At 69.6% G+C, this 112,307-nt stretch carries 97 protein-coding genes, 2 tRNA genes and 2 pseudogenes (2 of these 101 cut by a window edge); 54 read left to right on the top strand and 47 right to left on the bottom strand.

Features of this window, described 5'->3' with window-relative positions; genetic code table 11:
* Both CBM2586_RS24775 and CBM2586_RS24770 read left to right on the top strand, forming a co-directional pair.
* Window positions 1-644 carry the 3' portion of an amidohydrolase family protein gene (locus tag CBM2586_RS24775; RefSeq protein ID WP_115690414.1) on the top strand. 643 nt of this gene lie to the left of the window's left edge, so 644 of the gene's 1,287 nt are visible here — the last part of the coding sequence; the start codon falls outside the window, past its left edge; it ends in the stop codon at window positions 642-644.
* 105 nt (window positions 645-749) lie between these two features.
* Window positions 750-836, top strand: a tRNA-Leu gene (locus tag CBM2586_RS24770).
* A gap of 123 nt (window positions 837-959) precedes the next feature.
* Here the strand turns inward: CBM2586_RS24770 and CBM2586_RS24765 are convergent.
* Window positions 960-2,786, bottom strand: coding sequence for a GGDEF domain-containing protein (locus CBM2586_RS24765; protein WP_115690412.1), 1,827 nt, complete (start codon window positions 2,784-2,786; stop codon window positions 960-962).
* Between the two features lie 104 nt (window positions 2,787-2,890).
* On the opposite strand from CBM2586_RS24765, the gene CBM2586_RS24760 reads away from it, so the two are divergent.
* The gene (locus tag CBM2586_RS24760; protein WP_373424267.1) at window positions 2,891-3,967 is read left to right on the top strand and encodes a hydrolase; all 1,077 of its coding nucleotides are present in this window, start codon (window positions 2,891-2,893) and stop codon (window positions 3,965-3,967) included.
* An 86-nt stretch (window positions 3,968-4,053) separates the two neighbouring features.
* Here CBM2586_RS24760 and CBM2586_RS24755 read toward each other — a convergent pair.
* Window positions 4,054-4,130 (bottom strand) — tRNA-Arg (locus CBM2586_RS24755).
* A gap of 77 nt (window positions 4,131-4,207) precedes the next feature.
* The gene (locus tag CBM2586_RS24750; RefSeq protein ID WP_115690408.1) at window positions 4,208-5,905 is read right to left on the bottom strand and encodes an MBL fold metallo-hydrolase; all 1,698 of its coding nucleotides are present in this window, start codon (window positions 5,903-5,905) and stop codon (window positions 4,208-4,210) included.
* 251 nt (window positions 5,906-6,156) lie between these two features.
* Between CBM2586_RS24750 and CBM2586_RS24745 the strand changes: the two genes are divergently transcribed.
* From CBM2586_RS24745 to CBM2586_RS24720, 6 genes are all read left to right on the top strand, one after another.
* On the top strand, window positions 6,157-6,534 hold the full coding sequence (locus CBM2586_RS24745; protein ID WP_115690406.1) for a short-chain fatty acid transporter: 378 nt from the start codon (window positions 6,157-6,159) through the stop codon (window positions 6,532-6,534).
* Between the two features lie 198 nt (window positions 6,535-6,732).
* Window positions 6,733-8,073 (top strand): short-chain fatty acid transporter, encoded by a 1,341-nt coding sequence (locus tag CBM2586_RS24740; RefSeq protein WP_115690404.1) that lies wholly within the window; start codon window positions 6,733-6,735, stop codon window positions 8,071-8,073.
* A gap of 37 nt (window positions 8,074-8,110) precedes the next feature.
* Window positions 8,111-8,407 (top strand): YciI family protein, encoded by a 297-nt coding sequence (locus CBM2586_RS24735; protein ID WP_115664112.1) that lies wholly within the window; start codon window positions 8,111-8,113, stop codon window positions 8,405-8,407.
* Window positions 8,408-8,455: 48 nt separating this feature from the next.
* Window positions 8,456-8,740, top strand: coding sequence for a muconolactone Delta-isomerase (catC, locus tag CBM2586_RS24730; protein WP_115664113.1), 285 nt, complete (start codon window positions 8,456-8,458; stop codon window positions 8,738-8,740).
* 49 nt (window positions 8,741-8,789) lie between these two features.
* Window positions 8,790-9,569 (top strand): 3-oxoadipate enol-lactonase, encoded by a 780-nt coding sequence (gene pcaD / locus CBM2586_RS24725; protein ID WP_115664114.1) that lies wholly within the window; start codon window positions 8,790-8,792, stop codon window positions 9,567-9,569.
* Window positions 9,570-9,797: 228 nt separating this feature from the next.
* Window positions 9,798-11,210: a DUF1254 domain-containing protein gene (locus tag CBM2586_RS24720; RefSeq protein ID WP_115664115.1), complete on the top strand. Its 1,413-nt coding sequence runs from the start codon at window positions 9,798-9,800 to the stop codon at window positions 11,208-11,210.
* Window positions 11,211-11,303: 93 nt separating this feature from the next.
* Here CBM2586_RS24720 and metE read toward each other — a convergent pair whose 3' ends face one another.
* A complete protein-coding gene (metE, locus tag CBM2586_RS24715) occupies window positions 11,304-13,694 on the bottom strand; it encodes a 5-methyltetrahydropteroyltriglutamate--homocysteine S-methyltransferase (RefSeq protein WP_115690402.1) in 2,391 nt (796 codons plus the stop codon).
* Window positions 13,695-13,824: 130 nt separating this feature from the next.
* Between metE and CBM2586_RS24710 the strand changes: the two genes are divergently transcribed.
* Window positions 13,825-14,748, top strand: a complete 924-nt coding sequence (locus CBM2586_RS24710; protein ID WP_115664117.1) for a LysR family transcriptional regulator — start codon at window positions 13,825-13,827, stop codon at window positions 14,746-14,748.
* A 28-nt stretch (window positions 14,749-14,776) separates the two neighbouring features.
* Here the strand turns inward: CBM2586_RS24710 and CBM2586_RS24705 are convergent, their stop codons facing one another.
* On the bottom strand, window positions 14,777-15,118 hold the full coding sequence (locus CBM2586_RS24705; protein WP_115690400.1) for an AsnC family transcriptional regulator: 342 nt from the start codon (window positions 15,116-15,118) through the stop codon (window positions 14,777-14,779).
* Between the two features lie 152 nt (window positions 15,119-15,270).
* On the opposite strand from CBM2586_RS24705, the gene CBM2586_RS24700 reads away from it, so the two are divergent.
* Window positions 15,271-15,741 carry an Lrp/AsnC family transcriptional regulator gene (locus CBM2586_RS24700; RefSeq protein WP_012356231.1) on the top strand — a complete coding sequence of 157 codons (471 nt, stop codon included), beginning with the start codon at window positions 15,271-15,273 and terminating at the stop codon, window positions 15,739-15,741.
* Here the strand turns inward: CBM2586_RS24700 and CBM2586_RS24695 are convergent, their stop codons facing one another.
* Window positions 15,742-16,272, bottom strand: a complete 531-nt coding sequence (locus tag CBM2586_RS24695) for a riboflavin biosynthesis protein RibA (RefSeq protein WP_115664120.1) — start codon at window positions 16,270-16,272, stop codon at window positions 15,742-15,744.
* Between the two features lie 262 nt (window positions 16,273-16,534).
* On the opposite strand from CBM2586_RS24695, the gene ribA reads away from it, so the two are divergent.
* The 3 genes from ribA (at window position 16,535) to CBM2586_RS24680 (ending at window position 19,135) form a co-directional block, all read left to right on the top strand.
* Window positions 16,535-17,131, top strand: coding sequence for a GTP cyclohydrolase II (gene ribA, locus CBM2586_RS24690; protein ID WP_115690398.1), 597 nt, complete (start codon window positions 16,535-16,537; stop codon window positions 17,129-17,131).
* Window positions 17,132-17,238: 107 nt separating this feature from the next.
* On the top strand, window positions 17,239-17,739 hold the full coding sequence (locus tag CBM2586_RS24685) for a MarR family winged helix-turn-helix transcriptional regulator (protein WP_115664122.1): 501 nt from the start codon (window positions 17,239-17,241) through the stop codon (window positions 17,737-17,739).
* A 25-nt stretch (window positions 17,740-17,764) separates the two neighbouring features.
* Window positions 17,765-19,135: a serine hydrolase domain-containing protein gene (locus CBM2586_RS24680; RefSeq protein WP_115690396.1), complete on the top strand. Its 1,371-nt coding sequence runs from the start codon at window positions 17,765-17,767 to the stop codon at window positions 19,133-19,135.
* A gap of 74 nt (window positions 19,136-19,209) precedes the next feature.
* On the opposite strand, the gene CBM2586_RS24675 is transcribed toward CBM2586_RS24680, so the two are convergent.
* The 3 genes from CBM2586_RS24675 to CBM2586_RS24665 form a co-directional block, all read right to left on the bottom strand.
* Window positions 19,210-19,668, bottom strand: coding sequence for a nuclear transport factor 2 family protein (locus tag CBM2586_RS24675; RefSeq protein ID WP_172587118.1), 459 nt, complete (start codon window positions 19,666-19,668; stop codon window positions 19,210-19,212).
* 32 nt (window positions 19,669-19,700) lie between these two features.
* A complete protein-coding gene (locus CBM2586_RS24670; RefSeq protein WP_115690392.1) occupies window positions 19,701-20,705 on the bottom strand; it encodes a Bug family tripartite tricarboxylate transporter substrate binding protein in 1,005 nt (334 codons plus the stop codon).
* An 80-nt stretch (window positions 20,706-20,785) separates the two neighbouring features.
* Window positions 20,786-21,724 (bottom strand): 2-hydroxyacid dehydrogenase, encoded by a 939-nt coding sequence (locus CBM2586_RS24665; protein WP_115664126.1) that lies wholly within the window; start codon window positions 21,722-21,724, stop codon window positions 20,786-20,788.
* A gap of 102 nt (window positions 21,725-21,826) precedes the next feature.
* Between CBM2586_RS24665 and CBM2586_RS24660 the strand changes: the two genes are divergently transcribed.
* From CBM2586_RS24660 to CBM2586_RS24620, 9 genes are all read left to right on the top strand, one after another.
* The gene (locus CBM2586_RS24660) at window positions 21,827-22,750 is read left to right on the top strand and encodes a LysR family transcriptional regulator (protein ID WP_115664127.1); all 924 of its coding nucleotides are present in this window, start codon (window positions 21,827-21,829) and stop codon (window positions 22,748-22,750) included.
* Window positions 22,751-22,965: 215 nt separating this feature from the next.
* Window positions 22,966-23,904 (top strand): dioxygenase, encoded by a 939-nt coding sequence (locus CBM2586_RS24655; RefSeq protein ID WP_115690390.1) that lies wholly within the window; start codon window positions 22,966-22,968, stop codon window positions 23,902-23,904.
* A 41-nt stretch (window positions 23,905-23,945) separates the two neighbouring features.
* Window positions 23,946-24,695, top strand: a complete 750-nt coding sequence (locus CBM2586_RS24650) for an SDR family NAD(P)-dependent oxidoreductase (protein ID WP_115664129.1) — start codon at window positions 23,946-23,948, stop codon at window positions 24,693-24,695.
* 38 nt (window positions 24,696-24,733) lie between these two features.
* Window positions 24,734-25,618: a 3-keto-5-aminohexanoate cleavage protein gene (locus tag CBM2586_RS24645; RefSeq protein WP_115690388.1), complete on the top strand. Its 885-nt coding sequence runs from the start codon at window positions 24,734-24,736 to the stop codon at window positions 25,616-25,618.
* A gap of 39 nt (window positions 25,619-25,657) precedes the next feature.
* Window positions 25,658-26,635: a quinone oxidoreductase family protein gene (locus CBM2586_RS24640; protein ID WP_115664131.1), complete on the top strand. Its 978-nt coding sequence runs from the start codon at window positions 25,658-25,660 to the stop codon at window positions 26,633-26,635.
* Entirely contained in the window at window positions 26,632-26,973 is a 342-nt protein-coding gene (locus CBM2586_RS24635) for a cupin domain-containing protein (RefSeq protein ID WP_115690386.1), read from the top strand. Before CBM2586_RS24640 ends, CBM2586_RS24635 begins: the two co-directional genes overlap by 4 nt.
* Before the next feature lie 126 nt (window positions 26,974-27,099).
* Window positions 27,100-28,194 (top strand): porin, encoded by a 1,095-nt coding sequence (locus tag CBM2586_RS24630; protein WP_115690384.1) that lies wholly within the window; start codon window positions 27,100-27,102, stop codon window positions 28,192-28,194.
* A gap of 43 nt (window positions 28,195-28,237) precedes the next feature.
* Complete coding sequence (locus CBM2586_RS24625; RefSeq protein ID WP_115664134.1) at window positions 28,238-29,221, top strand: tripartite tricarboxylate transporter substrate binding protein; 984 nt, start codon at window positions 28,238-28,240, stop codon at window positions 29,219-29,221.
* Window positions 29,222-29,307: 86 nt separating this feature from the next.
* Window positions 29,308-30,339 carry a LacI family DNA-binding transcriptional regulator gene (locus CBM2586_RS24620; RefSeq protein WP_373424265.1) on the top strand — a complete coding sequence of 344 codons (1,032 nt, stop codon included), beginning with the start codon at window positions 29,308-29,310 and terminating at the stop codon, window positions 30,337-30,339.
* A gap of 205 nt (window positions 30,340-30,544) precedes the next feature.
* Here CBM2586_RS24620 and CBM2586_RS24615 read toward each other — a convergent pair whose 3' ends face one another.
* Entirely contained in the window at window positions 30,545-31,006 is a 462-nt protein-coding gene (locus tag CBM2586_RS24615) for a methyltransferase family protein (protein ID WP_115664136.1), read from the bottom strand.
* A gap of 141 nt (window positions 31,007-31,147) precedes the next feature.
* On the bottom strand, window positions 31,148-32,041 hold the full coding sequence (locus CBM2586_RS24610) for an NAD(P)/FAD-dependent oxidoreductase (protein WP_115690382.1): 894 nt from the start codon (window positions 32,039-32,041) through the stop codon (window positions 31,148-31,150).
* Window positions 32,042-32,466: 425 nt separating this feature from the next.
* Here CBM2586_RS24610 and CBM2586_RS24605 point away from each other — a divergent pair, with 425 nt between their 5' ends.
* From CBM2586_RS24605 to CBM2586_RS24585, 5 genes are all read left to right on the top strand, one after another.
* Window positions 32,467-33,045: a TetR/AcrR family transcriptional regulator gene (locus tag CBM2586_RS24605; protein ID WP_231942570.1), complete on the top strand. Its 579-nt coding sequence runs from the start codon at window positions 32,467-32,469 to the stop codon at window positions 33,043-33,045.
* 381 nt (window positions 33,046-33,426) lie between these two features.
* Window positions 33,427-39,288: an excinuclease ABC subunit UvrA gene (uvrA, locus tag CBM2586_RS24600; RefSeq protein ID WP_115690380.1), complete on the top strand. Its 5,862-nt coding sequence runs from the start codon at window positions 33,427-33,429 to the stop codon at window positions 39,286-39,288.
* Window positions 39,289-39,380: 92 nt separating this feature from the next.
* On the top strand, window positions 39,381-39,749 hold the full coding sequence (locus tag CBM2586_RS24595) for an endonuclease (protein WP_115664140.1): 369 nt from the start codon (window positions 39,381-39,383) through the stop codon (window positions 39,747-39,749).
* A gap of 36 nt (window positions 39,750-39,785) precedes the next feature.
* Window positions 39,786-40,673, top strand: coding sequence for an endonuclease/exonuclease/phosphatase family protein (locus tag CBM2586_RS24590; RefSeq protein ID WP_115664141.1), 888 nt, complete (start codon window positions 39,786-39,788; stop codon window positions 40,671-40,673).
* Complete coding sequence (locus CBM2586_RS24585) at window positions 40,660-41,364, top strand: BON domain-containing protein (protein WP_115690378.1); 705 nt, start codon at window positions 40,660-40,662, stop codon at window positions 41,362-41,364. Before CBM2586_RS24590 ends, CBM2586_RS24585 begins: the two co-directional genes overlap by 14 nt.
* A gap of 67 nt (window positions 41,365-41,431) precedes the next feature.
* On the opposite strand, the gene CBM2586_RS24580 is transcribed toward CBM2586_RS24585, so the two are convergent.
* Genes CBM2586_RS24580 through CBM2586_RS24570 form a run of 3 tightly spaced genes read right to left on the bottom strand, consistent with a single transcriptional unit; the run spans window position 41,432 to window position 42,518 of the window.
* A complete protein-coding gene (locus CBM2586_RS24580) occupies window positions 41,432-41,824 on the bottom strand; it encodes a hypothetical protein (RefSeq protein WP_115690376.1) in 393 nt (130 codons plus the stop codon).
* A 41-nt stretch (window positions 41,825-41,865) separates the two neighbouring features.
* A complete protein-coding gene (locus CBM2586_RS24575) occupies window positions 41,866-42,096 on the bottom strand; it encodes a hypothetical protein (RefSeq protein WP_092315677.1) in 231 nt (76 codons plus the stop codon).
* A 50-nt stretch (window positions 42,097-42,146) separates the two neighbouring features.
* Entirely contained in the window at window positions 42,147-42,518 is a 372-nt protein-coding gene (locus CBM2586_RS24570; protein ID WP_115691463.1) for a BON domain-containing protein, read from the bottom strand.
* Window positions 42,519-42,987: 469 nt separating this feature from the next.
* On the opposite strand from CBM2586_RS24570, the gene CBM2586_RS24565 reads away from it, so the two are divergent.
* On the top strand, window positions 42,988-43,554 hold the full coding sequence (locus CBM2586_RS24565; protein WP_115664144.1) for a malto-oligosyltrehalose synthase: 567 nt from the start codon (window positions 42,988-42,990) through the stop codon (window positions 43,552-43,554).
* A gap of 10 nt (window positions 43,555-43,564) precedes the next feature.
* Here the strand turns inward: CBM2586_RS24565 and treY are convergent, their stop codons facing one another.
* The 8 genes from treY to CBM2586_RS24525 form a co-directional block, all read right to left on the bottom strand.
* Window positions 43,565-46,222: a malto-oligosyltrehalose synthase gene (gene treY / locus CBM2586_RS24560; RefSeq protein WP_115691461.1), complete on the bottom strand. Its 2,658-nt coding sequence runs from the start codon at window positions 46,220-46,222 to the stop codon at window positions 43,565-43,567.
* Window positions 46,219-48,231 (bottom strand): malto-oligosyltrehalose trehalohydrolase, encoded by a 2,013-nt coding sequence (locus tag CBM2586_RS24555; RefSeq protein WP_115690374.1) that lies wholly within the window; start codon window positions 48,229-48,231, stop codon window positions 46,219-46,221. The genes treY and CBM2586_RS24555 overlap by 4 nt, the downstream gene beginning before the upstream one ends.
* A 188-nt stretch (window positions 48,232-48,419) precedes the next feature.
* A complete protein-coding gene (locus CBM2586_RS24550) occupies window positions 48,420-50,963 on the bottom strand; it encodes a glycogen/starch/alpha-glucan phosphorylase (RefSeq protein ID WP_115690372.1) in 2,544 nt (847 codons plus the stop codon).
* A gap of 120 nt (window positions 50,964-51,083) precedes the next feature.
* On the bottom strand, window positions 51,084-53,333 hold the full coding sequence (gene malQ / locus CBM2586_RS24545) for a 4-alpha-glucanotransferase (protein ID WP_115690370.1): 2,250 nt from the start codon (window positions 53,331-53,333) through the stop codon (window positions 51,084-51,086).
* Window positions 53,330-55,525: a glycogen debranching protein GlgX gene (gene glgX / locus CBM2586_RS24540; RefSeq protein WP_115690368.1), complete on the bottom strand. Its 2,196-nt coding sequence runs from the start codon at window positions 55,523-55,525 to the stop codon at window positions 53,330-53,332. Before glgX ends, malQ begins: the two co-directional genes overlap by 4 nt.
* A complete protein-coding gene (glgB, locus tag CBM2586_RS24535; protein ID WP_115690366.1) occupies window positions 55,522-57,840 on the bottom strand; it encodes a 1,4-alpha-glucan branching protein GlgB in 2,319 nt (772 codons plus the stop codon). The genes glgX and glgB overlap by 4 nt, the downstream gene beginning before the upstream one ends.
* Window positions 57,837-61,190 carry a maltose alpha-D-glucosyltransferase gene (gene treS / locus CBM2586_RS24530; RefSeq protein ID WP_115690364.1) on the bottom strand — a complete coding sequence of 1,118 codons (3,354 nt, stop codon included), beginning with the start codon at window positions 61,188-61,190 and terminating at the stop codon, window positions 57,837-57,839. The genes glgB and treS overlap by 4 nt, the downstream gene beginning before the upstream one ends.
* Before the next feature lie 21 nt (window positions 61,191-61,211).
* The gene (locus CBM2586_RS24525) at window positions 61,212-64,637 is read right to left on the bottom strand and encodes an alpha-1,4-glucan--maltose-1-phosphate maltosyltransferase (RefSeq protein ID WP_115690362.1); all 3,426 of its coding nucleotides are present in this window, start codon (window positions 64,635-64,637) and stop codon (window positions 61,212-61,214) included.
* A 350-nt stretch (window positions 64,638-64,987) separates the two neighbouring features.
* Here CBM2586_RS24525 and CBM2586_RS24520 point away from each other — a divergent pair, with 350 nt between their 5' ends.
* The 3 genes from CBM2586_RS24520 to CBM2586_RS24510 are packed head-to-tail and all read left to right on the top strand — an operon-like array spanning window position 64,988 to window position 66,483.
* Window positions 64,988-65,356, top strand: coding sequence for a hypothetical protein (locus CBM2586_RS24520; RefSeq protein ID WP_115664152.1), 369 nt, complete (start codon window positions 64,988-64,990; stop codon window positions 65,354-65,356).
* A gap of 35 nt (window positions 65,357-65,391) precedes the next feature.
* Window positions 65,392-65,844 carry a DUF2383 domain-containing protein gene (locus CBM2586_RS24515; protein WP_115664153.1) on the top strand — a complete coding sequence of 151 codons (453 nt, stop codon included), beginning with the start codon at window positions 65,392-65,394 and terminating at the stop codon, window positions 65,842-65,844.
* Window positions 65,845-65,865: 21 nt separating this feature from the next.
* On the top strand, window positions 65,866-66,483 hold the full coding sequence (locus CBM2586_RS24510) for a diguanylate cyclase (protein ID WP_115690360.1): 618 nt from the start codon (window positions 65,866-65,868) through the stop codon (window positions 66,481-66,483).
* A gap of 100 nt (window positions 66,484-66,583) precedes the next feature.
* On the opposite strand, the gene CBM2586_RS24505 is transcribed toward CBM2586_RS24510, so the two are convergent.
* The 3 genes from CBM2586_RS24505 to CBM2586_RS24495 form a co-directional block, all read right to left on the bottom strand.
* A complete protein-coding gene (locus CBM2586_RS24505; protein ID WP_115664155.1) occupies window positions 66,584-66,931 on the bottom strand; it encodes a hypothetical protein in 348 nt (115 codons plus the stop codon).
* Between the two features lie 81 nt (window positions 66,932-67,012).
* Window positions 67,013-67,588: a CinA family protein gene (locus tag CBM2586_RS24500; protein ID WP_115664156.1), complete on the bottom strand. Its 576-nt coding sequence runs from the start codon at window positions 67,586-67,588 to the stop codon at window positions 67,013-67,015.
* Complete coding sequence (locus CBM2586_RS24495; protein WP_231942571.1) at window positions 67,585-68,193, bottom strand: DUF421 domain-containing protein; 609 nt, start codon at window positions 68,191-68,193, stop codon at window positions 67,585-67,587. The genes CBM2586_RS24500 and CBM2586_RS24495 overlap by 4 nt, the downstream gene beginning before the upstream one ends.
* A 257-nt stretch (window positions 68,194-68,450) precedes the next feature.
* On the opposite strand from CBM2586_RS24495, the gene CBM2586_RS24490 reads away from it, so the two are divergent.
* From CBM2586_RS24490 to CBM2586_RS24475, 4 genes are all read left to right on the top strand, one after another.
* On the top strand, window positions 68,451-69,614 hold the full coding sequence (locus CBM2586_RS24490; protein ID WP_172587117.1) for a flavodoxin family protein: 1,164 nt from the start codon (window positions 68,451-68,453) through the stop codon (window positions 69,612-69,614).
* Window positions 69,615-69,694: 80 nt separating this feature from the next.
* The gene (locus CBM2586_RS24485) at window positions 69,695-70,249 is read left to right on the top strand and encodes a BON domain-containing protein (RefSeq protein WP_115664158.1); all 555 of its coding nucleotides are present in this window, start codon (window positions 69,695-69,697) and stop codon (window positions 70,247-70,249) included.
* 24 nt (window positions 70,250-70,273) lie between these two features.
* Window positions 70,274-70,549: a BON domain-containing protein gene (locus tag CBM2586_RS24480; protein ID WP_115690358.1), complete on the top strand. Its 276-nt coding sequence runs from the start codon at window positions 70,274-70,276 to the stop codon at window positions 70,547-70,549.
* Between the two features lie 87 nt (window positions 70,550-70,636).
* Window positions 70,637-70,954 carry a hypothetical protein gene (locus CBM2586_RS24475; RefSeq protein ID WP_115664160.1) on the top strand — a complete coding sequence of 106 codons (318 nt, stop codon included), beginning with the start codon at window positions 70,637-70,639 and terminating at the stop codon, window positions 70,952-70,954.
* A gap of 34 nt (window positions 70,955-70,988) precedes the next feature.
* Here CBM2586_RS24475 and CBM2586_RS24470 read toward each other — a convergent pair whose 3' ends face one another.
* Together CBM2586_RS24470 and CBM2586_RS24465 are read right to left on the bottom strand one after the other, a co-directional pair.
* Entirely contained in the window at window positions 70,989-72,374 is a 1,386-nt protein-coding gene (locus tag CBM2586_RS24470; RefSeq protein WP_115664161.1) for an erythromycin esterase family protein, read from the bottom strand.
* 56 nt (window positions 72,375-72,430) lie between these two features.
* Window positions 72,431-72,652: a DUF2188 domain-containing protein gene (locus CBM2586_RS24465; RefSeq protein ID WP_018007233.1), complete on the bottom strand. Its 222-nt coding sequence runs from the start codon at window positions 72,650-72,652 to the stop codon at window positions 72,431-72,433.
* Between the two features lie 173 nt (window positions 72,653-72,825).
* On the opposite strand from CBM2586_RS24465, the gene CBM2586_RS24460 reads away from it, so the two are divergent.
* On the top strand, window positions 72,826-73,134 hold the full coding sequence (locus CBM2586_RS24460) for a hypothetical protein (protein ID WP_010814535.1): 309 nt from the start codon (window positions 72,826-72,828) through the stop codon (window positions 73,132-73,134).
* 56 nt (window positions 73,135-73,190) lie between these two features.
* Here the strand turns inward: CBM2586_RS24460 and CBM2586_RS24455 are convergent, their stop codons facing one another.
* From CBM2586_RS24455 to CBM2586_RS24440, 4 genes and pseudogenes are all read right to left on the bottom strand, one after another.
* Complete coding sequence (locus CBM2586_RS24455) at window positions 73,191-74,549, bottom strand: MFS transporter (protein ID WP_115690356.1); 1,359 nt, start codon at window positions 74,547-74,549, stop codon at window positions 73,191-73,193.
* Window positions 74,550-74,701: 152 nt separating this feature from the next.
* Window positions 74,702-74,926, bottom strand: coding sequence for a DUF2783 domain-containing protein (locus tag CBM2586_RS24450; protein ID WP_115690354.1), 225 nt, complete (start codon window positions 74,924-74,926; stop codon window positions 74,702-74,704).
* A gap of 36 nt (window positions 74,927-74,962) precedes the next feature.
* A complete protein-coding gene (locus CBM2586_RS24445) occupies window positions 74,963-76,705 on the bottom strand; it encodes an FAD-dependent oxidoreductase (protein WP_115690352.1) in 1,743 nt (580 codons plus the stop codon).
* A gap of 61 nt (window positions 76,706-76,766) precedes the next feature.
* A pseudogene (locus CBM2586_RS24440) lies at window positions 76,767-77,719 on the bottom strand (MBL fold metallo-hydrolase).
* Window positions 77,720-78,029: 310 nt separating this feature from the next.
* On the opposite strand from CBM2586_RS24440, the gene CBM2586_RS24435 reads away from it, so the two are divergent.
* Together CBM2586_RS24435 and CBM2586_RS24430 are read left to right on the top strand one after the other, a co-directional pair.
* A complete protein-coding gene (locus tag CBM2586_RS24435; protein WP_115664166.1) occupies window positions 78,030-78,857 on the top strand; it encodes an IclR family transcriptional regulator in 828 nt (275 codons plus the stop codon).
* Window positions 78,854-79,684: an IclR family transcriptional regulator gene (locus tag CBM2586_RS24430; protein ID WP_115690350.1), complete on the top strand. Its 831-nt coding sequence runs from the start codon at window positions 78,854-78,856 to the stop codon at window positions 79,682-79,684. Before CBM2586_RS24435 ends, CBM2586_RS24430 begins: the two co-directional genes overlap by 4 nt.
* A 59-nt stretch (window positions 79,685-79,743) precedes the next feature.
* Here CBM2586_RS24430 and CBM2586_RS24425 read toward each other — a convergent pair whose 3' ends face one another.
* Both CBM2586_RS24425 and CBM2586_RS24420 read right to left on the bottom strand, forming a co-directional pair.
* On the bottom strand, window positions 79,744-80,724 hold the full coding sequence (locus CBM2586_RS24425) for a Bug family tripartite tricarboxylate transporter substrate binding protein (RefSeq protein WP_115690348.1): 981 nt from the start codon (window positions 80,722-80,724) through the stop codon (window positions 79,744-79,746).
* A gap of 113 nt (window positions 80,725-80,837) precedes the next feature.
* Window positions 80,838-82,811: a PAS domain-containing hybrid sensor histidine kinase/response regulator gene (locus CBM2586_RS24420; protein WP_115690346.1), complete on the bottom strand. Its 1,974-nt coding sequence runs from the start codon at window positions 82,809-82,811 to the stop codon at window positions 80,838-80,840.
* 249 nt (window positions 82,812-83,060) lie between these two features.
* Here CBM2586_RS24420 and CBM2586_RS24415 point away from each other — a divergent pair, with 249 nt between their 5' ends.
* The 3 genes from CBM2586_RS24415 to CBM2586_RS24405 are packed head-to-tail and all read left to right on the top strand — an operon-like array spanning window position 83,061 to window position 85,080.
* Entirely contained in the window at window positions 83,061-83,864 is an 804-nt protein-coding gene (locus CBM2586_RS24415; RefSeq protein ID WP_115690344.1) for a Crp/Fnr family transcriptional regulator, read from the top strand.
* A gap of 40 nt (window positions 83,865-83,904) precedes the next feature.
* Window positions 83,905-84,219, top strand: a complete 315-nt coding sequence (gene flhD / locus CBM2586_RS24410) for a flagellar transcriptional regulator FlhD (protein ID WP_115664171.1) — start codon at window positions 83,905-83,907, stop codon at window positions 84,217-84,219.
* A gap of 27 nt (window positions 84,220-84,246) precedes the next feature.
* A complete protein-coding gene (locus tag CBM2586_RS24405; RefSeq protein ID WP_115690342.1) occupies window positions 84,247-85,080 on the top strand; it encodes a hypothetical protein in 834 nt (277 codons plus the stop codon).
* A gap of 12 nt (window positions 85,081-85,092) precedes the next feature.
* Here CBM2586_RS24405 and gabD read toward each other — a convergent pair whose 3' ends face one another.
* From gabD to CBM2586_RS24370, 7 genes are all read right to left on the bottom strand, one after another.
* Window positions 85,093-86,541 (bottom strand): NADP-dependent succinate-semialdehyde dehydrogenase, encoded by a 1,449-nt coding sequence (gene gabD / locus CBM2586_RS24400; protein WP_115664173.1) that lies wholly within the window; start codon window positions 86,539-86,541, stop codon window positions 85,093-85,095.
* A gap of 70 nt (window positions 86,542-86,611) precedes the next feature.
* The gene (locus tag CBM2586_RS24395; protein WP_115664174.1) at window positions 86,612-86,824 is read right to left on the bottom strand and encodes a DUF3079 domain-containing protein; all 213 of its coding nucleotides are present in this window, start codon (window positions 86,822-86,824) and stop codon (window positions 86,612-86,614) included.
* 89 nt (window positions 86,825-86,913) lie between these two features.
* Window positions 86,914-87,129 carry a hypothetical protein gene (locus CBM2586_RS24390; RefSeq protein ID WP_115666417.1) on the bottom strand — a complete coding sequence of 72 codons (216 nt, stop codon included), beginning with the start codon at window positions 87,127-87,129 and terminating at the stop codon, window positions 86,914-86,916.
* A 105-nt stretch (window positions 87,130-87,234) separates the two neighbouring features.
* Entirely contained in the window at window positions 87,235-88,449 is a 1,215-nt protein-coding gene (locus CBM2586_RS24385; protein ID WP_115690340.1) for an AI-2E family transporter, read from the bottom strand.
* Between the two features lie 197 nt (window positions 88,450-88,646).
* Window positions 88,647-90,068 (bottom strand): aldehyde dehydrogenase family protein, encoded by a 1,422-nt coding sequence (locus CBM2586_RS24380; protein WP_115690338.1) that lies wholly within the window; start codon window positions 90,066-90,068, stop codon window positions 88,647-88,649.
* Between the two features lie 29 nt (window positions 90,069-90,097).
* Entirely contained in the window at window positions 90,098-91,009 is a 912-nt protein-coding gene (locus tag CBM2586_RS24375) for a TauD/TfdA dioxygenase family protein (protein ID WP_115664177.1), read from the bottom strand.
* Window positions 91,010-91,051: 42 nt separating this feature from the next.
* Window positions 91,052-92,722 (bottom strand): GMC family oxidoreductase, encoded by a 1,671-nt coding sequence (locus CBM2586_RS24370; RefSeq protein ID WP_115690336.1) that lies wholly within the window; start codon window positions 92,720-92,722, stop codon window positions 91,052-91,054.
* Window positions 92,723-92,892: 170 nt separating this feature from the next.
* Here CBM2586_RS24370 and CBM2586_RS24365 point away from each other — a divergent pair, with 170 nt between their 5' ends.
* Window positions 92,893-93,603, top strand: coding sequence for a GntR family transcriptional regulator (locus CBM2586_RS24365; RefSeq protein WP_115664179.1), 711 nt, complete (start codon window positions 92,893-92,895; stop codon window positions 93,601-93,603).
* A 189-nt stretch (window positions 93,604-93,792) separates the two neighbouring features.
* Here the strand turns inward: CBM2586_RS24365 and CBM2586_RS24360 are convergent, their stop codons facing one another.
* The 4 genes from CBM2586_RS24360 to CBM2586_RS24345 all read right to left on the bottom strand — a co-directional run bounded on the left by CBM2586_RS24360 (window position 93,793) and on the right by CBM2586_RS24345 (window position 97,502).
* Window positions 93,793-94,173 carry a hypothetical protein gene (locus CBM2586_RS24360; protein ID WP_115664180.1) on the bottom strand — a complete coding sequence of 127 codons (381 nt, stop codon included), beginning with the start codon at window positions 94,171-94,173 and terminating at the stop codon, window positions 93,793-93,795.
* A 9-nt stretch (window positions 94,174-94,182) separates the two neighbouring features.
* Window positions 94,183-94,707, bottom strand: coding sequence for a host attachment protein (locus CBM2586_RS24355; protein WP_115664181.1), 525 nt, complete (start codon window positions 94,705-94,707; stop codon window positions 94,183-94,185).
* A 214-nt stretch (window positions 94,708-94,921) separates the two neighbouring features.
* The gene (locus CBM2586_RS24350) at window positions 94,922-96,490 is read right to left on the bottom strand and encodes a sulfatase-like hydrolase/transferase (RefSeq protein WP_115690334.1); all 1,569 of its coding nucleotides are present in this window, start codon (window positions 96,488-96,490) and stop codon (window positions 94,922-94,924) included.
* Window positions 96,491-96,524: 34 nt separating this feature from the next.
* Window positions 96,525-97,502 carry a Bug family tripartite tricarboxylate transporter substrate binding protein gene (locus CBM2586_RS24345; protein WP_115690332.1) on the bottom strand — a complete coding sequence of 326 codons (978 nt, stop codon included), beginning with the start codon at window positions 97,500-97,502 and terminating at the stop codon, window positions 96,525-96,527.
* 95 nt (window positions 97,503-97,597) lie between these two features.
* Here CBM2586_RS24345 and CBM2586_RS24340 point away from each other — a divergent pair.
* A pseudogene (locus CBM2586_RS24340) lies at window positions 97,598-98,147 on the top strand (MarR family winged helix-turn-helix transcriptional regulator).
* 29 nt (window positions 98,148-98,176) lie between these two features.
* Here the strand turns inward: CBM2586_RS24340 and CBM2586_RS24335 are convergent.
* Window positions 98,177-99,118: a LysR substrate-binding domain-containing protein gene (locus CBM2586_RS24335; RefSeq protein WP_115690330.1), complete on the bottom strand. Its 942-nt coding sequence runs from the start codon at window positions 99,116-99,118 to the stop codon at window positions 98,177-98,179.
* 158 nt (window positions 99,119-99,276) lie between these two features.
* Here CBM2586_RS24335 and CBM2586_RS24330 point away from each other — a divergent pair, with 158 nt between their 5' ends.
* The 3 genes from CBM2586_RS24330 to CBM2586_RS24320 are packed head-to-tail and all read left to right on the top strand — an operon-like array spanning window position 99,277 to window position 102,574.
* Window positions 99,277-100,269, top strand: coding sequence for a Bug family tripartite tricarboxylate transporter substrate binding protein (locus CBM2586_RS24330; RefSeq protein ID WP_115664186.1), 993 nt, complete (start codon window positions 99,277-99,279; stop codon window positions 100,267-100,269).
* A gap of 54 nt (window positions 100,270-100,323) precedes the next feature.
* Window positions 100,324-101,346: a DUF1338 domain-containing protein gene (locus CBM2586_RS24325; protein WP_115664187.1), complete on the top strand. Its 1,023-nt coding sequence runs from the start codon at window positions 100,324-100,326 to the stop codon at window positions 101,344-101,346.
* A gap of 13 nt (window positions 101,347-101,359) precedes the next feature.
* Complete coding sequence (locus CBM2586_RS24320; RefSeq protein WP_172587144.1) at window positions 101,360-102,574, top strand: PLP-dependent aminotransferase family protein; 1,215 nt, start codon at window positions 101,360-101,362, stop codon at window positions 102,572-102,574.
* 28 nt (window positions 102,575-102,602) lie between these two features.
* Here CBM2586_RS24320 and CBM2586_RS24315 read toward each other — a convergent pair whose 3' ends face one another.
* On the bottom strand, window positions 102,603-103,427 hold the full coding sequence (locus tag CBM2586_RS24315; RefSeq protein WP_115664189.1) for a FadR/GntR family transcriptional regulator: 825 nt from the start codon (window positions 103,425-103,427) through the stop codon (window positions 102,603-102,605).
* Between the two features lie 427 nt (window positions 103,428-103,854).
* On the opposite strand from CBM2586_RS24315, the gene CBM2586_RS24310 reads away from it, so the two are divergent.
* The 7 genes from CBM2586_RS24310 (at window position 103,855) to CBM2586_RS24280 (ending at window position 111,337) form a co-directional block, all read left to right on the top strand.
* Window positions 103,855-105,057, top strand: a complete 1,203-nt coding sequence (locus CBM2586_RS24310) for an ABC transporter substrate-binding protein (RefSeq protein ID WP_115664190.1) — start codon at window positions 103,855-103,857, stop codon at window positions 105,055-105,057.
* Window positions 105,058-105,166: 109 nt separating this feature from the next.
* Window positions 105,167-106,024 carry a branched-chain amino acid ABC transporter permease gene (locus CBM2586_RS24305; RefSeq protein WP_115664191.1) on the top strand — a complete coding sequence of 286 codons (858 nt, stop codon included), beginning with the start codon at window positions 105,167-105,169 and terminating at the stop codon, window positions 106,022-106,024.
* Complete coding sequence (locus tag CBM2586_RS24300; protein WP_115666418.1) at window positions 106,024-107,019, top strand: branched-chain amino acid ABC transporter permease; 996 nt, start codon at window positions 106,024-106,026, stop codon at window positions 107,017-107,019. The genes CBM2586_RS24305 and CBM2586_RS24300 overlap by 1 nt, the downstream gene beginning before the upstream one ends.
* Entirely contained in the window at window positions 107,016-107,792 is a 777-nt protein-coding gene (locus CBM2586_RS24295) for an ABC transporter ATP-binding protein (protein ID WP_115664192.1), read from the top strand. Before CBM2586_RS24300 ends, CBM2586_RS24295 begins: the two co-directional genes overlap by 4 nt.
* Entirely contained in the window at window positions 107,789-108,493 is a 705-nt protein-coding gene (locus CBM2586_RS24290; protein WP_115690326.1) for an ABC transporter ATP-binding protein, read from the top strand. Before CBM2586_RS24295 ends, CBM2586_RS24290 begins: the two co-directional genes overlap by 4 nt.
* 50 nt (window positions 108,494-108,543) lie before the next feature.
* Complete coding sequence (locus tag CBM2586_RS24285) at window positions 108,544-109,827, top strand: Zn-dependent hydrolase (protein ID WP_115690324.1); 1,284 nt, start codon at window positions 108,544-108,546, stop codon at window positions 109,825-109,827.
* Window positions 109,828-109,846: 19 nt separating this feature from the next.
* Window positions 109,847-111,337, top strand: a complete 1,491-nt coding sequence (locus CBM2586_RS24280; RefSeq protein WP_115690322.1) for a M81 family metallopeptidase — start codon at window positions 109,847-109,849, stop codon at window positions 111,335-111,337.
* A 205-nt stretch (window positions 111,338-111,542) separates the two neighbouring features.
* Here CBM2586_RS24280 and CBM2586_RS24275 read toward each other — a convergent pair whose 3' ends face one another.
* Window positions 111,543-112,307: the 3' portion of a LysR substrate-binding domain-containing protein gene (locus CBM2586_RS24275; RefSeq protein ID WP_240988022.1), read on the bottom strand. 120 nt of this gene lie beyond the right edge of the window; the window shows 765 of its 885 coding nt (coding positions 121-885); its start codon lies off the right edge, out of view; the stop codon is at window positions 111,543-111,545.

Genomic DNA, 112,307 nt, shown 5'->3' with positions numbered 1-112,307 from the left:
ACGATCCGCTGTCGCGCCATATCGAGACCCTTGCCAGCGAAACCGTGCGGCTGGGCCTGCAGGGCAGGGTGGCGGGATCGCACCTGACCTCGATGCATTCGATGGACAACTACTACGTGTCCAAGCTGATCCCGCTGATGCGCGAAGCGGGCGTGGCGGCGATCGCCAATCCGCTGATCAACATCACGCTGCAGGGGCGGCACGACACCTATCCGCGGCGCCGCGGCATGACGCGCGTGCCCGAGCTGATGGCGGCCGGCGTGCCGGTAGCCTTCGGCCACGATTGCGTGATGGACCCGTGGTATGGCCTGGGCTCCGGCGACATGCTGGAAGTCGCGCACATGGGCCTGCACGTGGCGCAGATGACCGGGCAGGAGGCGATGCGCGCCTGCTTCGACGCGGTCACCGCCACGCCGGCGCGCATCCTGGGGCTGGAGGACTATGGCCTGGCGCCGGGCTGCCGCGCCGACCTGGTGCTGCTGCAGGCGCGCGATCCGGTCGAGGCGATCCGGCTGCGCGCCACGCGGCTGCGCGTGCTGCGCGCCGGCAAGACCGTCGCCACCATGCCGGCGGCGACCGCGGCGCTGGCGCTGCCGGGACGGCCGGCGCAGGTGGATTTCCGGCGCGGCGGCGGTGCGGCATAGCGTGCACAAAGTTTTTTGCAGGCGGGTGTTGACAGTGCCCTCGGCACTCGGCATAATTTCGTTCTTCGCATCGCAGTTGCAAAGCAGTCGCAGCAGCAATACGAAGCCCAGATGGCGGAATTGGTAGACGCACTAGGTTCAGGTCCTAGCGGTGGCAACACTGTGGAGGTTCGAGTCCTCTTCTGGGCACCAAAATTCGGAAAGGCTCGCGCAAGCGAGCCTTTTTTCGTTTCAGGCCATGCTCCATGGCAGCCAGGTCCGCGCGAGCGGGCTTTTTTTTGTCGGTTGTTTGCGGACGCGGCCTGGGCCGACGGTTCATCGCGCCGGCATCCCCTCCAGGTCCTGCGCCTCGCGCACGCAATTGCGCCCGTCCGCCTTGGCGCGGTACATGGCTGCGTCGGCCGCGCCGAACAGGCGCTGCCAGTGGCTCGCACCGCCGTGGCCGATGGCGACGCCGAAGCTGGCGGTCACGCCAAGCCGGGTGGTGCCGGACAGGTAGACCGGCCGCGCCGCGACGGCCGCGCGCAGCGTCTCGGCCAGCGCCGCGGCTTCGCCGGGCCGCCCGTGCGGCAGCCACAGCGCAAACTCCTCGCCGCCGAAGCGGGCCAGCACGCCCTCGGCCGGCACCAGCGCGCGCATCTGCGCGGCGATGTCGCGCAACACCTGGTCGCCGGCGGCGTGGCCGTGGCGGTCATTGATCTGCTTGAAGCGGTCGACGTCGATCAGCACCAGGCTGGCGTGCTGGTGCGCGCCGTAGCGGGCCGCCACCAGTTCCAGCGCACGCCGGTTCAGCAGGCCGGTAAGGCTGTCGGTGCGAGCCTGCTGCTCCAGTTGCGCGGTCAGCGCGGCGCGCTCGCGCAGCTTGCGGCGCAGGATGTCGATGGCATCGAACAGGCGCCGCATCTCGGCGGCCTGGCCGGTGCGCCTGGCCAGCATGGCGGCCCCCGATGGCGGGGTCGCGTGCGGCTGGCCGCGGTCCTCGGCCAGCGCGATCACCTCCGCCCGCGCGCGCAGCAGCGGCAGGAACACCGCGCGCCGCGCGAACACCAGCATGTAGCCCAGCACCGCGAGGATCAGCGCCGAAGTGCCGCACGCGGCCGCGAGCCGGCGCAGCGCGCGCTCGCGCGTGCTGGTGAAATGCGCCACCACTTCGTCCAGGAACACGCTGCGCAGCCGCTCCAGCGGCTCCAGCGTGGGCACGTAGCGGTTGGTCAGTTCGGTGGGCGTCATCGAGTAGTTGCCCGAGATGCGCCCCTGCGCGACCAGGCTGTCGACCATGGCCACGCCGCGGCCGAAGAACTGGTGGCCGGCGTCGGCATAAGCCTGCTCCAGCGCCGGCGCCGCGCCGAACATGTCGTAAGCCGGCCCGGCCAGCTGCCACAGCGCCAGCAGCCGTCCACGCGAGCGGGTCGCGTCGACCATGCTCTGCACCGGCATCGGCTGGCGCGCTGCCACCGGTGCCATGATCTGCGACGCCATGCGCCCCGCATACTCGCGCAGGTCGCCCAGCATCTTGCCGGTCAGCGCGGGCGCGGCCAGCCCGTCATCGCAAACGGAAAGCTCGCGCACCTGCCAGGCGATGGCAGGCTGCAGTGCGTCGACGACCTCGAACATGCCTTCGATGGCGTGGCGGATTTCGTCCATGTCGCGCTGCTGCGGCACGCGCGCGGCGAGCTCGTCGATCTCGGCGCGCGCCCGCGCCAGGCGCTCGCGCACGCGCTCGACCATCAGCGGCGGCAGGTGGTGGCCGTGCAGGCCGAAGGGGACGGGCGGCGGCGCCGACAGCCGTGCCAGCGCGGCGTCGCTGCGGGCGCGGAACGCCTGCAGGCGCTCGCGCGCGGCGCTGTGGAGTAAGGGAGGCTCGCCCAGCACGCTGTTGGCCGGGCCGCGTTCGGCGGAAAGCGTGTTGGCCGCGTCCAGCACGTCGCGGTACGCCGAGATGTCGTACAGGTTCTGCCGGGCTGCGGCGAAGTCGCCGTACGAGGCGGCGATCACCAGCGCGGCCAGCACCACCGTGCACAGGCCGCCCGCCGTGGTGGCCACCGCCAGTTTGCGCTGCAGGCTGCGGCGCGGTCCGTTGCCGGCGGCCAGCGCAGTGCCGTTGCCGGGATCAAGCTGTCGGGCACGTTGCCGCAGGGCCATGCTGTCTCCACCCGGCTGCCAGCGGCCGGGCCATGCGTGGAAATTCTGTCATTCCCGACATTATTGACGAAAAGGCCCCGGCACCTGTCCAAATCTTCTGCGATTTGCGCCAGCGGCAGCCGCTCTCCGGCAAGTTCGCGCGGGCGCGCGCAGCCGAACATTCGCGGCTAACGCTGGCGGGGCATTTGACCTATGCTCAAGCTCATCGGGCAGGCTCTTATAACGTCCCGAAGGTGGTTGCCATGACTGTGGTCTTGTCATCATCGACAGAGAGGGAGGCGGGGACCAGCCCCGGATGGCACGGCTGTGCCGCGCATCCCGGCATCGTCCACCATCACCTGCATTTCTGCGCCATGCTGGCCATGCTGATGTGTGCGCTGGCCCACGCGGACGAAGCCTTGCCGGATTTCCAGGGCCCGTCTGCCTCTGACCTGCCGCTGCAGGCCAGCCTCGCGCTAGCGGATCCGGCGGATCCGGCGGATCCGACGCAACCGGCGCAGGTTTTTGGGCAACCGGCCGACGGCTCCGACGCGAGCGGCTGGATGGTCCAGCCGCTCGAGCCGGTGGTGGTCGAATACGCGGCCGTGCCCGCGCCATCCTCATCCTCGTCTTCTTCCACCTTGCCGCGCGCCAGCGGCGCCGGGCCCGATGACGATGCCCCCGGTGTTGCCGCCGTGGACCGCGAGACCGCCTCCATGCCGGAGCGTGGGCGTCGCCTGTCGCTGCATCTCGATGACATCACCGCTGCCAGCGGTTTTGCCGACCATCGCATGCGCGCCATGGCGCTCGCGGTTGATGCCGTGGTGCCGCGCGCGGGCGGGCTGACCATCCAGCCGCGGCTGCAGCTGGCCTACCAGCCCGGCATGAGCGCGGACCCGAACAAGTTGTCGGACACCATGCCCGGCGATGCCAGCGCCACCGGCATCGGCGTGCGCCTTTACGGCGCGCAGCCGACGCGGCTGGCCGGCATCTATCCGTTCGTCGAGGCCGACTGGTGGCAGGAAAGCCGCAAGCAGGTCATCAATATCAACGGCACCAAGATCGATGCCGACCTGCTGCGCGGACTGTTCTCGTTCAATATCGGCGCGCATGGCAATACCAAGACCGGCGTGAAGCTGTGGTTCAAGGTCCGGGCCGGGCGCAACCCGAGCGGCACCGTCGGCGCGAGATATCGGTGGTAGGTGTGGTGGGGGCAGCCGCGCGTGACAGGCGCGCGGCGACAAAAAAGGGCTTCCGTTTCCGGAAGCCCTTTTTCTTTCTGCATAGGTGGCGCGGCTGGCAGGATTCGAACCCACGACCCCTTGGTTCGTAGCCAAGTACTCTATCCAACTGAGCTACAGCCGCACACGAGAGGCGCAATTGTATCGCAATTATTGAATTGCGCAAGCCCCCCGCCGAAAAATCTTCAACGGCCGCCGCCCTCAGCCCGCGGCTTCCGACCAGACCCCATCCGCCTCCTGCGCCTTGCCTTCGTCGCGCAGCTTGAGCAGGTGCGCCAGCAGCGAGCGCTGCGCCACCGGATGCATGCGCGCCGGCACATCGTCATAGACGCGCAGCACCAGTTCGCCGAGCGCGGCAGGGCCGAGTTCGCGCAGCGCGGCGGCGACCTTGGCCTCGCGCTGCAGGCGGTGGCGCACCAGGATGCGGATGGCATCCTGCGGGCGTGCGATCAGGAAGCCGTGCCCCGGCGCCAGCCACTCCAGGTCTTCTTCCTGCAGCGCCGCGAGCGAGTCGAGGTAGGCGCGCATGTCGCCATCGGGCGGACCGATCACCACCGTCGAGCCCTGCATCACGTGGTCGCCGGTGAAGAGCGTCTTTTCTTCCTCGAGCAGGTAGCAGAGGTGGTTGGACGCATGGCCCGGGGTGTGGCAGACCCGCAGCGTGCAGTCGTCGGCCAGGGCCAGGCGCTCGCCGTGCCGCAGTTCGCGCTGCGGCGCGAAGGTGGCGTCCTGCCAGGGGCCGGTGGGTGCGGCGCGTCCGAGCACGGTGGCGCCGGTGGCGGCCTGCAATGCCGCCGCCGCCGGCGAATGGTCCAGGTGCGTGTGCGTGGCGAGGATCCAGCGGATCGGGCCGGGCGCCGCGTCCAGGATGGCGCGCACATGCTCGCCATCGTCCGGGCCCGGATCGATCACGGCCCATTCATTGCGCGCGCCGCCGCCGACCAGGTAGGTGTTGGTGCCCGGGCCGGTCATCACGCTGCCGTTGTTGGCGGTGACGCGCCATACCCGCTGCGACAGTTGCACCGGCACGCCGGGTGCAAGCTCGTAGCGGCCGTGCACCTTGCCGTCGGGATCGATGCGGCCGATCTCGGCGTAGCACGGCTCGTTCGGCATCACCGGGCGCACCCCGGCCGCGCCGTTCGCCAGCCGCGGCATGATGCAGGCGATGCCGCGCAGTTGCGAAAAATACGCAAAGCAGGCGGCGGCGGTCTCGAACTGCGCGATCGAACCCAGCGTGCGGCGGGTGACATGCATCATCGGCAGGCCGCTGGCCGGGTCGGCGGCCTCGGCCGGGCGCACCCAGCGGTGCTCGACGATCTCGGTGCCGTCGGGCACGGCCAGCTGGCCTTCGGGAGCGATGGCGACGAAGAAGCGGGTGTCGAAACGCTTGGGCAGGCCGGGCGGTGTCAGCCAGTAGCTGTGATAAGCAAGGCGGTCCGCCGCCAGACGCAGGCCCAGTTGCTCGCAGGCCTGGGCCAGCCCGGGGCCGCCGCGTTGCACGGCCTCGCGCAGCAGGGACTGCTGGGCGGCGTCCAGTTCGTGCGGCGCGCGCAGGTGCCCTTGATGGTCGCAGGCGAACAGCAGGCCGGCCTCTTCGAAGCATTCGCGCACCGCGGCCAGGTAAAAGTCCAGGCCGCTGGCCGGCAGGCCCAGGCGTTCGCTGGCGAGCACGTCATCCAGGCCGTGGGCGTGAGCGTGCAGGTGCCGGTCTTGCGCATCGAGGGTGCCACCGGGAAAAACATAGGCGCCGCTGCTGCGGTCGTTGGCGCGTTCGACGCGGCGCACCAGCAGCACTTCCATGCCGGCGGGCGCGTCGCGCACCACCAGCAGGCTGGCGGCCGTGCGCAGCAGTGGGGTGGGATTGGCGGGGCGGTTGCCGCTTGTCTCTGTAGTTGTCATGGGGTCGGCATCGTGGGTTGTACGCGCGGCGCGCCAGGGGCAAGCCAGGGCGCCGCCGCGTGCGCTAGTTTAGCTGCGTTCGCGGATTCGAAAGTCCGGGGAATCCCGGCGCCGCGGCCGCTGCCACGGTCCTCCTGGCCCCGGGGCGCGGACGGACGGGCTTTGGCTTTTCCGGCCACAGGCAGTAACCTGATGGCTCCGCTTCACTTTCCGGAGCGCCACCGCCGGCGCTCCCATAGGAGGAGGTCCGCGTGATCCGAGCTTCTTATCTGTGCCTGACGGTTGCGTGCCTGGTGGCGGCCTGCGGGACGCCGCCACAGCTGGCACCGCGCCCGGTGCCGCCGCCCGCCACCCACATTACGGTCGACCCCCAGGCCATGTCGCGCGCGGCATCCGCGGCCTGCGAGCCGGCGGTCGCGGAAGCCCTCCAGCGCCGTTATCCGCAACCCGGCAGTGTCATGCTGCTGGCCGACCGCGAACAGTACTACCAGCGCCCCAACGCGCAGACCTCGGTCAACGGCGAAGGCGTGTTCGAGCCGGACGACAGCTCGGCCGCAATCGGCTTCCACTACGCCTGCCTGTACAACGCGCGCACCGGCAAGGTCGACGATGTCCAGATGCGCTACTGAACCGCGCCGTCGCTCCACCGAAAATACGGGGCGCACAAGCGCGTAACTATTGCGCTAAACAGCGGTAATCGCGGCTTCCCATTTCCTTGACCTGTCGGTCTAACGACCTTTAGCATAGCCACGCGCCTTCGCTAAGTTCGCATATAGAACTGTGGTTCTAATGGCGTAACGTTAGCCGACTCTGGAGACTAGGAAGTCATGAACAAGATCGCCGGGTTCTTCACCGAACTCATGCGCCGGTACCTGCCGGATCCCTTTGTATTTGCCATCGGCCTGACGCTGCTGACCATGGCGCTGGCAGTGCTGGTGCAGGGGCAGGCGGCGCCGGCGGTGATCGCCAGCTGGGGCAAGGGCTTCTGGAACCTGCTGGCCTTCACCACGCAGATGGCCGTGATCCTGGCGATGGGCTACGTGCTGGCCACCGCGCCGCTGACCGACCGCATGCTGGACCGCATCGTCGGCGCCGTGCATACGCCGCGCACCGCAATTATCGTCGCCACGCTGGTGGGCGGCATCGGCAGCTACCTGAACTGGGGCTTCGGCCTGGTCATCGGCGGCATCATCGCCAAGAAGCTGGCGCTCAAGGTCCGCGGCGTGCATTACCCGCTGATCATCGCTTCGGCATACAGCGGCTTCACGCTGTACGGCCTGGGCCTGTCGGCCAGCATTCCGGTGCTGATCTCGACCCCGGGGCACCCGATGGAAAAAGCCATGGGCGTGATTCCGCTGTCGGAGACCATCTTCTCGACGCCGATGCTGCTGACGAGCCTGGCGGTGATCGTCACGCTGCCGCTGCTCAACGCCTGGCTGCACCCGCGCCATCCGGCCGAAGTGGTCGAGATCCGCCGCGAGCAGGAACCGGCGCGGACCGAGGCCGGCCCGGCGCACAGCATCGGCGGCAAGGACACCCTGGCCGGGCGCCTGAACCACAGCCGCATCCTGAGCCTGGCGATCGGACTGTGCGGCATGGCCTATGCCGTCATCTACTTCACCCAGGGCGGCTCGCTGGACCTGAACCTGATCAACTTCCTGATCCTGTTCGGCGGGGTGCTGCTGCTGGGCACGCCGGTCAACTACGTGGCCAAGCTCAACGAAGGCATCAAGACCATTTCCGGCATCATCCTGCAGTATCCGTTCTATGCAGGCATCATGGCGATCATGGCCGGTTCGGGTCTGGTGGATACCATCTCGCGCGTGTTCGTCGACATCGCCACGCCGCAGACGCTGCCGTTCTGGGGGCTGGTCAGTTCCTTCGTGATCAACTTCTTCGCGCCGTCGGGCGGCGGCCACTGGGTGATCCAGGGGCCGTTCATGGTCGATGCCGCCAAGGCCATCAACAGCTCGGTCAGCCAGACGTCGATGTCGGTGATGCTCGGCAACGCCTGGAACGACCTGGTGCAGCCGTTCTGGATCCTGCCCGCGCTGGCGCTGTCGAAGCTGAACCTGAAGGACGTGATGGGCTACACCGTGATCATGATGTTCTGGGTTGGCCTGATCTATATCGCTGCGATGCTGATGTGGGGCGCGCAGATTGCCTGACTTTGATGCCCGGCCGCAAGGCCGACAGGAGAACCGCATGCCGTACCTGATCGAAACCGTCGACAAGCTCAACCACCAGCACGTGCGCCAGGCCACCCGCGCCAGCCACCTGGAATACCTGGAGACCAACAAGGCGCTGCTGCTGGCCTGCGGCGCCAAGCTCAACGATGACGGCTCCGACGCCGGTGGCGGTGTCTATATCGTCGATGTCGACAGCCGCGAGGCCGCGCAGCGTTTTATCGACGCCGACCCGTTCGCCGCGGCGGGCCTGTTTGCCGAGGTGCGCATCGTGCGCTGGCGCAAGGCCTATCTCGACGGCACCTGCCGTCTGTAAACCGGGCCGCGCACGCTGCCCCATCGCCACCCAACCCCAGGAGACCTCATGCTGTTCATGGCCGAAATGACCGTCAGGATTCCCGCATCGCTCGACCCGCAACTGGTCGAGCAACTCAAGGCCGATGAAAAGGCCATGTCGCAGCGCCTGCAGCGCGAAGGCAAATGGCGCCACCTGTGGCGCGTGGTGGGCCAGTACGCCAACGTCAGCATCTTCGACGTCAGCGACAACGATGAACTGCACACCTTGCTGACCGCGCTGCCGCTGTACCCGTACATGGAGATCAAGGTCACGCCGCTGGCCCAGCACGGTTCCGCGATCGCGCAGAACTGAGCCGGTCCCGCCTTGCGGCACCGCCCGTGATCCCCGACTGACCGATACCATGCCCTTCGCCGATCTTCCCGACGTTCGTTTGCACTACCGCCTCGATGGCGCCGAGCACCTGCCGGTGCTGGTGCTGTCCAACTCCCTTGGCACCAACCTGGACATGTGGGCGCCGCAGGTGGATGCCTTCAGTCAGCATTTCCGCGTGCTGCGCTATGACACGCGCGGGCATGGCCAGTCGTCGGTGCCGCCGGGTCCCTACGGCATCGCGCAACTGGGCGGCGATGTGATCGGGCTGCTCGACCAGCTTGGCATCGGGCAGGCCAGCTTCTGCGGCCTGTCGATGGGCGGCATCACCGGCATGTGGCTGGCGCTGAACCATGCGCCGCGGCTGCGCAAGCTGGTGCTGTGCAATACCGCGGCGTATATCGGCCCGCCCGAGAACTGGACCAATCGCGCCGCGGCGGTCGAGCGCGACGGCGTGGCGTCGATCGCCGCGGCGGTGGTCGACAAGTGGCTGACGCCGGCCTACGCGGCCGCGCATCCGGAACTGGTGGCGTCGCTGCGCGCCATGCTCGGCGCCAGCCCGGCCGCGGGCTATGCCGCCAACTGCGTGGCGGTGCGAGACGCCGACCTGCGCGCCGGGATCGGCGCCATTGCCGCGCCCACGCTGGTGATTGCCGGCTCCGGCGACCTGCCCACGCCGCCGCGCGATGGCGTGTATCTGGCGCAGACGATTCCCGCCGCGCACTACGTCGAGCTGGAAGCCGCGCATCTCTCCAACCTGGAGCAGGCACAGGCCTTCAGCAAGGTCGTGGTCGATTTCCTGACGCGCTGAGGCGCGGCCGGCCGGGCTTTTCGTAGTCCGGTCGCGTGGCTTATCATGCACCCCTTCGCCGTGAGTTCTTGCCGTTGGTGCGCCCGGTCCCGGATCCCCGCATCCGAGTCATTGACAGCCCGCTAGCGCGCGGACAAGATGCGCGGACATATGCGCCTTCGGGACGACATGCCGGCAGTCATAGCCGAAATGCCCGGAGCACACGCAAGAACTTTGGGAATCGGGGTCATGAAGCCTATCTTTCGTCAATTGGCGGGCGCGGTCACGCTCGCCGTCATGCTGTCCGGCTGCGCCACCGGGCCCGACTATGCCGGCAACCCGGCGGCCGCCGAGCAGCCGCCCTCCGACCAGGCCATGAAGGCCTTGTCCGCCGAGGTCTTTACCTTTGCCTATCCGATGGTGCTGATGGACGTGACGCGCGAGCTGATGACGCTGCGCACGCCCGCCAACACCTTCAGCCACAAGCGCACCTTCCCCGACGCCACCTTCACCGATGTGGTCAGTCCCAATGCCGACACGCTGTACTCGTCGGCGTGGCTGGACCTGTCGCGCGAGCCGGTGATCCTGTCCGTGCCCGATACGCGCGGGCGCTATTACCTGATGCCGCTGATGGATGCCTGGACCAATGTGTTTGCCGCGCCGGGCAAGCGCACCACCGGCACCCGCCGCGGCAATTTCGCCATCACCGGTCCGGACTGGCGCGGCACGCTGCCCAAGGGCGTGCAGGAAATCCGCTCGCCCACCTCGATGGTCTGGCTGATCGGCCGCACCCAGGCCAGCGGCAAGCAGGATTTCGCGGCGGTGCACCGGCTGCAGGACCAGTACCGGCTGACCCCGCTGTCGGCCTGGGGCGGCGGCCGTCGCGTGCCGGACAAGGCCGCCGCGCGGCCCTCGCTGGACCCCGACAGCGCGCCGGTCGAGCAGGTGGCGGCGATGGACGCGCAGGCGTTCTTCACGCGCTTTGCCGCGCTGCTGCCGGCCAATCCGCCGGCACCGGCCGACAGCGCCATGGTCGAAAAGATGCGTCGCATGGGCATCCGCCCGGGCGTGCCGTTCAAGACCACGGTGATGGAGCCGTCCACCGCGCGGGCCGTTCAGGAAGGGGCCACGGCCGCGCTGGCGGCGATCGAGCAGGCGGCGCGCAAGGGCAACGCCGATGCCGGCAACGGCTGGGTCATGCATCGCGACCTGGGCACCTACGGCACCAGCTATGGCCGCCGCGCGGTCACGGCGTGGGTCGGTCTGGGCGCCAACCTGCCGGAGGACGCGATCTACGCCTCCACCCGCACCGACGCCAACGGCAAGCCGCTGCAGGGCGGGGCCCGTTACGTGCTGCACTTCGACAGGAACCAGCTGCCGCCGGCGCGCGCATTCTGGTCGCTGACGCTGTACAACGAGCGCCAGGCGTTCGTGCCTAACCCGATCCAGCGCTACGCCATCGGCAGCCGCGACCGCCTGCGCTACAACCGCGACGGCTCGCTCGACATCTACATCCAGCATGAGCGCCCGGCCGGCGCCAACGCCGCCAACTGGCTGCCGGCGCCGCCCGATGGCCTCAACATGATGCTGCGCGCGTACTGGCCGGAACAGGCGCTGCTGGACGGCAGCTGGATGCCGCCGCCGGTGATGCGCGTGAACTGATCTGCGTGGCGCCCGCAGGCAAACAGGCCGCATGCCCTGATCGGCATGCGGCCTGTTTGCTGATGCTGCGTTGTCTTGCGTGGGGCTAGCTTGTCAGTGCGCGTGCGTGGCGCAGGCAGTGCAGGCGCCGGCCGCGTGCGGCACTGGTGCGGTGCCGGCCGGGACGCTGCGTTCAACGCGCTGCCACGCCGCGATTCCTGGCGCCGACAGGCGCTGGCGCAGCGCGCGGGCCGCGCTGACCATGTTGGCCAGCGCCGCTTCGGTTTCTTCCCAGCCGCGCGTCTTCAGCCCGCAGTCCGGATTGACCCACAGCCGTTGCGGCGGCACCACCTCGCAGGCGCGGTCCAGCAGCCGCGCCATCGCCTGCACCGACGGCACGCGCGGCGAGTGGATGTCATAGACGCCCGGGCCGATCTCGTTGGGGTAGTCGAAGTCGCCAAAGCCTTCCAGCAGTTCCATCGCCGAGCGCGAGGTCTCGATGGTGATCACGTCCGCGTCCATCGCCGCGATCGCGGGCAGGATGTCGTTGAATTCGGCGTAGCACATATGCGTGTGGATCTGGGTCTGGTCCTGCACGCCGCTGGCCGACAGGCGGAACGCGGTCACGGCCCACTCCAGGTAGGCGTCCCAGTCGGCGCGGCGCAGCGGCAGCCCTTCGCGCAGCGCCGGTTCGTCGATCTGGATCACACGGATGCCGGCGTGCTCGAGGTCGCACACCTCGTCGCGGATCGCCAGCGCGAGCTGGCGCGCGGTAGTGGCGCGCGGCTGGTCGTCGCGCACGAACGACCACTGCAGCATGGTGATGGGGCCGGTCAGCATGCCCTTCATCGGCCGCTCGGTCAGCGATTGCGCGTAGCGGGCGGTGTCGACCGTCATCGGTTCCGGCCGGTACACGTCGCCATAGATCACCGGCGGCTTGACGCAGCGCGAGCCGTAGCTCTGCACCCAGCCGTTCTCGGTGAAGCCATAGCCGCACAGCTGTTCGCCGAAGTATTCGACCATGTCGTTGCGCTCGGCCTCGCCGTGCACCAGCACGTCCAACCCCAGTGCTTCCTGCTTGCGCACCGCCAGCGCGATCTCGGCGCGGATGCGTTCCAGGTATTCCAGCGCGCCGATCTCGCCGCGCCTGAACGCGGCCCGGCTCTGGCGGATCGCGGCGGTCTGCGGGAACGAGCCGATCGTGGTGGTCGGCAGCAGCGGCAGCGCCAGCGCCGCGCGCTGGCGCTCGATGCGCTCGGCAAAGGGGCTGGCGCGGTGCGCCATGGTCTCATCCACGCCAGCCAGGCGCTGCTGCACGCGCGGGTTGACCACGCGCCGCGAGGCCCGGCGCGAAGCCTGGGCGGAGTCCGATGCGGCCAGGGCGTCGGCGACGGCCCCGTCGCCCTGGTTCAGCGCGCGCGCCAGCACCGACAGTTCGTCGAGCTTTTCCGTGGCGAAGGCGAGCCAGGACTTCAGCTCGGCGTCGAGCCGCGCTTCCTGCGCCAGCGACACCGGCACATGCAGCAGCGAGCACGACGGCGCCAGCCACAGGCGCTCGCCCAGCGCGCCGTGCAGCGGGCGCAGCAGGTCCAGCACGCGGCGCAGGTCGGTGCGCCAGATATTGCGGCCGTCGATCACGCCGAGCGACAGCACCGCATGTCCGGGCAGCACGGCCTGCCATGCCGACAGTTGCGCGGGGGCGCGCACCAGGTCGAGATGGAAGCCATCGACCGGCAGCGCGACCACGCGCTGCGCATGGTCGGCGGCGCTGTCGAAGTAAGTCGCCAGCAGCAGCTTCGGGCGCGCCGCCGGGCCACCCTCATGCAGCGCGGCATAGGCGGTGTCGAAGGCGTCGAGCCAGGCCGGTGGCAGGTCGAGGCACAGCGCCGGCTCGTCGATCTGCACCCATTCGATGCCGCGTGCCTTGAGCTGGCCCAGGATGCGGCGATAGGCCCGCAGCAGCCGCGGCAGCAGCGACAGGCGGTCGAAACCAGGCACATGGCTCTTCGACAGCCACAGGTAGGTGACCGGGCCGATCAGCGCGGGACGGGCGCGCAGCCCCAGCGCCAGCGCTTCATCGGTTTCCTCGAAGAGCCATTGCGGGCCGCCGTCGAAGCTGGTGTCGGCGTCCAGCTCCGGGACCAGGTAGTGGTAGTTGGTGTCGAACCACTTGGTCATTTCCATCGCCGGCTGCTCGGGGTTGCCGCGCGCCAGCTCGAAATACTGCGCCAGCGTCAGTTGTGCCGGATCGAAGCCGAAGCGGCGCGGCAGCGCGCCCAGCAGCGCGCTCAGGCTCAGCATCTGGTCGTAGTAGGCAAAGTCGCCGGTGGCAACGGTGTCCAGGCCGCGTTCGGCCTGCAGTTGCCAGTGGCGTCGGCGCAGTTCGGCGGCCACCGTGCGCAGCTCGGCCTCGGTACGTTCGCCGCGCCAGAACGCTTCCTGCGCGAATTTCAGTTCACGGCGTTCGCCGATGCGGGGAAAGCCGAGGATATGGGTGCGTGCCATGGATGTTGCTCCGGTAGAGGTCTGGCGCACAGTGTCGGTTTGCCCATAAAATGAATCAAGCGACAAGTTTTAAACAACGTATGAATCAATTTCATATCAAGACGAGAGGGCGGCGGCGCGGGGGGCTTGCATGATCGAGGTCCGCCATTTGCGTTCGCTGGTGGCGATTGCCGAGTCGGGCCGGCTCGCCACCGCGGCCGAGCGCGTGCATGTCAGCCAGTCGGCGCTGTCGCACCAGATCAAGGCGATCGAGTCGCACTACTGCGTGCCGCTGTTCGACCGCACCCGCCAGGGGCTGCGCTTCACGCCGGCGGGCGAGCGCCTGCTGGCGCTGGCGCGCGAGGTGCTGGCCGCGGTCAGCGCGGCCGACCGTGATATCGAACGGCTCAAGGGCGACACCCGCGGCGAGTTGCGCGTGGTGCTGGAATGTCATACCTGCTTTGACTGGCTGATGCCGGTGATGGACGAATTCCGCCGGCGCTGGCCCGAAGTGGAGGTGGACCTGGTGGCGGGCTTCCATGCCGACCCGATCGCGCTGCTGCGCAACGGCCGCGCCGACATGGTGATCGGGTCGCAGCCGGCGGCGCGGCGCGGGCTGGAGGTGGCGCCGCTGTTCCGCTTCGAGATCCTCGCGGTCATCGCCAACGAACACCGGCTGCGCAACAAGCGCCGCCTCGAAGCCGCCGACCTAGCCGGCGAAACCCTGATCACCTATCCGGTGCCCGAGTCACGCATCGACCTGATCCGCGAGGTGCTGGAGCCCGCCGGCATCCACCTGGAGCGGCGCACCGCCGAACTGACGGTGGCGGTGCTGCAACTGGTGGCCAGCCGCCGTGGCGTGGCGGCGCTGCCCAACTGGGGCGTCAAGAACTACGTCGACCACGACTACGTGCTGGCCAAGCGCATTGGCGTGAAAGGGCTGTGGAGCGAACTCTACGCGACCGTGCCGGCCGCGATGGCGCGGCGGCCCTACGTGGCGGATTTTGTCGCGATCGTGCGCGATACCTGCGCGGCGCGGCTCGACGGCATCGAGCTGCTGGCGCCGGCCGCGTAGCGGCGACCGGAGCGGCGACCGGAGCGATTCAAGCCGTCAGCATCAGTTCGGCGGGCAGGTCGCGGCGGCTGGCGGCGCGCGGGGCCGGCTCGGCCATGGTGTCGTGGTCGGGATCGTCCACGTCCGCGACCAGCAGCTCCACGTCGAAGCCGTTATCGAGGCGGCGCAAAAACAGCCACAGCAGGCCAGCGTCGCCTGCCGTCAGCGTGGCATGCAGCACGGCCTGCGGGGCGGCGTCGAAGCTCAGCTGCTGCGGCGCCAGTCCGGTACGACGCGCATTGGCCAGCACCCATTCCATCGCGCCGAACAGGTCGGCAGGGGCGAGACGCAGCGACAGGCGCACGGTGGGAAGGTGGCGGGTGGCTGGCATGTTTCGTTTCCGGCAGTCGATCTATGCAGGTAAATTTACCAGCCGGCGCGCGGAATTGGCTTTCTGATTCTCTACGTTTTTGGCTCGTTATGAGGATAACAAACCTATTTTGCTAGAATGAAAAGGAGATTATTCTTTTTCGAAGGTGTTTGATGGCACAGTCACCCAAACTCGATGACACTGACCGCCGCATCCTGCGCGAACTGCGGCGCGACGGCCGCCTGTCCAATGCGCGGCTGGCTGAGCAGGTGGGGCTGTCGGCCACGCCATGCTGGAACCGCGTGCGCGCGCTGGAGGAAAGCGGGGTAATCGAAGGCTACGCCGCGCTGCTGAACCAGAAGGCGCTGGGCTTGCCCGACACCGTGCTGATCGAAGTCACGCTGGAGCGGCACGACGACGACATGCTCTACCGCTTTGGCAAGGCGCTGGCGGAACTGCCCGAGGTGATGGAGGCCTACCTGCTGACAGGCGAATACGACTACCTGATCAAGGTCGCCGTAGCCGGCACGCAGGGGTATGAGGAATTCCTGCGGCACAAGCTCTACAAGCTGCCCGGGCTGCGCCACAGCCGCTCGACCTTCGTGCTGCGCACGCTCAAGCGCGAGACTTCGGTCGAGCCGTGATCAGGCCGTCCTGAGCACTTCGCTGGTGGTGTTGCGCAGGGCGCGCAGGGCCTCGTTGCATTGCTGCGGCGTGGTGGGATGCACCAGCACCGCCCAGCGGCCATGCTGCACGGCCTCGCGCACCGGCGTGATCACCAGCTGGTGGTCCGGGCGCGCTGTCATCAGGCCGGCCAGCAGCATGCCGAACATCACGCCCAGGAAAATCGCCGCGCCGGCCGCCAGGCCCGGGCTCTGCATCACCGCGTCGATTTCCTGCCGGTGCAGGATGCCGACCACGGCGAAGCCGATCACGGCGCCCAGCGCTGCCATCATCAGGTGCGAGCGCACCGCGGTGTGGACGATGCCGTCGTTCTCGGGCTCGAGCTTGCGGCCGAAATGGGCCTCGTACGGGTGCACCAGCCGCACCTGCCCTCGCTTCAGGTGGGCCTCGTAGCAAACGCGCTCGGCGGCGCTGCTGGCGGCGAGCTTGGTGTCGAACAATGCCGCGATCTTGGTGCTTGCGGCCTCGGCAATCAATGGATTGGCTGTCATGGCGAACTCCTGCGGCGGCCGTGCCGCGCGGCGGGTGCTGCACACCGTTTCGGTGCCCGCCGGGGTCGACCCGTGTCCTGTAAACCGAGTCTAGAGACCCGTTCGAAACGCCTGCATAAGTCGACGGCGCTTGCGCTTGTAGGAATTAACCGACCACCCCGGGCGCCAGGCCCGGCGGGTAATTCCAGCGCGAACGCCCGATTCCGCTCATAATGTCGGCGGTGCCGGGCTGCGCCCCCGCCTATTGACCAAGAATTCCGGTATGAACGACACAGAAATTGAGCTGATCGACTCGGCGCGCCTGCCGACGCGATTCGGCGACTTTACGGCGCACGCCTTCAAGGGCGCCGATTCAGGCATCGAGCACCTGGCCCTCAGCGTCGGCCAGGTGGCGGGCGACAACGTGCTGATCCGCATGCACTCCGAATGCCTGACCGGTGACGTATTCGGCTCTTGCCGCTGCGATTGCGGGCCGCAACTCGAACTCGCCATGGAAAAGATCGCCGCCGAGGGACGCGGCATCCTGCTGTACCTGCGTGGCCACGAAGGGCGCGGCATCGGCCTGGCCGAAAAGATCCGGGCCTACCGCCTGCAAGACGGCGGCCTCGACACCGTCGACGCCAATCTGGCCCTGGGCCAGGCCATCGACGCCCGCAACTACGCCTTCGCCGCCGACCTTCTGCACCAGTGGGGTGTCAAGTCCGTGCGCCTGATGAGCAACAACCCGCTGAAGGCGGCAGCGCTCGAGAAGGCCGGCATTACGGTGTCGGAGCAACTGCGCCACATCGTCCCGTCCAACGCCGAGAACGAGAAATACCTGGCGACCAAGCGCACCCGCATGGGGCATTTGCTCGACTGACAGCGCTGACGCGCATGATGCCCCGGCAGGGGCATTTATTGGCCCATATAGTTGCCATTGGCAACTATTGCAAATAGAATCCATTCGCCGCCCCACCTTCTTTCCTCATGTCCAACGTCGCCCGCTCGACCCACTCGATCCTCGAATTCATGTCGTTCCGCCTGAACCGGCTCTGCGAAATGACCAAGAATTCCGCCTCCGGCTTCTACGAGCGGGAATTCGGTATCGGCCTGCGGGAATTGCGTGTGCTGCGTTTCGCCGGGTTGGAGCCAGGGCTGACGCTGACGCGCTTGATGGAACTGGTGCTGCTGGAAAAAACGGTGACATCGAAGCTGGTCACCGCGCTGTCCAGGCGCGGCCTGCTGCGCCGGGAAGTGGGCGAAGCCGATGCCCGGCAGCTGAACCTCTACCTGACGCCGGCCGGCGAAGCGCTGGTGGCGCGGACCTACCAGCGCGGCGACGTGCTGGAGAAGATGTTCCTGTCGGTGCTGACCGAGGCTGAAGTCAAGACCCTGGACCGCTGCATCGACAAGCTCACCAACGCCCTGATCGCGCATCAGCAAGGAGAGCAGGCAGCGGCGGACCGAGGCGAGGGCGGAGAACCCTGATCAAAAAATAATGCAAGGAGACAGCATGTTGTTGACGTCCCATCGTAAATCCCCGCGCTCATGGCGCCGCCTGGCTGGCGTGGCCCTGTTCGCGGCGAGCCTGCCGGCCTGGAGTCAGCCCGCCGCCGGCGCCGCCAGCGCAGCGCCTGCGGCTGCCGCACCGGCGACGACGGTGGCGGCGGCACTGGCCACCGATCCGAACCTCATGGGCTGGATGCAGGGCTTTCCACCGCCGCCGGACAAGCTGATCACCCATGTGCCGGGGGGCAACAGGTTTCCGCGCAACCGCTGGCTGTTCTCGCACGTGCGTGAACTGGGGCCGACCGTATCGGTATGGCGCGGCCCCGGCCCGGCCAGCACGCTGCCGCGCGCGGAGCAGGCCATCGGCGCGATCCCGTTCACCGACGCCGACGGTACGCGCCGCACCTTCGACGAGATGCTGGCGCTGACCTATACCGACGGCATCCTGGTAATGCACCAGGGCAAGGTCGTCTACGAGCGCTATTTCGGCGCGCTCGACAGCCATACGCCGCATATCGCGATGTCGGTGACCAAGTCGTTCGTCGGCACGCTGGCCGCGATGCTGGCGGCAGAGGGCAAGCTCGACCCGGCCGCGCCGGTGACGCGCTACCTGCCGGAGATGGCCGGCACCGCGTATGGCGATGCGACGGTGCGGCAGGTGATGGACATGACCATCGGCGTGCGCTACTCCGAGGACTATGCCGATCCGAAGGCCGAGGTCTGGGACTACGCGCGCGCCGGCGGCATGCTGGCGCGCCCGGCCAACTACAACGGCCCCGGCACCTTCTATGACTTCCTGAAGACGCTCCAGAAGGACGGCGGCCACGATGCCGCCTTTGCCTACAAGACCGTCAATGCCGAGGTGCTGGCGTGGATCGTGCGCCGTGCCTCGGGCCAGTCGCTGGCGAAGCTGCTGTCCGAGCGGATCTGGCAGCCGATGGGCGCCGAGCAGGACGCGTATTTCACCGTCGACAGCATCGGCACCGAATCCGGCGGCGGCGGCCTGAACACCACGCTGCGCGATCTCGCGCGCTTTGGCGAGACCATCCGCGGCAACGGGCGCTTCAACGGCAAGCAGATCATCCCGGCGTCGGTGGTGGCCGATATCCGCCGCGGCGGCAGCCGCGAGCTGTTTGCCAGGTCCGGCAGCGCCGCGGCGTTGCCGGGCTGGAGCTATCGCGACATGTGGTGGGTTTCGCACGACAGCCACGGCATGTTCCAGGCCGCGGGCATCCATGGCCAGCGCATCTACATCGACCCGCAAGCCGAACTGACCATCGTGCGCTACGCCTCGCACCCGGTGGCCGGCAACGCCGCCAACAACGCGATCACGTTCCGGGCCTTCAGGGCCGTGGCGGAAGCGCTGTCGCGCTAGCGCGGCGCCGCGAGGCGGGGCAACGGATGCGCAAGGCCGTCCGGGCTCAGCCTTGCGTCACTGGATCCGTTCGTTCACCTCGGCTGCGTCACCGCCTGCCGGGCGAACAATTGCCAGCCCGACGGCTGCTGCAGCCACACCGACAAGACCTGCAGGTGCACGGCGGTGGGGGACTTGCCAGCAGGATGGGTATCGGCGTCGAAGGTATAGCGGATGGTTGCGACCTGGCCGACCACGTCGATCTTCTGGTCGGTGAAATCGAGGCGTGTGAATTTCGAAGTGCCAGTGAGAAGTGCCTTCACCAGGCTGCCCTTGGTGTCGACCTTGGCCGACGAGTGGCCGTAAGTCAGATGCTCATGCAGCAAGGCGTCGAGCTGTACCGCGTCGGGTGCGAGCATGGCGGCGCGAAGCCTTTCGTTGGCCGCGGCAAGTTGCTGGGGGGCTTCCGATGTCTGTGCGTGCAGCGCTGGCGAGGTCGCCACGACAAGGGCAGGCAGCAGCGTGCGCAGGGTCCGGGAAAGCAGTGTGGTCATGGTGTCTCCTTTATTCGAGGTTGTCTGGTCGATCATTCCGCCTTGATGTTCTGCTCGCGGATAACCTTGGCATACCGTGTCGTATCCCGTGCCATCACGGAAGCAAACGCCTCTGGCGTGCTGCCGGACGGCACTGCACCCTGATCGGCGAGCGTCTGCTTGACCTTGGGATCGGCCAAAGCGGTGCGCACGTCCTGCGCAATCTTGCCGACGATGGCTGGCGGCGTGCCGGCGGGGGCCAGCATGCCGATCCACGAGATCGACTCGTACCCCGGTAGCCCGGCTTCGGCCACGGTCGGCACCTCGGGCATGAGCGGCGCGCGCTTCTCGCTGGTTACCGCCACGGCCTTGAGCTTGCCGCCTTTGATCAGGCCCATGGTTTCGTAGAGCGTCGCGAAGGCGTAGTTCACGTGCCCCGCCATCACGTCTGCCACGGCCGGGCCGCCTCCCTTGTAGGCCACGTGCAGCATGTCGACGCCGGCCTGGCGCGCAAAGACGGCGCCGGCAAGATGCATCGAGCTGCCGCTGCCGGAGCTGCCGTAGGTGACCTTGCCCGGCTCGCGCTTGCCCGCCGCGATGGCCTGCGGCACGGTGCTGGCGGCGTTGCCGCTGGCGGTCACCATGACCAGTGGCAGTTCCGCCACCAGCGACACCGGCGCGAAGTCCTTGACGGCGTTGTAGGGCACCGTCTTGTACAGCGTCGGGTTGATCGAATGCGTACCGATGTTGCCCATCAGCAGGGTGTAGCCATCCGGCTTCGCCCGCGCCACGTAAGCGCTGCCGATCTGGCCCGCGGCGCCTGGCTTGTTCTCGACGACGACGGCGTGGCCCCACAGTTCGGCCAGGCGCTGTGCGATCAGCCGTGCGCCGGTGTCGGTGCCGCCGCCCGGGGGGAAGGGCACGACGATCGTGACCGGGCGCTCGGGGTAAGCGCCGGCGTGTGCTGCCTGCGGAGCGACGGCGACGACGGCCGTCACGGCCAGCAAGCCGGGCGCAAGCAGTGAAAGGGAGTGGGCGAACGGATCGCGGTTTGGCATGAGTGTCTCCGGAAAATTCTTGTGGCGCTCCTGGCTGGCGCCTGTTCGATGAAGCGATGGCCGTCCGCGCGGACGGGGGCCTATGCCAGCACGGTGTCGGGCGGGCGCTGACCGGCCAGGCCGGCGCGCAGATTGGCCAGCACGATCTCGCCCATCGCGTCGCGGGTTTCCCAGGTGGCGCTGGCGCGATGGGGCTGGACCACGACGTTGTCCATCTGGAGGAGGGCGGCGGGCACGGCGGGTTCGTCGGCGAAGACATCCAGCCCGGCGCCGGCGATGCGACCGGATGCCAGCGCACGCACCAGTTCCGACTCGTCCACCAGCCTGCCGCGCGCGACATTGACCAGTACGCCATGCTTCCCGAGCGCGTCCAGCACGGCGGCATCCACTACCGGCCTGGCGCCGTCGGCCGAAGCGGCCAGCACCAGGGCGTCGCAATTGGCAGCCAGCGTGGCGATGTCCGGCATGAAGGTGTAAGGCACGTCGGTAAAGGCGCGCAGGTCGGTGTACGACACCGGGCAGTCGAAGGCCGCCGCGCGCGCGGCAATGGCCCGGCCCACCCGGCCGAGGCCGACGATGCCGACGCGTTTGCCGCTGAAGCGGTGGGCCAGCGGCAGCGGGGCCTTGCCCCACTGGCCGGCACGCACGTAGCGCTCGGCCTGCGTCAGGCGGCGATACACAGCAATCAGCAAGCCGAGCGCCTGGTCGGCAACGTCAGCGGTCAGCACGTTGGGGGTGGTGGTCACGTGGATGCCGCGCTCGCGTGCGTAGGTCAGGTCCACCGCGTCGGTGCCGACGCCGGATACCGCCACGATCTTCAGGGCCGGGAGGCGGCGCATTTGCGCTTCCCTGAGGCCGAGCGAGCCGCCGGTGACGACTGCCTCGATGCGCGGGCCGATCTCGTCGAGCAGCGCGTCGGGCGTGGTGGTGCCATACAGGCGGTGAATCTCGTAATCGGCCTGCAGCCTGGTTTCCAGGCTGGGCACGACCGGCTGTGTCAGGAGAATGGCGCGTTTCACTGGCGAGATGAGGTCGGGTTGGAATGGGCCGAGTATAGGAACTCGATCAATGCATGTCTAAACTACAATTTGCATTGATCAATCCAAGAATTGGCACGATCCATGATTCCCGACCTTAACCAGTTGCGCTGCTTCATCGCCGTAGGCGAAGAGCTGCATTTCGGCCGTGCAGCCGCCAGGCTGTTCATGACCCAATCGCCGCTGAGCCGGCAGATCCGGCTGCTGGAGGAGACCCTCGGCGTGCGGCTGTTCGACCGCAACAGCCGCGCGGTGCGGCTTACCGCCGCCGGCGCCGCGCTGCTCGACGACGCCCGGCGCCTGCTCGCGCTGGCCGGCAACGCAGTCGACACGGCGCGCCGGATCGACCAGGGCGTGAGCGGCAAGGTGCGTATCGGCTTTACCGCGGTAGCGGGCTACGATCTCGTGCCGAACCTCATCGCAACGGCCGGCGAAGCGCTGCCGGAGATCGAGGCGACCCTGCATGAAATGGTCACGGTCGCACAGGTCAGTGCGCTGCAGGCGGGCACCATCGACCTCGGCTTTATGCGGCCGATCGCTGACATGGAGCCGGAACTGCAATGGCGCCTGGCAGTCAGCGAGCCGCTGCAGCTGGCAATGCCGGCGGGACACGCGCTGGCGCGGCGCAAGCAGATCGGCAGCAAGGACCTGGCAGGCCTGCCGTTCATCCAGTACTCCGCGACCGAGGGCAAGTATTTTCATGACCTGATCGGTTCGGTACTGGCCGGTACGGCGCGGCCGCCGCGCGTGGTTCAGCAGATGAGCCAGACCCACAGCGTGATCGCCCTGGTCCGCGCGGGCCTCGGCGTGGCGCTGGTGCCAGCGTCGGCGCGCCACCTTCACTTTCCGCAGGTGTTGTTCCGCCCGATCTGGCGCGACGACGTGCGCGCCGAATTGCACCTGATCTGGCGGGAGGCAACACATAACCCGGCGTGCCGTGTATTCGCGGACTTTGCCGCCGCGTACCTGGAACGGCGGGCCCAACAGCAGGTTTCCGCTGCGTTTTGACGAGACGGCTGGCAGCGGGTCACAAGCCGGTTGCTATCTCCGCACTTTGCTACACCTAGGGGTTTGTCCCAGCCTCCCGCCGTAGCGCCTTGAATTTATTGCGCTAATCGCCGCTGTCGCGCCATCCGGCCCGAACCGCGCAGCGAAATCGCCTTGACCGGATTTCGCCGGCGGCGATAATGCAAGCCACTGCAAACGTTTGCAAAGGAGGGCAGATGGATACATACCTGGAACCCGAACAGCGATCCCCGGACCGCCCGCTGTCACTGGTGGACGACGAGTGGTCGGTCACCCGCATCGTCGAGTCCGCGATGGCGGACACGGCCGATCCGCGCCTGCGTCTTGTCATGGGTGCGCTGGTCAGGCACCTGCATGCCTTTCTGCGGGAGGCGCGCCTGACCGATGCGGAATTCGAGTTCGCGCTCGAGTTCGTGGCCCGCCTGGGTCAGGCCACGCACGCCACCCACAACGAAGTCGTGCTGGCAGCGGACGTGCTCGGATTGTCGACCCTGGTGACCGTGATGAACAACGGCACACGGCACGGACGCACGCCCGGGGCGCTGCTGGGCCCGTTCTACCGCGCCAATGCGCCGCGCTATGCGTGCGGCGACTGCGTGGTCCAGGACAACGCGCCCGGCCTGCCCATGTTCGTCAGCGGCACGGTGCGCGCCACCGATGGCACGCCGCTGCCGGGGGCGCTGGTCGAGGTCTGGCAGGCTTCGCCGGTGGGGCTGTACGACAACCAGGATCCGAACCAGCCCGACCGCAACCTGCGCGGCTGCTTCCATGCCGATGAAGGCGGCCACTACCATTTCCGCTCCGTGCGCCCGGCAGGCTATCCGGTGCCGACCGACGGCCCGGTGGGCGCCTTGCTCGCCGCGCAGCGCCGTCAGCCATACCGGCCGGCGCATATCCATTTCATCGTCGCGGCGCCGGGCTATCGCACGCTGGTGACGCAGGTATTCGCCGATGAACCGGCCCAGCTGGAATCCGATGTCACCTTTGGCGTGCACCGCCAGCTGGTCGGCCAGCTGCAGCGGCACGACCACGGAAGCAGCCCGTGGGGCAACGTGCCGGCGCCGTTCTTTACGCTCGCCTTTGATTTCACGCTCGAGCCGGGCGAGCAGACCTTTCCCAGGCCGCCCATCGACTGAGCGCTGCTTTCGCATCATCCCTGACTACCCATATCGAAACCATGAGCGCATCTTCTCTTTCCGGCAAGGTAGCCGTGATCCTCGGCGGCAGCGGTGGCATTGGCCTGGCGGCCGGTGCAACGCTGGCGCACCTGGGCGCCAGCATCGTGCTGGCGGGCCGCGATGCCGACAAGACGGCCAGCGCCGCGGCCGCGCTGCCGGCCGGCAACCACCTGGCCGCGGTGGCCGAGATCGGTGACAGCGCATCGCTGCGCCAGCTGGCTGACACGGCCAGCCACCACTACGGGCGCGTGGATATCCTGGTGAACAGCGCGGGCTTTACCCGGCCCATCCCCCATGCTGACCTCGACGCGCTGGACGACGGCCTGATCGACGCGCTGTTCGCCATCAACTGGCGCGGCCAGTTCGCCGCGATCCGCGCCTTCGCGCCGCTGCTGCGTGCCCACGGTGACGGGCTGGTGGTCAATGTCGGCTCCATCGCTGGCCGCACCGGGCAGGGCAGCAACGTGGCCTACTGCGCGGCCAAGGCCGGCCTGGACGTCATGGCGATGTCGCTGGGACGCGCGCTGGCCCCGGCGATCCGCGTGCTCAATGTCTCCCCGGGCGTGGTCGACACCGGCTTCGTGCCGGGGCGCGACGACAGCTTCAACGAGCGCGCCGCCCGGACCACGCCGCTGCGCCGCATTGGCCAGGCGCAAGACGTGGCCGATGCCATCGCTGCCTGTGCCACTTCGCTTCGCTTCGCCACCGGCACCACCATCGTCGTCGATGGCGGCCGCCAGCTGGGCTAGCGCCCAGCCACGCCAATCACGCAACCGCTGACAACGCCATGCATGCACGCAAGACCATCCTCACCTGCGCGGTGACCGGCAACATCGTCACCCCTGAACAGCATCCCGGCCTGCCCGTGACCCCGGCACAGATCGCCGATGCCGCGCTGGAGGCCGCCGAAGCGGGCGCCGCCGCCGCGCATATCCATGTGCGCGATCCGGAGACCGGGCGCCCGTCGATGTCGCTCGACTACTACGCCGACGTCATGGACCGCATCCGCAAGCGCAACCGTTCGCTGATCATCAATCTCACCACCGGGCCGGGCGGGCGCTTCGTGCCGAGCGAGCACGAGCCGCGCGTGGCCGCGCCCGGGACGACGCTGCTGCACCCGTCGAAGCGCGTCGAACACATTGCCGCACTGCGGCCGGACGTATGCTCGCTCGACCTGAACACCGTGAATTCCGGTGCCGACGTGGTCATCAATACGCCGGCCAACGTGCGCAAGATGGCAGAAATCATCCGTGCCGCGGGCGTGATGCCGGAGCTGGAGATCTTCGATTCGGGAGACCTCAACATGGCCCTCGATTTCATCCGCGCGGGGGTGCTGGACGGCCCCGGGCTCTGGACCTTCGTGCTGGGCGTCAAGTATGGGTTTGCGCCCACGCCGGAAACGATCTTCTACGCCCGCAACATGCTGCCCGCGGGCGCGCACTGGTCCGCCTTCGGCATCGGCCGCGCGGAGTTTCCCATGGTCGCGCAGGCGTGGCTCGCCGGCGGCCATGTGCGCGTCGGACTGGAAGACAACATCTACCTGGAGAAGGGCGTGCTCGCGCCCGACAACGCCGCGCTGGTCGCCAGGGCGCGCGATATCGTCCACTCGCTCGGCGGCGAGCTGGCCTCGCCGGCTGAGGCGCGCCGCACGCTGGGCCTGCGCGAGGCCTGAAGCAACGCCGCACGAGATTCCAACCAAACCGAAACCATCATGAACGCTATTCGAGTCAACCAGAAAGCCAACGATATCGAGACCCTGCAGCTCGAACTGCAAGGCATGCCGCGTCCGCACGCGGCGGCTGGCCAGTGCATCATCGAAGTCGCCAGTGCCGGGGTCAACCCCAGCGACGTCAAAGCGACGCTGGGACTGATGCCGCATGCGGTCTGGCCGCGCACGCCCGGCCGCGACTATGCCGGCCTGGTGGTCGATGGCCCGTCGCAACTGCTGGGGCTGCAGGTGTGGGGCAGCGGCGGCGAACTGGGGATTCGCCGCGACGGCACGCACGGCAAGTTTCTGCGCATCGACGCGGCCTCGGTGCGCGCCAAGCCGGCATCGGTATCGCTGCTCGAAGCGGGCGCGGTGGGCGTGCCGTTCATCACGGCCTATGAGGGACTGCGCCGCGCGGGCATGCCGCAGGCCGGCAGCACCGTGCTGGTGTGCGGCGGCAATGGCAAGGTCGGGCAGGCCACCATCCAGATCGCCACGGCGCTGGGCGCGCGTGTCTTTGCCGTGGAGCGGACCGAGCAGCCTTACCGCGGCCATGCGAGCGGCGCGGTCCGCATGATCGATGCCAGCCGCGAGCCGATTGCCGAGGTCGTGCGCGAGGAGACCGGCGGGCACGGCGCGGACATCGTCTACAACACCGTCGGCAGCCCGTACTTCGAGCAGGCCAACCGCAGCATGGCGGTCGGCGCCACGCAGATCTTCATCTCGACCATCGAGAAGCCGGTGCCGTTCGACATCTTTGCCTTCTATCGCGGCCAGCACACCTATGTGGGCGTGGACACGCTGGCGCTCGACAGCAATGCCTGCGCCCGCATCCTGGACCAGCTTGCGCCGCTGTTCGCCAGCGGCAAGCTGCGGCCGTTCCCGGTGCTGCCTGACTACACCTATTCGCTGGCGCAGGCCAAGGATGCCTATCGTGCCGTGCTGCAGGGCGCGACGGAGCGGGTGGTGCTCAAGCCATGAACATCACCCGGTTCGCTCAGGCGCCGGCGTATTTTCCGGCCAACCATGAGGGCATGCATTGCCTGCGCCTGCAAGGCCATGAAGCGGGGCCCGCGGCGTCCCTGTGGCTCGGCGTCTCGGTGCTGCTGCCGCAAGGGCATACCGCGCTCGACGCCGCGGCGGTGGAAAAGCACTACGTCGTGCTGGAGGGCGAGGTCTGCATCCGCACGCCGGAACAAACGGCGCTGCTGAGTCAGTTCGATTCGGTCCGGCTTGCGCCCGGGGAGTCGCGCCAGGTGTCGAATCCCGGCAATCGTCCGGCAATGCTGCTGCTGGCGATGCCGTTTCCGGCAGGCTGATTTTTTAGCGCCAGGCTGCAAACGATTGCAGCCCCTGGCAGCGCTTGCCGGAGCCAGTGCGACGACAACCGCCACACCACCACAACCACAAAACAGGAAAAAGAGACATCTATGACAACCGCCCCCATGCGCACAAGGGCCTGGCTGCTGGCCGCGGGCGCCGCGGCCGGCTGGGCCGGGCAGGCCGGCGCCCAGTCCAGCGTGACCCTCTACGGGCGCCTTAACACGGCCCTGGAATATGCCCGCGCCAGCACGGCCACCGATGGCACGGATCTCGGCGGCACCGGCCGCCTGACCAACAACCGCTCGGTCTTCGGCATGCGAGGCGAAGAAGGACTGGGCGGCAGCCTGAAGGCCATCTGGCAGATCGAGAGCAATCTGTCGCTCGATAACGGCCAGGGCCAGATCGCTGGCCGCAATTCGCGCATCGGCGTGCAGGGCAAGGCGGGCACCCTGTTCATGGGGCACTGGCAGACGCCTTATACCGAGGCGACCGCGGGCTATGACCCGTATTACCCGACCACCGCCGGATACATGGCGCTGATGGGCAACGGGTCGGCGTCGAGCACGGACAACGTGCAGGACACCAGCGCCTTCGACCGCCGCCAGAAGAACATCATCGTCTACAAGACGCCCTCGCTGGCGGGGTTCAGCGGTGCCGCGGCCTGGGGTGTCAACGAGGAGAAGATCAGCGAGCCGCGCAATCCGGGGCTGTACTCCTTCTCCGCGGCCTATGACAACGGTCCGCTCAACGTGGTGCTGGCGTATGAGCTCCACCAGCACTACCAGACCGCGGGCCGCAATGACGATGCAATCAAGGCGGGCGTGTCTTACAAGTTTCCCAGCACGACCGTCGCGCTGGCCTATGAACGGCTGCACTACCGCACCGCCACCGGCGATCTGACGCGTAACGGCTACTACGCGTCGCTGGTGCAGAAGCTGGGCCCGGGCAGCGTGCGCGTGGGCGTGGCGCTGGCCGGCAATGGCGCGGGCAACGCCACCGAGACGGTGGGCTTCTTCCGCAGCGGCGCGGAGACGGGCGCCACGCAGGTGACGGTGGGCTACGACTATCCGCTGTCCAAGCGCACTGCGCTGTACGCCTACTACAGCCGCATCCAGAACAAGCGCAATGCGATCTACGACTTTGCCATCAATGAACTGGGTGTCAGCGCCGGCGCCGACCCCCAGACCTTCGCCCTCGGCATGCGCCATTTCTTCTGAGGCGTGCCGCTTTCGACCCGATCCGGTAGTGAGGAGACAGACCATGATTCGATCCATCCGCGGCGCCGTGGTGGCGCTGAGCTCGTCCTTGATGCTTGCCGTGGCGCCCGCCGCGGTGGCCCAGGCGCCGTATCCCGGCAAGCCGATCCGCCTGGTGGTGCCGTTTTCGGCGGGCAGCGCCACCGACATCCTGGCGCGCATCATCGGCGCCAAGATGAGCGAAGGCGGTACCTACCAGGTGATCGTCGACAACCGCCCGGGCGCCGGCGGCACGCTCGGCGCGTCCGGCGTCGCCAAGGCGGCGCCGGATGGCTACACGCTGATCCTGGTGTCGGTGGGCCATGCGATCAACGCCACGCTGTATCCCAGGCTGGCTTACGACACCGTCAAGGACTTCGCGCCGGTGTCGCTGGTGGCGACGGTGCCCAACGTGCTGGTCGTGAGCGCCGCCAGCAAGTACAAATCCGTGCACGACCTGGTGACGGCCGCGAGGGCGGCGCCAGGCAAGCTGAATTTCGATTCGGCCGGCTCCGGCAGCTCCACCCATCTCAGCGGCGAGATGTTCAGGATGCAGGCGGGCCTCGACATCGTCCATATCCCGTACAAGGGCACGGGCGAGGCGCTGACCGACGTCATGGCCGGCCGCGGCGACATGATGTTCGCCCCGACGGTGTCGGCCATGCCCTTCGTGCGGCAGGGCAAGCTGCGCGCGCTGGCGGTCACGACGGCCAGGCGCAGCAGTTCGCTGCCCGATATTCCGACCGTGGCCGAGTCCGGCTTGCCGGGCTATGCCTTCGACTCGTGGTTTGGCATCCTGGCGCCGGCCGGCACCCCGAGGGAGATCGTCGATACCCTCAACGCGGAAATCGGCAAGGCGCTGGCCGCACCCGACGTTCGCGAACGCCTGGCGGCGCAGGGAGCAGAGCCGAAGCGCTCGTCGCCGCAGGAATTCGCGTCGTATATCCAGGCAGAGATCGCCAAGCTTGCACCGGTCATCCGCCAGTCCGGGGCGCTCGCGGGGCAGTAGCGCCAGAGGGCGGGCGTGGCGCGGGGAGATGGATTTCGGGCTGACTTAAAATGGCGTACTCCCATCCTTCCCGGCCCTCACCCTCCATGCCCGAGCGCAAGCGCCTCACCCTCAAAGACCTGGCTGCCGAAATCGACGTGCATTACTCGACCGTGTCGCGGGTGATGAACCCGGCGACGCGGCATCTCGTGGCAGAGGACGTGGCGGCGCGGGTGCTGGCCGTTGCCGAGGCGCGCGGCTTTTCCCCCAACCGCATTGCCGCCGGCCTGCGCACCCAGCGCTCCGGGCTGATCGGCGTGGTGCTGCCCGATATTGCCAACCCCGTGTTTCCGCCGATCCTGGCCGGGATCGAGGTGGTGCTCGCGCAGCAGGGCTATGTGCCGATCGTGGTCAATGCCGGAAGCGACAAGGGCCGGCAGCGCTTCGTGATCGATCAGCTGCTCGGGCGGCAGGTCGAAGGGCTGGTGCTGGCCACCGCGGAACGGGACGACCCGGTGCTCGAGTATTGCCTGGCACGGCACGTCCCGGTGGTGATGGTCAACCGCGGCGAAGGATCGGGCAGCGTGTCCTCCGTCGTGAGCGACAGCGTGCGGGCCATGCAGCTGACCGTCGATCACTTGGTGGAACTGGGTCATCGCCGCATCGGGCATATCGCCGGGCCGGCATCGCTGTCGACCGGCTACCTGCGTCGCGAGGGCTTTATTCAGGCCGTCAGGCGCCATCGCCTGCGTCGTGCGGACTGGCACGTGGTCGAGGCGTCCAGCTATTCGCGCAATGCCGGACGGGTCGCCTGCGAGCAACTGCTGACCGTGTTGCCCGCGCTGACCGCGATTGCGGCGGCCAATGACCTGGTCGCGATGGGCTGCTACGACTACCTGCGCGAGCAGGGCCTGCGTTGCCCCGACGACATCTCGGTCATCGGCCACAACGACATGCCCTTCGTCGATGCCCTGACGCCGCCGCTGACCACCATCCGGATCGCCGTGCACGAGATGGGCGAGGAGGCGGCGCGCCTCCTGCTCAGGAAGATCAGCAAGCCGGACTCGGACCCGGTCACCGTGCAACTGCAGCCACACCTCATCGTGCGGGGATCCACGGCGGCGCCGCGCAAGGGGTGAAACGCCGGCCGGGCGGGAGTCCGGGCACGCGCTGAGCGGTCAGCGGCGATTTTCCAGTGGATATCCGGCGGCAATCCAGGGCGGGCTTTTATCACTTGCTGCGGCGCCATCCTTGATCGTTCGGACCATCTGGCGCTGTCTGCGCAACCGGAGCGTTGGTCGCGCGGTTGACGAAGGTGGAAAGTTCTTGCAGACCCGTCGGGCCTCATACCCATCTGCGTACCCGCCCTTTGTAAGCCTCGTACTCCGCCCCAAACAGAGACGCCAACACGCGTTCCTCTGGAATGATCTGGAACCGAGTGATGTAAAGCACGTATACGGCAACCCATAGGACAGCGAGCGGATTCGCCAGAAACACTGCCCACGCCAACAGGGTAAGCAAGAGCCCGACATACATGGGGTTGCGCGTATAGCGGTACACGCCCTGGATGACCAACGAGGACGCCAAGCTTGCCTTAACCGGGTTCACGGTGGTCTTGGCACGCCGAAACGCAACCATACCGGCGATGCTGATGCCTTGGCCGACGCACACCAAAACGACCGCGCACAGCACGCGGGCCGCATAGGGAATCTGCACAAGGCCCGCGACAGCTGGCGTCAGCCACATAAGAAGCGCCAGGACCAGCGCCACGATGGGAGGAGGAACCTTCAGTTCAAGCACGCTCATATCACTCCATGGTGAGGCCTGGCCCCCGGCATGGCCCGCCACGCACACACCTGATCAGCGGCAAGTCATGCGGATCGCGCCCTCGCCGGGATCGCCCTTCTGGCGATAGTCCACGGCAACCGGAGAAGGGTATCTATGCCATCAAGCCACCATCGATTGCTGGGCGAAGATACCCGCCATCGCGCCCTGCGATGATGCCTGGGTGACCGAGGGCAAGAAGGGCGTGGCGACGTCGCCGGCGGCGTAGATGCCGGGCATGCTGGTTTGGCGGCGCTCGTCGACCTTGAGGACGATGCCGGTGGGCGTATCGACCGTGGCGAGGCCCAGTGATTCATGCAGGCTTGCGGACGGCTTGTTGCGCGGATGGGCGAACAGGACGTCGACCGCGACATTGCGGCGGGTATCGAGATTGACGGTGGCGATATGGCCCTGGTGATGGGCGATCTCGACGATCCGGCCATCGACGACAGATATGTTGCGGCGCGCCAGATCGGCCTGGATATCGGCCGCAATGTCATGACCATCGGCGAAGACAGTCAACTTGTCAGTCCAGTCGCGGAACAGCCTGGCAGACTGGTGCGACTGCTGGCCGGACCAGACGAGGCCCCAATGCTGGCCGGCGACTTCAAAGCCGTCGCAATAGGGGCAGGGCACGATGGACGTGCCCCAGCTTTCGGCAAAGCCCGGAACATCAGGCATCTGGTCGGCGACGCCATAGCTCAGGATCACGCGGCGCGCCCTTAGGCTTTCGCTATCGTCAGTGACGACGCAGAAATCGTCGATGGCGCCAGACACACTCTCGGCCCGGGCATTGACCAGCCTGATCGTGGGATAGCGCACCAGCTGCTGCCGCGCCTCTGCCAGGATGTCCAGCGGCGGCTTGTGATCGTGGCCGAGCAGGCCATGCGAGTGGCCGGCAAAGCGGTTGCGCGGCCGGCCGGTATCGAGAACGGTGACCTTGCGGCGGGCACGGCCGAGTTGCAGGGCGGCGGCGAGGCCGGCAAAGCTGCCGCCGATGATGATGACGTCATTCATGATGGGCTCCGTGTTGTCGATGGAGGGGTGGGCCGGACCTGGCGCGCAATATCGTCCAGCGTTACGCGCTCGAGACGGGCAGCGGGGCCGACCTGCGGCTGCGCCAGGAGGAGGAAGTCATGGGTCCATTTATTATTGGACTATGAGTATAGTAATGTTAGGCTGTAATAGTAGACTGTCAAGTACAAATAATCTAAAACACCACCATGCTTGATGGCCCGGTGCTGCCGCTGCTCACGGCTCGCGCGCCCACCGTCGCGGGTTGCGTCATGGGCGCTCCGCGGGCCTGCGTCAGTTACTGGACTAAGATTCCAATAATGTGTGTGAGCTATAATGGACTGCCAAATCCACTAAATCTGCCCATGGCCCGCCCGCCAGTTCCCGCTTCCAAGCCCCAACGCGGGCGGCCACGCGATCCGGAGCGCGTGCGGCGCATCCTGGAAGCGGCGCAAAGGCACTTCAACGAGCATGGCCTGGAGCGTGCCAGCGTGGATGCCATCGCCGCGGACGCCGGTGTGTCCAAGATGACTGTGTACAACAACTTCGGCTCCAAGGAGAGGCTGTTCCAGGCGATCGTGCGCGACCGGACGGCGCCGGTGGTGGCTGGCGTCCCGGGCGCCGGGGCGCTGGACCCGGACGAACCCGAGCAGGCGCTGCTGGCGATCGGTGGCCGGTTTCTCGCACTGACGCGCGGGGACGACGCCCTGGGCGCGTTGCGCGCTGTCTACGGCGTCGCGGGGGCGCAACCGGAAGCCTGCCGTACGTTCTACAAGGACGGCCCGGAGCGTGTGAAGAGCGAGCTGGCTGCATACCTGCGCCGTGCCAACTCCGCGGGCACGCTGAAGGTGCGGAACCCGCTTCAGGCAGCGGACCTGTTCCTGTCGATGTTCCTGGGCTCCGGGCACATGCGCGGACTGCTGAAGCTCGAGATGCCAGATACCCGGGAAAACAGGGCTCTTCTGCGCGAGGCCGTACGGGTCTTCCTGGCGGCCTACGGCGCATAGATTCCACAATGCGGCCCGAGGTCGCGAGCACGCGGCGGGAAGCGAAGATCGCTACATGTGCGAGGCTGGCCTCGCGATGGCGGGCGGCCTGCAGGTGCTCGCGGTGCACGCCGGGCTTTCGCCGCAGCGGGCATCACGTCCGTCTGCGTGAAGACGCGGACGCGTGGGCTCCGGGCAGAGCGTCCCGGCATACCCGCCAGTCCACCTAATTCCGGATCTCCAGTCCGGCAAATGCGCATGTAGTCCGGCTAATTCCGGTTCCCCACACGTCGGACCCGGGCAATCGATACGAATCTGTTTCCAACCTGATAGACTGTATGGATGTACAGTGGTCGGGTGTGTCCCGTCCTTCCCTTAACGTCCTGATCCGAAAGAGAAATCGTGTCGAGCAAGCAGCTAATCCGCATTCGCGGCGCCCGCCAGCACAACCTCAAGGATGTCGATCTCGACCTGCGTCCCGGCGAGATGACCGTGGTGACGGGGCCGTCCGGCTCCGGCAAGTCCAGCCTGGTGTTCGACACACTCTATGCCGAAGGCCAGCGCCGCTACGTCGAGACCTTCAGCGCCTATGCGCGCCAGTTCCTGGACCGGATGGACCGGCCCCAGGTCGAGCGCGTCGATGGCGTGCCCCCGGCCATTGCCATCGACCAGACCAACCCGGTGCGCAGCTCGCGTTCGACGGTCGGTACCATGACTGAGCTGAACGACCACCTGAAGCTGCTGTACGCGCGCGCGGCGGAGCTGTTCGACAAGCAGACCGCGCAGCCGGTGCGGCATGACTCGCCCGAAACCATCTACGCCGAACTGGTCGCGCGCACGGCCGCCGGCCAGCCGCATCACGACGCGCGGCTGGTGGTGACGTTCCCGGTGGAGCTGCCGGAATCGGCCACCGACGAGGAAGTCCAGCAATGGCTGTCGGTCAGCGGCTATACGCGCGTGCAGGCGCAGCGCGTGGTGCAGTCGCCCACCGGCGCGCGCAAGCTGCTCGACGTGGTCGCGGACCGCTTCCGCATCGGCAATGCCGAGAAAGTGCGCGTGGTCGAGGCCATCGAAGCCTCGCTCAGGCGGGGCGGCGGGCGCGTCAACATCTACGTGCTGAGCGACGGCGACGACGGCCCGGTGTGGCGCTATTCCACCGGCCTGCACAGCCCGGACAGCGACCTGCGCTATGCCGACCCGCAGCCCGCGCTGTTTTCCTTCAACTCGGCCTATGGTGCCTGCGAAACCTGCCGCGGCTTCGGCCGCGTGATCGGCGTCGATCTGGGGCTGGTGATTCCCGATGCGCGCAAGACGCTGCGCGGCGGCGCGATCAAGCCGATGCAGACGCCAGCCTGGAAGGAATGCCAGGACGACCTGATGCGCTATGCCGGCAAGGCCGGCATTCCGCGCGACACGCCCTGGTCGGAACTGACCGGGGCCGAGCGCGATTGGGTCATCCACGGCTCGCCGGACTGGAACGGCCAGTGGAACAAGCAGTGGTACGGCGTGATGCGGTTCTTCAACTACCTCGAGTCGAAGGCCTACAAGATGCACATCCGTGTGCTGCTGTCGAAGTACCGCAGCTACACGCCGTGCGAAACCTGCGGCGGTGCGCGCCTGAAGACCGAGTCGCTGCTGTGGCGGCTCGGTTCCAGGGACAATGCCGACGCCGTGCTGGCGCCGCAGCGCCGCTTCCTGCCGCGCGGCGCCGACTGGGACCGCGCGCAGCTGGAAGCGCTGCCGGGCCTGACCGTGCATGACCTGATGCTGCTGCCGATCGAGCGGATTCGCCGCTTCTTCGACGCGCTGACACTGCCCAGCGCGATGCTGGACGATGCGCTCAAGCTGTTGCTGGCCGAGGTGCGCACGCGGCTGAAATACCTGTGCGACGTGGGCCTGGGCTACCTGACGCTGGACCGCCAGAGCCGCACGCTGTCCGGCGGCGAGGTGCAGCGCATCAACCTGACCACGGCGCTGGGCACGTCGCTGGTCAACACGCTGTTCGTGCTGGACGAGCCCAGCATCGGCCTGCACCCGCGCGACCTCAACCGCATCGTCGAGGCCATGCACCGGCTGCGCGACGCGGGCAATACGCTGGTGGTGGTGGAGCACGATCCGTCGGTGATGCTGGCCGCCGACCGCCTGATCGACATGGGCCCCGGCCCGGGCGAGCGCGGCGGCAACATCATCTTCGACGGCACGCCGGCGGATATCCGCCAGGCCGGCACGCTGACCGGCGATTACCTGGGCGGGCGCCGCCGCGTGGCCGATGCCTCGCACTGGCAGCGCCGGCCGGTCGACGGCAAGCAGCCGCGCATCGTGCTGGAGGGCGCGACCGAGCATAACCTGCAGGACGTCACGGTGGAGATCCCGCTGCAGCGGCTGGTGTGCGTGACCGGGGTATCCGGCTCGGGCAAGTCCACGCTGCTGCAGGACGTGCTGTATCCCGCCATGGCGCGGCACTTCGGCAAGGCCACCGAGTCGCCGGGCGCGTTCCGCGCGCTGACCGGCGCGGAGCTGGTCGACGATGTGGTCTTCGTCGACCAGTCGCCGATCGGCAAGACCGCGCGCTCGAACCCCGCCAGCTATGTCGGCGCCTTCGACGAGATCCGCAAGCTCTTTGCCAAGGCCCCGCTGGCGCTGCAGCGCAGCTATACCGCGGGCACCTTCAGCTTCAACTCCGGCGACGGGCGCTGCCCGACCTGCGGCGGCTCGGGCTTCGAGCACGTCGAGATGCAGTTCCTCAGCGACGTCTACCTGCGTTGCCCGGACTGCGACGGCACCCGCTACCGCGCGGAAGTGCTCGAGGTAAAGATCGAGCGCGCCGCGCCCGGCCAGCCGCCACGCCTGCTCAGCATCGCCGACGTGCTCGAGCTTACCGTCAGCGAGGCGGCGGCCTGCTTTGCCGGCGACGCGGCCGTGCTGCGCGTGCTGCAGCCGATTGTCGATGTCGGGCTCGAATACATGAAGCTGGGCCAGCCGGTGCCGACGCTGTCGGGCGGCGAGGCGCAGCGCCTCAAGCTGGCCGGCTTTCTCGCCGAAGCCGCGCAGGCGACGCCGTCGCGGACCCGGCCCAGCACCATGCCGCGCCGGCTGTTCATGTTCGACGAGCCCACCACGGGCCTGCATTTCGACGACATCGCCAAGTTGATGCGGGCCTTCGGCAAGCTGCTCGATGGCGGCCATTCGCTGATCGTGATCGAGCACAACCTCGACGTGATCCGCGCCGCCGACTGGCTGATCGACCTGGGGCCCGAGGGCGGCGACGCGGGCGGGCGCGTGCTCTGCACCGGCACCCCCGAAGACGTGAAGCGCTGCGCCGGGTCGCATACCGGCCAGGCGCTGATCCATTATGACGCGGCGCTCGGCGAAGCCGGCACGCTGGCAGCGGAACGCGCCGAGAGCGAAGGCGTGCCGCTGCAGGCCGCGCTGCAGGCGCGCCGCGCGCGCCGCGAGGTGGAAGGCGAGAACGTGGTGCGCATCGTCAATGCGCAAGAGCACAACCTGAAGGCGCTCAACGTCGACATCCCGCACGGCAAGTTCAACGTGGTCACCGGCGTGTCGGGTTCGGGCAAGTCGACGTTGGCGTTCGACATCCTGTTCCACGAGGGCCAGCGGCGCTACCTGGAATCGCTCAACGCCTATGCGCGTTCGATCGTGCAGCCCGCGGGCCGGCCCGAGGTGGATGCGGTCTACGGCATCCCGCCCACGGTGGCGATCGAGCAGCGGCTATCGCGCGGCGGCCGCAAGAGCACGGTGGCGACCACTTCCGAGGTCTGGCACTTCCTGCGCCTGCTCTACGTCAAGCTGGGCATCCAGCACTGCGTGCATGACGGCGCGCCGGTGACATCGCAGAGCCCCGAGTCGATCGCCGCGCAGCTGCTGCGCGACCATCGCGGCCAGCATGTGGGGCTGCTGGCGCCGCTGGTGGTGAACCGCAAGGGGGTCTACACGGACCTCGCCAAGTGGGCCAAGGCGCGCGGCAACACGCACCTGCGCGTCGACGGCGAGTTCCTGCCGGTGGACCCGTGGCCGCGGCTGGACCGCTTCCGCGAGCACACCATCGAGCTGCCCGTGGGCGACCTGGTGGTGTCGGCGGAGAACGAAGCCGGCCTGCGCGCGCTGCTGGCGCAGACGCTGGAGGCCGGCAAGGGCGTGATGCACCTGCTGGCGCCGCTGGATGGACTCGACCATGCCATGCACAACGGCGGCACCGCGCACGTGGGCGAGGTCAAGGTGTTCTCGACCAGGCGCGCGTGCCCGCAATGCGGCACCAGCTATCCGGAACTGGACCCGCGCATGTTCTCGTACAACAGCAAGCACGGCTGGTGCGGCACCTGCGTCGGCACCGGGCTGGCGCTGACGCGCGAGCAGCGCGCGGCCTTCGACGACACCGTGCTGGCCGATGACAACCGCGGCCGCGAGCAGAGCCTGCCGTCGGAGGAGCAGGAGCCCGAAGGCGTGGTCGACACGCCGTGCCCGGACTGCCATGGCACCCGCCTGAACCCGGTGGCGCGCGCGGTGACCTTCGATGACAACGCGATTGTCGACGTGGCGCAGTGGACCGTGACGGAGACCCGCCGCTGGGTCGACGGCCTGCGCCTGGCCGGGCGCGATGCCGAGATTGCGCGCGACGTGGTCAGCGAGATCGGCAGCCGCCTGCAGTTCCTGGAAGAAGTGGGGCTGGGCTACCTCAGCCTGGACCGCGCCGCGCCCAGCCTGTCCGGCGGCGAGGCGCAGCGCATCCGCCTGGCGGCGCAGCTCGGCAGCAACCTGCAGGGGGTCTGCTACGTGCTGGACGAGCCCACCATCGGCCTGCATCCGCGCGACAACCAGATCCTGCTGGACGCGCTGCGCAAGCTGGGCGACAAGGGCAACACGCTGGTGGTGGTGGAGCACGACGAAGACACCATCCGCCGCGCCGACCATATCATCGACATCGGCCCGGGCGCGGGCAAGCGTGGCGGCACGCTGGTGGCGCAGGGCGGCGTGGCCGAGCTGGCCGCGGCGACGGCGTCCACCACCGGCCAGTTCCTGGCCAGGCCGATCGTCCATCCGCTGCAGCCGCGGCGCAAGGTCAGCGCCGGCGCCGCGGGCAAGCCGGCGGATCCGCCGCAATGGCTGACGGTGCACGGCGCGTCGCTGCACAACCTGCGCCACGTGACCGCGCGCCTGCCGCTGTCGCGGCTGGTGGCGATCACGGGGGTATCCGGCTCGGGCAAGTCGACGCTGGCGCGCGATGTGCTGATGACCAACCTGCTCGATGCGGTGGGCCGCTCGGTGCTGTCATCGCCGGCGACCCGGCGCGCGCGCAATGCGGCCAAGGGCGACAACGGCGCGGGCAAGGCCACTGCCAGGAAGCCGCTCGAGGTCCGGCACAACTGGCATGGCTGCGAAGCGATCACCGGCTGGGAAGCGATCGACCGCGTGCTGGAAGTCGACCAGACCCCGATCGGCAAGACCCCGCGCTCCTGCCCGGCGACCTATATCGGCGTGTGGGACACCATCCGCAGGCTGTTCGCCGATACGCTGGAAGCGCGCGCACGCGGCTACACCGCCTCGCGCTTCTCGTTCAACACCGGCGACGGGCGCTGCCCCGCGTGCGAAGGGCAGGGCGTGCGCACCATCGGCATGAGCTTCCTGCCGGACGTGAAGGTGCCGTGCGATGTCTGCCACGGGCAGCGCTTCAACCCCGAGACCCTGGCCGTGACCTGGCGCGGCAAGAATATCGGCGAAGTGCTGACCATGGAGATCGACGAGGCGGTGGAGTTCTTTGCGGCGATGTCGAACATTGCCCATCCGCTGCAGCTGATGAAGGACGTGGGCCTGGGCTACCTGACGCTGGGCCAGCCGTCGCCGACGCTGTCCGGTGGCGAGGCGCAGCGCATCAAGCTGGTGACCGAGCTGAGCAAGGTGCGCGACGACATCACGCGGCGCGGCCAGAAGGCGCCGCACACGCTGTATGTGCTCGACGAACCCACCGTGGGCCTGCACATGGCCGACGTGGCTCGCCTGATCCGCGTGCTGCACCGGCTTGCCGATGGCGGTCACAGCGTGGTGGTGATCGAGCATGACCTCGACGTGATCGCCGAGGCCGACTGGATCATCGACCTCGGTCCCGAAGGCGGCGCGGGCGGTGGCACCATCGTCGGCGCGGCCGATCCCGAGGCGCTGTCGCGCAACCGCGCCAGCCATACCGGCGCGGCGCTGCTGCCGGTGCTGGCGCGGGGCAGCGCCGCGGCGGGCAAGGTGAGTCTCGGCTGAGGCCGGCGCGCGGCGACGTGCCCGGCGTACGGGCACGCCTTTCGCTTGCCCATGGTTACTGGCGCGCACATCGCGCCCTAACGGAGGTAACCATGAAGCATATCCGCACCAGCCGACTGCTCGCCGCCATCGCCGTGGCGGCGGCCGCCATCCCCGCCATGGCACAGACGCCGGGTACGCCGCGCGGCTCCTACGACCCGTATTCGCAGGGCGCGCGCAGCACCGACAAGTTCGACCCTTACACGCAAGGCACCAATGCGCCGACGCGTACTGACCTTGCCCCGACGGCACCCGCGGCCACAGCGCCGGAGACGCAGCCGTCGACCATGCCGGCGCAGCCCGGCATGCCTGGCACCACCATGCAGCGCACGCCGGACCCGTATATGGGCGGGGCCCGTTGGGAAACCCCTGACCTGGGCCGCCGCATCGGCAAGCCCAGCCAGTTCCTTGACGGGGCCTGAGGATCGCGCCTTCCAGGCACTCATCGAGACCCGGCCATGCGAATGCAACCGGACTTACCGTCCCTTGTAAATCCTGCCCACGCGCGTGAACCCGGCGATACCCCGGCGGCGGCCGGCGCACCGGCGGCGTTGCATTGTCCGCCGACGCGCGCGCCGGGCTTGGCCCAGATGACGGTGGTCAGCTACAACATCCACCGCGCGGTGGGCACCGACCGCCGTTATCGCCCCGACCGGATCGCCGCCGTGCTGGCGGAACTCGACGCCGACATCGTGGCGCTGCAGGAGGTGGAATCGGGCAGCAGCAACGACCATACGCTGGAATACCTGGCCGCACATAGCGGCATGCACATGGTGTCGGGTTTTACGCGGGTGCGCGGCACGGCGGACTACGGCAATGCGCTGCTGACGCGCTTCGCGCCCGAGGCCGTGAACCAGATCGACCTGACCGTCAAGGGCTGCGAGCCGCGTGGCGCCATCGACGCCACCGTTGCCTGCACTGCCTCCGGCTGCGCCAATCCGCTGCGCGTGATCGCCACGCACCTGGGCCTGCGCCCCGGCGAGCGCCGGCACCAGGTGCAGCAGTTGCTGAACTACGTCGCCGCCGCGCCGCCGTTGCCGACCATCCTGCTCGGCGATGTCAACGAGTGGTTCTTGTGGGGCCGGCCGCTGCGCTGGCTGCACGCCTATTTCGAACACACCCCGCACACCGCGACCTTTCCATCGCGGCTGCCACTGTTCGCGCTGGACCGCATCTGGGTGTCGCCGCGTGCGCACCTGGTGTCGGTGGCCAGCCACCGTTCGCCGCTGGCGCGCGTGGCCTCGGATCACCTGCCGCTGGTGGCCTGTTTCGAGGTGCCGGAAGGCGGGTGGAACCAGCGGCGTACCGCTGCGCACGCGAAGGAGGACTTCAATGAAACACCGTGACGACGATTACCTGCGCAGGCGCCCCGATCACCAGTACGGCAGCAACGACCAGGGCTATAGCGGCATTCCCGCGCAGGCGCGCAACCGCAGGCAGCGCAACCTGACCGCGGGCCGCTATGGCAATACCGCCGAGCGCTTGCCGCGTGATGACGCCGGTCCGTTCGAAGGCGTGGACGAAGGCTGGTATGGCAGCGCGCCCGAATCCAGGCGCTGGAGGCACGCAACCGAACCCTGGGACGAGGCCCGCTACGAAGATGAATGGTCGCGGCGCCGCCTACCGTATGGCGAAGAGCGCTGGGAGGGCCGGCGCGACTGGTATGGCGGGCCTGCCGGCGCGCCTTATGGTAGTGCAGGTAGTGCCGGCAGTGCCGGCGGCTACGGCGCGGACGACTGGGACGCGCCGGCGTACCGCGGCGAAGACGCCCGCTACGGCCGGGGCGGCCCGAAGAACTACCGCCGCGGCGATGACCGCATCCACGACGAAGTCTGCGACCGGCTCGCGCATGCGCAGGAACTGGATGTCAGCGAAGTCACGGTGCGGGTGCAGGACGGCCTGGTGACGCTCGAGGGCCACGTCGGCGATCGCCGCAGCAAGTACGACATCGAAGAGATTGCCGAGCGTGTGTTCGGCGTGCAGGACGTGATCAACCATATCCGGGTGCGGCCCTACGGCATCCTGGCGTCCGAATGAACAAGGCGGCTCCCTAGCCTCCGGAGCCTCCTGGCTTGTGGCTGCGCTCTCGCGCCGTGGCGCCCCGCTAATCCACCCGGGGCGGCCGCGGCGGGTTCTCGTCGCGGTCGTCGGTACGGTCGGCCTTGTCGACCGGCACATCGGCAGGCAGTGCCTCGGCAGCCCGCACCACTTCATCGGCGATCTCTTCTTCCGGGGTTTCCTCTTCCTCGGGGCTGTGCGCCTCTTCAGCGCGCTGCTCGAGCTCGTTCTCGATATCGTTGGTTTCCTGGTCGAGGTCCGGGTCGAGCGTGCTGGGGATGTTGCCGGCCTCGGCGCGTGCCGCGCCGGTAGCGGTGTTCTGGCGCGAACGGCCGCGGCCGGAGGCGGCTTGCGCGCTTTCGCGGCGGCCCGCCGGCGGGCTGCCCACGCGATCGGTGCCGGCATGCCGGCTCGGGCCGGTACGTGCGGTCTTGCTCATCATGCCTCCTGTTCGGGTAGGTGCAAGGGCGTCGCCGAGGCTCAGTAGTTCTCGACCGGCGGCTCGCTTTCCTCGGGCTTGCCGCCGGGGCGCTTGACCGAGGGCGGCTCGCCGTTCTCGTCGGGAATGTCGTGCTCGCGCTCGACATCGTGGCGCCGGTCGCGTCCGGGCTTGCCGCGCTCGTGCTCGGTGTCCGGGCCGCCCTTGTGCGGGTCGCGGGGCTCGCTGCGGCGGCGGGTGGTGTCGTGGTCGGGCTGGCGATGGGTGCTCATCACGTCTCCATCAAGGTTGGCATGGCGTTGCCGGTCGGGCGAAAGGGTGGTCAATCGGTGCCGGCGCGCAGTTCATCCGAAACCGCGCTGACGCCGCGCACGGAACGCGCCAGTTCCATGGCCATCGTACGCTGTTTGTCGTCGCGCACGGTGCCTTCGAGCTTGACCACGCCGTCGGTGGTCGACACCCGGATCTTGCCGGGATCGAGCGTGCGCGCCTTGGCCAGGCGCGCCTGCACCTCGGCCGTGATGGCGCGGTCGCTGGCGGCAGCGGTGTCGCGCGGCGCGGCGGTGCGGCCCGTCGACGAAGGCGCCGCGGGTGCATCGGTGGCGGCGGCCGTGGCCGGCCGGGAGCCTGCCATGGCCAGCACGGCCAGCGGCAACGCCAGCGCGGCGATGCGTGAGCGGTAGCGTGCGGTCATATGGCCCTCCTGTGCATGCTGGCGGGCCTGCGGTTCGGCCCGCACCTGCAATTGGCCTGCAAGCTCCGTTCCCGCACGACAAGCTGCGCGGACCGGGCGCCGGGTCGGCAGGCGCTGCGCCACGGCGGGGACTGTGCGTCATCCGGCGCCGCCGCCGGCGCGGCGTGGTGGCGCATGCACCGTAGTTTTTACAGCCGCTGCAGAAACTGCATGGCGCGCGTGGCCGACCCGCCGCAGTGGGCTGCCGGCACGGCGGCGGACTGCGGTGCTCGCCTGGCGTGCCGCTTGCGTTCGGTCCTGTGCTGGCGTGCGGACCTGTCTATAGTGAAGGAAATGCTGGCAAAAACTGGCGTGCGGCAGGTGCCGGCGAGCACCCCGCAATGCCGGCCTTCCCGCCGCGGCGCAGCTTGCGGCGGTGTGCTGCCGGGCCCGACAGCGCGGGGGAACGTATCGCCGTTGCGAGGAAGCTATGAACCTAGCCAGCATTCTGTCCACCGTAATCCTGGCCTCGTCGGTATCGGTGTCGTCGGCACCGGTCGAGCGCCAGCTGCTTGCGATGACGCCTTCGGACTTCGCCCAGCGTTTCAACACCGTGGCCCAGGACACCGGTTCCGGCCTGGCCCTGCCCAGCTTCAAGGTCAAGCCGGGGTGGCACCGGGCAGCGCCCAGTGAGGGCGTGTCGGTGCTGGTGCGCGCCAGCCGCGCCGGCTACGCCATCGATGAAGTGGTGGTGGTGTGCCGCGAGGTCGAACGCTGCTTCCTGACCATCTGCACCGCCGCCCTTGCCATCGACGACAGCGTCAACCCGATGCTGCTGCAGCGCTTTATCGTCGCGCGCATTGCCACCGAACTCGGCGAAGTCGGACTGGTGATGTCGGGGCTCGCGTACATCGTGGTGACGCCCAAGGCAGACGACTATGTGGCCGTGGTGATCCGGCCCTATCTGCCCCAGGAACGCAGCGCCTCGCCGACCCAGGCCGCGCGCGGGCGGTTCGCGCCGGTCGTATTGCAGTCTACGGCGCCGCCGCAGTCCTGAGCCTGACGCGTCAGGACTCGCGCAGCAGCAGTGCGACCGGCAGGCCGCCCAGCACTTCGCGCAGGCGCAGGCGGCCCATGGGAGCGTCGATGACATGGCCGGTCAGGGCATCGGTCCAGCGGCTGGGTTGCGGCGCGCCGACGTTGAGCGTGGTATCGCCCCAGGCCGATTGCGGAATGCGCGGCAGGGCGGGGTCGACGCGGGCGGCGGCGAGCCGGGTCACCACGCTGATGGCCTGGCGCCCGTCGGCGCTGCGCGCGAATGCCAGCACCTGCGGTACCAGCGCTCCCTGCGCCGCCAGCATGCTGTACTGGCCGTCGGCGAACAGCGCCGCACGCGCGCGCCGCACCGCCAGCACCTGGCGCATCAGTTGCTGCTTGATGCGGCCGTCGCGCCAGTGCGCCAGCCAGTGGGCCCAGCCCGCGCTGCAGCTCAGCCGTGCCTGCAGCCGGGCGTAGTCGGGCGGGCGCCGGTTGTCGGGGTCGACCAGGCTCAGGTCCCAGCCTTCGCAGCCCTGGTAGCGGTCGGGAATGCCGGGCGCGGTCAGTTGCACCAGCACCTGCGCCAGGCTGTTGAGCGCCCCGGCCGTGGCAATGCGCTGCGCGAACTGGCCGACCTGCGCCAGCACGCTGCCGGCTCCGCCCGCGGCCAGGCCGCGCAGGAAGGCCTCGCATGCGGCTTCGTAGTCGGTGTCGGGGCAGGTCCAGTTGCCATGGCGCTTGGCTTCGCGGATGGCCTTGCGCTGCCATGCGCCCACCCGCTCCAGCAAGGCCTGCGCGGCGCCGGCATCGTCGGCAAGGCTCAGGTCTTCCATCGGCCAGGCGCCGACCAGGGTCTGGTACAGCATCAGCCGGTCGCCGGGATCGGGTGCTTGCGGCAAGGTGGCCAGCAGCGGCGCCGAGGCGGCTTCCCACGCGGCCACGGCATCGGCCCACGCGCCCGGCACCTCGCTCAGCACCGCCAGCCGCATGCGCGCGTCTTCGCCGCGCTTGTGGTCGTGGGTCGCCGTGGCCAGCATGGCGTAGGGACAGGCCAGGCGCCGTGCCGCCATGCGGGCGTGGAACTGCGCCGGCGGCATCGCCAGCCCGGCCGGATCGCTGCCGACTTCGTTGCGCGACAGCAGCCGGCCGTAGCGGTAGAACGCGGTGTCCTCGCCGGCCTTCGCCGCCAGCGCGGGCATCAGCTGCTGCAGCCGGCGGCGCAGCGCCCCGGTTTCGCTGTCGGCTGGCGCGGCGGTGCGCAGGCAGCCGCCGATAAAGGCCAGCGCCACCGCTTCGTCGGGCGCCAGGCCGGCGCGCGCTACCCGCATGGCCTGCTCGAGCATGGCGTCATCGGCAAGCGCCGCGGCCGCATCGCGTTCGGCCGGGCGCGCGTCGAAGTAGCTGCGATACACCGGCACCGCTGCCATCAGCGCCGCCAGCGCGCGCCGCAGCGCGGCCCGGGTCAGGTCGCGCGTGCCCGGCTCCTGCTCGGCGCAATCGCGCAGGCACGCGGCGGCGCCTTCGAATTCCGTCACCAGGTGCCGCTCCAGCAGCTGGCGCCGCGCGGCCTCGACATGCCCGGCAAAGCCGCGCGCGTCGCCGCTGACCGTCGCCCACAGCGCGTCCAGCGGGGCCTCGCCATCGCCGTCATGCAGCACCGCGGCCACTTCGTCCATGAAGTCATAGCCGGTGGTCCCATGCACCTGCCAGTCCGGCGCCAGGCGCTCGCGCGGGCCAAGGATCTTCTCGACCACCAGCCACGGACGTTCCAGCCGCAGCAGGGGCGGGCGCGCGGCGGCATGGCGGTCCAGTTCGGCGCGCAGCCGGCGGCAGTAGCCGGCGGGATCGGCCAGGCCGTCGACATGATCCACGCGCACGCCGTCGATCCAGCCTTCGCGCAGCAGCCGCAGGACCAGCGCATGGACCGCATCGAACACCCGCTCGTCTTCCTCGCGCACGCCGACCAGGTCGCTGATCTCGAAGAAGCGCCGCCAGTTTTGCGCGGCGGCGGCGGTGCGCCACCAGGCCAGCCGGTAGTGCTGGCGTTCCAGCAAGGCATGGAGGCGGCCGCGCCCGTCGGCCCGGGTGGCGTCGTACCAGGCCGGGCCGTCGCGCTCGGCTGCGGCTTCGACGCTGCCCGGCGCCAGCGGCAGCGTGTGGTCGAAGTAGCGCAGATGGGCGGGGGCATCGTCGCTGGCCGGGACCCAGTGCAGTTCGCCGGCGACCACGGTGTCCCAGTACGACTGGCCCAGGATCGGCAGCAGCACCTTGCCGTGCAGCGCCGGGTCGCGCGGGGTCCAGTCGATGTCGAAGGTGGCCGCGCAAGGGCTGCCGCGGCCATGCGCCAGCACGTCGCGCCACCAGCGGTTGTGGCTGGGGTCGGCCGCCATATGGTTGGGCACGATATCGACGATCAGGCCAAGGCCGGCGTCGCGGGCGCGCGCGGCCAGCGCTTTCAGGCCTGGCTCGCCGCCCAGCTCGGCGCGCACGGCGGTGAAATCGGTGACGTCGTAGCCATGGGTGGAGCCAGGCCGCGCGCCGCATATGGGCGACAGGTACAGGTGGCTGACCCCCAGCGCGGCGTAGTAGCCGACCACGGCGGCGGCATCGGCAAAGGTGAAGCCCGGATGCAGCTGCAGCCGGGCGGTTGCGCGTGGCAGCGCTTGCGACGCGCCCTCTGGCATCATCGCGCGCGTGCCGCGGCGGGCTCGCACACGGTGGCCACGCACGAGCGCTGCGGCAGCAGCCCCGCCGACAGGGCCGCGGCCGCGCCGGCGCTGCTCTCATGCAGCGCGGTGCTGCGGTCGTGGCACGGCCGCGTGCAGGGCACGGCTTCGTTGCCCAGGTTGAGCCACAGGCTCAGCTCCACGCCGTCCATCAGGCGCCAGCGCGCGCACAGCGCCGCCGGCCCCAGCACGTCGACGCCGGCGCTCTGGCACCCGGGCAGCCGGTGCAGCAGCTCGCGCCGCCGCACCGCGAGCAGTTCGCGGTAGTACGGCGTCCAGTCGCCGTCATCGTCCAGGCGCGGGCGCGAGGCTTCGAACGTGGCCGGGTCGTTGGGATCGGGAATGGCCGCCGCGCGGGCGTCGTCGCTGAACGCGGCGGTCGCGGCGAACTCGCGCCGGCGCCCGTCGCGCACGGCGCGCGCCAGCTCGGGCGGATGGCTGGTGAAGTACAGGAACGGCTGCGCGCTGCCGGTTTCCTCGCCCATGAACACCAGCGGCACCTGTGGGCACAACAGCTGCAGGGCGATGGCCGCGCGCAGCGCGTCGCGCCCGGCCAGTTGCGCCAGCCGTTCGCCGAGCGCGCGGTTGCCGGTCTGGTCGTGGTTCTGCAGGAAGCAGACAAAGGCCGTGGGCGGCAGGTGCGCGCTGGGCCGGCCGCGCCGCACGCCATCCGCCAGCGCGGGCAAAGCGGCCGAGCGGAACGCCGAGCGTTCGCCCTGGTAGGCGAAGCCTTCGCCCAGCACGCGCGCCAGGTGGCGCAGCGCCGGCACGCCGCGCGCGCCGGCGGCGTGGTCGCCATTGCCGCCATTGCCACCATCGCCCGTATCCGGCGCCGCGCTGTAGTCGCGGTAGTAGCCATCGTCCTCGCCGGTCAGCAGCACGTGCAGCGCGTGGTGCGCATCATCGTTCCACTGCGCGTCGTAGCCCGCGGCCAGCAGCGCGGCATCGTTGTTGTCATTCTCCAGCACCAGGTGGAGATGGCGCCGAGGGCTATCGCCGTCGGCCAGCGCGGCGCGCAGTTCGCCCGGCAGCGCGGCCAGCCAGCCTTCATCCTCGATCGCATGCACGGCGTCGAGTCGCAGGCCGTCGAGGCGGAACTGTTCGAGCCAGTAGCGCGCGTTCTCGGTAAAGAAGCGCCGCACCTGCGGCCGGCGGAAGTCGATGGCCGGCCCCCAGGGGGTCTGGCGGTCCTCGCGGAAGAACGCGCTGGCATAGCGGTGCAGGTAGTTGCCTTCCGGGCCGAAATGGTTGTAGACCACGTCCAGCAGCACCATCATGCCGAGCTGGTGGGCGCGGTCGACCAGTGCGCGCAGTTCGTCCGGCGTGCCGTAGCCGGACTCCGGCGCAAACGGCAGCACGCCGTCATAGCCCCAATTGCGCGTGCCGGGAAACTCGGCGACCGGCATCAGCTCGACCGCGGTGAAGCCCAGCGCGGCGAGCCGCGGCAGTTGCCGCGTGGCGCCGGCATAGCCGCCGCACAGGCCCACGTGCATCTCATAGACGATGGCTTCGTGCCACGGGCGCCCGCGCCAGTCCGGGCAGGTCCACGCAAACGCGCTGGCGGCGTCGCGCGCCGGCACGATGCTGGGCCCGTGGACGTCGTCGGCCTGCCAGCGCGAGGCCGGGTCCGGCACGGTGGTGCCGTCGTCGAGCCGGAACCAGTAGCGCGCGCCCGCGCAGCCCGCCACGATGGCCTCGAACCAGCCGTTGGCTCCGCACGCCATCGGCACCGGGCCCAGCCCGGCGATTTCCACGCGCACCGCCAGGCCCTGCTCGGCGGCATCGGGCGCCCACAGGCGGAAGCGTACCCGCCCGTCCGGCAGCCAGGCCGGCCCGAACAGGTAGTCCTGGGTGGGTTCGTCGTGGGAGCAGAAGGCGGATGCCGACGGCGCGGCAAAGCAGTCGAACGGCGCCAGCGGCGGCACGGCAGAGCGGGTGCCGGGGGCGAGGAGAAAGCGGTCGGCGTTCAAATTCGGCTCCTGCCTGCGGGGGAAATAGGGTCCTTGCGCAATGCGAACTCCATGCCAGCAGAACGGCGCATTCGCGGCGCCGCCGGCAAGCCTGCAGCGCAGCACGGCGCGGGCTTTGTTACTTGTGGCATTGTAGAAACTACCCTGCGTCCTGTGGGGGCCGAGATGGGCGCGCAACTGTTGCGCGCTCAGGCCGCGCGCGGTCCGCTGACGCCGGCCTCCACCTGCCAGGGCGCGCCGCTGGCGCGGTGCAGCAGCCGCACCGGCACCGGCGCGACATGCCAGATGCGCTCGCAGTATTCGCGGATGGCCCGGTCCGAGGAAAAACGCCCCGAGCGCGCGCACGACAGCACCGACATGCGCTGCCAGCGCGCCGGGTCGGCATAGGTGGCCGATACCTTCTCCTGGCAATCGATATAGGAGGCGAAGTCCGCCATCAGCAGGTAGGGGTCGTGCCCATGCTGGGGCTCGAACAACGGTCGGAACAGGCCGGGCTCGCCGCGCGAGAAGAAGCCCTGCTGCACCAGGTCGATCACGGCGCGCAGCTGCGGGTTGCTGTGGTAATAGGCGGCCGGGTCGTAGCCGCTGTCGCGCAGCGCATAGACCTCGGGCGCGGTCAGGCCGAACGGGAAGAAGTTGTCAGGGCCCACCGCTTCGCGCAATTCGATATTGGCGCCGTCCATGGTGCCGATATTGAGCGCGCCGTTCATCGCGAACTTCATGTTGCCGGTGCCGGAGGCTTCCTTGCCGGCCAGCGAGATCTGCTCGGCCAGGTCGGCCGCCGGGTAGATGCGCTGACCGTAGGTGACGTTGAAGTTGGGCAGGAACACCACCTTGAGCCGATCGCGCACCTGCGGGTCGCGGTTGACCACATCGGCCACCGAGGTGATGAAGCGGATCATCAGCTTGGCATAGGCGTACCCCGGCGCAGCCTTGCCGCCGAACAGGAAGGTGCGCGGCTGGACCAGCGCGCCGGGGTCGGACTTGATGCGGTGGTACAGCGCAATCACATGCAGCACCGCCAGGTGCTGGCGCTTGTATTCGTGGATGCGCTTGACCATCACGTCGAACATGGACGACGGGTCGATCACCACGCCGGTGGTGTCGCGCACCACCTGCGCGAGGTCGGTCTTGTTGGCGTGCCGCGCCGCCTGCCACGATTCCCGGAAGCCGGCGTCGTCGGCATACGGCTCCAGCCCGCGCAGCTGTTCGAGGTCCGAGATCCAGCCATCGCCGATCGCATCCGACACCAGCCGCGTCAGGCGCGGGTTGGATAGCGCCAGCCAGCGCCGCGGCGTCACGCCGTTGGTGATGCTGGTGAACTTCTCGGGCCACATCTCGTAGAAGTCCTTCAGCACGTCCTCGCGCATCAGGCGCGAGTGCAGCTCGGCCACGCCATTGACGGCATGGCTGCCCACGCACGCCAGGTTGGCCATGCGCACATGCCGCTGGCCCTGCTCGCTGATCAGCGACAGCCGCGCCAGGCGCGATTCGTCGCCGTAGAAGCGGATCCTCACCTCGTCCAGGAAGCGCGCGTTGATCTCCAGGATGATCTCGAGGTGGCGCGGCAGCACCCGCCCGAACAGCGGCAGCGGCCACTGCTCCAGCGCTTCGGGCAGCAGCGTGTGGTTGGTATAGGCAAAGGCGTTCTGCGTGATGTGCCAGGCCTCGTTCCAGGGCAGGTCGTGCTCGTCGACCAGCAGCCGCATCAGTTCGGCAATGCCCACGGCAGGGTGGGTGTCATTGAGCTGGACCGCGAACTTCTCGTGGAAGCGCGTCACCGGGATCCCGTCGACCGCGAGCAGCCGCAGCATGTCCTGCAGCGAGCAGGCGACAAAGAAATACTGCTGCTCGAGCCGCAGTTCCTTGCCCTGCGTGGTTTCGTCGTTGGGGTAGAGCACCTTGGTCAGGTTCTCGGAGGTGACCTTCTTGCTGACGGCGCCAAGGTAGTCGCCGCGGTTGAAGGTGTGGAAGTCGAACGCCTCGGTAGCGTCGGCGCGCCACAGCCGCAGCGTGTTGACGGTGTTGACGCGGTACCCCAGGATCGGCGAATCGAACGGCACGCCGACCACGGTCTTGGCCGGCACCCAGCGCACGCGGTAGTGGCCGCGGTCGTCGGTGTAGTGCTCGGTGTGTCCGCCCAGGCGCACCTGCACCGCCCATTCGGAGCGCTGGATTTCCCACGGGTTGCCATTGCGCAGCCAGGTATCGGTCTTCTCCACCTGCATGCCGTCCATGATGGTCTGCTGGAAGATGCCGTACTCGTAGCGGATGCCGTAGCCCAGCGCGGGGATCTCCAGCGTCGCCAGCGAATCCATGAAGCATGCCGCCAGCCGGCCCAGGCCGCCGTTGCCCAGCCCCGGCTCGACTTCCTGGTCAAGGATGCGGGCGAGGTCGAGCCCGGCCGCCTCCATGGCCTCGCAGACCTCCTCGAAGATGCCCAGGTTGATCAGGTTGTTGCCCAGGTGCGGGCCCATCAGGAATTCGGCGGAGAGGTAGGCCACCGTGCGCGAGGGCTGGCACAGGTAGGCTTCGGCGGTGCTGATCCAGCGTTGCACCAGGCGGTCGCGCACGGTATGCGCGGCGGCCTGGTAGAGGTCGTTCTGGCTGGCTTGCCCGGGCAGCTTGCCCTGGGTATGGAACAGGTGGTCGAGAAAGGCCTGACGCAGGCTGGCGCCGGACAGGGCGGTGCGGGTGTCATCGGCATGCTCGGGCCGGATGGCTTCGTTCATGGCGGGCTCCTGCGCATGGGGGTGGGTCAAGCTTAGCGGATTGAAAGGCAGTTGCACGATCGATCCGGACGGCGGTTTCGGACACGGCACATTTTGCCGTGACAATGGGGCTCGGGGCCCTCATGGCTGCCGCGGCGGAGGGCGTGCGCCGGGGCGGATGCCACGCCATGCGTCGGCCCGCGCGCGCAGGGCCGGGGTACCGAACCACGCACCCACCGCGGTATCGAGCCGACGCTGCCAGTTGGGATGGCCGCTGGTGGTGCCTGGCAGGTTGGGCTGCTCGGCCAGGCCCAGCAGGTCTTCCAGCGGCAGCAGCCGCATCGCGGTGCGCGCGGTGCCCACCCAGGCCAGCACCGCGTCCAGCGGCGCATGTTCCGGCGGGGGCACGGCGCCGGTGCAGAGTCCGGCGTCGCACAAGGCCTGCCAGAGCGCCACGCGCTCGCGCGCGCGGCCGGCCCGCGCCTGTGCCAGGGTTTCGCCGGGCGCCAGCAAGCGCAGCCGGTCGCGCCACGCCAGGTCCTGGCCGGCCCACCAGCCGGCGACGGTGGGCAGGTCGTGCGTGGTGGTGGTGGCGATGGCATCGGCGGGCCAGGCTGGCGGCGGCAGGAAGGCCGCTGCCTCGGCTTCCCGGCCGCCCAGGTCGCCGGCATCTGCCGTGGACTCACCCCGAGCCTCGTCCTTCGGGCGCGCCCCGCGCTGGAACCACAGCACGTCGATGCCCAGCACGCCGCGCGCCGACAGTGCCGCATCCAGCTCCGGCGGCACCGTGCCGAGGTTCTCGCCGATGATGATGGTGCGATGCCGCCACGACTCCAGCGCCACCAGCCGCAGCAGGTCCTGCAGCGGATAGCGCAGGTAAGCGCCGTCGCTGGCCGGCGCCCCGGCCGGCACCAGCCACATGCGCGCCAGGCCCAGCACGTGGTCGATGCGCAGTCCGCCGGCGTGGCCCAGGTTGGCGCGCAGCATTTCCAGGAACGCGGCGTAGCCGTGCCGGCGCAGGCCGCGCGGCGAGAACACCGCCACGCCCCAGTCCTGCCCGAGCGGGTTGTACAGGTCCGGCGGCGCGCCGGCATGGAAGCCGGCCAGGGTTTCGGGCTGGCGCGTCCAGGCCTGGCTGCCGCCGGGGTCGGCGCCGACGGCCAGGTCGCGGATGATGCCGATGGCCATGCCGGCGTCCCGCGCCGCGCGCTGCGCCCGCGCCAGGCCGTCGTCGGCCAGCCATTGCAGGAAGGCGTGGAAGGCCACGTCGTCGGCGTGAGAGTGCGCGAAGGCGGCCACCGCGGCATCGGCCGGGGAGCGCAGCGTGACCGGCCAGCAGCGCCAGTCCGGCGCGGCCTGCTGGTTGTTGCCGTTGGCGCTGTCGCCGAGCCGGCGGGCCTGGATCGCCTCGTAACAGGCATGCGCATGCAGCGCCGTGCCGCCGCGCGCGCGGAAGGCGGCATAGTCGTCCAGCGCCGCGCGCGGCAGCAGGGTCTCGCGGCGCTGCCACAGCCAGCACAGGATGGCGTAGCGCAGCGGCGCCAACGCGATCCAGTCGATCTCGGCGCGGGCGTCGAGCGCCTGCAGCGTGTCGCCCGCGCCCAGCCCGGCGATGGCGGCGTCGACTGCCGCCTGGCCGAACACCGTGGCCGGGTCGGCATAAAGCGGATTCAGGAACAGCCGGCTGGACGGCGCGTACGGGCTGTAGCGCTCGGGCAGCGCGGCGAAGGGCGCGTGCAGCGGGTTGATGGCGATGGCGTCCGCGCCGGCGCGCGCGGCGCTGGCGCAACCTTCGGCCAGCGCGGTCAGGTCGCCCATGCCGCAGGCCGCGCCGCGCCGCAGGCTGTAGAGCTGCACCGCCAGGCCCCACGGCGCAGAACCCGCGCCGGCGCCGTCGCCCTCGCCGCGGCCGGCATGCCGCAGCGCGTCGGCGACGCCGTAGCAGCGCCGCGGCGCCACCGCCAGCGTGGTATGGCCATCGCCCAGGTCCAGCCGGTGGTAGCCGCAGACATCGATCGCGGGCAAGCGCATCAGCGCGGCGTCGGCACCGGCGCCGCGCACCGCGGTGCCGGCGATGATCGCGCCGTCTTCCAGCGTCACGCGGTAGGCGCGCTGCGGCAGGGTGTGCGGCCACGGCACCAGCACCGGCTGGCCGCGCTCCGCCGTCACCAGCGGCGGCAGCGCATGCGCCGCGTCGTCGGCGGCCAGCCACGCGTGCGAGGCGGCGCACTGGCCGGGGCTGCCGCAGGGCAGGCCCAGTCCTTCCAGCACGCGCCGCAAGGCCGCGTCGCTGACCTCGCGCGGCTGGTTCCAGGCATCGGTCCAGTGCGGCTGCAGGCCGGCGCGCAGCGCCAGCGCCAGCAGCGGCGAGGGCTTGACGGCGCGGCTCACGCGTGCCCCTGCGGCGGCGTGGGCGCCTGTGCGGCCAGCAGCACCAGCGCGTGGGCGGCGACCGCCTGGGTCTGGTGCACCTGCGCGCCGGCCAGTTCGGCCTCGCTGGCCTCGGGGCGGCTGCTGTCGAACAGCAGTACCCACGGCAGCGCGGGCTCCGGCAGCTGGAAGCTGGCATCGGCGTCGCCGGCGTTGAGCAGCAGCAGGGTCACCTGCACCGCGCGCGCATCGCCCGGCGCGTCCTGCGCGAGCGAACCCAGCATCGGGCGCTCCGGCTGCGGCGGGGCGGCGGCGCGCCGCAGCGCCAGCGTGCGGATGTCCGGATCGGCCCATTCCTCCGGCGTCGGCGGCTTGCCGTCGGTATCGAACCAGGCGATGTCGGCAATGCCCGGCGCCGGTTCTTCGCGCCCGTGGGCAAAGCGGTCGCCGCTCAGCGCATGCAGCCGGCGCCGCAGCGCCAGCAGCCGGTGCACCATCTGCTGCATCGGCTGCGCGCCGGGCGCCTGGGCCTGCTTCCAGTCCAGCCACGACAGCTCGTTGTCCTGGCAATAGGCGTTGTTGTTGCCGCCCTGGCTGCGGCCCCATTCGTCGCCGGCGGTCAGCATCGGCGTGCCTTGCGCCAGCAGCAGCGTGGCCATCAGCGCCTGCGCCACGCGGCTGCGGCGCTGCAGGATGCCGGGGTCGTCGGTGGCTCCTTCGACACTGCCGTCCGGGCTCCAGTTGGCGCTGGCGTTGTCGTCGGTGCCGTCGCGGTTGTCTTCGCCGTTGGCCTCGTTGTGCTTGGCGCTGTAGCTGACCAGGTCGGCCAGGGTGAAGCCATCGTGCGCGGTGATGAAGTTGATGCTGGCCCACGGGCGCCGGTGGCGGCGGTCGAACAGGTCGGCCGAGGCCGCCAGCCGCGCCGCCATCTCGCCGCGGTGGCCGGCGTCGCCGCGCCAGAAGCGGCGGCTGACGTCGCGGAACTTGTCGTTCCACTCGGCAAAGCCGGGCGGATGGTTGCCGAGCTGGTAGCCGCCCGGCCCCAGGTCCCAGGGCTCGGAGATCAGCTTGACGCGGCTCAGCACCGGATCCTGCATCAGCGCGTCGAAGAAGCCCGAGCCCGCGTCGAAGCCGTTGCCTTCGCGCCCCAGCGTGCTGCCCAGGTCGAAGCGGAAACCGTCGACGTGGTAGCACTGCACCCAGTAGCGCAGCGAGTCCAGCACCATCTGCAGCACGCGCGGGTGCGACAGGTTGAGCGTGTTGCCGCAGCCGGTGTCGTTGATGTAGTGGCGCTCGTCGCCGGGCACCAGCCGGTAGTAGCTGGCGTTGTCGAGTCCGCGCCAGGACACCGTCGGCCCCAGCTCGTTGCCTTCGCAGGTGTGGTTGTAGACCACGTCCAGGACCACTTCGATGCCGGCGGCATGCAGGCGCCGCATCGCCACCTTGCATTCCTGCAGCTGCCCGGTGCCCAGGTAGGCCGGCTCGGGGGCGAAGTACGACAGCGTGTTGTAGCCCCAGTAATTGCGCAGGCCGCGCTCCAGCAGGAAGCGGTCCTGCAGGATCGCGTGCACCGGCAGCAGCTCGATGGTGGTCACGCCCAGCTGCACCAGGTGGTCGACAAAGCGCGGGTCGCACAGCGCGGCGAAGGTGCCGCGCAGGTGGGGCAGCAGGTCGTCGCGCAGCATCGACAGGCCGCGCAGGTGGGCCTCGTAGATGACGGTGGCGGGCCAGGGCACGGCCGGCGGACGGTCATCGCCCCAGTGGAAGCTCTCGTCGACGACCACCGCCTTGGGCATGGTCGGCGCGCTGTCGCGGCGGTCCGGCGTGAGGTCGCCGCGCGCGCTTTGCAGCCGGTAGCCGAACAGCGCGTCGGACCAGCGCACCGGGCCGCTCAGCTGGCGCGCATACGGGTCCAGCAGCAGCTTGTGCGGGTTGAAGCGGTGCCCTCGGCCGGGATCGTAAGGGCCATGCGCGCGATAGCCATACAGCGTGCCCAGCGCCGCGTTGGGCAGGTAGCCATGCCAGATCTCGTCGGTGCATTCCGGCAATGGCAGCCGGGCCAGTTCCTTGCGCCCGTTGTCGGAGAACAGGCACAGTTCCATGCGCGAGGCGTGCGCCGAGAACACCGCGAAATTGACCCCCAGCCCGTCCCAGTGGGCGCCCAGCGGAAACGGCTTGCCCGGCAGCAGCCGGTCAGCGAACTGGCGGCTCATGTCGCGGCGCCTTCGCTGCCGTCATCCTGCTCGAAGCGCAGCACCAGCGTGGCCAGCGGCGGCAGCGTCAGCGCCAGCGAAGCCGGCTGCCCGTGGGAAGGCACGTCGACGGCCATCACGGCGCCGCCGTTGCCGACGTTGCTGCCACCGTACACGGCGGCATCGGTATTCAGGCATTCGCGCCACGCGCCGGCATAAGGGACGCCGATACGGTAGCCCTGGCGGGGCACCGGCGTCATGTTGACCACTGCCAGCACCACCTCGCGGCGGTCCGGCCCCGCGCGGCGCAGCCAGGCGAACACGCTGTTGTGGTTGTCGTCGCCGACCACCCACTGGAAGCCCTCGGGACTGTGGTCGAGCGCATGCAGCGCGGGCAGCTCGCGGTAGAGCCGGTTCAGGTCGCGCACCAGCGTGTGCATGCCGCGGTGCATGGGCTGGTCCAGCAGCGGCCAGTCGAGCTCGGCGTCGTGGTTCCATTCCTGCCACTGCGCCAGCTCGCCGCCCATGAACAGCAGCTTCTTGCCCGGATGCGCCCACATGAAGCCGTAATAGGCGCGCAGGCCGGCAAAGCGCTGCCATTCGTCGCCCGGCACCTTGCCGATCATCGAGCCCTTGCCGTGCACCACCTCGTCATGCGACAGCGGCAGCACGAAGGCTTCGGACCAGGCATAGACCAGGCCGAAGGTCATGTTCTGGTGGTGCCAGGCGCGGTGGACCGGTTCATGCGCAAGGTAGTGCAGGGTGTCGTGCATCCAGCCCATATTCCACTTGAAGTCGAAGCCCAGCCCGCCGCTGGCGACACTGGCGGTGACGCCGGGCCATGCGGTGGACTCTTCGGCGATGGTCAGCGCGCCCGGGCAGCGCTGGTGGACCACGGCGTTGAGTTCGCGCAGGAACTCCACTGCTTCGAGGTTCTCGCGGCCGCCGAAGCGGTTCGGCACCCACTGGCCCGGCTCGCGGCTGTAGTCGCGGTAGAGCATGGAAGCGACTGCGTCGACGCGCAGGCCGTCGGCGTGGAAGTGCTCGAGCCAGTGCAGCGCGCCGGCCAGCAGGAAGCCGCGCACTTCGTTGCGGCCGAGGTTGTAGATCAGCGTGTTCCAGTCCTGGTGGAAGCCTTCGCGCGGATCCTGGTGCTCGTACAGCGCGGTGCCGTCGAATTGCGCCAGCCCATGCGGATCGGTGGGGAAGTGCGCCGGCACCCAGTCCAGGATCACGCCGATGCCGGCCTGGTGGCAGCGGTCGATGAATGCGGCAAAGGCCTGCGGCGGTCCCAGCCGCGCGGTGGGGGCGTACAGCGACAGCGGCTGGTAGCCCCACGAGCCGCCGAACGGGTGCTCGGTGATGGGCAGCAGTTCGATATGCGTAAAGCCCAGCTCCTGCACGTAGGGCACCAGCCGGTCGGCCAGGATGTTCCAGCCATGCTGCGCGTCGTTGGCCGCGCGCAGCCACGACAGCACGTGGACCTCGTAGACCGACATTGGCGTGCGGTACGGGTCGCGCTGCTGGCGGCGGGCCATCCATTCGTCATCGTGCCAGGTGAACGGGGGCGCGCCCTGGCCGGGACCGGTCACGATCGAGGCGGTGGCGGGCGGCGCTTCGGCGGCCAGTGCCAGCGGGTCGGCCTTGTCGGGCAGTTCGGTGCCGTGCGGGTCGAGCAGGTCGTACTTGTAGCGGCTGCCCGGAATGGCGCCCAGCGCGGCTGGAACGAACAGCTCCCAGATCCCGCTGGGATGGCGCAGCCGCATCGGATGCCGTGCCGGGTGCCAGCCGTTGAAGTCGGCGATCACCGAAACCCGCCGCGCATTCGGCGCCCACACCGCGAAGCGCACGCCGTCGATGCCGTCCACGCGCTGGCATTGCGCGCCCAGGCAGGCGCCCAGCTCGAAGTGCCGGCCCTCGGCGATCAGGTGCAGGTCCAGCTCGCCCAGCAGCAGGCCGAAGGCGTAGGGGTCGGCGCTGCACTGCTCGGTGCCGTCGGACCATTGCACGCGCAGCCGGTAGGCCGCGGCGCCGGCGCCGGTGCCACTGGCGCGCGGCAAGCGGGCCGCGAATACGCCGCCGCCATGCAGGCGCTCCATCTCCGCCAGCGGCGCGCCGTCGGCATCGGCCAGCTGCACCGACGCCGCCCCGGGCAGGCAGGCGCGCACCAGCGTGGCGTCGCCATCCGGATGCGGTCCCAGCACGCCGAACGGATCGGGATGGCGGCCGCCCAGCAGGGCGTCGAGTTCATGGCCGGGCAGCAGTCCCGCCTGCTCGCCGGCGCGCGTGGTGCCGCCGGTGCCGCCGGTGCCGCCGGTGCCGGCGGGGGGGCTCATGGCTGTTCTCCCTGCGGCGCCAGCTTGCGCAGCAGGCGGGCCAGCCCGCTGGCCGGCAGGTCGATCCACGCGACCCGGTTGGCGGCTTCGTATTCGACTTCATACGCCGCGCGTTCCAGCAGGAACAGGTCGAGCAGCGGCTGCAGCTGGTCGGGCGCCGCCCAGGGCATGCGCGCGGCCTCCATGTGCTGGCGGTAGCAGTTCAGGAAGGCTTCGTTGGCGGTGGTGCGGAAGCGCTCCAGCAGCACCGCGCGGCGTTCGGCCAGCTGTGGCGGCAGTTCGCTGTGGGTGCGTTCGCTGCGGTCGGTGCCGACCGTGGCGGCGGCATAGTCGAGCGAGCGCAGCAGCCCGGCCACGTCGCGCAGCGGCGAGGTCTTGCGCCGGCGCCAGTCCAGCGGCAGGCCGGGCTCGCCTTCGAAGTCGACCAGGTAGGTGTCGTTCTGTGCGATCAGCACCTGGCCCAGGTGGAAGTCGCCGTGGATGCGGGTCTGCAGGCTGCCGGGGGCCGCGGCCGCGAGCTGCTCGACCAGTCCGGGCAGCCCCTCGCGCGCGGCCATCAGGGTTTGCACATCGGCTTCGAAGGCCGGGCTGGCGGCGTCGGCGGCGGGCCGTGCCTGGAGCCGGTCCAGCGCGCGCTGCAGCGCCTCCAGCGCCTGCCCGGCCCAGGCGCGCGCATCATCGTCGGTGGCGGGCAGCGGCGTGAAGGCGTCGTCGTCGGTGGGGCGCGCCAGCACCGCGTGCAGTTCGGCCAGCCGGCGCCCGAGCGTGCCGGCCAGCGCGGCGTAGCCGTTCATGGCCTCGGCGAACTCGTCCTCGCTGTCCTGCGACGGCAGCGCATCGTCGATGGCGCGGCCCAGGTAATCGAGGGTCCAGTCCCAGCCGTTGCCCTGGTTCAGGATATAGCCCTGCAGCAGCATCATCGTATGCGGCACGCCGTCCGGCCCGGTGCGCACCACTTCGCCCAGCAGCGCCGCGGCGTGGGCATAGCCCTGCACGGTCAGGTAGCGCGTCATCTCGGCTTCGGGGTGGATGCCGCCCGAGAGCCGGCGCACCAGCTTGAGCACGGCGGTGTTGTTGTACGACAGCGAGCTGTTGGACTGCTCGGCCGACATGTACTCGATCGGGTCGCGCTCCAGTTCCAGCGCGGCCAGCCCGGGTTCGGCGCGGAAGTGGATCAGGTCGTGCCCGGCGTGCAGCTGCAGGCCGTTGCGCAAGGCGCGCACCACCTCGCGCGCGAACGGTTCGACCACGAAGCCGTCGGTGGCCAGCCCCACGCGGCTGCCCTGGCGCACGCGCGCCATCGACAGCCCGTGCGCCAGCTGCGAGACCCCGTCGGCGCTTTCGCGGTCCCACAGGATCCCCACCGGCAGCTGGTAGCGCTCGCTGCGCCCGGGCAGTCCCACCTCGACCTCGCCCAGGTAGATGTCCTCGCCGCCGCCGCCGCGCGCAAACGGCAGCAGGTAGGCCAGCGCGACGCGGTCGATGCGCTCGTGCTTGGCGCCGAACCAGCGGCGCCGGCCGATGTAGTGCGGCAGCACCTCGCTGGCCATCAGCCGGCGCGAGGCCTCGGTCAGCTCGGGCCGGCCCGTGTTCTGCATCACAAGGGTGATCTGGTCTGGCATTTGCTCGGGCGCCTCCACGTGCCACGACGGCGGCTGCGCCTCGTCACTCAGCACGAACCAGTAGAAGCCATAGGGCGGCAGCGTCAGCAGGTAGGTCAGCGTGCCGATCGCCGGGAACGGCGTCGCGCCCATCATCTCCACCGGCACGCGGCCGTTGAACGCGGACAGGTCCAGCTCCACCGCCTGCGGCGCGCGCGACAGGTTGGCCACGCACAGGATGTGCTCGCCCTCGAACTCGCGCAGGTACGCCAGGATCTTGCGGTTGCCGGGGAACAGGAAGCGCAGCGTGCCGCGGCCGAAGGCGCGGTGCTTGCGCCGCAGCGCCAGCATGCGCCGCATCCAGTTCAGCAGCGAATGCGGATCGCGCGCCTGGGCCTCGACATTGACCGCCTCGTAGCCATACAGCGGGCCCTGCAGCGGCGGCAGCACCAGGCGCTCGGGATCGGCATGCGAGAAGCCGCCGTTGCGGTCGGGCGACCACTGCATCGGCGTGCGCACGCCGTCGCGGTCGCCCAGGTGGATGTTGTCGCCCATGCCGATCTCGTCGCCGTAGTAGATCACCGGCGTGCCCGGCATCGAGAACAACAGGCTGTTCATCAGCTCGATGCGGCGGCGGTCGCGCTCCATCAGCGGCGCCAGGCGGCGGCGGATGCCCAGGTTGATGCGGGCGCGCCGGTCGGTGGCGTAGACCTCCCACAGGTAGTCGCGCTCGCTGCTGGTCACCATCTCCAGCGTCAGCTCGTCATGGTTGCGCAGGAAGATCGCCCACTGGCAGTTGGGCGGCACCTCCGGCGTCTGGCGCATGATGTCGGTGATCGGGAAGCGGTCTTCGCGCGCGATCGCCATGTACATGCGCGGCATCAGCGGGAAGTGGAACGCCATGTGGCATTCGTCGCCTTCCGGCTCGGGCCCGGTCAGGCCGAAGTACTGCTGCGCGTCCTCCGGCCACATGTTGGCCTCGGCCAGCAGCATGCGGCCGGGGAAGTGCTGGTCCAGGTGGGAACGGATGCTGCGGATCACGGCATGGGTCTCGGGCAGGTTCTCGTTGCTGGTGCCTTCGCGCTCGACCAGGTAGGGCACCGCGTCCAGGCGCAGGCCGTCGACCCCCATGTCGAGCCAGAAGCGCATCACCGACAGCACTTCGTTGAGCACCTGCGGATTGTCGAAGTTCAGGTCCGGCTGGTGCGAGTAGAAGCGGTGCCAGAAATACGCGCCCGCCACCGGATCCCAGCTCCAGTTGGATTTCTCGGTATCGCAGAAGATGATGCGCGTGCCGGCGTAGGCCTGGTCATGGTCCGACCACACGTAGTAGCGGCGCGCCGCCGAGCCGGGCTTGGCCTTGCGCGCGCGCTGGAACCACGGGTGCTGGTCCGAGGTGTGGTTGATCACCAGCTCGGTGATCACGCGCAGCCCGCGCGCATGCGCCGCGGCGATAAAGCGCCGCGCGTCGGCCAGGGTGCCGTAGTCGGGGTGGACGTTGCGGTAGTCGGCGATGTCATAGCCGTCGTCGCGGCGCGGCGACGGATAGAACGGCAGCAGCCACACCGTGTCGACGCCCAGGTTGACCAGATAGTCGAGCTTGCCGAGCAGGCCGGCGAAGTCGCCCACGCCATCGCCATTGGCATCGAAGAAGGACTTGATGTGCAGCTGGTAGATGACCGCATCCTTGTACCAGAGCGGATCGGCGTTTAGCAGGGCGGCGCTGGCGGTTTCGGTAAGGCGTTTCATCCGTGTCTCCACGTATGCCTGTCAGGCGCCGTGCGGGTCGGTCGAGACCGGCGCAGCAGGTGGCCGGGGGGCGGGACGTTCCAGCGGCTGCACATGCCAGACCGCGAACGGCAGCTGCGCCGGGTCGAGCCGGATGCGCTGGTGCTTGCCGCGCAGCTCGAAGCGCTGGCCGCGCATCAGCTCGTGCACCGCCAGGCCGGCCTGGTCGGGCAGGCCCCATTCCCACAGCGGGATTTCGATATCGGCATCGTGCGCGGTGCGCGGGTCGAGGTTGATCGCCACCAGCAGCACGTCGTCGCCGAACAGGTAATCGGTGCCCGGCACGAAGCGCGCGAACCACAGCACCGCGTCGCTGCCGGCATGGTAGAAGCGCAGCCCGAGGTGGTTCTGCAGCGCGGGGTGGCCGGCACGGATCTCGTTGAGCCGCGAGATCTCGGCGACGATATTGCCCGGCTGCTGCCAGTCGCGCACGCGCAGCTGGTATTTCTCCGAGTCCAGGTACTCCTCGCGCACCTTGCCGTCGAGCACGAAGGGCGCGCTCTCGCACAGCTCGAAGCCGCTGTACATGCCCCACAGCCCGGACAGCAGCGTCGCCAGCGCCGCGCGGATCAGGAATGCGGGGCGGCCGCCGTGATGCAGGAAGTAGGGGTTGATGTCGGGCGTGTTGACGAAGAAGTGCGGGCGGAAGAAGTCGCGCAGCGGGCTTTGCGTCAGTTCGGTCAGGTACTCGGCCAGCTCCCACTTGGCGTTGCGCCAGGTGAAGTAGGTGTACGACTGGCTGAAGCCCAGCTTGGCCAGCCGCGCCATCATCTTGGGCCGGGTGAAGGCCTCGGCCAGGAAGATGGTGTCGGGGTGGCGCGCGCGCACGTCGGCGATCATCCATTCCCAGAACGGCAGCGGCTTGGTGTGCGGATTGTCGACGCGGAAGATGCGGATGCCGTGGTCGGCCCAGAACATCACCACGTCGCGCAGTGCCTGCCACAGCGCGGCACCGGCCGGCGCCGCGGCGTAGAAGTCGACGTTGACGATGTCCTCGTATTTCTTGGGCGGGTTCTCGGCGTAGCGCAGCGAGCCGTCGGGCCGGTGCGCGAACCACTCCGGATGGTCCCGCAGCCACGGATGGTCGGGCGAGCACTGGATTGCGAAGTCCAGCGCCAGCTCCAGGCCATTGGCTGCGGCGGCGTCGATCAGCCGGCTGAAATCGTCGAACGTGCCCAGTTCCGGATGCAGCGCATCGTGGCCGCCTTCCGCGCCGCCGATGGCATAGGGGCTGCCGGGGTCGCCCGGCTCGCTGCGCAGGCTGTTGTTGCGGCCCTTGCGATGGGTGCGTCCGATCGGGTGGATCGGCGGGAAGTACAGCACGTCGAAGCCCATCGCTCGGATCGCGGGCAGGCGCGCGATGACGTCGTCGAAGGTGCCATGGCGCTGCGCGTCGTTGCTTTGCGAGCGCGGAAAAAGCTCGTACCAGCTGGCGTAACGCGCGGCCAGCCGGTCGGCCTCGACCGGCATCGCGACCGGATGGCGCGACGCGAACGGGCGTCCGGCCGGGGTCTGCATCACCGCCTGCATGGCCGCGGCGGTGCGCTCGGACAGCAGCAGCTGCAGGCGCCGTTCGTCATCGCCGGCGGCGGCGGTCAGCTCGTCGACGATGGCGGCCAGTTCGCTGCCGGTGGCTTTGCGGTCGCCCTGCTTGCCGCTCTTCCTGCCGTTGCCCTTGTTCCCGTTCCCGCCCGGAGGCAGCAGCGCGTCCGCCACCAGCCGGGCACCTTCCTCGGTTTCCAGCGCAACGTCGAGGCCCACCGCGCGCTTCTTGCCGATCTCGTCGAGCCAGCTGGCGTAGCTGTCGCGCCAGGCCTCGACCGTGAATTCATGGCGGCCCAGCGCCACCAGCGGGAAGCTGCCTTCCCAGCGGTCGTTGATGCCGGGCCGCATCGGCGTCTCGCGCCACTCGGTCTCGCCCGGCGCGCGCCACAACACCGCGGCGGCAAGCTTGTCGTGCCCATCCATCCAGATATCGGCGCTGACGGCGACGCGCTCGCCCACCACGCGGCGCACCGCGAAGCGTCCGGCGTCGCAGGCGGGCTCGACCTGTTCGATGGCGATGCGCGGCGCCTCCATGGCGGCCACCACGCTGCCCAGGCCGGTGACCGCGAGGGTTTCGTGGCCGTGCGGCGCGGTCGCGTCCGGGCGCGGCATGCCAGGCCGGCTCAGCGGCACCGGCGGCACTTCATAGAGGCGGATGTCGGCCGGCGCCAGCGTGATGCTGGACAGCGCATCGAGCCGGCTGGTGCCGTCGAGGGTGCCGCCCGGGCCGCCCGCGGCCGGCTCCAGGCGCGCGCTGGCATGCGGCATGGCACTGAGCACGCGGTCGGCGCCGAGGCTGGCCGGTTCCATCGGATCGGGATTGAGCACCACCGCCAGCGCGGGGCCGGCCTCGGGCACGGCCGGGTCATCGCGGCGCGGTGCCGCATCGGCACCTTGGCCATGGCCGTCGGGGGCAGGCAGGCGCGCCAGCACGGTCAGCGGCGCGTCGGGGCCGCTCACCAGGCGCACCGCCAGGGCCGGTGCGGGGTCGCGCGCGGCCAGCCAGGTATTGGCCTCGAGCACTTCATGGGTGATGTCGTAAGGCACGCCTTCATGCGCGTGACCGTCCGGCGCCAGCGGATCGCGCGCATGCGCGCCGCCGGTCTCGAATCCCGCCGGCACCAGGATGCCGTCGCCGATCGCCGCGGCAGTCCACAGCGCGCGCCGCGCGCTGAGCGCGTCATGGCGCGCCGGCGCCAGCGCCGGCGCCGCGAGCACGCGGCCGAGGCGGCGCAGCCGCGCCATTTCCTCGGTCAGCCAGGCGCTGCGGTAGTCCCACCACGGCAGCGAGCAGAAGGCGCCGTCGAAGCCGGCGGGCGCGAGCTCTTCCAGCTGTGCCGGCGTCAGCCCCGGGGTCCAGGCCAGGAAGCGCGGCGTGCCGCGCGCCGTTTCCGGCACCGCATCGTTGCGCAAGCTCGCCAGCAGTGCGGCCCAGCACGGGCCCGGCACGCGTGCCGGCGCGCGGCAGCAGAAGCCGGCCGCGCCCGCGGCCCACGCCAGGCGCAGCCGCGCCGCCCACCATTGCACCAGCGCCTCGGCGATCTGCCGGTCATGCCAGCGCAGGCGCGAGCCGGGGATATGGTTGTCGGTTTCGTGCGGCGCGAAGGCGGGCGCGCCGCTATCGATCCAGGCGGCATCGGGAAGGTCATCGGTCCCGGCGGCGCCGTCCGCCATGTAGCGGTCCAGTGAAATATCGAGCAGGGGGGCCAGTCCATGCCGGGCGCACGCCGCAAGCGTGTCTTCCCCAGGCAGGTGCGGCCAGCCGCCGATCAATACGTGGTCGAACCCCAGTGCCGCCACGCGCTGCAGCGCATGTTGATCGGCTTCGGGCGTTCCGGTCAGGTCGATCTGGCAGATCCGCACATGTCCTCCCGGTGTTTCGCTCCGGCGGAGCAACAAAAATCCCGGAGCGGCGCCTTGCGGCAGCCGCCGGGATGGCTCTGCCATGCGAAGTGCGTGCCAGCGCGCCCGCGCGCGGCGCCGGGCCGGCTCGCCCGAGGCACTGCAAGGGCGTGCGGCGAAGCCGCGCATGTGCAGATCCGGCTACGGCTTGTAAAAAGTACTGGTGGCTGCCGCGCCGATGGAAATAACGCGCAGGGCCGCGCGGCCGCTGCCAGCCCGGTGCTCGCGCCGGTATGGTTCTTGCCCCTGTTGAGCCCATGCAAGCCCGTGCGTGCCATCGCCGGCACGCGGCAAGCCATCTAAGGGGACCCATGGATCAGTGGCTGGAGGCCGCGCAATGGCCGGCAATGGTGGTGACGGTAGTGGCGACCTGGCTGGTCGGTTCACGCTCGATCGCGCGGCGGCGCGCCGGCTTCTGGGTGTTCCTGGCCAGCAACGTGCTGTGGATTGCGTGGGGCTGGCACGGCGATGCCCATGCGCTGATCGTGCTGCAGCTGGCGCTGATCGCCATGAACCTGCGCGGCATGCGCGAGGCGCGCAAGGCGTGGCGGGCGGCCGCGCAGCACGCCTTTGCTGCTGGCGCCACGCAGGCCCAGCCGCTATCCTTGGACCAGTCCGGGATGCGCCGCATGCCCGGCGCCAACGCGCAACCGCCGGCAGCCGCCGGCTCCGATCGGTGACTTCACGGTCCGCCCGCGGACCAGGCAGGTGTGCCATGGCGAAGAAAAAAATCCTTTTGCTCAACGCGCTGATCGCGGCCTCGCGCGAGGGCGAGCTGGGCTGCCGCAGCGCCGCCACCGCGGCGGCCAACCCCCACCTCAAGTCCGTGCTGACCAGCCGCGCCAATGCCTTCGCGCAGGCCGCGCATGAGCTGCGCGCGTGCCTGCTCGACCTGGGCGAGGTGCCGGAGGCATTGCCGCTGCCGTCGGCGGGCGAGGCGCCGGAGACACCGGCGCTCGGCAAGCACAGTTCCGACCGCTCCATCGTGCAGGCCATCAGCAAGCGTGAGCATGCGATGCAGCGGCGCTATGCGCGCGCGCTGCGCGCGCATGTGCTGGGCTCGCGCCTGCGCGCCGTGGTGCGCCGCCAGTATCGCGGGGTGCAGGTGAACCACGAGCTGTTCCGGGTGCTGCGGCAGCAGTACCGCGCGCCGCAAGAGCGGCCGTAGCCGGCGTGCCACAGCGCTGCCATGCCGGCCGACCTCCATGCCTTCGAACATGCCGCCCGGCTCGTGCTGATGTACGGGCTGGTGCCGCTGTGGCTGCTGGCGGGCGTGGGCGACTGGCTCTGCCACCGCGCCACGCAGATCGAACGCAACGCCGGTGTCACCGAATCCCTGCTGCACCTGCTGATGCTGGCCGAAGTGGGCCTGCCGCTGCTGCTGGTGCTGTCCCTGGAGGTCGACGCGCTGGTGATCGCGGTAGTGCTGGCGGCGCTGGTCATCCATGAGATCACCGCATGGTGGGATGTGCATTACGCCAGCCAGCGCCGCCATATCGCACCGGTGGAGCAGCACATGCACAGCCTGCTCGAAGTGCTGCCGCTGGCTGCGGCGTCGTATGTGGTGGTGTTGCACTGGGACCAGTTTCTGGCCTTGTTCGGGCACGGCACCGAGCCGGCGCGGATGGCGCTGGCGCTGAAGGCCGAACCGCTGCCGCCGGGCTATCTGGCAGGCTTGCTGGTGGCGGTGGTGCTGCTGGCGGGGCTCCCTTATCTGGAGGAGCTATGGCGCTGCGTGCGCTGGCGCCGGCGTGAACGCGAGGCGCTGCTGGCGCAGGCCACGCGGGCCATGCGCGGCGGCGGCTAGGCGCCGCGAACCGCGCAGGCGATGAACCGCCCGGTCACGGGCGCTGCAGACCAGCGGCCGGCGCGCACGGCGCGCCGCGTGTTCAGGATCAATCGGGCGCTTACTGCTTCGGCGCCGGATCCGGCGTATCGCCCTTGGGACCGCTTGGCGCATCGGCGGTAGGTGCGGCCGGCGCGCCTTGCTCGCGCGGCTTCTTGCTGCGCGCGGTGGTCGATGTCTTGTCTGACTTGGACTTCGATTTCTTCATGGTGTCCTTGGCGCCGGGGGCGGAACCGGAGCCCATGTCGGTAGCGGCCGGCTGGTTGCTGCGCGAGGCCGGAGGCGAACCTTCGATCGGCGGCACGCTGGGGTTGGGCGCGTTCGGCGAGGCCGGTGCCTGTTGCGCAAAGGCCGGCAGGCAGAGCGCGGTGCCGACGACCAGTGCCGTGGTGGCGAGAGTGCGTTTCATGATGGTCTCCATTGCAAGACTACGTCGGACGGGCCCAGGGCCCTCGGGATAGCCGGCTTGCCGTTTCGGCGCGCCGGCGATTCATGCGCGCTGGTCGCTGCCATCGCGGCCATGCCCGCTGCGCGCCAGTTCGTGGTAATGGCAGATGCGTGCCAGCGCCCAGTCGGCGGCGGCTTCGCGCACGGCGTTGCGCGCGCCGGCAAAGCGGCGGGTCTCGGTAAAGGCGGCAATGCCCTGCGCGTGCGACACCACGTCGCGTGCGGCATGGCCGTGGCGGCGGAACACCCAGGCAAAGCACTGCGTGCCGGCGGGAATATCGCCGTCGCCGCCACCATCGGCAACCCCGGTGTTGGCGATCGCCAGGTCCGCGCCGGTCAGTTGCATGGCGCCGCGCGCCATCGCCAGCGACACCGCCTCGCTGGTCAGGCCATGGCGCCGGATAACCTCCGCCGGGACGTGCAGCAACTGCTCCTTGGCGGAAGGCGAGTACGCCACGATCGCGCAGCGCAAGACATCGCCGCAGCCGGGCACCTCGGCGATGCGCGAGGCAATCAGGCCGGCCGTGCAGGACTCCGCCGTGACCAGGCGCAGCCCATGGCGCAGCAGATAGCGCGCGATGCCGAGGTTGTCGCTGCCGCCAGCGCTGACATGGCTCATCGCGTCGTCCCCGATGCCCCCGACGCCCCCGACGCCCTCACAGGCACCCCGTTGCCGCGCGCGACCGCGGCGGTGGCACTGCGTGGGGGCACGGCCTGGCCGGCATCCCGCGCGCGCACGAACGTGACCTTGCCGTCGCGCTCCAGCACGACCCGACTGAGATCGTCGAAGCTGTCGGTCTGCAGCGTTGCGCGCAGGTTCGCCTTGAGGTCTTCCTCGGTCAGCATCGCGCCGCGCAGGCGCTCGCCGTCCAGTTCGCCGGCGCGCATCAGGTCGAGCGCGTCACCGCCGGTGGCGCGGTCGAACCCCGGGGAGCGGCTCGACAGCCAGCCGACGGCACGGTGCAACAGCACCAGCACCAGCGCCGCGGCAAAGGCCGCGGGAAACGACGTCGCTCCGACCACCGCGCGCGACAGCACCGCGCCCAGCAGCAGCACGATGCAAAGGTCGAACGAGCTCTTCTGCCCAAAGGCACGCCTGCCGGCCAGCCTCAGCAACGCCCAGGTGCCGGCGAAAACCACGGCGGCGCGTACCCCAGCCTGCCACCAGGCGAGGTCGTCGCCTTCGCCCAGCAGCCCGCGCATCACCTCGGCAAGGACTTGCATGCTCTCCATTGCGCTATCCGCAGTCGGTTTCCCGCCAAGGGGGCAGGTTCCGTGCCAGCACGCCCGATGCGTATGCAGTGGCGGTGCAGGTCAGCGTGCGTCCGGTAACGGCAGCGGTCGGACCAAATGCGGGGAAAAATGTACATGCAGCGCCGGAGCGCGCCTGTAAAAGCTGCGCGCCGCACGCGCCGCACCTGTTTGCGGCGGTGGCGCTCATCTTGCATGTCCGGTGCGCAACGACCTGTACGGAGACCGACATGCCCGAGCAGCCGCCGAAGCCGCCCATGCCACCCGCGGCCCCCCATCGCCCTGCGCACGATGCGCCGCGCGCGCCGCGCCATGCCGGCGATCCAGACGATGTGCGCAAGGGCCAGGTCACCACTCCGCTGCCGCGCGAGGTCTTTCGCCAGCGCTTCCTGGCGCGCTTTACCGACCCGGCCTACCGCCAGGAGGACGAAGCGCTGGAGCGCCTCGAGCGCATTGCGTGGGACGCCTATGCGCAAGGCCGCAAGGCGCCGCTCACGCACAAGGCGGGCGCGGGCTATGCCGACCCGGACTACGACCTCTCCGACGAATGGCGCGCCGCCAGCGAGGCGGTGCGCGTGGCCCAGCAGCGCCAGGCCGATCCGGCCACGCGCTCGCGCGTGCTGCTGGTGTGCGCGGCCGCGCGCAACGACTACACCTGCCCGGGCGAGATGTCGAAATCCTGGCGCCTGGCCGGGCGTGCGCGCGAACGGCTGGAAGCACAGGGCATCGAGGTCGACCTGCTTGACCTGAGCCACCTGACCTCCGACGCGCAACTGCATATCCATCCGTGCAAGGGCTGCGTATCGACCGCGATGCCGCTGTGCCACTGGCCTTGCAGCTGCTATCCCAACCATGCGCTGGGGCAGGTCAACGACTGGATGAACCAGGTCTACCCGCGCTGGGCCGCCTGCCACGGCGTGCTGATCGTCACGCCGGTGTACTGGTACCAGGCCAGCAGTCCGCTCAAGCTGATGATGGACCGGCTGGTCTGCGCCGATGGCGGCAACCCGGATCCGACCACCACGCACGGCAAGGACGTGACGCGGGCCAAGGCGATCGAGCTGTCGGGCTGGGACTATCCCAAGCACCTGGCGGGACGCGCCTACGGACTGGTGGTGCATGGCGACGTCGCCGGCATCGAAGGCGTGCGCCGCGCGCTGTCGGACTGGCTGGACTGGATGGGACTGATCGATGCCGGCGCGCAGGCACGGCTCGACCGGTATATCGGCTACTACGAGCCGTATGCCACCAGCCACGTCGCGCTGGACCACGATACCGGCGTGCAGGGCGAAGTCGACAACGTGGCGCGCGCGCTCGCTTGCGCGGTCGAGCAGCTGCGCCGTGGCGAACTGCGCAGCGCGGACCACGGCCTGGTGCCGCCGCGGCTGAAGTAGCGCAAACCGTCACAGCAGGCCCGCCGGCGCTTGCGGCGGGGCGAACCGAGGCAGGGACAGAGGCAAGAACGGAGGCAACGATGGATCGCAGAGACAACTGGCGCGGCCCGCCATGGCACGAGAGTGCCGTGCCCGAGGCCGATATGCGCAGCCACTACGTGGGTGCCTATGGCGTGTACGACTATGACCAGCCCGTCGACCCCGGCGAATTTGGCGGCGGACGCGGGAGCGGGGAGTGGCGGCCGCACCATGCCCCGGCCGCGCAGGCCCGCGGGATGGCCGATCCGTACCGCCAGTTCACCGGCTACAACGAGCGCATGGACCTCTACCGCGGCGGGACGCAGCCACGGCGGCCGGTCGGGCCGCGCAACTACCGGCGCAGCGATGAACGCATCCTGGAAGACCTGTGCGAGCAACTGTCGCGCAGTGGCCGGCTGGACCTGAACGAGGTGGAGGTGCGGGTCGAGCAGGGCGTGGTGACGCTGGAGGGCAGCGTGCCGGACCGGCACCAGAAGTACCGCATCGAGGATATCGCCGACGAGGTCTTCGGCGTCCGTGACCTGGTCAACCACTTGCGCGTGGCAAGGCCGGCCGGGACCGAGGGCCATCCTGGCCGCGGCATGCGCATGTATTGAGGCCGCGGCGCGGAGACCCTGCCCATGCCCGCTTCCCCGGACACGGACACCAACCCGCGCGGCAACGCCGCGGGCGCGGCGGACACGGCGCTGCAGTCCTCGCTGTGCGAGCGCCTGTGGCAGAGCGGCCTCGACGTCAGCGAGATTGCGCTGGACGTAGGGCAGGGCAGCATCACGCTGCGCGGCGCGATCGGCAGCGCCGCCGACCGCGCCGCGGTCGAGGCCTGCGTGCGCACGCATGCCGGCGGACGCGAGGTCGTCAATCGCATCGAGGTCGCGCCCGACCGTACCGGCGGCTGAGCTGCGCGCGCTGGCATGGCTTTCGCAACGGAGCCGGTTCCGGCCATTGCCGAACGCCGCTGGCCGTTCACGAGGAAGGAGACTGTCATGAGACACACCGCGATCTTTGCGCTGGCCGTGGTGCTCAGCGTGCCTGCGTGGGCCCAGACCACCACCACGCGCCCCGGCGCCGACACGCGCGCGCCGGGCACGTCGGCCTCGGATGTCATGCCGGGCCAGGGCGACACGCGCCGCGCCACTCCCGCCACGCCGGCCACACCCGCGACGCCGGGCGCCCCCGGCGCCCGCGCCACGCCGGCAACGCCCGCCACGCCGGCCAGCCCCGCCGTCAACGAGGGGCCGCAATCGCCGCAACGGTATGATTATCCGGCCTCGGAGCCGAAGGCGCCGAAGAGCCGCAAATAACCGAGGCAAGGAGCGGCCGGCCCGCGCCAGCGTGTCAGAGACCCGAAGGCCAGGTCTCAGGCGCGCCCGGTGCCGGTGCCGCGGGCAGCGCCGGGACCGCGCTGCTGCGGTCGAACCACGCCAGCACGTCGAACTGGCGCGGCAGGACGGCGCGCGCGTAATGGCTCTGCAATTCGGTCTCCGGGCGATAGATCACGCCGATAAAGCGCTCCTGCCGTGCCGGCATCAGCAGTTCGCGCAAGTCGGCGTGCACGGCGCCGCCATGGCCGTCGTCAACCCGATCACCGCGCAAATCCGTCCAGCCCTGCGCATGGCCGGCGGCATGGAACAGGTGCTCGTAGCTGTCCGCCCGCGCGGGCCGGACCTGCTTGATCTCCATCGGCCCGTCCCACGAGCTTGCCGCCGCGACGGTGCCGTCGTAGGTACTGAAGCCGACCAGCGCGGCCGCCTCGCCGAAGGTCTCGCGGCATAGCTGGCCGATATTCAGCTGGCCCTGGCTGGAGCCCATCTCGGTGTGCGCGGCATCGCCGATATGCGAGTTGTGCGCCCACACCACCGCGCGCGCTTCCGGGCCATGGGCGTGCAGCAATTGCGACAGGGTCTCGAACATATGCGTGTCACGCAGGTTCCAGCTGTCGTCGCTGCCGTGGTACATGACGCGGTAGTAGCGTTCGGCCGAAGCCACCAGGCGCGCATTCTGCGCGGCGTCGAGGAAGTCGTCGTGCCCGTCGCGGGCATAAGCCAGGCGCTTGTCGAGCAAGGCCTGCAGCTGTTCGACCACCGCGTCCTCGCAGTCGGCATGGGTGCCGTGCAGCACGGCGCGGCCGTAGCGCGCCGGATCGCGCCGCCACGGTTCCAGGCAGCCATAGCGTTCGCGCGCGGCCTGTGCCGCGCGCGGATCGACGCCTTCCAGGTAAGCCAGCACCGCCGCCATCGAAGCGCCCAGGCTGTAGATGTCGAGACCGAAGAAGCCGGCGCGCCGGGCCGGCGCCAGCGCGGCATTGTGCGCGTGCAGCCAGCGGATCAGGCGCGCGACCTCGAGGTTGCGCCACATCCAGACCGGGAAGCGCGTAAAGGCGGCGCCAGGGGATTCGGCCGGCCGCGGCGGGCGGCCGCGCACGTGGCGGTCGACCGCCGCGGCGTCCGGCCAGTCCGCCTCCACCGCGATGATGCGGAAGCCATGGCGCGCCACCAGTTGCGCGGTCAGTGCGGCGCGTGCGTGATAGAACTCGGCGGTGCCGTGCGTGCTCTCGCCCAGCAGCACCACGCGGTGCCTGCCGAGCCGATCGGCCAGCGCCGCGGCACTGTTGGCAAAGGGGCCGGTGAAGGGGCTCGCGGCCGCGTGGTCGAGCGCCGGCCACGGCACGGTCGCGGCCGCGATGGCGGCCACGGCGTGCGGGTCGGCCCGGTGTTGTGGCATGGCGCGGGCAGCCGGCGGCGCGCCGGCGTCCTCAGCGTTGCGGCAGGACGCGCGGGTCAGCCGTGAATGGTGCGGGGATCGTGGCCGAAGCTGTTGCGCGAGCGAATCTGGCCGTCGCGGCCATGGATCAGCAATTCGACGTGCTCGCGCTGGGCCTGCGAGGTGCCGGCGGCGACCGCCTCTTCCTGCGTGGCGTGGTGCGATTCGGCGTAGCGTGCGCCTTCGTGGATGACGTCCCAGCCTTCGTCGTGCGGTACGACGTGTATGTTGCTGCCCATGTCGGCTCTCCTCGGATATCGGTTCTTTTATTGTGGTCGATCTGCGCGCGCTGTCTATCCGGCGGCGTCTGACAGGCGCGAAGCGCTGCCGGTTCCACTTTCCGACGGAAATCCCTGATTATTTGTCCGGCCTCTTGTAAGCTGGACTTGGATCGCAAACAGAGGAGCGGACCATGCGTGCAAGATTTGCCAGGGGGCTGACGCAGTCGCCGGTGACCGTGGTGGCCCGGGCGTTCGACGGAGAAGCGGTGCGCACTCCCCAGGTGGGCGACCTGGTGACGGTGTATAGCCAGGACCAGGACACCGAATTCAATATCCGCCTGTGCGAGGCCGTGGAGCCCGGACGCTGGCGCGGCGTGGTCTACGCGATCGGCCGCGGACAGGACGTGCTGGTCACCGCCGAGGGGCTGGAAATCGACGATGTGGTCGAGGTGATGCGGGAGGAAATCGCCTCCGTGATTCCCTGCGGCCGATCCCACTGAACGCCGCACCCGCGCGGGTGCGGACCATCCCGGATTGAAATTTCCCGAGGCCTGGCTCACGCCGGCCGCGCGGGCTGTTTCGGCACGCCCAGCCACATTGCCAGGCCGCTTGCCAGCAGCAGCGCCGCCAGCAGGTAAAGAGCATGGTCGAGGCTGCCGGTGCGCGTCTTGATCTGGCCGATCACCCACGGGCTGACGATTCCGCTGGTGATGCCGATGCTGCTGATGAAGGCGATCCCGGCTGCGGCGCCGGCGCCCGGCAGGTAACCCGGCGCCAGCGCCCAGAACACCGGCAGCGCGGCGAAGATCAGCACCGCCGCCACCGACAGGATGGCCAGCATCGCGGCCAGTCCCGGCAGCGGCAACGTCAGTGCCGCCAGCGCCAGCGCGCCGCCCGTGGTGCACAGCAGGAAATGGCGATGGCGCTCGCCGCTGCGGTCCGAATGCCGCGCAATCACGATCAGGCCGACCGCGCCCACCGCGTTCGGCACCACCGAGTACAGGCTCACCGACATGACGTCGGCCACGCCGAAATCGCGGATCATCAGCGGCATCCAGAAGCTGAGCGCCAGCGAGCCGCAGGTCAGCGAAAAATAGATAAAGGCGAACAGGTACACGCGCGGGTTGCGCAGCACCTGGTGCAGCGCGTGCAGCGAATGGCCGGCGCCGGGGGCGTGCGCGGCGGTGTCGCGCAGCAGGTGGGCGCGTTCGCGCTGGCTCAGCCAGCTTGCCTGCTGCGGCCCGTCGACCAGCACGCGCGCGGCTGCCAGGCCCAGCAGCACCGCCGGCGCGCCTTCGAGCGCGAACATCCACTTCCAGCCCTGCAGGCCCAGCACGCCGGCCATGTCGCGCATGATCCAGCCGGACACCAGCCCGCCCAGCACGCCCGCCACCGCCACGCCCGCAAAGAAGATCGCCATCACCGCGGCACGCCGGCGCGCCGGGAACCAGTAAGTCAGGTACAGCACGATGCCTGGGAAGAAGCCGGCCTCGAACACACCCAGCAGGAAGCGCAGCGCGTAGAACTGCGCGGGCGTCGACACCGCCATCATCGCCACCGACACGGTGCCCCACAGCACCATGATGCGGGTGAAGGTGCGGCGCGCGCCGAAGCGTGCCAGCAGCATGTTGCTCGGCACCTCGCACAGCACGTAGCCGACGTAGAACACCGCGGCGCCGAGGCCGTACATGGCGTCGCTGAAGCCCAGGTCCTGCTTCATCTGCAGCTGGGCGAAGCCGATGTTGATGCGGTCAAGGAACGACACCACGTAGCAGACGAAGAGGAAGGGTATGACGCGCAGCCAGACCTTGCGGTAGAGCGCGTCCTCGTCGCGCGCGGCGAGTGCGGTGGGGGCTGGGGCGGGAGGCGCCAGGCTGGATAGGGACGAAAGCTCCCCTGAGACCGGATGGCTCATCGATGTTGTCTCCGTGCGATGGTGGCTGCGGCGGCAGGCAGCCGGGCGGTTGCCGCCAGCGGGCCGCGTCTGGTGCGCGTTGGCCCGGGATGGGTTGAAGGACAGCGCGTGGCGCGGGCGCCGGCCGGCGGCGCCTGCGCGGGGTTATCCGCTCAGGCCGGCATCGTGTCGGCGCCGGCGACCACGCCGGCGCGGGCTTCGGCCATTGCCGCCAGCAGCACCTCGTGGCAGCCGATGTGGTTGGCCAGCAGCAGGATCAGCTGCGCGTTGGCGGCCTGGCTCTGGCTCTCGTCGAGGTCGCGGTGCATCTCGATCAGCGCTTCGTAGAAGTCGTCCGGCCGCGCCAGGTTGGGCCGGGTGTTGAGCATATTGGGCATGGCAATCTCCGTGGGGCAGGGCTGGCGTCGGGCTGGTCAGGCGGCCATGCGGCCCGGCTGCGGCGCGCGCAGGTCGGCGCCGGTGGCGCGCGCCAGTGCGGCGCGGATCGCGGCCGGGTCGGGACGGTGCCAGCGTGCGCACACATGCTGGTCGGGACGGACCAGGTAGCAGGTGCCGGGCGTGGCGCCGTAGCGCGCCGTCGCCAGGCCTTCGTCGTCGCGCAGCACGGTGGCGTGGCTGCAAGTCATGGGCGGCTGCGCGGCGTCGGTGACATAGACCAGCTGCAGCGGCGCGCCCGCCTGCTTCAGTGCGGCCAGGTCGGCCAGCGTGCCGGCATCGATGGCCTCCGGATTGCCGAACACCAGCAAGGTGAAATCGCCGCCGAGGTACGACAGCAGCCAGCCCGCGCCGCTGACAGCGGACACCGGCGCGTCGCAGCACACTGCGCCGGGCACCAGGTTGCCGGCAGCATCCGGGGCGGCGTCGTCGGTGTTCAGTGGCGAGCCCTGCAGCACCGCCGGCACCGACAGCCGGCCGCTGTTAACCAGGGCGCGCGCAAACGCGTGGCGCCTGGCCAGCGCCAGCACCGCGTCGCGGAACACGCGGCTGGCGGCGCTCTTGGGCGTGATGAAGTCGGTCGAGCGGGTGGAGTTGCGGATGTTCTCGTCGGCGGCGAACTCGCGCTCGCTGGCGTAGGTGTCCAGCAGCCGGTCGCAGGCATGGCCCTGCAGCACGTAGGCCAGCTTCCACGCCAGGTTCTCGGCATCCTGGACACCGCTGTTGGCCCCGCGCGCGCCGAACGGCGAGACGCCGTGCGCGGCATCGCCGGCAAACAGGACATTGCCGTGGCGGAAGCTGTCCATGCGCTGGCAGGAGAAGGTGTAGACGCTGACCCACTCCAGCTCGAACTTCGCGTCCTTGCCCAGCAGTGCCTGCACCCGCGGGATCACGCGCTCGGGGGATTTCTCCAGCACCGGGTCGGCGTCCCAGCCCAGCTGGAAGTCGATGCGCCAGACATTGTCCGGCTGCCGGTGCAGCAACACCGACTGGTGCGGATGGAAGGGCGGGTCGAACCAGAACCAGCGCTCGGCCGGGAAATCGGCCTCCATCCTGACGTCGGCAATCAGGAAGCGGTCGCGGAAGGTGCGGCCCTTGCTGTCCAGGCCCAGCAGCTTGCGCATCGGGCTGCGCGAGCCGTCGGCGGCGACCACATAGCGCGCGGCCAGCGGGTAGCAGCCGTCGGGGGTCTCGACGCTCAGCACCACGCCGGCGTCGGCGCCGCCGCGGCTCTCGACGCCGACCACCTTGTTGTGCCAGCGGATCTCGATATTGGGCAGCGCCTGCGCGCGTTCCAGCAGGTAGCCTTCAAGGTAGTACTGCTGCAGGTTGATGAAGGCCGGACGGCGGTGGCCGCTCTCGGGCAGCAGGTCGAAGCTGTAGACCTGCTCGTCGCGCAGGAACACCCTGCCGACATGCCAGCGCACGCCCTTTTTGACCATGCGCTCGCCGCAGCCGAGGCGGTCGAAGATATCGAGCGTGCGCTTGGAAAAGCAGATCGCGCGCGAACCGGTGGACAGCGTGCAGTCGTCGTCCACCAGCACCACGCGCACGCCGCGCTGAGCCAGGTCGATGGCGGTGGCCAGCCCCACCGGGCCGGCCCCGACCACGACCACCGGATGCACCGCCGCGGGCGCGGCATCAGCGGATTGCCCGGCGCGCTGCTGTTCCGCGCAGGGCTGGTATGCGAACGACAGCCGCTGGTAGTCGATGCTGCTCATGCTTGTGTCTCCTCCACCTGAAAAACTCGGTTGTGCGATGGCTTGCCCGGGGGCGCCGTCGTCAGTCTTGCAGCGCGGCCCACATCTCCTGGTCGCGCTGGGCGGTCCAGATGCGCGGATGGCGCATGCCGCTGGCCTCGTCATAGGCGCGCGAGACGTCGAAGGGCAGGCAATGCTCGTAGATGAAGACGTGGCCGAACTTCGGGTCCATGGCGCGGCGCGTGTGCGCCATCGCGGCCTTCAGGTCGAGCTTTTCGGCCACCGCTTCCTGGCCGGCGGTGAACAGCGTGGTGACGAAGTCCTTGGTGTAGGCGATGCCCTGCTTCACTTCTTCCGGCGTGGTCAGCGCGGGGCCCCGGCCCGGCACCAGCTTCTCGGGGCCTGCAGCGCATCGAGCGTGGCCGGCCATTCGGCCAGCTGCGCGTCGCCGCAGTAGCAGGCGGCGTCGTACTCGACCAGGTCGCCCGAGAACAGCACCTTCTGCTGCGGCAGCCAGACCACGGTGTCGCCCTTGGTATGGCCCGAGCCCAGGTGGGCAATGCGCACTTCCAGCCGGCCCAGGAACAGGGTGATCTCCTGCTCGAACACCAGCGTCGGCCAGGTCAGGCCGGGCACGGTCTCGACGCCGGCGAACAGGCGCGGGAAGCGTTCGATCTCGGACTTCATGTCGGCCTCGCCGCGCTCGACGATCATCTCGTAGGTGCCGCGGCTGGCGATGACCTGCTGCGCGCCCTCGGCGAAGTAGGCCGACGCGCCCAGCACGCGCACGGCGTGGTAGTGCGACAGCACCACATACTTGATCGGCTTGTCGGTGATGGTGCGGATGCGCGCGATCAGGTCCTGCGCCATCGCCGGGGTGGCGGTGGTGTCGACGATCAGCACGCCGTCATCGCCGATCACCACGCCGGAGTTGGGATCGCCCTCGGCGGTATAGGCCCAGGCGTTCTCGGACAGCTGGGTGAAGGTGATCTGCTTGGCTTCCAGGTCGGCCTGCGATGCGAATGCCTTGGACATGGCGTCTTTTCCTTTGTGGAGGGGACAGGACGGCGCGGGAATTGCCGCAAGCGCATGCGGCGTGGCACTGGCTGTCTCGCCCCCGTTCGTATGGATTTCCGGATGTCGCACGGCCGGGTCGACCGTGTCGCGACGGGGTAATGCCATCTTAGGAAAGGTCGGCAAATTAATCAATAGCGAAATGATTAGCCTATGACAAATAATTGGGGCGACACGCGCCGACCGGATCGGGGTCAGCGTAAACCCGTATGACGCGGGATCCGGGAGGCGTTCGATTAATATCCGGTTTTTCCGATCACACAGGACGCGAATGGCCAGACCCAGGGCAGGGGCACCGGTAGCGCCGGCCGGTGCGCCGGCGGCGCGCGCCGACAAGACGCAGCGCGGCATCCAGAGCGTGGAGGTGGGCGCGCGTCTGCTCGCGGCGCTGGCCGCGGCGCGCGTGCCGATGCCGCTGGCGGCGCTGGCCGACGCCGCGCAGCTGGCGCCGGCGCAGGCGCATGCCTATCTGGTCAGCCTGGCGCGGCTGGGCCTGATCAAGCGCGACCACCTGTCCGGCCGCTACGAGCCCGGACCGCTGTCGCTGCGCCTGGGGCTGCTGCACCTCGAGCAGGACGCCGCCTGGCGCGCCGCGCTGCCGCGCGCGGACGCGCTGGCGCAGGCGCTGGGCTGCAGCGTGGCGATCTGCCTGGCCGGGCCGCAAGGTCCGACCATCGTGCGCTATGTGCCGGCCACCGCGCCGCTGCACGTCAACCTGCACGTGGGCACGGTGATGGCGCTGGCGGCCACCGCCACCGGCCGCGTGTTCTGTGCGTTCCAGCCGCCGGCGCAGTGGCAGTCGTTGTGGCAGGCCCAGCAACCGGATGCCGGTGAAGCCGAGCTGGCCGCGTTCCGTGCCAGGCTGGCGGAAATCCGTGCGCGCGGCATCGAGCGCAGCATCGACGTCCCCAGTCCGGCCGTCAGCAGCCTCAGCGTGCCGGTGCTCGACGGCGCCGGCGCGCTGCGGCTGGTGCTGACGCTGGTGGGATCGACCGGTGCCTTCGAGGTCGACTGGCATGGCGCGGCGGCGCGGGCACTGCTCGCCGCCGGCGCGGAGATCGGCGCGGCCCTGCGCGAAGCCGACGGTGACCCGGCATGAGCGGCGCGAACGATACCCCGCAGGACCTCGACGGCGGCAAGCCGCAGCGCGGCATCCAGTCGCTCGACAGCACCGGCCAGCTGCTGGGCGCGCTGGTGGCCGCCGGGCGGCCGCTGCCGCTGCGCGACCTGGCCCTGGCCGCGGGCATGCCGGCGGCCAAGGCATTTCCGCACCTGGTCAGCCTGCAGAAGACCGGGCTGCTGGCGCGCGATGCCGCCGGCAACTACCGGTGCGGACCGCTGGCGCTGGAGCTGGGGCTGATCGCGCTGCAACGGCTGTCGCCGACGCGCGAGGCCGAACCGGAGGTGATCGAGCTGGCGGGGACCACCGGGCTGAGCGTGGCCATGGCGGTGCTGGGGCCGCTGGGGCCCACCGTGGTGCGGCTGGAAGAATCGGCGCGGCCGCAGCATGTCAGCCTGCGCGTGGGCACGGTGCTGTCGCTGGTCCATACCGCCATCGGCCGCACCGTGGCGGCGCACCTGCCGGCCAACGTGCTGGCGGGCCTGCTGCAGAACGATGCCCTGCGCATGGCGGGCGCGGCCGCCGACCAGGTGCTCGGCCCCGGCGGCAAGCTGGCGCCGGCCTACGCCGGGCGGCTGGCGCAGGTGCGCGCGGCGCGCCTCGACAATGCGCTGAGCCACCCGGTGCCGGGCATCGACACGCTGGCGGCGCCGGTGTTCGACCACACCGGCAGCCTGGCGCTGGTGATCGCGGTGATGGGTTCCAGCGGCAGCTTCGACAGCAGCACCGAAGGCGCCACCGCCGCGCTGGTGCGGCAGGCGGCGGCACGGCTGTCGTGGCGCTTCGGCGCGCCGGAAGTGGCCTGAGACGGCCTGAGACGGCCTGGGACGGCCTGGGACGGCCCGAACCGTCCCGATGGCAGGCGTCAGTTGTCCAGCTTGATGTTGGCGGACTTGATCAGGCCGTCCCACTTCTCGTATTGCGCGCGGATATAGCTGCCGAACTGCGCCGGCGTGGCGGGGAAGGGCACCGTGCCCTGGCTGGCCAGCCTGGCGGCCAGGTCCGGCTGCTTCAGCGCCGCCACGATCTCGCCGTTGAGACGGTCGATCACGGCCCTGGGCGTGCCCGCCGGGGCCACCACGCCAAACCAGGCGGTCAGCTCGTAGCCGGGCACGCCGGCAGCGGCCAGCGTCGGCACGCCGGGCAGCTGCTCGGAGGGCTTCTGCGTGGTCACCGCCAGCGCGCGCACGCGCTTGTCGCGGATATACGGCAGCGCCGTGGAGACGCTGTCGAACATCATGGTGATGCGCCCGCCGATCAGGTCGGTCATCGAGGCGGCGCTGCCCTTGTACGGAATGTGCGTGATATCGACACCGGCCAGGTGCGTGAACAGCTCGCCCGCCAGGTGCGACGACGAGCCGTTGCCGAACGAGCCGTAGGTCAGCTTGGCCGGCTCCTTGCGCGCCAGCGCCAGCAGTTCCGGCACGGTGCGCGCGGGCACGCTGGGATGCACCACCAGCACGTTGGGCAGGTAGGCCACCGACGCCACCGGCGCGAAGTCCTTGAGCGGGTCGTAGCCGGGCTTGTCATAGAGGCTCTTGTTCACCGCCAGCGAGCCGAAGGTGCCGAACAGCAGCGTATAGCCGTCGGCCGGGGCCCGCGCCACGGCGATCGCCGCCAGGTTGCCGCCGGCACCGGGGCGGTTGTCGATGACCACCGGCTGGTGCAGCCGCGCCGACAGCGCGTTGCCGATCTCCCGCGCCAGCAGGTCGGTGGCGCCGCCGGGCGGGAACGGCACCACCAGCCGCACCGGCTTGTCGGGGTAGTCCGCCAGCGCGGTGCCGGCGGCGGTGGCCGCGCATGCAAACAGCAGCCCGATGGCCGCACGCCTGATCCAACCCTGCATCGCTGTCTCCTTTCCGTGATCGGTTGCGATGGAACGGGCGTCAGTGTGTCGCAGCGGCGGCGCGCGCGGGTTCGGGATTGGCGAAGGTCGGGTTTGGCCGGATGCCGTGCCGCTCAGTCGGGCTGGCGCAGCCGCGCGATGGTGCCGAACAGGGTTTCCAGCTCTACCGGCTTGACCAGGTGCGCATCGAAGCCCGCGGCCTCGGTATGCTGCCGGTCCGCCGGCTGGCCGAAGCCGGTCAGCGCGACGTAACGGGTGGATTCGGTGCCGGCCACGCCACGCATGGCGCGCACCACCTCGAAGCCGTCCATGCCCGGCATGGCCAGGTCGATCAGCGCGATATGCGGACGGCAGCGTGGCGCCACGTGCAGGGCTTCGGAGCCGTCGTAGGCGATCGTCACCTCGTGGCCGCACATCTCGAGCAGCATCGCCAGGCTGTCGGCGGCGTCGCGGTTGTCGTCGACCAGCAGGATGCGCTGCACCTGCAGGTCGGCCTGGGCGTGGCCGGTGGCGGGCAGCGCGGCCCGGTGCGCGTCGTCGGACTGGTGCGCGGCAGGCAGCGGCAGGCGTACCGTGAAGGTGCTGCCCAGCCCAAGCCCGGCGCTGGTGGCCGCGATGGTGCCGCCGTGCAACTCCACCAGCGAGCGGCACAGCGACAGGCCGATGCCCAGCCCGCCTTGCACATCGGTGCCCGGCCGGCTTTCCTGCACGAACAGCTGGAAGATCTCCTCGAGCGCATGCGGCGAGATGCCGCGGCCCTGGTCGGTCACGCGGATTTCCAGGGTACGGTTCTGCACCGCCGTGGCAATCGTCACCACCGTGCCGGGCGGCGAAAACTTCGACGCATTGAGTACCAGGTTCTGCATCACCTGCACCAGCCGGGTCTTGTCGGCATCCATGCGGATCGTGCCGGGCGTGCCCTGCACGTCGACGCGCTGGGACTTGGCATCGAGCGCCGGGCGCGCCCCTTCGATCGCCAGCACAATGATCTCGTCGAGTTCCACCGGGCCGGTGCGCAGTTCGATCCGGCCGGAGGTAATGCGCCCGATATCGAGCAGGTCGTCGACGAGCCGGCTCAGATGCGTCACCTGGCGCTCGATCAGGGCCAGGCTCTGGTTGGCGAGCGCGCGGTCGCCGGGAGCGAGCCGCATCGCGGTCAGTGCGCTGCGCACCGGCGCCAGCGGATTGCGCAGTTCATGCGAAAGGGTCGCCAGGAATTCGTTCAGGCGCTGGCTGGAGCGTTCCAGCTCCTCGCGGCGGCGGCGTTCGCTCATGTCGCGCGTCACCTTGGCAAAGCCGCGCAGCGCGCGTGAATCGTCGTAGACGGCGGTCAGCGTGACATTGGCCCAGAACAGCGAGCCGTCCTTGCGCACGCGCCAACCCTCGTCCTCGATGCGGCCGGCGCGCCGGGCCAGGTCGAGGTGCCGCGCCGGCTTGCCCGCGGCGACGTCCTCCTGCGGGTAGAACAGCGAAAAATGGCGGCCGATGATCTCGTCGCGGCGGTAGCCCTTGATATAGGACGCGCCGGAATTCCAGCTGACGATATGGCCGCCGGGATCGAGCATGAAGAGCGCGTAGTCCTTGACGCCCTCCACCAGCAGGCGCAGCGATTCCTCGCTCTGGCGCAACGCCTCGGCGGCGCGGCGCTGCTCGGTCAGGTCGCGCGTGACCTTGCCGAAGCCGATCAGCCGGCCCTCGGAGTCGCGCAGCGCGGTGATGACGACGTTGGCCCAGAAGCGGGTGCCGTCCTTGCGCACGCGCCAGCCCTCGTCCTCGAAGCGGCCCAGTTCGGCGGCCGCCTTCAGCTCGGCATCGGGCCAGTGCCGGGCCACCGCGTCGGGCGTATAGAACTGCGAGAAATGCTTGCCCAGGATTTCCTCGCGCCGGTACCCCTTGATGCGGGCGGCGCCCTTGTTCCAGCTGGAGACATGGCCGCCCACGTCGAGCGTGAAGATGGCGTAGTCCTGCACGGCTTCCACCAGCGTCCGGTAGGGCGTATCCGCGGCATGCGGATGGTCCGGGCCGCCGGCCTCGGAGGGGCTGGCGTTGCCGGCAAGGGCTTGCGGATCGTCGGGGCGTCTTGTCATGGGATGGGTGGGGCGACGTGCCGGCGTTGCCGGCGCATCCGATCCTGATGGTGCGATAAGGATACGCCTGCTTGCGCTTCGCTGGCACCAGCCGGCACGGCCAAGTGCAGTACGGACGTCCCGGCCGCCCGGCGCACGGCAGCGTCGGACGCTTCCGCGGCGGGAATCAGAATGTACGGATTGTCTGGCCCGGGCGGCTCCATAGAATGGACGCACGAGGTTCTCCAGGTCTCCCAGCCCACCGCGCCGATGACACAGTCCGATGATCGCCAGCCGCAGCGCGAAGCCCTGCCGTGCAGCGCGTGCTGCCAGATGGCCGGCGCCTGGCCCGAGTGCGCACCGGCCGGGCAGGCATGCGGCGCGCCGGGCGTCGAAGCGGCGCAACGCACGGTGCGCCTGCGCAAGGGCGAGTTCCTGTACCTGCTGGGAGACCCGGTGACATCGGTCTATGCCATTCGCGTCGGCACCATCAAGACCCATGTCACCACCGAAGACGGGCGCACCCAGGTGGTGGCCTTCCACTTTCCCGGCGACATGGTCGGGCTGGACAGCCTGGTGCGCCCGCACTACGCGTCGTATGCCACCGCGCTCGAAGACACCAAGCTGTGCCTGTTCAACGCGGAGGCGCTGCGCCTTGCCGCGGCCACGCTGGCGCCGCTCGGCCGGCAACTGCTGCTGGCGCTGGACGGCCAGCTGCAGCGCGCGCGGGCGGTGCAGACCATGCTGGCGCTGATGACGGCCGAAGAGCGCCTGGTGACCTTCCTGCTGTGGCTGGCGGACGCTTTCGCGCTGCGCGGCTTTTCATCGTCGGCCTTCGTGCTGCGCATGAGCCGCGAGGAAATCGGCAGCTATATCGGCCTGACGCTGGAAACGGTCAGCCGGCAGTTCTCGCGGCTGGCCGAAGGCGGATTGATCATGGTCCGGCACCGCACCATCACGCTGCTCGACAAGCCCGCGCTGCACGCCATTGCCGCGCGCCCGATGATCCTCGCCCACGCGCCCGCGCCGCGCTTGCGCATGGCGGGCGGCGCCTGCGCACCCGCGCAAGGCTGACATGGAACCAGCCAGCACAGCCGCAGCAAGCGGGCCCAACATGCACCAGCAAGCGGACGCCGACAGCCTTCGCCAGATCGAAACGCTGAACCTGTCCTACCTGCTGCTGGTACAGCGGCTGATGCGCGAGCACGAGGCCGAGGCCCTGTTCCGGCTCGGCCTCGGGCGCGAAGTGGGCCGCCTGCTGGCATCGCTGACGCCGACGCAGCTGGTCGCGCTGGCGCGCTCCAGCGTGATGCTGTACCGCTTCCGGCTGGATGACAGCCTGCTGGTTGCGGCGCTGACCGAGGCTGAGCCGCCGCACGCCTTGCAAGGCATGCATGCCGCGATCGTGATGGCATCGCGGCGGGATTGAGACACGACTTCAGGAATCGGAGGGTATATGACGGGCAATGCGATCACGCATGTCGATCTGAAGCGGACCACCATGGCCGCTGGCCGCCGCGGCGGGTGGCTGCCCGCGGTGCACCGCACTGAAATCGCCGGCACGCTGCAGATGCAGGACATCGTCCAGGCCCTTGGCGCCGAGGCCGCCGAGCAGCGCTGCATCGAAGCCGGCCTGGAGACGCTGGCCATGGCGGGGCACCCGCCGGTGCGGGCGGTGGTCTCGGTGGGCCACGGCCGCCAGCCGGCGCTGGATTTCCATGTCGATGCCGACATCAAGACGTGCTGCGCGCTGGACCGCACCCTGCAGCAGGCCATCGCCAGCCGCTTCACCAGCGTGCTGCCACCCGGTCTGGCGGTCTCGGTGCTGCCGCTGGACGTCTATGTGCGCGAAGGCGGCGGGCCGGACCATGCGCCCGAGGCGCAGGCCTGGGGCGCGTGCGCGCGCGAGCTGCTATCCGGCGGCGAATTGCAGCAGCGGCTGGCGGTCGTATGCGCCTATCTGTCGGTGCTGCAGGACGCGCAGGGCCTGGCCGAGCGGCTGGGCTACCTGCAGCAGAACCTGCTCGACCAGGGCCAGGAGGCGCTGTCCTGGCGCTTGCGGCGGCACCGCAGCGTGGAGGGGCGCATGCTGGCGCAGGCGCTGGAGGGACTGGCCCGCGCCGCGGACGGCGCGTTGTATGAGTTTGGCAGCCGCTACAGCCGGGAGCGGGCCAGCTACCAGGTCGAACAGATGCAGCAGGTGCACGACCAGATCGCGCGCTTTCGGGACAGCTGCCGGCTGGCGCCGCCACCGCCCGACGCGCGGCACGCCGTTGGCGCGGCGGGCTGAGGGTGCGCCGGGTCAGATGCCGGCCATGCAGGTGTACTTGATCACCAGGTAATCGTCGATGCCGTAATGCGAGCCCTCGCGGCCCACGCCGGATTGCTTGACGCCGCCGAACGGCGCCACCTCGTTCGAGATCAGGCCGGTGTTGACGCCCACCATGCCGTATTCCAGCCGTTCCGAGACGCGCCAGACCCGGCCCAGGTCGCGCGCGTAGAAGTAGCTGGCGAGCCCGAACTCGGTGTCGTTGGCCATGGCGACCACGTCGTCCTCGGTGTCGAAGCGAAACAGCGGTGCCAGCGGGCCGAAGGTTTCCTCGCGCGCGACCAGCATGCCGGGCGCGACATCGGCCAGCACCGTCGGCTGGAAGAAGGAGTGTCCGAGCGCATGGCGCTGGCCGCCTTGCAGCAGGCGGGCGCCCTTGCCCAGCGCATCGGCGATATGCTCCTCGACCTTGGCCACGGCCTTGTCGTCGATCAGCGGGCCGATGCGCACGCCGTCGTCCATGCCGTTGCCCACCTTTAGCGCCGCCACCGCGGCCACCAGCTTCTGCGCAAACGCCTCGTAGACGCCGGACTGCACGTAGATGCGGTTGGCGCAGACGCAGGTCTGCCCGGCATTGCGGTACTTGGAGACGATCGCGCCTTCCACGGCGGCGTCGAGGTCGGCATCGTCGAACACGATAAAGGGCGCGTTGCCGCCCAGTTCCATCGATACCTTCTTGATGGTGGCGGCGGTCTGCGCCATCAGCGTGCGGCCGACTTCGGTCGAGCCGGTGAAGGTCAGCTTGCGCACCAGCGCATTGCTGCTCATCTCGCCGCCGATCGCGCTGGCCGCGCCGGTCACCACCGACAGCACGCCGGCGGGAATGCCGGCACGCTCGGCCAGCGCCACCAGCGCCAGCGCCGTCAGCGGCGTCTGCGAGGCGGGTTTGAGCACCATGGTGCAGCCGACCGCCAGCGCCGGGCCGGCCTTGCGGGTGATCATGGCGGCGGGGAAATTCCACGGCGTGATCGCGGCGCAGACGCCGACCGGTTCCCTGGTCACGACGATGCGCTGGTTGCTGACCGGGGCGGGAATGGTATCGCCATAGACCCGCTTGCCTTCCTCGGCGAACCATTCGATGAACGAGGCCGCGTAGGCGATCTCGCCGCGCGCCTCGGCGATCGGCTTGCCCTGCTCCGCAGTCATGATGCGGGCCAGGTCTTCCTGGTTCGCCATGATCAGTTCGAACCATTTGCGCAGCAGCGCCGAGCGCTCCTTGGCGGTGCGGGCGCGCCACGCCGGCAGCGCCCGGTTGGCGGCCTCGATGGCCTGGCGGGTTTCCTCGGCGCCCAGCTGCGGCACCTGGCCGACGCGCTCGCCGGTGGCAGGATTGGTCACGTCGATGCGGCGTTCGCCATCGATCCAGCGGCCGTCGATCAAGCACTGCTGCCGCAGCAGCGAGGAATCCTGGAGGTTCAGCATGGTTGTCTCGGTGTATGCCGGCGTGGCGCCGGGTCTTATGGTTGAGCCGGAGACAACGATTGTAATCCCGCTACCCGGGGGTGGTGCCGGACGGTCCGGTGGCGGACGTCGACTCGATGCCCCAGTCGCCGCATTCGAGCCAGTCGTCGCCAAGCAGCTCGACGGGATGCTGGGTGCGGCTGGAGCCGTTGCCGCAGCGCATCGAGTCGACCGGGCAGTAATGGTCGCAGCCCCAGCAGACGCGCTCGGGATGGCTGGGATGGATGGGAAATTTCTTGGCCATGATGGGCCATTATGTCGACGCAGCCAGTGCGCGGTGTTGCGCGGGATCAAGGCGGCGCCCACAGGGCAGCAACAGCGCTGTGGCGCCGTTCAGCGCCAGCCTTCGGCGTCGAGGCGCGTCCAGCGGTCCGGCGCTTCATCGTCGTCGGACGCAAGCAGCAGCGTCTCGCCGCAGTGGCCGCAGCGGTACACGAACGCATTCTGGCCGCTCGTCATGCGCAGCGTCGCCGAAATCGCCAGTTGCGGATGCGGCGGCACATGGCCGGGGCGGTCCAGTTGCGACTCGCACAGGTCGCATAGAGACATGGTGGTTTCCTCCGCGCGAAGGGCTGCGCCTGAAATGCTGTGGTGCAGCATTCGCTGTTCCAGTATAGCGGTGTAGATCTGCTGCGGCAGGTGCGCGAACGCACGCTACTCGCCAAGGAACTCGGCCACCACTTCCATGCCCTCGATGTGATCCGCGACCACCTTGGCGATGGTGATCATGGGTATCGCGAGCAGCATCCCCCACACGCCCCACAGCCAGGTGAACAGCAGCAGCGCCACGAACACCGCCACGGCGTTCATCCGCGCCATGCGGCCGGTCATCCACGTGGTGATGACCGAACCTATCAGCGTGGCGATCAGCAGCGAGCCGCCGGCCGCGGCGGCGGCCATGCCCAGCGTGCCGAACTGCATGAAGGTGGCCATGCCCAGGCACAGCGCGATCGCCAGCGCGCCGAAGTAGGGCACCAGGTGCAGCGCCGCCGCCGCGATCGACCAGCTGCCGGCGTTGTCGACCCCGAGCCACTTCAGCAGCAGCCAGGTGCATACGCCCAGGCCGGCGTTGGTCACCAGCAGCATCCCCATGTAGCGGCGGATGGAGCGGTTGACCTCGTCCAGCATGTGCACGCTGATCTTCTTCTCCGAGATGGTGGTGCCGACCATCTTGATGAACTTGCGCTTGAAGGTATCGCCGGCAAGCATCAGGAAATACAGCAGGAACACCACCACCACCGCCTGCGCCGCCATGGTGAAGATGCTGACCGAGCCGGCCAGCAGCATGTTGTTGAGCTGGCCCGCCGACTGCTCCACCACCACCCGGGTGCCGCGCGCCGGCGGCGGCTGGCCGGTGCCGCTGAGCACGGTGGCGGCGCGGCGTATCTTCTGCCACATCGAGTCGTCGCCGCTGAGCAGAGCGCCGACGGAACGCGACAGCTTGCTGGCCATCTCCGGCAGGCTGTTGACCATCGACTCCACCTGGCCCTGCAGCAGGTAGGCGCCGCTGAGCAAAGCGGCCAGCAGCGCCAGCAGCACGATGGTGCTGGCCAGCGAGCGCGCCAGCCCCAGCCGCTGCAGCGCGCATACCAGCGGATCGAGCAGGTAGGCCATCACCACCGCGATCACCACCGGCACCAGGAAGTCGCGCGCCACGTGCACGGCGTACAGCGAGAACAGCACCGCCAGCACCATCAGCGCGGTGCTGGCGCGATGCAGCGCGCTGGCGACGGCGGCATCGGTCAGCAGCGCAGGCGCTGGCGCGGACGGAGCGGCGGCGGCGCCCGCCGGGCGCTCAGCGTCGGTCAGTTGCGGGACGGGCGGCGCTGGCGGCAGCACCGGGGCGGTGGGATCGGGAACGGTCGACATAGCCGGGCGCTTCGGCAAAAGGCCTGGCGCTATCCTCGAAGATAGCGTTCCGGCAGACGTTGGCCTGTCGGACGCCGCCGCCTGCCGATGTCAGACAAGCGCGGCAGCGGGGGGCCGCATGCGTCGCCCGGACGACACCGCCCGGCTGCCGGCATTGCGCTGGCGTCCGGGCGGTGCGGGGCCGGAGCGGGAGGGCGTCAGCCGGTCACGGTCTTGGTCTCGAGGAACTCGGCGATGCCTTCGGGGCCGTACTCGCGGCCGTTGCCGGAGGTCTTGTAACCGCCGAAGGGCGCGGTGATATCCATCATCGCGCCATTGATGCGCACATTGCCGGCGCGCAGCCGGGCCGCCAGCTTGCGCGCACGCGCCGGGTCGGACGAGGCGACATAGGCGGCCAGGCCGAACTCCGTATCGTTGGCGATGGCGACGGCTTCCTCTTCGCTGTCGTAGGGCAGCAGGCACAGTACCGGCCCGAAGATTTCCTCGCGGGCGATGGCCATGTCGTTGCGCACGTCGGCAAAGATGGTCGGGCGCGCATAGAAGCCGCGCTCGAGCCCGTCGGGGCGCCCCGGGCCGCCGGCCGCCAGCCGCGCGCCTTCCTCGATGCCGACGCCGATCAGGCGCTGCACCTTGTCATACTGGCCGCGGTTGGACATCGGGCCCATCTTGGTGCCGGGATCGGACGGGTCGCCGACCTTGACCGCATTGGCCACCGCCGCCGCAATCTGCACCGCTTCCTCGTAGCGCGCGCGCGGCACCAGTACGCGCGTGGGCGCCACGCAGGTCTGGCCCGTATTGACCATGCACTGGGCCACGCCGCTGGTCACCGCGGCCTGCAGGTCGGCGTCGTCCAGCACGATCAGCGGCGACTTGCCGCCCAGCTCCTGCGCCACGCGCTTGACCGTGGGCGCGGCGCTGATCGCCACTTCCACGCCGGCGCGGGTCGAACCGGTGATCGACACCATGTCGACCCCGGGATGCGACGACAGCGCGGCGCCGACCACGCGGCCCTCGCCATAGATCATATTGAACACGCCCGGCGGGGTGCCGGCGGCATCCATGATCTCGGCGAAGATCTGCGCGTCCAGCGGCGCGATCTCCGAGGGCTTGAGCACCACGGTGCAGCCCGCCGCCAGCGCCGGCGCCACCTTGGCCGCGATCTGGTTCAGCGGCCAGTTCCACGGCGTGATCAGCGCGGCCACGCCGATGGCCTCGCGCAGCACCAGGCTCTTGCCGCGCGGGCTTTCGAAGGCAAAGTCGCGCAGCGCCTGCAGCGTCGCCTGCAATTGCCCCAGTCCGATGGCGGCCTGCAGGTTGGTGGCCAGCGTGATCGGTGCGCCGATCTCCTGGCGCACCGCCTGCGCGAGGTCGGCCATGCGCGCCTGGTAGGCGGCGACGATGCGCTCGAGCAGTGCGATGCGGGTTTCGCGGGTGGACACTGACCACGCCGGGAAGGCCGCGCGCGCGGCGGCCACGGCGCGGTCCACGTCCGCGCTGGTGCCCATGGCGAGCCTGCCCGCCACCGCTTCGGTGGCCGGGTCGATGATGTCGGCCTGGGTGGCGCCCTCGGCGGGCTGCACCCATTTGCCCTGGATATAGAACCTGTCGACGATATGCATGTCCGATTGCCTCGATGGTTGGTGTGCGGTCAGACCGGACGGTCGCCGATGATGGTGGCGCGGTTCATGTGGCGCACCGCGGGAAAGTAGTCCTGCACCGCGTAGTGCTGGGTCGAGCGGTTGTCCCACAGCGCGATCGTGTCCGCTTGCCAGCGCAGCCGCACCTGGTACTCGGGCGCGGCGGCCTGGCGGTACAGGTACTGCATCAGGTCCAGTTCTGCCGGCCGGAAATCGGAACCGAAGCGGTACGGCTGTTCCTTGGCGAAGTTGGCGAAATGCGTGGTGAAGGCCTCGTTGACGAACAGGATCTTCTCGCCGGTCTCGGGATGGGTGCGCACCACCGGATGCACCATGGGCGGATACTTGGCGCGCATCTCGGCGTACTTTTCCTCGCTCAGCGCGGTGCCGAATGCCGGCATGGCGTCGTGCACGGCCTTCAGGTTGGCGATGCGATCCTTCATTTCCTGCGGCAGGTTGTCGTAGGCGGCGGCCATGTTGATCCAGATGGTGTCGCCGCCCACCTCCGGGCACTCGAGGCAGCGCAGCATCGAGCCCATCGACGGGATCTCGCGCCACGACACATCGGAGTGGTACAGGTTCTCGCGGCCGCGGGTCTTGTCGTTGCGGCCGAACACCACCAGTTCCGGGTGCTCCGGATGGTTGGTGAACATCGGGTGGACCTCGAGTTCGCCGAAGCGCCGCGCCACGGCAACGTGCTGGGCCGGCGTGATGGCCTGCTTGCGGAAGAACAGCACCTTGTACTTCAGCAGCGCGCGGCGCAGTGACAGATAGGTGTCGTGGTCGAGGGCCTCGCGGAAATCGATGCCCTCGACCTCGGCGCCAATGGTCGGCGTGCAGCGGCGCACGCTGAAGGGGAAGGGCTCCTGCTCGAGCGCCCGGTAGTCTTGCGGGCTGATGCTGGCGGGTGCGGTGGCTTGCATGGTGGTGGTCTCCTTGGTGTGTTGTGCCTGTGCCGGTCGGGCTCAGCGGTGCGCTGCCCGGATCAGGTCCGCGGCCTTTTCGCCGATCATGATGGCCGGCGCGTTGGTGTTGCCGCCGACCAGGGTCGGCATGATCGAGGCGTCGGCGACGCGCAGGCCCTGCACGCCGCGCACCCGCAGTTCGGGGTCGACCACGGCCATGTCGTCGACGCCCATCTTGCAGGTGCCGACCGGGTGGTAGACCGTATCGGCATGGTTGCGCACGAAGTCCTGGATCGCCGCCTCGTTGCTGCTGTCGGGGCCGAACGCGTCGGTCAGGACCTCGCGCCCGCCATGCTGCGCCAGCGCGGGCTGGGCGAAGATGCGGCGAATCGCGCGCACCCCTGCGACCATGCCGGCCATGTCTTGCTCGGCCGACAGGAAGCGCGGGTCGATCAGCGGCGCCGCGCGCGTGTCGGCGCTGCGCAGGCGCACGTGGCCGCGGCTCTGCGGGCGCAGCACGCAGGCATGGCAGGAATAGCCGTGTCCGAGATTGCCCAGGTTGCGGTTGCCGAGCAGCGCCACCGCGAAGTGCAGCTGCACGTCGGGGATCTCCAGTCCGGGCCGGCTGCGCAGGAAGGCGCCGGCCTCGGCGATATTGGAGGTCACCATGCCGGTGCGGGTGCGCCGGTAGCGCATCACCTCGCGCGCCAGCCGCAGCATGCCGCGGCCGGTCTTGCCGAACAGCTCGGTGGTCTGCAGTTGCTTGTTGACGATGATGTCGAGATGGTCCTGCAGGTTCTCGCCCACCCCCGGCAGTTCGTGGACCACGTCGATGCCGACCTCGCGCAGGTGCGCGGCCGGGCCGATGCCTGACGCCAGCAGCAGTTGCGGCGAGTTGAAGGCGCCGCCGCTGAGCACGATCTCGCGCCGCGCGCGCAGCACCTGCACCGTGCCGCCACGGACCACCTCGACGCCGGTGGCGCGCTTGCCGTCGAACAGGATGCGCAGTGCCTGCGTGTCGGTCATCACCGCCAGCCCGCGGCGGCCGCCGTTCAGCGCGGTGTCGGCCGCGTTGCCGCCGTGCAGGTAGGCGCGCGCCGCGTTCCAGCGCTCGCCGTTGTGCTGCGTCACCTGGTACAGGCCCGCGCCTTCCTGGTTGGCGCCGTTGAAGTCGTCGTTGCGCGGCAGTCCGGCCTGCATCGCGGCCTCGACGAAGCGCTGCGCGAACGGGTTGGGCGAGCGCAGGTCGCTGACGTGCAGCGGCCCGTCGCTGCCATGCAATGCGTCCTGCTGCCCGCCCAGGCGGGGATTGCGCTCGCTGCGGCGGAAGTATGGCAGCACGTCGTCATAGCCCCAGCCGCGGCAACCCAGCGCGGCCCAGTCGTCATAGTCGCGCCGGTGGCCGCGGATATAGACCATGCCGTTGATCGACGAGCTGCCGCCCAGGCCGCGCCCGCGCGGCTGGTAGGAGCGGCGGCCGTTCAGGCCTGCCTGCGGCTCGGTGTAGTAGGCGTAATTGCGCGGCCCGGCCTTGGGCACCACGGCGGCGATGCCGACCGGCGCCCAGATCGCGTAGTGGTGGTCATGCGGGCCCGCCTCGAGCAGCGCCACCGTGACGCTCGCGTCCTCGGCCAGGCGTGCGGCCACGGCGCAGCCCGCCGAGCCCGCGCCGATGACGATGTAGTCGAACTCCGCAGGCGCGCCGGCGGTGTCAGTTGCCCTGGTATCCAATGGTTGTCTCCTGAGTTGCCAGCTTGCGGTGAGGGTGGGGGCGCAGAGCGCTGGTGACGACGGATACTGCCATTACCTGTTATAACAGGTCAATAGGTTATGACGACACCTGTCATGATAGGTATAATTCGCCTCACTCAGTTAGGAGCCGCCCGCGGGGCGGGACACACGTGGCGCTGCCCAGGTTCAAAGAGATCGAAAGCGAGATTCGCCAGCGAATCGCCAGCAACACCTTCGGCCCGGGCGCCAAGCTTCCGTCCGAGGCCGAGCTGATGGCCGAGTTCGGCGTCAGCCGCATCACCGTGCGGCAGGCCCTGTCCGGACTGCACAACGCCGGCCTGATCGAAAAAGTAAATGGCAAGGGCAGTTTCGTGACGCGGCCGGCCGACACCCCCAGCCTGGGCGCGCTGACCGGTTTCTATGAGACCGGGCGGGCCCGCGGCCAGCTCGCCTACGGCAAGCTGGCGTCGGCGCGGTTGTTGCGGGCGCCGCCGCATGTGGCCGCGGCGCTGAGCCTGCAGCCCGGCGAAAAGGTGCTGAGCGTGGCCACGGTGCGCTACTGGGACGACGTGGCGGTCGCCTATTTCAACCTGATGGGGCCGGAGCCGCTGATGCGCCGCCTGGTGCAGGAAGATGTCGAGACCAACGACGCCATGGCGCTGTTCGAAAGCCGGCTGGGGTATCGCTTTCGCGACGTGGCGATGGAAGCCAGCGCGATCCCGGCGCCGGCCGACGTGGCGCGCAAGCTTGGCGTCGACGAGGGGCTGCCGCTGTTGCGCCTGCGCTGCACCCCTTATGACATCGAAGGCACGCCGCTGTTCTGCGCCGACCTGCTGTTCCGGCCGGACCGCTACGCCTACAAGTGGACGCTGACGCGCTGAAGCGGTGTCGCGGCAGCCGGCGCTTGCGGCCAGCGCCGCCACGGCGCCCCGATGCCCTTGTCACCAGGTACCCGCACGGTAACTTTTACCGGCCGCGCGTACTTCTTACTGCGGCCCAGCCACGCTGCGCGGCCGCGCCCGCTGCGCGCAGCGCTGCACTGCTGGTCCCAATCTGGTACGCCGGTTGCGTCATCTCCAGCGCAGCGGCGCCATCGGCGCCCCGCCGGCAGGCCGCGCCATGCAGCAAGCCTTGCCGCCAACCTGCCAGATGGAGGACAACATGAAGACACCCTTGCGCATCGGCGCAGCCTTGCTCGCACTTGGCATCCTGGCGGGTTGCACCGCCACCGGCGGCACCAGCGGCTCGGGCTCGATGTCCGGCTCGGGCGCGGTGACGGAACAGAACCGCAGCCGCAGCACGCCTGGCGCCGGCACGTCCACCGGCACCTCCGGCGCGACCAGCACCACCAGCCCGAGCGGCACCTCGAGCGGCAGCGGCGCCAGCGGCTCCGGCACCGCCCGCTGAGGCGGCGCAGCCGCCTGCGCCATCACGGGCGGCTGCGTGGTCATGTCATCGCGCTAGCGTTCACGGCCGGTATTGACGCGTTCGTCGCGCCGCGCCGCCACGATGCCTTCATCGGCCAGCCGCTGCTGCAGGTCGTTGTTGGCCACATTCTTGAAGTCCTTGTCGATTTCCCGGGTGACCACATCGGTGACGCCCGCGGACAGGGTCTTGCGCAACAGCCCCAGGAAGCGCGGCGCCGCGATCAGCGCCAGTTCATCGAAGCGCTGCTTGTTGCGCGCATCGTCGAGGTAGTCGGCGACGCGCCGGGCAAACAGCTGCGCCTCCTGGTGCAGTTCGTCCTCGCCTGCCGAAGACGTGACCGTGGACGGCCCCACCTGGTGGGCGCCGGGGTGTCCCGCGTCGCCCTGGACGGCGGCGTGGCCCCGGCGGCCGTAGGCGTCGCGGCGCAGGTCGGCGCGGTCGGCATGCGCGGCCGCGTCGGTGATTTCCTCGATGACTTGCAGCGGCGCGCTGTCGCCATGCGAGGCGAAGATGCGGGCGACGGACTCGTCCGCCACCAGGATCCAGATGTTCTTCATGATCGCTCCGGTTGCCGGCCCGAACACAGGGCCCTCCGGTACCTGTTGCAAGGGATACGCCATCCGGGCCGCCGCCGGAGCCCGGTCGCAGGCGGCGGCGTACGCGTCCCGGGATGCCGGCGCGGGCACATGGTTGCAGTATCGACAGGCAAACCGTGCAACTTTTTCAGGCAACCGGCCCTGGCCACGCCGGGCCGGGGCGTCAGCGACCCGGCTACCAGACGCCGAAGAACACGCCGGCCTGCTTGTACACATTGGTCCTGGCCGCGACCTCTTCGTTGGTTACCGTCACGCGCGGCTTGAGCGTGCAGAACCAGTCCAGCAGGCGTAGCCGCATGGCACTGCGCACGGCTTCGTGGCCGGGGTCGGTGCCGAGGTCGAAGTATTCTTGCGGATCGTTGTGCAGGTCGAACAGCTGCGGCCGGAAGCCCTGCCAGTGCACGTATTTCCAGCGCGCGTCGCGCACCATCCAGGCGCGGCACGCGTCGGGATGGCGGCCCAGCGCGACCCGGGCGCCGCGGTAGGCGTAGTCCAGCTCGGAGACCACGGCGTCGCGCCAGGCGCCCGCGCCGTCGCGGTCCGCGGCACGCGTCAGGTCGAGCAGCGAGCGTCCTTCGACGCGATGGTCGGCGGGCGGCAGGCCCAGCGCATCGAGCACCGTGGGCACCACGTCGACCGCGCTGACCAGGCTGTCCTGCGCGGTGCCGCGGGTCGCATCGGCCTGCGGCGAGGGGTCGTAGACGATCAGCGGGATGTTCTGCACGGTGTCGTAGAACTGCTCCTTCTCGCCGAGCCAGTGGTCGCCCAGGAAGTCGCCATGGTCGGCGGTGAAGACGATCAGCGTGTCGTCCCAGCGGCCCAGCCGTTCCAGCTGTTCCCACAGCAGGCCGAGCCGGTCGTCGATCTGCTGGATCAGGCCCTGGTAGGCGGGGCGCACCGTGTCCGAGACCTCGGCGCGCATGAAGTTGGCGCACTCTTCCTGGGTGCGATACGCCGACAGCACCGGGTGCGGGTCTTCCAGCTCGGCATCGTGGCGCTGCAGCGGCAGGCAGTCGTCGAGCGCATAGGCGGCGTGGTACGGCGCGGGCGCGAGGTAGGGCCAGTGCGGCTTGACCAGCGACAGGTGCAGCACCCAGGGCTCATCGCCGCGCGCCGCGATGTACTGCATGGCCTGGCCGACGGTGTAGGCGGTCTCGGAATGCGGCTCGGCCACGCGCGCGGGCAGCCCGGCATTGCGCATGTGCCAGCCCGAGACGATCTCGCCGCGCGCGTTCTCGGCGCTGATCACGTAGTCGGTCCACGGGTCGGCGCTGTCGTAGCCCTGCCGGCGCAGCCAGTCGGCATAGGCGCCGCCCGGCTCGGCGTGGTGGCCGTCGTGGCGGTCGACTTCGGTGAAGTGGCCGCTGCGCAGCAGCGTCTCCAGCTCGGTGCCACCGTCGAGGTGCAGCCGCTTCAGGTTGGCGTTGTCCGGCATCACATGGGTCTTGCCCGCCAGCGCCAGCGCGCGGCCGCTGTCCTTCAGGTATTCGCCCAGCGTGACTTCACCGACCGACAGCGGCACGCGGTTCCAGGTGGCGCCGTGGCTGCTGACGTAGCGTCCGGTGTAGAAGCTCATGCGGCTGGGGCCGCAGACGCCGGAAGTGACATAGGCGCGGTCGAAGCGCACGCCGCGCGCGGCCAGGGCATCGATATTGCGCGTGCGCAGCGTCGGATGCCCGTAGCAACCGAGATGGTCGCGCCGCAGCTGGTCGCACATGATGAACAGGGTATTGCGGATGGTCATGGTCGGGAAGGTTGTGGTAGCCCCGCTCGCGGCATCAGTCGCCGGTATAGCCCGATGCCTTGACCACCGGCGCCCATTTGGCGGCGTCGGCTTTCAGCACCCCGGCAAAGGCCTCGGCGGGGCCGGTGGCGGGTTCGAGCCCGAGCTTCAGGAACTTGTCGCGCAGGTCGGGCGACTGCACCGCCTTGACGATGGCCGCGTTGAGCCGCTCCAGCGCGGCGCGGGGCGTGCCGGCGGGGGCCAGCACGCCATAGCGGCCTTCGCCCTCGATGCCCTGGTAGCCGAGTTCGGTGAAGGTCGGCACGTCCGGCAGCGCGACCGAACGATGCGTGCCCGAGGTCGCCAGCACGCGGATCTTGCCGGCGCGGTGCATCTCGGTCAGGTCGGCCAGGGTGTCGACCGAGGCCGGCACCTGCCCGCCGACCAGTGCGCTCATCAGCGGCGCCGAGCCGTTGAACGGCACGTGCAGCATGTCGACGCCCACCTGCTTGCCGATCATCAGCCCGAAGAAGTGCGGAATGCTGCCGAGCGCGGGCGAGGCATAGGAGTTGTTCTGCGCACCGGCCTTGAGCCAGGCGACGTAATCCTTGAGCGTGCGCGCCGGGCTGCCCGGACCGGTGGCCAGCGCCAGCTGGAAATTGGCGGCCTGCGCCACCGGCGTGAAATCACGCTGGATATCGTAGTTGAGCTTGCGGTAGACCAGCGGCGCGATGGTCATCACCGCCGAATTCGCCACCACCAGCGTATTGCCATCGGCCGGCTGGGTGCGCGCGTAGTCCATCACCAGCCGCCCGCCGGCGCCGGGCTTGTTCTCGACCACCACGGTCCGGTTCAGGGTCTCGCGCAGCTTGTCGCCGACCAGGCGCGCGGCCAGGTCGGCGGTGCCGCCGGCGGGGTAGCCCACCAGGATGCGCAGCGGCCGGTCCGACTGCGCGCTGGCCGGCGCCGACCAGGCTGCGGCGGCGGCCAGCAGGCATGCGGCAAGGCGGGGAAGGAAGTTGCGGGGGCTCACGATGTCTCCTGTCTGTTGTGCGCCGGCGGCCGGCATGGAGAGGAAGCTAACACCCGTCGATATAATTGACAAAGTCAACTAATTGCGGATGTGGCATGGCACACGACAACGGCGGCAACCGCCTGCAGCGGCCGCGGCGCCTGGCCGATTTCATCAACTACCGGGTCTATCACCTGAACCGCGTCGCGCTGGGCGCGGCCGCGCTGCACCTGCGCGCGCGGGCGGGCGTGACGCGGCGCGAATGGCGCATGATTGCATTCCTGGGCGAGCAGCCCGGCACGCGGCTGACCGAACTGGCGGAGAGCGCCGGCCTCGACAAGGTGCTGGCCAGCCGCGCCGTCCACGCGCTGGTGGAACGCGGCCTGGTGCGCCGGGACACGCGCGCAGGACCGGCGCGCGGCCGCGTTCACCTTGACGGAAGAGGGCGAAGCGGTTTACCGCAGCGCCTTTGCGCAGGCGCGTGAGTTCAATACGCAGCTGGCCGCTTGCCTGACGGCCGAAGAGGCGCGGGTGTTGTCGCGCTGCCTCGACAAGCTGCAGGCGCAGGCCGGCGCCATGCTGGCCGAGGCCCAGGCGTTGCCGCAGCCGGCGGGCGAGGCGCCGGCGTGGGAGCTGCAGCAGGTGTGGCGAGGAGAAAAGGGATAGCGGTGCAGCGCCGGTATCAACGGCGCCCTTTACTCGTGCGTGGCCGGCTCCGATGCGCATGACCCCGTAGCCTGCCCCCTGGCAAAGGTCACCGCCGCCTCCAGCAGCCACGCACGCAGATGCTGCATGGCATGGCTCATCGGGCGCGTATCGGGCTGGACCAGGTAATACGCGCTGGTGGAGCGCAACGAGCGCGCCACGGGGCTCACCAGTTGCCTGCTCGCCAGGTACTCTCCCACCAGGAAACGCGGCACCAGGCCGATGCCCAGGCCGGCCCGCGCCGCGGCGATCACCATGCTGTGGTGGTCGAAGCGGGCGCCGCGCACGGCGTTGACGTCGTCGATGCCGGCCGCTTCCATCCATTGCTTCCAGCCGAAACTGCGCGTGGCGAGGTGCAGCAGCGGCGCGTGGGCGATGTCGTGCGCGTCGATGCGCCGTTTGCGGCCGAACAACTGCGGGTGGCACACCGCCACGGATTCCTCCCCGAACAACAGGTCCGCGCGCGCGCCGGGATAGACCGCTTCGCCGAAATGGATCGCCGCGTCGTAGGGCGTGCCGTCGAACAGGAACACGTCGGACTGGGCGCTGATATTGACTACCACCTTGGGATGCCGCGCGTAGAAGTCGGGCAGCCGCGGGATCAGCCATTCGACCGCGAGGGTCGGCACGCACGCCAGTTCGACAGTGCCGCCGGCGCCCTCATGCGCCATCACCTCCAGCGTGTCGCGCTGCAGCTTGCGCAGCATCTCGCGCACCTGGACGCTGTAGAGCGCACCGGCCGCGGTCAGCGTGATGCGCTGGTTGGCGCGGTGGAAGAGCTGCACGCCGAGCAGGCTTTCCAGCGCGGCAATCTGGCGCGATACCGCGCTTTCCGTGATGAACAGGTCGGCGGCGGCGCGACGCAGGTTCAGGTGCAGCGCGGCCGCTTCGAAGGCGCGCAGGCTGGAAAGGCTGGGAAGGCGTTGCCGCATGGGGGAGGGAGGGCAGTTGATGACATAAAGTCATCATCCTATACCGAAATCTCGCTTGAATCGGTGGACTTGATGAGAAATGATTCACCCCTGGTCCCGCAGCCCCCACCCGCGGCGCCGCCATAACGACAACCATCAGGTAGACAGGAAAAAACAACATGCAACGCTTGTTCAGCGCGCTGGCCGCCGGCACTTTCGCCTTTGGCATGACCGTTTCCGGCATCGTCGCCGCCGAGGAGTTCCCCGCCAAGCCCGTCCGCATCATCGTGCCGTACCCGCCGGGCGGCACCACCGACATGGTGGCGCGGCTGGTCGGCGAGCGGCTCGCGCTGCAATGGAAGCAGCCGGTCCTGGTGGAGAACCGCCCCGGCGCGGGCGGCATCGTCGGCACCGGCGTCGCCGCCAAGTCCAGCGCCGACGGCTATACGCTGCTGATGGGCTCGGTGGGCGAGTTCGGCATCAACCCCACCCTGTACAAGAAGCTGCCCTACGACGCCGTGGCCGATTTCGCGCCGGTGACGATGGTGGCGCGCGTGCCCAACGTGGTGGTGCTGTCGCCGGCCTTTGCCGAGCGTGCCCAGGTGCAGACGCTGGCGGAGTTCATCGCCTACCTGAAGGCCAACCCGAAGCGCGTCAACATGGCGTCGGCGGGCAACGGCACCTCGACCCACCTGGCCGGCGAGCTGTTCCAGCGCATGACCGGCACCGAGATGAGCCACGTCGCCTACAAGGGCAGCAGCCCGGCGATCGCCGACCTGATGGGCGGCAGCGTCGACGTGATGTTCGACAACCTGCCGGCGTCGCTGCCGTTCGTGCGCTCCGGCAAGCTCAAGGCGCTGGCGGTGACCACGCCGGCGCGCTCGTCGGCGCTGCCCAACGTGCCGACCGTGGCCGCCGCCGGGCCGGTGGCGGGCTTCGACGCCAGCCCGTGGTTCGGCCTGCTGGCGCCGCGCGGCGTATCCAGCGCGGTGGCGCAGAAGATCAGCCAGGACCTGGCGCGCGCGCTCGGCGATGCCGCCGTGCAGGCGCGCATGCGCGACCTCGGTGCCGAGCCGGCGCCGAGCACCCCTGAAGCCTTCGCCGAGGTGCTGAAGAAAGACCGCCAGAAGTGGGGCGAGATCGTGCGCCTGTCCGGCGCTTCGGTGGACTGAAAGCCGTCATTGATTTCTCTCCCGTTAGCAAGCCCTTGGGGCCCTCCCTGCATCATGAGCAATAACCTCAACCAACTCGTTTCCCTGCACCTTGGCGCCACCGGCGCCGAACGCCTGTCCGCGCTGGTGAGCGCGCCCGCGCAACTGCCGGCCGGTGCCGCGGGTCACGCGTCGCGCGCCGAGATTGCCCACGCGCTGAACCTGGTGCTGTTCGCCGGCATCCTCGAGCGCGTGCCGACCGGCAAGGCCTACACCGAAGACCTGGCCGGCGCGGGCGGCAAGGTCCACTTCGACCATGGCGCGCTGCGCACGGTGCGCTGGCCCGACCACGGCGCGCTGCCCGCCGGCGAGGCCGCCTTCACGCGCATCCTGCGTCCGCTGGGCTACCGCCTCAACGGCACCTATCCGCTCGACCGCATCGGCATGACCGGCCGCTCGTACGCGCATGAAGACGCGCCGGAAGAGATCGCGCAGTTCTTTGTCAGCGAGCTGCACCCCGAGCGCTTCAGCGCAGGCTTCCAGCAGGCCGTCAGCCGCGTGCTCGAAACCTCGGTCGATCCGCTCACGCCGCGCGCGCAGGCACTGCTGTGGGAACTCGAGCGCGAAGGGTCGTTGCCGCAGGCGGATGCCGGCGAGCTGATCGGTGCGCTGGCGCGCTGCTTCGAGCGCCATCACGCAACGCCGCGGCTGGCCGACTACGAGGCGCTGCTGGCCGAATCGGCGGAGATGGCGTGGATCGCGACCGAGGGCAATGCCTTCAACCACGCCACCGACCGCGTCGAAGACGTATTCGCGCTGGCCGAGGCGCAGAAGCGGCTGGGGCGGCCGATCAAGGACAAGGTGGAAGTGTCGCGCAGCGGCCGCGTGCGCCAGACCGCGTTCCGCGCCGACCCGGTGCGGCGCGCCTTTGTCGGCGCGGACGGCGCCGAGGTGGTGCGCGAAGTGCCGGGCTCGTTCTACGAGTTCATCACCCGCGACCGCTATGTCGATGACGCGCAGGCGGTCACGCGCACCGACCTGGGTTTCGATGCGGGCAACGCGCAGGGCATCTTCAAGATGACCGCCGCGCAATGCTGAGGCCGGCGTGACCATGACCGCCGCCTACCCGTTCGTTCCCGCGCTGCGCGAGCCGGAAGGCTCGCCGATCCGCGAGCTGTTCAAGTACCTGTCGGATCCGGAGATGATCTCGTTCGCGGGCGGCTACCCGTCCGCCGCGCTGTTCGATGCCGACGGCATCGGCGCCGCGTCGGCGCAGGCGCTGCGCGAGCGGCCCGCCGAATGCCTGCAGTACGGCGCCACCGAAGGCGCGCCGGCGCTGCGCGATGCGCTCGGGGTGCTGATGGCGGAGCGCGGCGCCGCCGTGACGCGGGATCAACTGCTCGTCACCAGCGGCTCGCAGCAGGGTTTCGATTTCCTGGTGCGCGCGCTGGTCGAGCCGGGCAGCGTGGTTCTGGTCGAGGAGCCGACCTATTCGGCGACGCTGCAGGCGCTGCGGCTGGCCGGCGCCGACGTGCGCGGCGTGCCCTCCGACCAGCACGGCATGGACGTCGACGCGCTGGCGGCGATGCTGGCCGACGGCGCGGTGCGCCCGCGGCTGATCTACACGGTGCCGACCTTCGCCAACCCGACCGGCGCCACGCTGTCGCCCGCGCGCCGGCTGCGCCTGCTGGAGCTGGCGGCGCGGCACCAGGTGGTGCTGGTCGAAGACGATCCCTATGGCGCGCTGAGCTTCGACGGCGCCGCGCCGCCGTCGCTGCTGGCGCTGTGTGACCAGGTGCCGGGCGCCCGTCCGTGGCTGGTGCACCTGGCCAGCCTGTCGAAGACGCTGGCGCCCGGCCTGCGCATCGGCTGGATGGTGGCCGCGCCGGAAATCATCCGCCGCGCGGTGATCGCCAAGCAGGTGTCGGATCTGTGCACGCCGCCGTGGCTCCAGCTGGCGGTCACGCAATACCTGGCGGACGGCCGCCTGCCAGCGCAGGTGGAGCGCGAGATCGCGTGCTATCGCGACCGACGCGACCGGCTGGCCGAGGCATTGCGGCTGGCCTTCGGCGAGCGCATCCGCTTCGGCTTGCCCGCCGGCGGCATGTTCCTGTGGGCTGCGCTGGAAGACATCGACGATGCCGCCGCGCTGCTGCCGCATGCGATCGCGGAAAAAGTGCTGTTCGTCCCCGGGGCCGGCTTCTACGCGCAGCGCCGCGCACGGCCCGCGTTCCGGCTCTCGTTCGCGGGGGCGGCGCCGGAGCAGATCGCCGCAGGCGTGGCGCGGCTGAAGCGGGCGGCGCTGCGTCTGGACGCGGCCGGCTGACGCGAGCGCGGCTGCGCCGGTGCGCGCTTCATTCGTCGTCCGCCGGCAGCATCCGGCCGCGCCGCGGCATTTCGGAGTCGAGCACCAGCCGCCCATGGACCCGCCCGTTCATGCGCGTGACGTAATGCGTGCACTCTTCCATATGCGCCGACATCAGCGCGCGTACGGTTTCGGCGTCGCGCTGGCGTGCGGCGTCGACGATGCGCTTGTGGAACTTGACGTTGGCCGCGCCGAATTTCTCGTGCTCGCACGCAGGGGTGTCGTTGCCGAACACCACCAGCTGGCGGATCATCTCGTTGATCAGCTCGCACGAGAAGCGCAGCATCGGGTTGGGATTGGCCGCGGCCAGGATGTCGTGGAAGGTCAGGTCTTCCTGGCGCTGGTCCAGCAGCGGCTTCGCCGCCGCGGCCGAGGCCGGGTCGCACAGGTCGATGGTGCGCTCCAGCGCGTTGAAATCGTCCTCGGTCAGATGCGGCACCGCGCCGGCGGCCAGTTCCGGCTCCAGCAGCCGGCGCACGGTATAGATGTCGGCGATGCCGACGTCCTTGAAGAACAGGTAGTTCTGCATCAGCTGGAAAGTGCGATCCAGCGGCACCTCCACGATCGTGCCGCCGCCCGCCGGGCCGGTGCTGACCCGGATCAGGCCCTGCACCTCCAGCGACTTGAGGGCCTCGCGGATGGTGCTCTTGCTGACGGAGAACATCTGCTGCAGCTTGACCTCGTGCGGCAGCTTGTCGCCCGGGCGCAGGTTGCGCTGGGTAATCAGCCGCTTGAGCTCTTCCGCCACCAGGTCCGCGCGCTTCTGCTTGCGGATCTCGATGGCCCCGGTCTTGCCCTCCCGAAACATCGCCATTGCTCTTTCCTTGTCATGCGCGCAGGCCATAAAGGCCTGGGCGCTTGCATTCTAGCCAAGCGCGCCGGCGCGGGCGCCGCGGCTTGCCCCAGCCGTGTGCGGGCTGCCCGATTGGCTGGCATGGCCAGGGTGCGGTGCGCACCTTCCTGACTCGCCGTCGGCGCATGCGCGGGGCACGTGGCGCCGTGCGCAGAGGGTGCGTAAACCCTGACCTTTCCTTTGTTGACAACGATTCCGGCCGACTTCTAAGATGATTCTATTCTATTTATACATATAAATAGAATAAACAGGTTCGATTCTTGCTCGGGCAGTGTCGGCACCGGGCGAAAGTCACCAGCATGTCGGGAAGACGGTGCAGCGCCAGGCCATGGCACTGGCCGGACTTTCGCCCCGTGCAGCCCGATCCCCACATAACGAGGAGTGATCCTTGAATCGTCGTGACCTGCTGAAACTGGCGGCGCTGTCCGCCGTTCCCACCTCCCTGATCCATGGCCGCGGCGCCCTTGCCGCGGGCGAGGCGCTGGAATTCGGCTGCCCGGTGCCGATGTCGGGCGCCTTCGCCGCCAACGGAAAATTTGCCGACCTCGGCATGCGGCTCGCGATTGACCAGTATGGCCAGGTGCTGGGGCGGCCGCTGCGCTACAGCGTGCTCGACACCGAAGGCAAGCCCGCCACCGCGGTGCGCAAGGTGCAGGAACTGGCGCAGCAGAAGGCGGCGCGCTATTTCGCGGGCGGCATCCTGTCGTCCGAATCGCTGGCCATGGGCAAGGAGGCGGAGAAATTCGGCGGTGTGTTCGTTACCACCGCCGGGGCCGACGAGATCACCGGCAAGGACTGCAACCGTGCCACCTTCCGCTGGTCGGTGCCGACCTTCGGCGCGATCGAGCGCACCGTGCGCCCGCTGATCGAATCGATGCCGAAGGCGAAGCGCTGGTACACCATCACGCCGCAATACGTGTTCGGCGACGGGCTGCTGTCGGCGGCGAAGGCGATCTTCAAGGAGAAGGGCATCGAGCACGTGGGCAACAGCTACCACGCCCTGACCGAGAAGGAATTCAGCGGCTACCTGACCAATGCGCTCGCGGCCAAGCCAGACGTGCTGCTGATCCTGAACTTCGGCTCGCAGTCCGCCGACACGCTGCGCCAGGCGGTCAGCTTCGGCATGAAGAAGAACACCACCATCCTGCTGGCCTGGGCCTCGGGGCTGGAGCAATTCGAGTCGCTAGGCGCCGACCTGTGCGAGGGCGTTTACTTCGGCGCGCAGTACTGGCATGGCGTCGATACGCCGCTGAACCGCGACCTGGTCAAGCGCACCCAGGCCAAGTTCAAGGCCAATCCCAACTACAGCCTGGCCGGCTCGTACATCTGCACCAAGATCATGGTGGACGGCATGATCAAGGCCGGCAGCGCCGACCCCAGGGCCGTGGTCGCCGCGCTCGAAGGCATGAAGTACGAGGGCCTGACCGGGCCGGAGGAAATTCGCGCCGCCGACCACCAGGTGCTGAAGAACTACTACCTGCTCAAGGGCAAGGCCAAGGCGCGCATGAAGGACAAGGACGACTACGCCGAAATCGTCAGCGTCGGCAAGGCCTTCCTGCCGGTCGGGCAGACCCAGTGCAAGATGGCCTGAGGCCCTGACACGGCGGGCCGCTGCCCCGCCAGACCACAACCTGATGCACCCCTAAGCCCCATGCCGCGCCGCTGCGCGAGCGTGGCGGCTTGCTACATCCCTACGACTCATGAACGTCTATCTGTTGCAGGTGATCAACGGCGTCGGGATCGGCATGCTCTACTTCCTGCTGGCGGTAGGGCTGTCGATCGTGTTCGGCCTGTTGCGCTTCGTCAATTTCGCGCATGGCGCCTTCTATGCGCTGGGTGCCTACCTCTGCTTCCAGGCGCTGCAGCTCGGCATGAACTTCTGGGTGGCGCTGGTGCTCGCCCCGATCATCATCGGCGCGCTGGCGTGGCTGACCGAGAAGCTCATGCTGCGCCACGTCTATGCGCAGCCGCACGAGTTCCACATCCTGGTCACGGTGGGCCTGGCGCTCGCCATCCAGGAGCTCATCATCGTCGGCTGGGGCCCGCTCGGCGTCGACGTGCCGCCCCCGGACGTGCTGCAGGGCGTGGTGATGTGGGGCGACTTCATCTATCCCAAGTACCGCCTGTTCGTGATCGGCTTCACCGGCGTGCTGGCGATCGGGCTGTGGTGGCTGCTGGAAGGCACGCGCCTGGGCAGCGCGGTACGCGCGGGCAGCGAGTCCACCGAGATGGTGTCGCTGCTCGGCATCAACGTGTTCCGCCTGTTCAGCCTGATGTTCGCGCTGGGCGCCGCCACCGCCGCGATCGCCGGCGTGCTGGCCGCGCCGATCCGCGGCGCCGAGCCGTTCATGGGTGTCGAGGCGCTGGGCGTGGCCTTCATCGTGGTGGTGGTCGGCGGCATGGGCAGCTTCACCGGCGCGCTGGTGGGTGGCCTGCTGGTCGGCGTGGTGCAGAGCCTGATGAGCACGCTGTGGCCCGAGGGCGCGCGGCTGATGATCTATGTCGCCATGGCCGCGGTGCTGCTGCTGCGTCCGCATGGCTTGCTGGGGAGGGGATGATGGCTATGCAAAGACAATGGCTCTTGCGCTACCGTTTCTGGTGGCTGGCGCTTGGCGTCACGCTGCTGCTGCCGCTGACGATGCGCTCGGGCACGCTCGCCACCGAAGTGCTGATCTACGCAATGGCCGCGATGGCGTGCAACCTGCTGCTCGGCTACACCGGCCTGCTGTCGTTCGGCCAGGGCATCTTCTTCGGTCTCGGCAGCTACGCGGTGGGGCTGGCGCTGACCCGCGCCAGCCTGCCGATGCCACTGGCGCTGCTGCTGGCGATCGGCATCGGCGCGGCCGCCGCGGCGCTGGTGGGCTGGTTTGCGATCCGCCAGCGCGGCACCTACTTCGTGATGCTGACGCTGGCGTTCGCGCAGATGTTCTACTTCCTTGCCTATACCGCGCCCGGCATCACCGGGGGCGACAACGGCCTGCTGGACATCCCGCGACCGCCGCTGTCGGTGGCCGGCCATGCGCTGGTGCCGCTGGCGTCGCCGTGGCAGTTCTATGGCTTCGTCGCGGTGCTGTTCCTGGCGGTGTTCCTGGCCGTGCTGCGCGTGACCGAGTCGGTGCTGGGCCGCACGCTGCTGGCGATCCGCGACAACGAAGAGCGCGCCCTGGCGGTGGGCTACAACGTCAAGGCGTTCAAGCTGCTGGCGTTCATGGTCTCCGGAGCGGTCACCGGACTGGCCGGCGCGCTGCACGCGATGCTGACCGGCATCGCGCCGCTGACCAATATCGATTACCACGCCAGCGAGATGATCCTGGTGATGACCGTGATCGGCGGCACCGGCAATATCTTCGCCTCGGTGCTGGGCGCGGCCTTCTATGTGTTGCTGGCGGACTGGCTGTCGACGCTGTGGCCGCGCTGGCTGATGCTGCTCGGGTTGCTGCTGATCGCGGTCAGCCTGTTCATGCAGCGCGGGCTGTGGGGTCTGGGCGCCACGTTATGGGATCGACTGCGCGGCGTGCGCCGCGCGCCCGTCACGCAGGAGGAACGCGCATGAGCACCGCCACCACCCCCATCCTGGAGGCCACCGGCATCGTCAAGCAGTACGGCAAGTTCATGGCGCTGGGCGGGGTCGACCTGCGCGTGATGCCGGGCACGATCCATTCGGTGATCGGCCCCAACGGCGCCGGCAAGACCACCTTGTTCCACATGCTGACCGGCACCAAGGAAGTCAGCGCCGGCCGCATCGTCTTCGACGGCAAGGACGTCACGGCGGAGCCCGACTACCAGCGCGTGCAGCGCGGCATTGCACGCTCGTTCCAGGTCACCAGCCTGTTCCCGAGCCTGCCGGTGCGCGAGAACCTGCGCCTGGCCGCGCTGGGCACGTCGCCGCGCAGGGCCATGAGCGGATGGCGCCTGCCGGTGGGCGCGCTGGCCTGTGGCGAGGTCGTCGACCAGGTGCTCGACCGGCTGGAACTGGCGCGCGTCGCCGACAGCGCGGCGGGCGTGCTGTCGCACGGGCAGCAGCGGCGCCTGGAGGTCGGCATGGCGCTGGCGGCGCGGCCGCGCGCGATCTTCCTCGACGAACCGACCTCGGGCATGGGCGTCGACGACCTCGGCGCGATGAAGCGGCTGATCCGCGGCCTGGCCGCGGACCACACGGTGGTGCTGATCGAACACAACATGGACATCGTCATGGATATCTCGGACACCGTCACGGTGATGCAGCAAGGCAAGGTGCTGATGGAAGGGCCGCCCGCGGCGGTGCGCGGCGACCCGCGCGTGCGCGCCGCCTACCTCGGCAACATGATCACCGGAGGCAAGGGATGATGCTCGATGTACAAGGGATCCATGGCTACTACGGCAAGAGCCATGTGCTGCAAGGCGTATCGCTGGCGGGCGGCGAAGGCGAGCTGGTGACGCTGCTGGGGCGCAACGGCGCCGGCAAGTCGACCACGCTCAAGGCCATCGCCGGCGTGGTCCAGCCCAGGGGCGGGCGCGTGATCTTTCGCGGCAAGGACGTTGCCGGGCTGGCGCCGCACCGGATCGCCGCCGACGGCCTGTGCCTGGTGCCCGAGCACCGCGGCATCTTCAAACTGCTGACGGTGGAAGAGAACCTCAAGCTGGCCGCGCGCCGCGATTCGCCATGGCAGCTGCAGGACATCTACCGCATCTTCCCGCGCCTGCGCGAGCGGCGCGGCAATGGCGGCGCGCAGCTGTCCGGTGGCGAACAGCAGATGCTCGCGATCGGGCGCGCCATGATGAACCATCCGCGGCTGCTGATGCTCGATGAGCCGGTCGAAGGGCTGGCCCCGGTGATCGTGGAGGAGATCGTGGCGCAGCTCAAGGTCATCAAGGCGGCCGGCGTGCCGATCCTGCTGGTCGAGCAGAACCTCGAGGTCTGCACGCAGCTGGCCGACCGCCACGTGATCATCGAGCAGGGCAGGGTGGTCTACACCGGCGACAACGACGCCTTCCGCGCCGACGAAGCGGTCAAGGACCGCTATCTCGGCGTCGGCCTGGCGGCCTGAACCATGGATGACGGCGGCCGCGACGCCGGCTGACCCAGACGAGGAATAACATGACGACATTGCAAGCTGCGCGCGCGGCGGCGGCGGGCGCCGGCGCGCGCGCCGACCTGCGCATCGACGGCCAGCGCCTGTGGGACACCCTGATGCGCCTGGCCGCCATCGGCGCCACGCCCAAGGGGGGCGTATGCCGGCTGGCGCTGACCGACCTGGATCGCCAGGGCCGCGACTTCTTCGTCGCCGAGGCCCGTGCGGCCGGATGCACGATCCGGGTCGATGCCATCGGCAATATCTTTGCGCGGCGCGCCGGACGCGACGACGCCCTGCCGCCGGTGATGACCGGCAGCCATATCGACACCCAGCCGACCGGCGGCAAGTTCGACGGCAACTACGGCGTGTTCGCCGGCATCGAGGTGCTGCGCACGCTGGCCGACGCCGGCATCGTCACCGATGCTCCGCTCGAGGTCGCGGTCTGGACCAACGAGGAGGGCTCGCGCTTCGTGCCGGTGATGATGGGCTCGGGCGCGTTCATCGGCGAATTCGCGCTGGCGGAGGTGCTGCAGCAGCGCGACCGCGATGGCATCAGCGTCGGACAGGCGCTGCAGGCCATCGGCTATGCCGGGCCGGAGCCGGTCGGCGCGCGTCCGGTCGGCGCCTACTTTGAAGCGCATATCGAGCAGGGGCCGGTGCTGGAGGCCAACGACACCACCATCGGCGTGGTCACCGGCGCGCTTGGCCAGCGCTGGTACGACGTGGTGCTGACCGGCATGGAAGCGCATGCGGGCCCCACGCCGATGGCGCTGCGCAAGGATGCGCTGCTGGCGGCGTCGGAGCTGGTTGGCATGGTCAACCGCATCGCGCTCGATCACCCCCCGCATGGCCGGGGCACGGTCGGCTGCCTGGCCGTGCATCCCGATTCGCGCAACGTCATCCCCGGCAAGGTGACGATGACGGTGGACCTGCGCGCCGGCGATGACACGGTGCTGTCGGCGATGGACGCGGCGCTGCGCGCGCAGGTGGCGGCACTGGCGGCGCGCAGCGGCATCGACATCGAGCTGCGGCAGGTGGTGTACTTCCCGCCGCAGCCGTTCGATGGGCGGCTGGTCGAGGCGGTGCGCGGCGGCGCGCGGCGGCTCGGCCATGCCGCCATGGAGGTGATCAGCGGCGCCGGCCATGACGCGGTCTACCTGGCCCGCGTCGCCCCGGCCGCGATGATCTTCGTGCCGTGCAAGGACGGCATCAGCCACAACGAAATCGAAGAGGCCCGGCCGGAGCACCTCGAGGCCGGCTGCAACGTGCTGCTGCACGCCATGCTCGATGCCGCCACGCGGCCCTGACACCGGAACGGACTACCCGATGAAGATCCTGATTGCCCGACTCAACCACGAGACCAATACCTTTTCACCGGTGCCGACACCGCTGGCCGCGTTCGCGCCGGCCTATGGCGACGCCGCCTGTCGCGCCGCCAGGGGCACCCGCACCGCGGCCGCCGCCTTCATCGACCTGGCCGAGGCCGCCGGCGCCGAGATCGTGGTGCCGGTGATCGCCGGCGCCAACCCGAGCGGGCGCGTCGCGGCCGACGCCTACACCCACCTGTGCGACACCATCATCGCGGCCGCCGACGGCTGCGATGCGGTCATGCTCGACCTGCATGGCGCGATGGTGGCAGAGAACAGCGACGACGGCGAAGGCGACCTGCTGCGCCGCCTGCGCGCCGTGCTGCCGCAAGCCCCCGTCGCGGTCGCACTGGACCTGCACGGCAACATCACGCAGGCGCTGGTCGACCATGCCGACATCGCGGTCAGCTTCAAGACCTACCCGCACGTGGACATGTATGAAACCGGCGCGCACGCCGGCCGGCTGCTGCTTGACATGGTCGAGGGACGCGTGCGCCCGGTGATGGCGTGGCGGCGCCCGCCGCTGATCACCCACACCCTGCCCAGCCGCACCGACGAAGGTGCCATGCAGCGCGCCGTGGCGCTGGCGCGCGAGGCCGAGCGCGACGGCATGCTGGCGGTGTCGGTGCTGGCCGGCTTCGGCCTGGCCGACATCGCCGCGCCATGCCTGAGCGTGATCGTGGTCGGCGACGGCGACCGCGCGAAGGCGGACGAGGTCGCCAGCCGGATCGCGGCACAAGCGTGGGCCGAGCGCGATGCCTTCGCCTATCAGGCGGAGCCGCTCGCCAGCTCGATCGCGCGCGCCGCGCAGCTTGCCGACAGCGCCGACGGCGCGAACGCAGGACCGGTGCTGCTGCTCGACCATGGCGACAACTGCATGTCCGGCGGCACCTGCGACAATATGGCGGTGCTGCACGAAGCGCTGGCGCAAGGCCTGACCGGCATCGCGGTCGGGCCCGTGTGCGACCCGGCGGCGGTGGCAGCGCTGGTCGACGCCGGCGTCGGGTCCCGCATCACGCTGCCGGTCGGCGACAAGGTGGCGTTGCCCCAGCTGGAGGTCTATCCGCAGGCCCGGCCGCTGACCGGCACGGTGGCGGCGATCAGCGACGGCGAGTACACCATCACCGGGCCGACCTACACCGGACAACGCATCCGCATGGGGCGCACCGCATTGCTCGATATCGGCGCGGCGCAGGTGATCGTGACCGAGACCCCGCAAGAGCACTGGGACCTGGGCATCTTCACCCATATCGGCATCGATCCGCATCGGGCCAGGTTCCTGCTGCTGAAGTCGCGCATGTACTGCCGCCCGGTGTTCGTGCCGATCGCCAGGGCGGTGGTGGAGTGCGACGGGGAGGGCGTTACCAGTTCGCGCTATGAGCGGTTTCCGTTTCGCAAGGTGAGCAGGCCGGTTTATCCGTTGGATGATGTTGCTGGGTGGGAGGGGTGAGGTCGGGTGTCCACGAGGGGATGCGGTGGACTTCGTTGATGCGCCGGCCCTCACCCCCGCCCCTCTCCCGCAAGCGGGAGAGGGGAGAAAACCGGCAGCCGCATCATCGCTTCAAGCTTTTCAATTCGCGCTTGGGTACTCCCTCTCCCGCTTGCGGGAGAGGGTTGGGGTGAGGGCCGGAGTATCAACGAAGTGAAACCTGTCGCTATTGCCACCGCCGGCCCTCACCCCCCACCGCCACCTCCCGCAACCACTCCGCGAACCCTCGAATCAACCCCTGCTTTGGATTATCCCCACGCCATACGATGTAGCAGTTATGGCTGGCCGGAAAACTGTCGACCAGCGGCTGCACCAGCCGCCCCGCGGCGATGGCCTCGCGCGCCAGCAACGCGCGCGTAAGCGCCAGCCCCATCCCATTGGCCGCGGCTTCGATCAGCAGTGCCCGGCAGTCGAACACGATGCCGTCCTCGGGCTCTTCCAATACCACGCCCGCGGCGGCGCCCCACTGCGACCAGCGGAAGCGTGCGTGCCGCAGCCGTGGCAGGTGCGCGGCATCGGCCGCGCTCATGCCGGCATGCCGCCGGGCGAAGCCGGGGCTGCATACCACGATGATGTCGTCGTCCAGCAGCTTCAGGCACTGGTAGCCGGTGAAGGGCGCGGGGCCGTAGCGCAGGCTGACGTCGAGATCGGAGCGGGCAAAGTCCGGATCCTCGGTGCTGGCGGCGATGGACAGGTCCAGTCCAGGCAGTGCCTCGCGCAGTTGCGGCAGCTTGGGCACCAGCCAGGCGCCGGCCAGCTCGGGGCTGACATTGACATGCAGCGACTGCCGTTCGCGCGCGCGCCGCGCGGACGCGCCGGCCAGTGACAGCTCGACCGCGCGCAGGGCGCGGTCGAGGTCGTCGGCCAGTTCGCGGCCGGTGGCGGTCAGCTCCAGTTGCCGGCCCTCGCGCAGGAACAAGGTGCAGCCCAG

Source organism: Cupriavidus taiwanensis (assembly GCF_900250115.1).
GTDB classification, from domain to species: Bacteria; Pseudomonadota; Gammaproteobacteria; order Burkholderiales; family Burkholderiaceae; genus Cupriavidus; species Cupriavidus taiwanensis_B.
The sequence above is the reverse complement of the archived record's forward strand: the minus strand, read 5'-3'. Positions and strand labels throughout refer to the sequence as shown.

What these genes read in the sequence shown, in the direction of transcription:
- CBM2586_RS24765 (WP_115690412.1), bottom strand. Translation starts at nt 2,786, where the DNA reads ATGGCCCTGCGGCAACGTGCCCGACAGCTTGATCCCGGCAACGGCACT.
- CBM2586_RS24750 (WP_115690408.1), bottom strand. Translation starts at nt 5,905, where the DNA reads ATGACAACTACAGAGACAAGCGGCAACCGCCCCGCCAATCCCACCCCA.
- CBM2586_RS24740 (WP_115690404.1), top strand. Translation starts at nt 6,733, where the DNA reads ATGAACAAGATCGCCGGGTTCTTCACCGAACTCATGCGCCGGTACCTG.
- CBM2586_RS24735 (WP_115664112.1), top strand. Translation starts at nt 8,111, where the DNA reads ATGCCGTACCTGATCGAAACCGTCGACAAGCTCAACCACCAGCACGTG.
- catC (WP_115664113.1), top strand. Translation starts at nt 8,456, where the DNA reads ATGCTGTTCATGGCCGAAATGACCGTCAGGATTCCCGCATCGCTCGAC.
- pcaD (WP_115664114.1), top strand. Translation starts at nt 8,790, where the DNA reads ATGCCCTTCGCCGATCTTCCCGACGTTCGTTTGCACTACCGCCTCGAT.
- CBM2586_RS24720 (WP_115664115.1), top strand. Translation starts at nt 9,798, where the DNA reads ATGAAGCCTATCTTTCGTCAATTGGCGGGCGCGGTCACGCTCGCCGTC.
- metE (WP_115690402.1), bottom strand. Translation starts at nt 13,694, where the DNA reads ATGGCACGCACCCATATCCTCGGCTTTCCCCGCATCGGCGAACGCCGT.
- CBM2586_RS24710 (WP_115664117.1), top strand. Translation starts at nt 13,825, where the DNA reads ATGATCGAGGTCCGCCATTTGCGTTCGCTGGTGGCGATTGCCGAGTCG.
- CBM2586_RS24705 (WP_115690400.1), bottom strand. Translation starts at nt 15,118, where the DNA reads ATGCCAGCCACCCGCCACCTTCCCACCGTGCGCCTGTCGCTGCGTCTC.
- CBM2586_RS24700 (WP_012356231.1), top strand. Translation starts at nt 15,271, where the DNA reads ATGGCACAGTCACCCAAACTCGATGACACTGACCGCCGCATCCTGCGC.
- CBM2586_RS24695 (WP_115664120.1), bottom strand. Translation starts at nt 16,272, where the DNA reads ATGACAGCCAATCCATTGATTGCCGAGGCCGCAAGCACCAAGATCGCG.
- ribA (WP_115690398.1), top strand. Translation starts at nt 16,535, where the DNA reads ATGAACGACACAGAAATTGAGCTGATCGACTCGGCGCGCCTGCCGACG.
- CBM2586_RS24685 (WP_115664122.1), top strand. Translation starts at nt 17,239, where the DNA reads ATGTCCAACGTCGCCCGCTCGACCCACTCGATCCTCGAATTCATGTCG.
- CBM2586_RS24680 (WP_115690396.1), top strand. Translation starts at nt 17,765, where the DNA reads ATGTTGTTGACGTCCCATCGTAAATCCCCGCGCTCATGGCGCCGCCTG.
- CBM2586_RS24675 (WP_172587118.1), bottom strand. Translation starts at nt 19,668, where the DNA reads ATGACCACACTGCTTTCCCGGACCCTGCGCACGCTGCTGCCTGCCCTT.
- CBM2586_RS24670 (WP_115690392.1), bottom strand. Translation starts at nt 20,705, where the DNA reads ATGCCAAACCGCGATCCGTTCGCCCACTCCCTTTCACTGCTTGCGCCC.
- CBM2586_RS24660 (WP_115664127.1), top strand. Translation starts at nt 21,827, where the DNA reads ATGATTCCCGACCTTAACCAGTTGCGCTGCTTCATCGCCGTAGGCGAA.
- CBM2586_RS24655 (WP_115690390.1), top strand. Translation starts at nt 22,966, where the DNA reads ATGGATACATACCTGGAACCCGAACAGCGATCCCCGGACCGCCCGCTG.
- CBM2586_RS24650 (WP_115664129.1), top strand. Translation starts at nt 23,946, where the DNA reads ATGAGCGCATCTTCTCTTTCCGGCAAGGTAGCCGTGATCCTCGGCGGC.
- CBM2586_RS24645 (WP_115690388.1), top strand. Translation starts at nt 24,734, where the DNA reads ATGCATGCACGCAAGACCATCCTCACCTGCGCGGTGACCGGCAACATC.
- CBM2586_RS24640 (WP_115664131.1), top strand. Translation starts at nt 25,658, where the DNA reads ATGAACGCTATTCGAGTCAACCAGAAAGCCAACGATATCGAGACCCTG.
- CBM2586_RS24635 (WP_115690386.1), top strand. Translation starts at nt 26,632, where the DNA reads ATGAACATCACCCGGTTCGCTCAGGCGCCGGCGTATTTTCCGGCCAAC.
- CBM2586_RS24630 (WP_115690384.1), top strand. Translation starts at nt 27,100, where the DNA reads ATGCGCACAAGGGCCTGGCTGCTGGCCGCGGGCGCCGCGGCCGGCTGG.
- CBM2586_RS24625 (WP_115664134.1), top strand. Translation starts at nt 28,238, where the DNA reads ATGATTCGATCCATCCGCGGCGCCGTGGTGGCGCTGAGCTCGTCCTTG.
- CBM2586_RS24620 (WP_373424265.1), top strand. Translation starts at nt 29,308, where the DNA reads ATGCCCGAGCGCAAGCGCCTCACCCTCAAAGACCTGGCTGCCGAAATC.
- CBM2586_RS24615 (WP_115664136.1), bottom strand. Translation starts at nt 31,006, where the DNA reads ATGAGCGTGCTTGAACTGAAGGTTCCTCCTCCCATCGTGGCGCTGGTC.
- CBM2586_RS24610 (WP_115690382.1), bottom strand. Translation starts at nt 32,041, where the DNA reads ATGAATGACGTCATCATCATCGGCGGCAGCTTTGCCGGCCTCGCCGCC.
- CBM2586_RS24595 (WP_115664140.1), top strand. Translation starts at nt 39,381, where the DNA reads ATGAAGCATATCCGCACCAGCCGACTGCTCGCCGCCATCGCCGTGGCG.
- CBM2586_RS24590 (WP_115664141.1), top strand. Translation starts at nt 39,786, where the DNA reads ATGCGAATGCAACCGGACTTACCGTCCCTTGTAAATCCTGCCCACGCG.
- CBM2586_RS24585 (WP_115690378.1), top strand. Translation starts at nt 40,660, where the DNA reads ATGAAACACCGTGACGACGATTACCTGCGCAGGCGCCCCGATCACCAG.
- CBM2586_RS24580 (WP_115690376.1), bottom strand. Translation starts at nt 41,824, where the DNA reads ATGAGCAAGACCGCACGTACCGGCCCGAGCCGGCATGCCGGCACCGAT.
- CBM2586_RS24575 (WP_092315677.1), bottom strand. Translation starts at nt 42,096, where the DNA reads ATGAGCACCCATCGCCAGCCCGACCACGACACCACCCGCCGCCGCAGC.
- CBM2586_RS24570 (WP_115691463.1), bottom strand. Translation starts at nt 42,518, where the DNA reads ATGACCGCACGCTACCGCTCACGCATCGCCGCGCTGGCGTTGCCGCTG.
- CBM2586_RS24565 (WP_115664144.1), top strand. Translation starts at nt 42,988, where the DNA reads ATGAACCTAGCCAGCATTCTGTCCACCGTAATCCTGGCCTCGTCGGTA.
- treY (WP_115691461.1), bottom strand. Translation starts at nt 46,222, where the DNA reads ATGATGCCAGAGGGCGCGTCGCAAGCGCTGCCACGCGCAACCGCCCGG.
- CBM2586_RS24550 (WP_115690372.1), bottom strand. Translation starts at nt 50,963, where the DNA reads ATGAACGAAGCCATCCGGCCCGAGCATGCCGATGACACCCGCACCGCC.
- glgX (WP_115690368.1), bottom strand. Translation starts at nt 55,525, where the DNA reads ATGAGCCGCCAGTTCGCTGACCGGCTGCTGCCGGGCAAGCCGTTTCCG.
- glgB (WP_115690366.1), bottom strand. Translation starts at nt 57,840, where the DNA reads ATGAGCCCCCCCGCCGGCACCGGCGGCACCGGCGGCACCGGCGGCACC.
- treS (WP_115690364.1), bottom strand. Translation starts at nt 61,190, where the DNA reads ATGAAACGCCTTACCGAAACCGCCAGCGCCGCCCTGCTAAACGCCGAT.
- CBM2586_RS24520 (WP_115664152.1), top strand. Translation starts at nt 64,988, where the DNA reads ATGGATCAGTGGCTGGAGGCCGCGCAATGGCCGGCAATGGTGGTGACG.
- CBM2586_RS24515 (WP_115664153.1), top strand. Translation starts at nt 65,392, where the DNA reads ATGGCGAAGAAAAAAATCCTTTTGCTCAACGCGCTGATCGCGGCCTCG.
- CBM2586_RS24510 (WP_115690360.1), top strand. Translation starts at nt 65,866, where the DNA reads ATGCCGGCCGACCTCCATGCCTTCGAACATGCCGCCCGGCTCGTGCTG.
- CBM2586_RS24505 (WP_115664155.1), bottom strand. Translation starts at nt 66,931, where the DNA reads ATGAAACGCACTCTCGCCACCACGGCACTGGTCGTCGGCACCGCGCTC.
- CBM2586_RS24500 (WP_115664156.1), bottom strand. Translation starts at nt 67,588, where the DNA reads ATGAGCCATGTCAGCGCTGGCGGCAGCGACAACCTCGGCATCGCGCGC.
- CBM2586_RS24495 (WP_231942571.1), bottom strand. Translation starts at nt 68,193, where the DNA reads ATGCAAGTCCTTGCCGAGGTGATGCGCGGGCTGCTGGGCGAAGGCGAC.
- CBM2586_RS24490 (WP_172587117.1), top strand. Translation starts at nt 68,451, where the DNA reads ATGCCCGAGCAGCCGCCGAAGCCGCCCATGCCACCCGCGGCCCCCCAT.
- CBM2586_RS24485 (WP_115664158.1), top strand. Translation starts at nt 69,695, where the DNA reads ATGGATCGCAGAGACAACTGGCGCGGCCCGCCATGGCACGAGAGTGCC.
- CBM2586_RS24480 (WP_115690358.1), top strand. Translation starts at nt 70,274, where the DNA reads ATGCCCGCTTCCCCGGACACGGACACCAACCCGCGCGGCAACGCCGCG.
- CBM2586_RS24475 (WP_115664160.1), top strand. Translation starts at nt 70,637, where the DNA reads ATGAGACACACCGCGATCTTTGCGCTGGCCGTGGTGCTCAGCGTGCCT.
- CBM2586_RS24470 (WP_115664161.1), bottom strand. Translation starts at nt 72,374, where the DNA reads ATGCCACAACACCGGGCCGACCCGCACGCCGTGGCCGCCATCGCGGCC.
- CBM2586_RS24465 (WP_018007233.1), bottom strand. Translation starts at nt 72,652, where the DNA reads ATGGGCAGCAACATACACGTCGTACCGCACGACGAAGGCTGGGACGTC.
- CBM2586_RS24460 (WP_010814535.1), top strand. Translation starts at nt 72,826, where the DNA reads ATGCGTGCAAGATTTGCCAGGGGGCTGACGCAGTCGCCGGTGACCGTG.
- CBM2586_RS24455 (WP_115690356.1), bottom strand. Translation starts at nt 74,549, where the DNA reads ATGAGCCATCCGGTCTCAGGGGAGCTTTCGTCCCTATCCAGCCTGGCG.
- CBM2586_RS24450 (WP_115690354.1), bottom strand. Translation starts at nt 74,926, where the DNA reads ATGCCCAATATGCTCAACACCCGGCCCAACCTGGCGCGGCCGGACGAC.
- CBM2586_RS24445 (WP_115690352.1), bottom strand. Translation starts at nt 76,705, where the DNA reads ATGAGCAGCATCGACTACCAGCGGCTGTCGTTCGCATACCAGCCCTGC.
- CBM2586_RS24435 (WP_115664166.1), top strand. Translation starts at nt 78,030, where the DNA reads ATGGCCAGACCCAGGGCAGGGGCACCGGTAGCGCCGGCCGGTGCGCCG.
- CBM2586_RS24430 (WP_115690350.1), top strand. Translation starts at nt 78,854, where the DNA reads ATGAGCGGCGCGAACGATACCCCGCAGGACCTCGACGGCGGCAAGCCG.
- CBM2586_RS24425 (WP_115690348.1), bottom strand. Translation starts at nt 80,724, where the DNA reads ATGCAGGGTTGGATCAGGCGTGCGGCCATCGGGCTGCTGTTTGCATGC.
- CBM2586_RS24420 (WP_115690346.1), bottom strand. Translation starts at nt 82,811, where the DNA reads ATGACAAGACGCCCCGACGATCCGCAAGCCCTTGCCGGCAACGCCAGC.
- CBM2586_RS24415 (WP_115690344.1), top strand. Translation starts at nt 83,061, where the DNA reads ATGACACAGTCCGATGATCGCCAGCCGCAGCGCGAAGCCCTGCCGTGC.
- flhD (WP_115664171.1), top strand. Translation starts at nt 83,905, where the DNA reads ATGCACCAGCAAGCGGACGCCGACAGCCTTCGCCAGATCGAAACGCTG.
- CBM2586_RS24405 (WP_115690342.1), top strand. Translation starts at nt 84,247, where the DNA reads ATGACGGGCAATGCGATCACGCATGTCGATCTGAAGCGGACCACCATG.
- gabD (WP_115664173.1), bottom strand. Translation starts at nt 86,541, where the DNA reads ATGCTGAACCTCCAGGATTCCTCGCTGCTGCGGCAGCAGTGCTTGATC.
- CBM2586_RS24395 (WP_115664174.1), bottom strand. Translation starts at nt 86,824, where the DNA reads ATGGCCAAGAAATTTCCCATCCATCCCAGCCATCCCGAGCGCGTCTGC.
- CBM2586_RS24390 (WP_115666417.1), bottom strand. Translation starts at nt 87,129, where the DNA reads ATGTCTCTATGCGACCTGTGCGAGTCGCAACTGGACCGCCCCGGCCAT.
- CBM2586_RS24385 (WP_115690340.1), bottom strand. Translation starts at nt 88,449, where the DNA reads ATGTCGACCGTTCCCGATCCCACCGCCCCGGTGCTGCCGCCAGCGCCG.
- CBM2586_RS24380 (WP_115690338.1), bottom strand. Translation starts at nt 90,068, where the DNA reads ATGCATATCGTCGACAGGTTCTATATCCAGGGCAAATGGGTGCAGCCC.
- CBM2586_RS24375 (WP_115664177.1), bottom strand. Translation starts at nt 91,009, where the DNA reads ATGCAAGCCACCGCACCCGCCAGCATCAGCCCGCAAGACTACCGGGCG.
- CBM2586_RS24360 (WP_115664180.1), bottom strand. Translation starts at nt 94,173, where the DNA reads ATGACCACGCAGCCGCCCGTGATGGCGCAGGCGGCTGCGCCGCCTCAG.
- CBM2586_RS24355 (WP_115664181.1), bottom strand. Translation starts at nt 94,707, where the DNA reads ATGAAGAACATCTGGATCCTGGTGGCGGACGAGTCCGTCGCCCGCATC.
- CBM2586_RS24350 (WP_115690334.1), bottom strand. Translation starts at nt 96,490, where the DNA reads ATGACCATCCGCAATACCCTGTTCATCATGTGCGACCAGCTGCGGCGC.
- CBM2586_RS24335 (WP_115690330.1), bottom strand. Translation starts at nt 99,118, where the DNA reads ATGCGGCAACGCCTTCCCAGCCTTTCCAGCCTGCGCGCCTTCGAAGCG.
- CBM2586_RS24330 (WP_115664186.1), top strand. Translation starts at nt 99,277, where the DNA reads ATGCAACGCTTGTTCAGCGCGCTGGCCGCCGGCACTTTCGCCTTTGGC.
- CBM2586_RS24325 (WP_115664187.1), top strand. Translation starts at nt 100,324, where the DNA reads ATGAGCAATAACCTCAACCAACTCGTTTCCCTGCACCTTGGCGCCACC.
- CBM2586_RS24320 (WP_172587144.1), top strand. Translation starts at nt 101,360, where the DNA reads ATGACCGCCGCCTACCCGTTCGTTCCCGCGCTGCGCGAGCCGGAAGGC.
- CBM2586_RS24315 (WP_115664189.1), bottom strand. Translation starts at nt 103,427, where the DNA reads ATGGCGATGTTTCGGGAGGGCAAGACCGGGGCCATCGAGATCCGCAAG.
- CBM2586_RS24305 (WP_115664191.1), top strand. Translation starts at nt 105,167, where the DNA reads ATGAACGTCTATCTGTTGCAGGTGATCAACGGCGTCGGGATCGGCATG.
- CBM2586_RS24300 (WP_115666418.1), top strand. Translation starts at nt 106,024, where the DNA reads ATGGCTATGCAAAGACAATGGCTCTTGCGCTACCGTTTCTGGTGGCTG.
- CBM2586_RS24295 (WP_115664192.1), top strand. Translation starts at nt 107,016, where the DNA reads ATGAGCACCGCCACCACCCCCATCCTGGAGGCCACCGGCATCGTCAAG.
- CBM2586_RS24290 (WP_115690326.1), top strand. Translation starts at nt 107,789, where the DNA reads ATGATGCTCGATGTACAAGGGATCCATGGCTACTACGGCAAGAGCCAT.
- CBM2586_RS24285 (WP_115690324.1), top strand. Translation starts at nt 108,544, where the DNA reads ATGACGACATTGCAAGCTGCGCGCGCGGCGGCGGCGGGCGCCGGCGCG.
- CBM2586_RS24280 (WP_115690322.1), top strand. Translation starts at nt 109,847, where the DNA reads ATGAAGATCCTGATTGCCCGACTCAACCACGAGACCAATACCTTTTCA.